This window comes from Vibrio sp. E150_011 (assembly GCF_053544015.1).
Window position 1 is genome coordinate 1 of the sequence record NZ_JBHFOL010000002.1, and the last position, 115,343, is coordinate 115,343.

101 protein-coding genes and 2 pseudogenes (1 of these 103 running past the window's edge) are annotated in these 115,343 nt (G+C 43.9%); 56 read left to right on the forward strand and 47 right to left on the reverse strand.

Annotated elements, in window-relative coordinates; translation table 11 throughout:
• Positions 1-1,633, forward strand: a 1,633-nt coding sequence (locus ACE1OE_RS03205) for a site-specific integrase (protein ID WP_449210110.1), incomplete at its 5' end; no start/stop codon positions are given.
• A gap of 201 nt (positions 1,634-1,834) precedes the next feature.
• On the opposite strand, the gene ACE1OE_RS03210 is transcribed toward ACE1OE_RS03205, so the two are convergent.
• Positions 1,835-3,052, reverse strand: coding sequence for an ROK family transcriptional regulator (locus ACE1OE_RS03210; RefSeq protein ID WP_449210111.1), 1,218 nt, complete (start codon positions 3,050-3,052; stop codon positions 1,835-1,837).
• 223 nt (positions 3,053-3,275) lie between these two features.
• On the opposite strand from ACE1OE_RS03210, the gene ACE1OE_RS03215 reads away from it, so the two are divergent.
• The 5 genes from ACE1OE_RS03215 to ACE1OE_RS03235 all read left to right on the forward strand — a co-directional run bounded on the left by ACE1OE_RS03215 (position 3,276) and on the right by ACE1OE_RS03235 (position 9,073).
• The gene (locus ACE1OE_RS03215) at positions 3,276-4,799 is read left to right on the forward strand and encodes a glycoside hydrolase family 32 protein (RefSeq protein WP_449210112.1); all 1,524 of its coding nucleotides are present in this window, start codon (positions 3,276-3,278) and stop codon (positions 4,797-4,799) included.
• 225 nt (positions 4,800-5,024) lie between these two features.
• Complete coding sequence (gene fba / locus ACE1OE_RS03220; RefSeq protein ID WP_108020125.1) at positions 5,025-6,077, forward strand: class II fructose-bisphosphate aldolase; 1,053 nt, start codon at positions 5,025-5,027, stop codon at positions 6,075-6,077.
• A gap of 18 nt (positions 6,078-6,095) precedes the next feature.
• Complete coding sequence (locus ACE1OE_RS03225; protein ID WP_449210113.1) at positions 6,096-6,950, forward strand: PfkB family carbohydrate kinase; 855 nt, start codon at positions 6,096-6,098, stop codon at positions 6,948-6,950.
• A complete protein-coding gene (locus tag ACE1OE_RS03230; RefSeq protein WP_449210114.1) occupies positions 6,929-7,585 on the forward strand; it encodes a hypothetical protein in 657 nt (218 codons plus the stop codon). Before ACE1OE_RS03225 ends, ACE1OE_RS03230 begins: the two co-directional genes overlap by 22 nt.
• Before the next feature lie 42 nt (positions 7,586-7,627).
• Positions 7,628-9,073 (forward strand): sugar porter family MFS transporter, encoded by a 1,446-nt coding sequence (locus ACE1OE_RS03235; RefSeq protein WP_372164245.1) that lies wholly within the window; start codon positions 7,628-7,630, stop codon positions 9,071-9,073.
• A gap of 585 nt (positions 9,074-9,658) precedes the next feature.
• On the opposite strand, the gene ACE1OE_RS03240 is transcribed toward ACE1OE_RS03235, so the two are convergent.
• The gene (locus ACE1OE_RS03240; RefSeq protein ID WP_449210115.1) at positions 9,659-10,519 is read right to left on the reverse strand and encodes a LysR family transcriptional regulator; all 861 of its coding nucleotides are present in this window, start codon (positions 10,517-10,519) and stop codon (positions 9,659-9,661) included.
• A gap of 111 nt (positions 10,520-10,630) precedes the next feature.
• Between ACE1OE_RS03240 and ACE1OE_RS03245 the strand changes: the two genes are divergently transcribed.
• Positions 10,631-11,059: a RidA family protein gene (locus ACE1OE_RS03245; protein ID WP_449210116.1), complete on the forward strand. Its 429-nt coding sequence runs from the start codon at positions 10,631-10,633 to the stop codon at positions 11,057-11,059.
• A gap of 4 nt (positions 11,060-11,063) precedes the next feature.
• Complete coding sequence (locus ACE1OE_RS03250) at positions 11,064-11,951, forward strand: PhzF family isomerase (protein WP_449210117.1); 888 nt, start codon at positions 11,064-11,066, stop codon at positions 11,949-11,951.
• 298 nt (positions 11,952-12,249) lie between these two features.
• On the opposite strand, the gene ACE1OE_RS03255 is transcribed toward ACE1OE_RS03250, so the two are convergent.
• Entirely contained in the window at positions 12,250-12,588 is a 339-nt protein-coding gene (locus tag ACE1OE_RS03255) for a cytosolic protein (RefSeq protein WP_449210118.1), read from the reverse strand.
• A gap of 389 nt (positions 12,589-12,977) precedes the next feature.
• On the opposite strand from ACE1OE_RS03255, the gene ACE1OE_RS03260 reads away from it, so the two are divergent.
• Positions 12,978-13,886 (forward strand): dienelactone hydrolase family protein, encoded by a 909-nt coding sequence (locus ACE1OE_RS03260; protein ID WP_449210119.1) that lies wholly within the window; start codon positions 12,978-12,980, stop codon positions 13,884-13,886.
• Positions 13,887-14,302: 416 nt separating this feature from the next.
• Here the strand turns inward: ACE1OE_RS03260 and ACE1OE_RS03265 are convergent.
• The 5 genes and pseudogenes from ACE1OE_RS03265 to ACE1OE_RS03285 form a co-directional block, all read right to left on the reverse strand.
• Positions 14,303-14,734, reverse strand: a pseudogene (locus ACE1OE_RS03265) (enoyl-CoA hydratase/isomerase family protein); the annotation flags it as partial.
• Positions 14,735-15,050 (reverse strand): annotated as a pseudogene (locus ACE1OE_RS03270) (IS3 family transposase); the annotation flags it as partial.
• Positions 15,051-15,308: 258 nt separating this feature from the next.
• Positions 15,309-16,586 (reverse strand): TRAP transporter large permease, encoded by a 1,278-nt coding sequence (locus tag ACE1OE_RS03275; RefSeq protein ID WP_449210120.1) that lies wholly within the window; start codon positions 16,584-16,586, stop codon positions 15,309-15,311.
• On the reverse strand, positions 16,583-17,074 hold the full coding sequence (locus tag ACE1OE_RS03280) for a TRAP transporter small permease (protein ID WP_449210121.1): 492 nt from the start codon (positions 17,072-17,074) through the stop codon (positions 16,583-16,585). The genes ACE1OE_RS03275 and ACE1OE_RS03280 overlap by 4 nt, the downstream gene beginning before the upstream one ends.
• 65 nt (positions 17,075-17,139) lie before the next feature.
• The gene (locus ACE1OE_RS03285; RefSeq protein WP_449210122.1) at positions 17,140-18,138 is read right to left on the reverse strand and encodes a TRAP transporter substrate-binding protein; all 999 of its coding nucleotides are present in this window, start codon (positions 18,136-18,138) and stop codon (positions 17,140-17,142) included.
• A 264-nt stretch (positions 18,139-18,402) separates the two neighbouring features.
• Here ACE1OE_RS03285 and ACE1OE_RS03290 point away from each other — a divergent pair, with 264 nt between their 5' ends.
• From ACE1OE_RS03290 to ACE1OE_RS03300, 3 genes are all read left to right on the forward strand, one after another.
• Positions 18,403-19,404 (forward strand): LacI family DNA-binding transcriptional regulator, encoded by a 1,002-nt coding sequence (locus ACE1OE_RS03290; RefSeq protein WP_449210123.1) that lies wholly within the window; start codon positions 18,403-18,405, stop codon positions 19,402-19,404.
• A 139-nt stretch (positions 19,405-19,543) separates the two neighbouring features.
• The gene (gene idnO, locus ACE1OE_RS03295; protein WP_449210124.1) at positions 19,544-20,308 is read left to right on the forward strand and encodes a gluconate 5-dehydrogenase; all 765 of its coding nucleotides are present in this window, start codon (positions 19,544-19,546) and stop codon (positions 20,306-20,308) included.
• 1,069 nt (positions 20,309-21,377) lie between these two features.
• Positions 21,378-22,154 (forward strand): hypothetical protein, encoded by a 777-nt coding sequence (locus ACE1OE_RS03300; RefSeq protein WP_449210125.1) that lies wholly within the window; start codon positions 21,378-21,380, stop codon positions 22,152-22,154.
• Positions 22,155-22,550: 396 nt separating this feature from the next.
• Here the strand turns inward: ACE1OE_RS03300 and eat are convergent, their stop codons facing one another.
• Genes eat through ACE1OE_RS03315 form a run of 3 tightly spaced genes read right to left on the reverse strand, consistent with a single transcriptional unit; the run spans position 22,551 to position 26,250 of the window.
• Positions 22,551-23,954 carry an ethanolamine permease gene (eat, locus tag ACE1OE_RS03305; RefSeq protein WP_449210126.1) on the reverse strand — a complete coding sequence of 468 codons (1,404 nt, stop codon included), beginning with the start codon at positions 23,952-23,954 and terminating at the stop codon, positions 22,551-22,553.
• 18 nt (positions 23,955-23,972) lie between these two features.
• On the reverse strand, positions 23,973-24,845 hold the full coding sequence (gene eutC, locus ACE1OE_RS03310) for an ethanolamine ammonia-lyase subunit EutC (protein WP_449210127.1): 873 nt from the start codon (positions 24,843-24,845) through the stop codon (positions 23,973-23,975).
• Positions 24,838-26,250 carry an ethanolamine ammonia-lyase subunit EutB gene (locus ACE1OE_RS03315; RefSeq protein ID WP_449210128.1) on the reverse strand — a complete coding sequence of 471 codons (1,413 nt, stop codon included), beginning with the start codon at positions 26,248-26,250 and terminating at the stop codon, positions 24,838-24,840. The genes eutC and ACE1OE_RS03315 overlap by 8 nt, the downstream gene beginning before the upstream one ends.
• A gap of 186 nt (positions 26,251-26,436) precedes the next feature.
• On the opposite strand from ACE1OE_RS03315, the gene ACE1OE_RS03320 reads away from it, so the two are divergent.
• A complete protein-coding gene (locus ACE1OE_RS03320) occupies positions 26,437-27,405 on the forward strand; it encodes a helix-turn-helix domain-containing protein (protein WP_449210129.1) in 969 nt (322 codons plus the stop codon).
• A 293-nt stretch (positions 27,406-27,698) separates the two neighbouring features.
• Here ACE1OE_RS03320 and ACE1OE_RS03325 read toward each other — a convergent pair whose 3' ends face one another.
• Together ACE1OE_RS03325 and ACE1OE_RS03330 are read right to left on the reverse strand one after the other, a co-directional pair.
• Positions 27,699-28,640 (reverse strand): aromatic alcohol reductase, encoded by a 942-nt coding sequence (locus ACE1OE_RS03325; protein WP_449210130.1) that lies wholly within the window; start codon positions 28,638-28,640, stop codon positions 27,699-27,701.
• A 120-nt stretch (positions 28,641-28,760) separates the two neighbouring features.
• Positions 28,761-30,122 carry a Na+/H+ antiporter NhaC family protein gene (locus ACE1OE_RS03330; RefSeq protein WP_449210131.1) on the reverse strand — a complete coding sequence of 454 codons (1,362 nt, stop codon included), beginning with the start codon at positions 30,120-30,122 and terminating at the stop codon, positions 28,761-28,763.
• Between the two features lie 156 nt (positions 30,123-30,278).
• Here ACE1OE_RS03330 and ACE1OE_RS03335 point away from each other — a divergent pair, with 156 nt between their 5' ends.
• The 8 genes from ACE1OE_RS03335 (at position 30,279) to ACE1OE_RS03370 (ending at position 39,683) form a co-directional block, all read left to right on the forward strand.
• On the forward strand, positions 30,279-31,163 hold the full coding sequence (locus ACE1OE_RS03335) for a helix-turn-helix domain-containing protein (RefSeq protein ID WP_449210476.1): 885 nt from the start codon (positions 30,279-30,281) through the stop codon (positions 31,161-31,163).
• A 500-nt stretch (positions 31,164-31,663) separates the two neighbouring features.
• Complete coding sequence (kduD, locus tag ACE1OE_RS03340) at positions 31,664-32,425, forward strand: 2-dehydro-3-deoxy-D-gluconate 5-dehydrogenase KduD (RefSeq protein WP_102471928.1); 762 nt, start codon at positions 31,664-31,666, stop codon at positions 32,423-32,425.
• 18 nt (positions 32,426-32,443) lie between these two features.
• The gene (locus ACE1OE_RS03345; RefSeq protein ID WP_372062180.1) at positions 32,444-32,956 is read left to right on the forward strand and encodes a YgjV family protein; all 513 of its coding nucleotides are present in this window, start codon (positions 32,444-32,446) and stop codon (positions 32,954-32,956) included.
• 19 nt (positions 32,957-32,975) lie between these two features.
• Positions 32,976-33,296: a cupin domain-containing protein gene (locus tag ACE1OE_RS03350; protein WP_449210132.1), complete on the forward strand. Its 321-nt coding sequence runs from the start codon at positions 32,976-32,978 to the stop codon at positions 33,294-33,296.
• 72 nt (positions 33,297-33,368) lie between these two features.
• Positions 33,369-34,007 (forward strand): RpiB/LacA/LacB family sugar-phosphate isomerase, encoded by a 639-nt coding sequence (locus ACE1OE_RS03355; RefSeq protein WP_102471859.1) that lies wholly within the window; start codon positions 33,369-33,371, stop codon positions 34,005-34,007.
• 328 nt (positions 34,008-34,335) lie between these two features.
• A complete protein-coding gene (locus tag ACE1OE_RS03360) occupies positions 34,336-36,102 on the forward strand; it encodes a sodium:solute symporter family protein (RefSeq protein ID WP_449210133.1) in 1,767 nt (588 codons plus the stop codon).
• A gap of 146 nt (positions 36,103-36,248) precedes the next feature.
• Positions 36,249-37,673, forward strand: coding sequence for a glucuronate isomerase (gene uxaC, locus ACE1OE_RS03365; RefSeq protein ID WP_449210134.1), 1,425 nt, complete (start codon positions 36,249-36,251; stop codon positions 37,671-37,673).
• Between the two features lie 9 nt (positions 37,674-37,682).
• Complete coding sequence (locus ACE1OE_RS03370) at positions 37,683-39,683, forward strand: heparinase II/III domain-containing protein (protein ID WP_449210135.1); 2,001 nt, start codon at positions 37,683-37,685, stop codon at positions 39,681-39,683.
• A 573-nt stretch (positions 39,684-40,256) separates the two neighbouring features.
• Here the strand turns inward: ACE1OE_RS03370 and ACE1OE_RS03375 are convergent.
• The gene (locus ACE1OE_RS03375) at positions 40,257-41,648 is read right to left on the reverse strand and encodes a histidine-type phosphatase (RefSeq protein ID WP_449210136.1); all 1,392 of its coding nucleotides are present in this window, start codon (positions 41,646-41,648) and stop codon (positions 40,257-40,259) included.
• A 232-nt stretch (positions 41,649-41,880) separates the two neighbouring features.
• On the opposite strand from ACE1OE_RS03375, the gene ACE1OE_RS03380 reads away from it, so the two are divergent.
• The gene (locus tag ACE1OE_RS03380; protein WP_449210137.1) at positions 41,881-42,321 is read left to right on the forward strand and encodes an acetamidase/formamidase family protein; all 441 of its coding nucleotides are present in this window, start codon (positions 41,881-41,883) and stop codon (positions 42,319-42,321) included.
• A 76-nt stretch (positions 42,322-42,397) separates the two neighbouring features.
• Here ACE1OE_RS03380 and ACE1OE_RS03385 read toward each other — a convergent pair whose 3' ends face one another.
• On the reverse strand, positions 42,398-43,273 hold the full coding sequence (locus ACE1OE_RS03385; protein WP_449210138.1) for a MurR/RpiR family transcriptional regulator: 876 nt from the start codon (positions 43,271-43,273) through the stop codon (positions 42,398-42,400).
• 231 nt (positions 43,274-43,504) lie between these two features.
• On the opposite strand from ACE1OE_RS03385, the gene ACE1OE_RS03390 reads away from it, so the two are divergent.
• The 12 genes from ACE1OE_RS03390 to ACE1OE_RS03445 all read left to right on the forward strand — a co-directional run bounded on the left by ACE1OE_RS03390 (position 43,505) and on the right by ACE1OE_RS03445 (position 57,086).
• Positions 43,505-44,737: an ABC transporter substrate-binding protein gene (locus ACE1OE_RS03390; protein ID WP_449210139.1), complete on the forward strand. Its 1,233-nt coding sequence runs from the start codon at positions 43,505-43,507 to the stop codon at positions 44,735-44,737.
• Between the two features lie 48 nt (positions 44,738-44,785).
• Complete coding sequence (locus ACE1OE_RS03395) at positions 44,786-45,655, forward strand: carbohydrate ABC transporter permease (protein ID WP_198593114.1); 870 nt, start codon at positions 44,786-44,788, stop codon at positions 45,653-45,655.
• Positions 45,642-46,484 (forward strand): carbohydrate ABC transporter permease, encoded by an 843-nt coding sequence (locus ACE1OE_RS03400; protein ID WP_102471851.1) that lies wholly within the window; start codon positions 45,642-45,644, stop codon positions 46,482-46,484. The genes ACE1OE_RS03395 and ACE1OE_RS03400 overlap by 14 nt, the downstream gene beginning before the upstream one ends.
• Before the next feature lie 10 nt (positions 46,485-46,494).
• Entirely contained in the window at positions 46,495-47,250 is a 756-nt protein-coding gene (locus ACE1OE_RS03405) for a glycerophosphodiester phosphodiesterase family protein (RefSeq protein WP_449210140.1), read from the forward strand.
• Entirely contained in the window at positions 47,250-48,353 is a 1,104-nt protein-coding gene (locus ACE1OE_RS03410) for an ABC transporter ATP-binding protein (protein WP_449210141.1), read from the forward strand. The genes ACE1OE_RS03405 and ACE1OE_RS03410 overlap by 1 nt, the downstream gene beginning before the upstream one ends.
• A 461-nt stretch (positions 48,354-48,814) precedes the next feature.
• Entirely contained in the window at positions 48,815-49,534 is a 720-nt protein-coding gene (locus ACE1OE_RS03415; protein ID WP_372062185.1) for a sulfite exporter TauE/SafE family protein, read from the forward strand.
• 21 nt (positions 49,535-49,555) lie between these two features.
• Positions 49,556-50,689: a hypothetical protein gene (locus ACE1OE_RS03420; RefSeq protein WP_449210142.1), complete on the forward strand. Its 1,134-nt coding sequence runs from the start codon at positions 49,556-49,558 to the stop codon at positions 50,687-50,689.
• 779 nt (positions 50,690-51,468) lie between these two features.
• Positions 51,469-53,301, forward strand: coding sequence for an ABC transporter permease (locus ACE1OE_RS03425; protein WP_449210143.1), 1,833 nt, complete (start codon positions 51,469-51,471; stop codon positions 53,299-53,301).
• The gene (locus ACE1OE_RS03430) at positions 53,301-54,431 is read left to right on the forward strand and encodes an ABC transporter ATP-binding protein (protein ID WP_449210144.1); all 1,131 of its coding nucleotides are present in this window, start codon (positions 53,301-53,303) and stop codon (positions 54,429-54,431) included. The genes ACE1OE_RS03425 and ACE1OE_RS03430 overlap by 1 nt, the downstream gene beginning before the upstream one ends.
• A 24-nt stretch (positions 54,432-54,455) precedes the next feature.
• A complete protein-coding gene (locus ACE1OE_RS03435; protein WP_449210145.1) occupies positions 54,456-55,574 on the forward strand; it encodes an ABC transporter substrate-binding protein in 1,119 nt (372 codons plus the stop codon).
• Positions 55,575-55,630: 56 nt separating this feature from the next.
• The gene (locus ACE1OE_RS03440) at positions 55,631-56,473 is read left to right on the forward strand and encodes an inositol monophosphatase family protein (protein ID WP_449210146.1); all 843 of its coding nucleotides are present in this window, start codon (positions 55,631-55,633) and stop codon (positions 56,471-56,473) included.
• Positions 56,474-56,477: 4 nt separating this feature from the next.
• On the forward strand, positions 56,478-57,086 hold the full coding sequence (locus ACE1OE_RS03445) for a dual specificity protein phosphatase family protein (RefSeq protein ID WP_449210147.1): 609 nt from the start codon (positions 56,478-56,480) through the stop codon (positions 57,084-57,086).
• A gap of 3 nt (positions 57,087-57,089) precedes the next feature.
• Here the strand turns inward: ACE1OE_RS03445 and ACE1OE_RS03450 are convergent, their stop codons facing one another.
• On the reverse strand, positions 57,090-58,079 hold the full coding sequence (locus ACE1OE_RS03450; protein ID WP_449210148.1) for a LacI family DNA-binding transcriptional regulator: 990 nt from the start codon (positions 58,077-58,079) through the stop codon (positions 57,090-57,092).
• A 789-nt stretch (positions 58,080-58,868) separates the two neighbouring features.
• On the opposite strand from ACE1OE_RS03450, the gene ACE1OE_RS03455 reads away from it, so the two are divergent.
• Entirely contained in the window at positions 58,869-60,437 is a 1,569-nt protein-coding gene (locus ACE1OE_RS03455; protein WP_449210149.1) for a polysaccharide lyase family 7 protein, read from the forward strand.
• Positions 60,438-60,745: 308 nt separating this feature from the next.
• On the opposite strand, the gene katG is transcribed toward ACE1OE_RS03455, so the two are convergent.
• Positions 60,746-62,920 (reverse strand): catalase/peroxidase HPI, encoded by a 2,175-nt coding sequence (gene katG / locus ACE1OE_RS03460; RefSeq protein ID WP_449210150.1) that lies wholly within the window; start codon positions 62,918-62,920, stop codon positions 60,746-60,748.
• 352 nt (positions 62,921-63,272) lie between these two features.
• On the reverse strand, positions 63,273-64,154 hold the full coding sequence (locus ACE1OE_RS03465; protein ID WP_102471844.1) for a LysR family transcriptional regulator: 882 nt from the start codon (positions 64,152-64,154) through the stop codon (positions 63,273-63,275).
• A gap of 188 nt (positions 64,155-64,342) precedes the next feature.
• Between ACE1OE_RS03465 and ACE1OE_RS03470 the strand changes: the two genes are divergently transcribed.
• Complete coding sequence (locus tag ACE1OE_RS03470) at positions 64,343-65,533, forward strand: MFS transporter (RefSeq protein WP_102471843.1); 1,191 nt, start codon at positions 64,343-64,345, stop codon at positions 65,531-65,533.
• A gap of 106 nt (positions 65,534-65,639) precedes the next feature.
• Here ACE1OE_RS03470 and ACE1OE_RS03475 read toward each other — a convergent pair whose 3' ends face one another.
• From ACE1OE_RS03475 to ACE1OE_RS03485, 3 genes are read right to left on the reverse strand one after another with little or no spacing between them, the layout of a single operon-like run.
• Positions 65,640-66,743, reverse strand: coding sequence for a lipocalin-like domain-containing protein (locus tag ACE1OE_RS03475; protein ID WP_449210151.1), 1,104 nt, complete (start codon positions 66,741-66,743; stop codon positions 65,640-65,642).
• Positions 66,743-69,238: an FtsX-like permease family protein gene (locus tag ACE1OE_RS03480; protein ID WP_449210152.1), complete on the reverse strand. Its 2,496-nt coding sequence runs from the start codon at positions 69,236-69,238 to the stop codon at positions 66,743-66,745. The genes ACE1OE_RS03475 and ACE1OE_RS03480 overlap by 1 nt, the downstream gene beginning before the upstream one ends.
• Positions 69,225-69,998, reverse strand: a complete 774-nt coding sequence (locus ACE1OE_RS03485) for an ABC transporter ATP-binding protein (protein WP_449210153.1) — start codon at positions 69,996-69,998, stop codon at positions 69,225-69,227. Before ACE1OE_RS03485 ends, ACE1OE_RS03480 begins: the two co-directional genes overlap by 14 nt.
• Positions 69,999-70,242: 244 nt before the next feature.
• Here ACE1OE_RS03485 and ACE1OE_RS03490 point away from each other — a divergent pair, with 244 nt between their 5' ends.
• Together ACE1OE_RS03490 and ACE1OE_RS03495 are read left to right on the forward strand one after the other, a co-directional pair.
• Positions 70,243-70,428, forward strand: a complete 186-nt coding sequence (locus ACE1OE_RS03490; RefSeq protein ID WP_449210154.1) for a hypothetical protein — start codon at positions 70,243-70,245, stop codon at positions 70,426-70,428.
• A 14-nt stretch (positions 70,429-70,442) separates the two neighbouring features.
• Entirely contained in the window at positions 70,443-70,781 is a 339-nt protein-coding gene (locus ACE1OE_RS03495) for a DUF1971 domain-containing protein (protein WP_102471840.1), read from the forward strand.
• 15 nt (positions 70,782-70,796) lie between these two features.
• Here ACE1OE_RS03495 and ACE1OE_RS03500 read toward each other — a convergent pair whose 3' ends face one another.
• The 13 genes from ACE1OE_RS03500 to ACE1OE_RS03560 all read right to left on the reverse strand — a co-directional run bounded on the left by ACE1OE_RS03500 (position 70,797) and on the right by ACE1OE_RS03560 (position 81,103).
• A complete protein-coding gene (locus tag ACE1OE_RS03500; protein WP_449210155.1) occupies positions 70,797-72,008 on the reverse strand; it encodes a B12-binding domain-containing radical SAM protein in 1,212 nt (403 codons plus the stop codon).
• Between the two features lie 293 nt (positions 72,009-72,301).
• Complete coding sequence (locus ACE1OE_RS03505; RefSeq protein ID WP_449210156.1) at positions 72,302-72,454, reverse strand: hypothetical protein; 153 nt, start codon at positions 72,452-72,454, stop codon at positions 72,302-72,304.
• Positions 72,455-72,534: 80 nt separating this feature from the next.
• Complete coding sequence (locus ACE1OE_RS03510; protein WP_449210157.1) at positions 72,535-73,842, reverse strand: sensor histidine kinase; 1,308 nt, start codon at positions 73,840-73,842, stop codon at positions 72,535-72,537.
• A complete protein-coding gene (locus ACE1OE_RS03515; RefSeq protein WP_449210158.1) occupies positions 73,842-74,516 on the reverse strand; it encodes a response regulator transcription factor in 675 nt (224 codons plus the stop codon). The genes ACE1OE_RS03510 and ACE1OE_RS03515 overlap by 1 nt, the downstream gene beginning before the upstream one ends.
• Entirely contained in the window at positions 74,513-75,409 is an 897-nt protein-coding gene (locus tag ACE1OE_RS03520; protein WP_449210159.1) for a sterol desaturase family protein, read from the reverse strand. Before ACE1OE_RS03520 ends, ACE1OE_RS03515 begins: the two co-directional genes overlap by 4 nt.
• Before the next feature lie 21 nt (positions 75,410-75,430).
• Positions 75,431-76,009 (reverse strand): hypothetical protein, encoded by a 579-nt coding sequence (locus tag ACE1OE_RS03525; RefSeq protein WP_449210160.1) that lies wholly within the window; start codon positions 76,007-76,009, stop codon positions 75,431-75,433.
• Positions 76,010-76,389: 380 nt separating this feature from the next.
• The gene (locus ACE1OE_RS03530; protein WP_449210161.1) at positions 76,390-76,875 is read right to left on the reverse strand and encodes a VOC family protein; all 486 of its coding nucleotides are present in this window, start codon (positions 76,873-76,875) and stop codon (positions 76,390-76,392) included.
• 367 nt (positions 76,876-77,242) lie between these two features.
• Complete coding sequence (locus ACE1OE_RS03535) at positions 77,243-77,815, reverse strand: SIS domain-containing protein (protein WP_102471837.1); 573 nt, start codon at positions 77,813-77,815, stop codon at positions 77,243-77,245.
• The gene (locus ACE1OE_RS03540) at positions 77,805-78,464 is read right to left on the reverse strand and encodes a ribulose-phosphate 3-epimerase (protein WP_449210162.1); all 660 of its coding nucleotides are present in this window, start codon (positions 78,462-78,464) and stop codon (positions 77,805-77,807) included. The genes ACE1OE_RS03535 and ACE1OE_RS03540 overlap by 11 nt, the downstream gene beginning before the upstream one ends.
• A complete protein-coding gene (locus ACE1OE_RS03545) occupies positions 78,461-78,979 on the reverse strand; it encodes a YjbQ family protein (RefSeq protein ID WP_449210163.1) in 519 nt (172 codons plus the stop codon). The genes ACE1OE_RS03540 and ACE1OE_RS03545 overlap by 4 nt, the downstream gene beginning before the upstream one ends.
• Positions 78,980-78,983: 4 nt before the next feature.
• Positions 78,984-79,268 carry a PTS sugar transporter subunit IIB gene (locus ACE1OE_RS03550; RefSeq protein WP_102471834.1) on the reverse strand — a complete coding sequence of 95 codons (285 nt, stop codon included), beginning with the start codon at positions 79,266-79,268 and terminating at the stop codon, positions 78,984-78,986.
• On the reverse strand, positions 79,265-80,614 hold the full coding sequence (locus tag ACE1OE_RS03555; RefSeq protein ID WP_102471833.1) for a PTS galactitol transporter subunit IIC: 1,350 nt from the start codon (positions 80,612-80,614) through the stop codon (positions 79,265-79,267). The genes ACE1OE_RS03550 and ACE1OE_RS03555 overlap by 4 nt, the downstream gene beginning before the upstream one ends.
• A 9-nt stretch (positions 80,615-80,623) precedes the next feature.
• On the reverse strand, positions 80,624-81,103 hold the full coding sequence (locus tag ACE1OE_RS03560) for a PTS sugar transporter subunit IIA (RefSeq protein ID WP_449210164.1): 480 nt from the start codon (positions 81,101-81,103) through the stop codon (positions 80,624-80,626).
• Between the two features lie 308 nt (positions 81,104-81,411).
• On the opposite strand from ACE1OE_RS03560, the gene ACE1OE_RS03565 reads away from it, so the two are divergent.
• Together ACE1OE_RS03565 and ACE1OE_RS03570 are read left to right on the forward strand one after the other, a co-directional pair.
• Positions 81,412-82,347 carry a sugar-binding transcriptional regulator gene (locus ACE1OE_RS03565; protein ID WP_102471831.1) on the forward strand — a complete coding sequence of 312 codons (936 nt, stop codon included), beginning with the start codon at positions 81,412-81,414 and terminating at the stop codon, positions 82,345-82,347.
• A 56-nt stretch (positions 82,348-82,403) separates the two neighbouring features.
• On the forward strand, positions 82,404-83,081 hold the full coding sequence (locus ACE1OE_RS03570) for an HAD-IA family hydrolase (protein ID WP_449210165.1): 678 nt from the start codon (positions 82,404-82,406) through the stop codon (positions 83,079-83,081).
• 120 nt (positions 83,082-83,201) lie between these two features.
• Here ACE1OE_RS03570 and ACE1OE_RS03575 read toward each other — a convergent pair whose 3' ends face one another.
• Both ACE1OE_RS03575 and ACE1OE_RS03580 read right to left on the reverse strand, forming a co-directional pair.
• On the reverse strand, positions 83,202-84,140 hold the full coding sequence (locus tag ACE1OE_RS03575; RefSeq protein ID WP_449210166.1) for a bile acid:sodium symporter family protein: 939 nt from the start codon (positions 84,138-84,140) through the stop codon (positions 83,202-83,204).
• Positions 84,141-84,356: 216 nt separating this feature from the next.
• Positions 84,357-85,157, reverse strand: a complete 801-nt coding sequence (locus ACE1OE_RS03580; protein WP_449210167.1) for a phytanoyl-CoA dioxygenase family protein — start codon at positions 85,155-85,157, stop codon at positions 84,357-84,359.
• A 369-nt stretch (positions 85,158-85,526) separates the two neighbouring features.
• On the opposite strand from ACE1OE_RS03580, the gene ACE1OE_RS03585 reads away from it, so the two are divergent.
• From ACE1OE_RS03585 to ACE1OE_RS03595, 3 genes are all read left to right on the forward strand, one after another.
• Positions 85,527-86,609 carry a phosphotransferase gene (locus tag ACE1OE_RS03585; protein WP_449210168.1) on the forward strand — a complete coding sequence of 361 codons (1,083 nt, stop codon included), beginning with the start codon at positions 85,527-85,529 and terminating at the stop codon, positions 86,607-86,609.
• A 213-nt stretch (positions 86,610-86,822) separates the two neighbouring features.
• Positions 86,823-87,824 (forward strand): metal-dependent hydrolase, encoded by a 1,002-nt coding sequence (locus tag ACE1OE_RS03590; RefSeq protein WP_449210169.1) that lies wholly within the window; start codon positions 86,823-86,825, stop codon positions 87,822-87,824.
• Positions 87,825-88,073: 249 nt separating this feature from the next.
• Complete coding sequence (locus ACE1OE_RS03595; RefSeq protein WP_449210170.1) at positions 88,074-88,343, forward strand: hypothetical protein; 270 nt, start codon at positions 88,074-88,076, stop codon at positions 88,341-88,343.
• A 206-nt stretch (positions 88,344-88,549) separates the two neighbouring features.
• Here the strand turns inward: ACE1OE_RS03595 and ACE1OE_RS03600 are convergent, their stop codons facing one another.
• From ACE1OE_RS03600 to ACE1OE_RS03630, 7 genes are all read right to left on the reverse strand, one after another.
• Positions 88,550-89,881: an MFS transporter gene (locus ACE1OE_RS03600; protein ID WP_449210171.1), complete on the reverse strand. Its 1,332-nt coding sequence runs from the start codon at positions 89,879-89,881 to the stop codon at positions 88,550-88,552.
• Between the two features lie 269 nt (positions 89,882-90,150).
• Entirely contained in the window at positions 90,151-90,927 is a 777-nt protein-coding gene (locus tag ACE1OE_RS03605; protein ID WP_449210172.1) for an AAC(3) family N-acetyltransferase, read from the reverse strand.
• 352 nt (positions 90,928-91,279) lie between these two features.
• The gene (locus ACE1OE_RS03610) at positions 91,280-91,807 is read right to left on the reverse strand and encodes an outer membrane beta-barrel protein (RefSeq protein WP_449210173.1); all 528 of its coding nucleotides are present in this window, start codon (positions 91,805-91,807) and stop codon (positions 91,280-91,282) included.
• Between the two features lie 702 nt (positions 91,808-92,509).
• Complete coding sequence (locus ACE1OE_RS03615; protein WP_449210174.1) at positions 92,510-93,016, reverse strand: DUF3299 domain-containing protein; 507 nt, start codon at positions 93,014-93,016, stop codon at positions 92,510-92,512.
• A 22-nt stretch (positions 93,017-93,038) separates the two neighbouring features.
• Positions 93,039-94,055 carry a HupE/UreJ family protein gene (locus ACE1OE_RS03620; protein WP_449210175.1) on the reverse strand — a complete coding sequence of 339 codons (1,017 nt, stop codon included), beginning with the start codon at positions 94,053-94,055 and terminating at the stop codon, positions 93,039-93,041.
• Complete coding sequence (locus tag ACE1OE_RS03625) at positions 94,048-94,914, reverse strand: peptidylprolyl isomerase (protein WP_449210176.1); 867 nt, start codon at positions 94,912-94,914, stop codon at positions 94,048-94,050. The genes ACE1OE_RS03620 and ACE1OE_RS03625 overlap by 8 nt, the downstream gene beginning before the upstream one ends.
• Before the next feature lie 83 nt (positions 94,915-94,997).
• Positions 94,998-96,290, reverse strand: a complete 1,293-nt coding sequence (locus ACE1OE_RS03630) for an arginase family protein (protein WP_449210177.1) — start codon at positions 96,288-96,290, stop codon at positions 94,998-95,000.
• Positions 96,291-96,439: 149 nt separating this feature from the next.
• On the opposite strand from ACE1OE_RS03630, the gene ACE1OE_RS03635 reads away from it, so the two are divergent.
• On the forward strand, positions 96,440-97,315 hold the full coding sequence (locus tag ACE1OE_RS03635; protein ID WP_372062228.1) for a LysR family transcriptional regulator: 876 nt from the start codon (positions 96,440-96,442) through the stop codon (positions 97,313-97,315).
• A gap of 43 nt (positions 97,316-97,358) precedes the next feature.
• Here ACE1OE_RS03635 and ACE1OE_RS03640 read toward each other — a convergent pair whose 3' ends face one another.
• Both ACE1OE_RS03640 and ACE1OE_RS03645 read right to left on the reverse strand, forming a co-directional pair.
• On the reverse strand, positions 97,359-97,958 hold the full coding sequence (locus ACE1OE_RS03640; protein ID WP_449210178.1) for a HupE/UreJ family protein: 600 nt from the start codon (positions 97,956-97,958) through the stop codon (positions 97,359-97,361).
• A gap of 11 nt (positions 97,959-97,969) precedes the next feature.
• Positions 97,970-98,548 carry a HupE/UreJ family protein gene (locus ACE1OE_RS03645; protein ID WP_449210179.1) on the reverse strand — a complete coding sequence of 193 codons (579 nt, stop codon included), beginning with the start codon at positions 98,546-98,548 and terminating at the stop codon, positions 97,970-97,972.
• Between the two features lie 537 nt (positions 98,549-99,085).
• On the opposite strand from ACE1OE_RS03645, the gene ACE1OE_RS03650 reads away from it, so the two are divergent.
• From ACE1OE_RS03650 to ACE1OE_RS03700, 11 genes are all read left to right on the forward strand, one after another.
• Positions 99,086-99,772 (forward strand): DeoR/GlpR family DNA-binding transcription regulator, encoded by a 687-nt coding sequence (locus tag ACE1OE_RS03650; protein ID WP_449210180.1) that lies wholly within the window; start codon positions 99,086-99,088, stop codon positions 99,770-99,772.
• 62 nt (positions 99,773-99,834) lie between these two features.
• On the forward strand, positions 99,835-101,136 hold the full coding sequence (gene fucP / locus ACE1OE_RS03655; RefSeq protein ID WP_449210181.1) for an L-fucose:H+ symporter permease: 1,302 nt from the start codon (positions 99,835-99,837) through the stop codon (positions 101,134-101,136).
• A gap of 75 nt (positions 101,137-101,211) precedes the next feature.
• Positions 101,212-102,960, forward strand: coding sequence for an L-fucose isomerase (locus ACE1OE_RS03660; protein WP_449210182.1), 1,749 nt, complete (start codon positions 101,212-101,214; stop codon positions 102,958-102,960).
• 67 nt (positions 102,961-103,027) lie between these two features.
• A complete protein-coding gene (fucK, locus tag ACE1OE_RS03665; RefSeq protein WP_449210183.1) occupies positions 103,028-104,476 on the forward strand; it encodes an L-fuculokinase in 1,449 nt (482 codons plus the stop codon).
• A complete protein-coding gene (gene fucU, locus ACE1OE_RS03670) occupies positions 104,469-104,903 on the forward strand; it encodes an L-fucose mutarotase (protein WP_449210184.1) in 435 nt (144 codons plus the stop codon). The genes fucK and fucU overlap by 8 nt, the downstream gene beginning before the upstream one ends.
• A gap of 12 nt (positions 104,904-104,915) precedes the next feature.
• Positions 104,916-105,569 (forward strand): L-fuculose-phosphate aldolase, encoded by a 654-nt coding sequence (locus tag ACE1OE_RS03675; RefSeq protein WP_449210185.1) that lies wholly within the window; start codon positions 104,916-104,918, stop codon positions 105,567-105,569.
• Between the two features lie 57 nt (positions 105,570-105,626).
• On the forward strand, positions 105,627-106,778 hold the full coding sequence (locus ACE1OE_RS03680) for an iron-containing alcohol dehydrogenase (RefSeq protein WP_449210186.1): 1,152 nt from the start codon (positions 105,627-105,629) through the stop codon (positions 106,776-106,778).
• 19 nt (positions 106,779-106,797) lie between these two features.
• Positions 106,798-108,072, forward strand: a complete 1,275-nt coding sequence (locus ACE1OE_RS03685) for a CoA transferase (protein WP_449210187.1) — start codon at positions 106,798-106,800, stop codon at positions 108,070-108,072.
• 307 nt (positions 108,073-108,379) lie between these two features.
• Positions 108,380-108,715: an HPF/RaiA family ribosome-associated protein gene (locus ACE1OE_RS03690; RefSeq protein WP_449210188.1), complete on the forward strand. Its 336-nt coding sequence runs from the start codon at positions 108,380-108,382 to the stop codon at positions 108,713-108,715.
• Positions 108,716-108,768: 53 nt separating this feature from the next.
• On the forward strand, positions 108,769-109,434 hold the full coding sequence (locus ACE1OE_RS03695) for a ferritin family protein (protein WP_449210189.1): 666 nt from the start codon (positions 108,769-108,771) through the stop codon (positions 109,432-109,434).
• Between the two features lie 188 nt (positions 109,435-109,622).
• On the forward strand, positions 109,623-109,847 hold the full coding sequence (locus ACE1OE_RS03700) for a hypothetical protein (protein ID WP_449210190.1): 225 nt from the start codon (positions 109,623-109,625) through the stop codon (positions 109,845-109,847).
• A 102-nt stretch (positions 109,848-109,949) separates the two neighbouring features.
• On the opposite strand, the gene ACE1OE_RS03705 is transcribed toward ACE1OE_RS03700, so the two are convergent.
• The gene (locus tag ACE1OE_RS03705) at positions 109,950-110,963 is read right to left on the reverse strand and encodes a substrate-binding domain-containing protein (protein ID WP_449210191.1); all 1,014 of its coding nucleotides are present in this window, start codon (positions 110,961-110,963) and stop codon (positions 109,950-109,952) included.
• 198 nt (positions 110,964-111,161) lie between these two features.
• The gene (locus ACE1OE_RS03710; RefSeq protein ID WP_449210192.1) at positions 111,162-114,251 is read right to left on the reverse strand and encodes a beta-galactosidase; all 3,090 of its coding nucleotides are present in this window, start codon (positions 114,249-114,251) and stop codon (positions 111,162-111,164) included.
• A 551-nt stretch (positions 114,252-114,802) separates the two neighbouring features.
• Between ACE1OE_RS03710 and ACE1OE_RS03715 the strand changes: the two genes are divergently transcribed.
• Positions 114,803-115,343 carry the 5' portion of an alpha-galactosidase gene (locus ACE1OE_RS03715; protein WP_449210193.1) on the forward strand. 1,577 nt of this gene lie beyond the right edge of the window, so 541 of the gene's 2,118 nt are visible here — the first part of the coding sequence; it begins with the start codon at positions 114,803-114,805; the stop codon falls past the right edge of the window.

Below are 115,343 nucleotides of genomic sequence, written 5' to 3' on the forward strand. Positions count from 1 at the left end.
ACTGGCTGCCAGAATGAAAGTGGATATGTTCCTAGCTGTAGACGCATACAAAAGGGTTTCAGCTTCACCAAAGCTTCAAGGCGCACTGCGAAGGTTGATGTCAGGTGAGAACAAGCAGACCTTTTCCTTATCCGCACCTAGAGACCTACAGTGCATTCATAAGCTGTATCCAAGCACCACATCACCGGATACAAGAGCCCAGCAAATGTGGGCACTGATTTACGACGAATGTTTGACCTGTCAGGAATCCTTTAAGAATAAAGTGAAAAAGACGCTTGTTCGTCACTATAAATTAATGCTGGAAGCTCGTAATAGTTTGGTATGTTTCGACTTTTCACGATTTTCGAGAGTACTGAAAGCACTAAGGAAAAACGCTGTCGAGAGTTCAACGGAAGTTGCTCCTGATGAATGTTTCGAGGAGTTTGAGCAACATCCCCCCTTAAAAAACATTGCAGTTGATACCTCTGCTGACATAGCTACTTCGAAAGCGCATCAAAGAGAAGGCAACACTGCTACGGTGAGCGCGAGTGAGGTGGATATCCGGTGGTATTGCGAACAATACCAGACACACAGAAACAACAAATTAGGGGTAAGAAAGAATAGTGAAGGTGTGGCGCTAGAAGCGCAGAAAACGATTGAGATGTGCCTTCTTGTTCATGAGCTTATTGGGGTTCACGATATTACTCAAATCAACGTCACCCATGCAGATCATGCGCTCTCACAACTACGACAGTTTCCTAAAGTTTCCAACTCTAAAATTAACAACAAACGCTTCCATGCTTTTCCAAAGCACCAATGGGTTAAAATCAATCAAGGTGCCGGACTTGAGGTGATTTCAGAATCGACAGTGGGCAGGTACATTGAGAAAACCTCAACGATCTACAGTTGGATACGAGACAATTTTCCTGTTCAATCTATCAACCCTTTCTGCGGTCTGGCATCTAAAAGCGGTGGACCGGTGCTAGATGAAGAGGACAATGTTGCATCGTTTAGCAAAAACGACCTTGTAAAAATATTCAGTCAACCCATTTTCACCGAACATAAAATCAAAAGACATTACACCAAGCGGATTCCCAAATATTCACAATACTGGATGCCTCTAATCGCGCTTCTCAGCGGAATGAGACCTAACGAGATTGCGCAGCTCAAACGCAAGGATTGTATTCTCAGAGACGACATACTGTTCTTCCAGCTATCAAATCAAGATGAAGACCAATCTCTAAAGAACAAACGCGCACGACGAGCAGTACCAGTGCACAGCAAGCTGATCGAGTTGGGCTTTGAGCGATTCATTGAACCACTTGCTTCTGATGAGCGGCTGTTCCCTGAACTGTCTTACAGCAAAAAGGAAGGTTATTACAAATCGTTTGGGGAGTGGTTCAAGAGATATTTTTCTAATTACATTGACTTAACTGGCGAAGGGAAGCGGTTTTACAGTTTCCGCCATACGTTTATCGATCAGTTCAAGCAGCGAGGTTCTATAGCAGCGGTCCCCGCTTCGATTGTTGGCCATAAGAATGGAAGCATCACTTACGATACCTATGGCAGTAAAGCGGATTTGGCTACTTTGAGGAACTACATTGAGACGGTGAAATTTGATGAAGTCCTTAAAAAGGTGAAGCCTTTGAAGTAGAGCGGCCAATGTACCTTTGTAGATAGAATTATAAGTGGAACACCCTGGTGCAAACGTAATGGTGTGGCCAGTCTTGTGGGCTCACACCGGTCTTGCGCACTCAACAACTCATTTTTGGACAAATGTGATTTAGCGCCACTGCTAATTTAGTAACTAATGAATTATGTAACGTATGGCAAAGTCTTAATATATAACTGTATATTAACAGCTCTTAGACGCCTTTATTCCTAAGTGTGCTAAAGGCAGAAGTAGCTCATTTGACATCACGTTGTGATAGTTACCTTTATGAACCAAATCTTCATCACTTTCATCAAGAACCAGTTCGATATTGCTTGCCAGATCCGGAAGTAATAAACGAAATGTGTATTCCTTTACACGATTTAAGAAATCAGCCCCTAATTGCGTCAGTTCATCACCAATTACCACTAAATCAGGGTTTAATTGGTTAATATTGTTTACTAATCCATGTGCTAAGCACTTAGCTAAGTAATCAACCGCGTTTATCGCAGCAGATTCTCTGTCATGAAATGCATTTACTACCATTTCAAAGTCCGCGGATGCTAACGAGGCCTCTTCCTTGTAACGTTCAACCAAGGCCGTTGTTGAGCTATACAGCTCAAGGCAACCTAGATTGCCACACTTACATTGCGGCCCTTGAAAATTGATCGATGTGTGACCAATTTCTCCAGCCGTCCCTAAACTACCGTGATAAACCTGCCCTTCAATCACTAAGCCTGAACCGACCCCCTGCCCAAGAGAGACATACAGTAAAACGCTTGCTTCATAAGTGCTTTGTAGCTGGCGCCAAACCGCGAGTGCAGCCAATTTTGCATCATGGCCTGCATAGATTGGATAGTCTGGAAATTGCTCTCGCATGTGGGAAATAAAATCAACATCTTGCCAATTTTTTGCGTCGGTCATCAGTATAATTTTATTATCTTGCTCTAAGAATGGGCCGGGCATCGCGACCGAGATCCCTATAATATCACCTTCCTGCTCATTCAGAACATCGCTCACTTGCTTGGTCAAATACTCGATCAGCTCTTCTGGGCTATTATCAGTATTAATTGGTTTGACTACGTTGGTTAGCGAAACACCATTGAGATCGTAGGTATCAATTGAGAAGTTAGTACGCTGTATTCGAACGGACACAATTCGTAGATGTTGGGTATTGAACCCCAGATAGATAGAGCTTCGACCACGTGCCGCTTTTCGCACACCCGTTTCAACAATAAGCCCTTGTTCTATTAAAGGTTTTATCGCTCTCGTCACCGTCGCTTGGTCAAGTCCAACCAATTGGCTGATCTCTTTTCTGGAGCAACTACCACTATTGTGAAGTGCATTAAGAATGACGCGCTTATTATGATTTTGTACATCATCTAACGAAACGCCCAGTCCGCTTCTCATAGGCTTATTCATAGTTCTCCCGACCAATTTGATCTGCAATAACGTTCCAATGGATCTACACAATATATAGAAAAAGTTAAGATTCAATAAAATCATATAGTTAGAAATTGAGCCTACTTTACTTATGTGAGCGCAATCTCAAGTTCATCATACTATATTTGTTAGCTGCAATTAAATGAAATATATTTGATTGCAGGTTGCAATTAAATATATTTCGATAACATTGGAGGTCCTTGTGGTATTCGATAAGAAGAAGCATCAGGCAATTATTGATCAAGTTGAAGAATACATCGCTGAGCATAAAGATACGGTTAAGCAGCACCATTGGCGTGAGCATTACCATTACCAAGCACCGGTAGGCTGGATTAATGACCCGCATGGATTGATTCAATATCAGGGTAAATATCACCTCTTCTATCAACACCATCCTTTCACTGGCAAGTGGGGAACCATGCACTGGGGACACGCAGTCAGCGAAGATCTCATTCACTGGGAAACACTGCCAGAAGCTTTAGCACCAAGTGAAGAATATGACGGTTGGGATGGCGGAGGTATTTTTACTGGTAGTGCTGTGAACAATGATGGTGTGATGACACTTTTCTATACGGGATGTGCACAAGCTCGCCAAGTTCAATGTATGGCAACGTCGACTGATGGCGTTAACTTTGACAAATATGACGGGAACCCAATCTTATCTGATCCACCAGAGGGAATTAACCTACATGACTTCCGCGATCCAAAGGTTTGGAAGCATGAAGGCTCATGGTACATGGTGACTGGTGTAACAGATGGCGTGAGCGATCTAATTAACCCATCAAACTACGAGACCAATGGATTCGGTAAAGTCTGCCTTCACAAATCAGACAATTTAACCGATTGGGAATTCGTAGGTTATTGTGTAGAGAGTATGGGCGAACTCGGGACAATGCTTGAGTGCCCAAATATCTTCAAATTGGGTGACAAACACGTCCTTATGTATTCACCTATGGGTATGCAACAGCGTCAAGTAGTTTACCTTGTTGGTGACCTTGATTACCGAACTGGTAAGTTCCATTGGTCTACGATGGGTTCTCTAGATTGGGGATTCGACTACTACGCACCACAAGTGTTCGATGATGAAAATGGGCGCACTCTCATTCAAGCTTGGATCGGTTCATGGCCATTCATGCCATGGTGTGATGGCACTTACGATACCAGTGAACTGGGTTGGTACGGTAGTATCACTTTGGCCCGAGAAGTCTCTTTATGTCACGATGGGAAACTGAAGTTCACGCCTGTGCAAGAAGTTGAAAAATTGCGCCATTCTCCCAAAAGACATACAGAGCTCCAGTTAAACGATGGTGAAAAATTCGCATTTGAAGCTGGTGATAATGTTCACTGTGAAATCATTGCGGACATTGACCTAGCTGCTAGCGATTGTGACAGCGTTGTATTTGAAATTCGCAGTAAAGGTGAGCAGAAAACACTGATTGAGTTGGATCTAAAGAAAGGCGAACTGGCTTTTGATCGAACTCAATCGGGCAGTCGTTCAGCCTTACGTAGAACATGTCCACTAGAGTGTGCGAGTAAAGATCGAGCAAACATCCGTATCTTTATGGACAGTATTTCTGTTGAAATCTTTACCGATGGCGGCCGTACTGTGATGACCAATAACATCTTCTCTGATGAAGACAGTACAGGTCTCTATGTATACGCTAAGAACGGTAATGCAAGAATTGATACACTAAAAACATTCGGTATGAAAAGTGTTGCTGAGTAACTGATTCAGCTTTCTCCTTCTTCTTTTTAGCCCAGCTTATTGCTGGGCTTTTTTGTCCCTCAAAAAATATTCCCTTAAAAAAAGTCCTTTTTATCCCACTCAAATAATGATCCTCAAAACAAAAACACGATCCTTTTCACATTCTAAATTCTATTTAATTGTTTCTTGCAATTAAATTGGTTAAGTTTAATTGCAAGAAACAATTAAATCACTTTGGAGAAGAAAATGGCTATCGTTACACTAAGACAATTACTGGATCACGCAGCAGAAAATGGTTACGCAGTTCCAGCATTCAACATCAGCAACATGGAGCAAGGACTTGCTATTGTTCGCGCTGCAGCAAAATGTAATTCAGGTGTCATTCTGCAGGCGAGCATCAATGCTCGTAAAAGCTACGCTGGTGACGTGATGCTTTATAAGATGGTTTGTGCTCTCGCTGAAATGTTCCCGAAAACACCAATCGTTCTTCACCAAGATCATGGCAACAGCGAAGAAACATGCTTGTCAGCAATTCGCCACGGTTTTACATCGGTAATGATGGATGGCTCATTGGAGCGTGATGCTTCAACACCAAGCAGCTACGATTACAATGTAGATATTACTTCTCGTATCGCTCAATCTGCGCACTGGGTAGGTGCTTCAGTTGAAGGTGAGTTGGGTTGTATTGGCTCTTTAGAAACTGGTGAAGCTGAAGCTGAAGATGGCGTTGGTGCTGCTGGTATCCTTGAAAAGAGCCAACTGCTAACAGACCCAGATCAAGCCGTTGATTTTGTTAAAAGAACAAAGGTTGACGCATTAGCGATCGCTTGTGGCACAAGCCATGGTGCTTACAAGTTCACTCGCAAACCGGATGGCGATATCTTAGCGATGAACGTTATCGAAGAAATTCACTCGAAGCTCCCAACGACTCACCTAGTTATGCATGGCGCCTCATCGGTTCCTCAATACCTTCAAGATATGATCAATGAGAATGGCGGTGAAATGCCTCAAACATATGGTGTGCCAATCGAAGAAATTGAGCGCGGTATCAAACATGGTGTTCGTAAGGTAAATATCGATACTGATTGTCGTATGGCGATGTCTGGCCGCTTCCGAGAACTAGCGATGAAAAACCCACAAGAGTTTGACCCTCGTAAGTTCCTATTAGCAGGAATGGATGAGCTAACGGCACTTTGTTTAAACCGATTTGAACGATTTGGTTGTGCTGGTCACGGTGACAAGATTACACCAATTTCTATGGATGATATGGCTGCACGCTACGCTAGCGGTGAGCTGTAATTCAAAGGAGTTCTACGTATGGGAAATTGTGTATTTATAGGCAGAAGCACGATTGATTTGATGAGCTTTGTTGAAGTGATGCCTGATCCTGATAAAAAGGTGAATGCAATTGCTGATTTTATTGGTGGTGGTGGGTCTGCACTCAATGCTGCCATTGCATGCAACGCATTAGGCTCTGATGTACACCTTTGGACATGTTTAGGTAAAGAGCACCTCTATAAATCGATAGTGACAGCAGAGCTTAATGAACACGAAGTTTCGGTTGTGGATTTAAGTTTAGACGATGAATACCAGCTACCACTATCGAACATTATCTCTGCAAAGCAAACTGCATCTAGGCTCATCGTCAACGCCAGTCAGCCCGATTGCGAAAAGGTGATGAGTTTAGACCCGAAGTGGCTAGATAATGCAAAGCTCGTATTACTTGATCAATATGAGCATCCGTTTGTTAGCGCAAACGTGCAAGCTTTGGCTGAGTTTACTGGTGATATTGTGTTAGACGCTGGTACTTGGAAATCGCACAGCGAACAGTTTTTATCTCTCTGTACTATTCCTATTGTTTCGGAGGAATTCACCAATGGTGACAAAGATAAAATGCAGGCACTTTGCGACCAATACGGGATCAAAAAGTGGGCAATGACGCTGGGCGACAAAGGTGTTTTTTATAGTGATGAGTCAAGTAGCGGGGTAATTCCTGCACCTAAAGTTGACGCTATCGATACGCTAGGTGCCGGGGATATTTTCCATGGAGCTTTTTGTCACTACTACTCGGAGAGTCAAGATTTCTGTGACTCTCTAAAGAAAGCCAGTCACATAGCGGCATTATCATGTACCGAATTAGGAACCAGATCATGGCTAAAACATATTCGCTAACGGGTGATGACATTGCAAGCGTTCCTCAACTGGTCGCCAACACCTACCAAGAGTCTGGGAAACAGGTTCTTGTCATCGGTATCTCTGGTGCACCAGCGACGGGTAAATCAACGTTGTCTGAATCCCTACTATCTGGACTGTCACAGTTAGGATTTAAAGCCCAACTGTGTCCAATGGACGGCTTTCACTACCCCAACTCGGTACTAAAAGAGAAAGGACTGACGTCAGTCAAAGGTAGCATCGAAACATTTGATGTAACCTCATTGGCACATTTGCTTTCCAAAGCGGTGACGCCAAACACTGACGCATTCTTTTGGCCGAAATACTGTCGTGAGTTACACGATCCAATTGCTGAAGGTTTTTTAATTGAGCCGGACACTCAAATTATTTTACTCGAAGGTAATTACATCTACTCAACCGACGAAGACTGGCGACCAGTCAGTGATTTGATTGACTTGAAGATCTTTCTCACAGCAAGTGAAGAAGTACTCAGAGAGCGATTAATATCAAGACATCTAGCTGGTGGAAAGTCGAAACAAGAAGCGCTCGATAAAACCGAGCGCGTGGATCTAGTCAATGCGTTAAAAATAAAACAATACGAATCAAACGCAGACTACGTAATCCAGACGCACTAGAACAGCGTCCCATGTACCCTACAATTCTCATGGAGAGATCAAATGATTCTTAGTGAAAGCAATAAGAAAATGTTCTTTTTGACATTCATTTGCGCCGCGGCAACGATTGGTGGATTCCTATTTGGAATGGACACTATAGTTATTGGCGGCACGATTACACAAATCACACAACAGTTTGAGTTATCGTCCTTACAACAGGGCTGGTATGTATCTTCAGCGCTCGTTGGCTGCCTATTTGGTAGTATAATTGCTGGCCCTATTGCGGACTATGCTGGGCGTAAAAAACCTCTGATGCTAGGTGCTATATTAGCTATCGTATCAGTGCTTGGTTGTATGTACGCAGACTCATTCAACTTACTGATTTGGGCTCGTATCATTGGTGGCTTTGGTATTGGTATCGCAACTGTAGTTTGCCCGATGTACATTGCAGAAGTTGCTCCAGCAAGACATAGAGGAAAACTCAGTAACTTATTTCAAGTTGCCATCGTTATCGGTTTAACGTGTTCGGTTGTTACCAACACACTTATTGTTGATTACAGCCAATCTGCCGTTGTCACTGGTCATTACCTGGATCACTTCTTTATTACTGAAAATTGGCGTGGCATGTTCTCTGTTGAGTTTTTGCCAGCAGTCATCTTCCTTGCTTTGGTCGTTTTTTTTCCAGAGTCCCCTCGTTGGTTGATATCTAAATCGAGAGAAAAAGAAGCAGCTAACATTCTCAAAAAGCTCCTAACTAAAGGCGAAGCGGAAGAAGCTATCATTGAATGTCGACAGGTAATTCGCTCTGAAAAAGCAGGATCGTACAAACAATTAGTCAAAAATCCTGTAATGCGCTTTGGCTTGATGACCGGTGTACTACTGGCCATCTGGTCTGAATGGTCTGGTGTGACTGTTGTTATGTACTACGGTCCAGTCATGCTAGAAGAAATTATGGGAAGTCAGGGGTCAGCACTTGGCGGATTTGGTTGGATTTGTCTAGTAAGTGTCATCTTCACCTCACTTTCAATGGTATTCATTGATAAAGTAGGCCGCAGAAAAATGCTGATAACTTCTGCGCTTGGTTGTTTCGTTTGTCTTATCGGCCTAGCGATATTCTTTGACAGACCGGATACTCCACCGATGTTGATTGTTGGATTAATGGCGTTCTTTGTTGCCTTCACAGCACTAGGTTTAGGTCCTCTGAAGTTCACTATTTCAGCTGAGATTTTACCAACCTCAGTCCGTGGCCGCGCGGTCTCAATAACAACGGCAGCAATCTGGATTCAAGGTGTTATCTTGAACTCATTTACACCAGCTTTTAGAGAATCATTTGGAACATCGGCATTGTTCATCATGTTCGCGATTATCCTTCTTGGTCAGATTTGGTTTGCGGTAAAAATTCTTCCTGAAACGGCAAATCGTAGTTTAGAAAGCATCGAGAAAGAGTTGAAGCAACGCTTCGACATAAAAGAAGTTGAAGAAAAAGATCTTCAGCCAAAGCGAGTATAACGAACAATATATTACTGATATGAAAAGAGGCTCTACATGTAGAGCCTCTTTTTAATTGTTCTTCCGTAAGCAAAGGATATAAAAGTAAATTGAGAAAGTTAGTAACTATAAATGTAATGAAGCACTCTAAGCAGCTTCTTATAGATAACTATAGGTAATGCAAATACACATCAACAGGATATGTATGAGTTTTTACACTAACTGACAATGGGGCAATTCTGAGTTATGAAGCGCCGACTACGAAGATTGCTCATCAGCGTTGTAAGGGGTATTGTCAACTGCTACCTTACTATGTGGTAATGATCTTGCTAACTGCAGCATCAATACGGCATCTGCTAATGAACTAGGTCGTGAAACAGCTTGCGGGGGATTAAAAGGACACACACCAAAAGTACTATAGGGTAAAAGTACCTCTTGAAATTTTCCGATAAGAGTTACCGCTTAGTAATCTAAAATGAGCCCTATCACAAATAGCTTGGGCTTAGCAGTGAGCGTAGTAACTTGTCTTTACCCCTTTCATTTATATACTGACCATTTAATTTTTTAGGGCTAAGTAATCTGGGTAAGTATGCCGTTGTAAAACTCTTACAACAGGTGCTCTCGAAGCTCCTTTTCAATCATTTCGCTGATCATTGTTGAGTAATTACAATTCTTGGTATCGAGATGGCGCATTAACCACACATCTTGTTGCAATGTTCGTTTAGGTAATATTGGCACCAACCCCGAATTCTCCGCAACAAAACAAGGAAGCGCGACAACCCCCAGTCCTTCCATGGCTGCCAATAGTTGTGAGTGCATGTTGTCAAAAGACAAGATAGGAGCGGCGCCTTGGGTAAGTTCTTGTATCCACTGCGCTAAAAAGGTGTACTGAAGGTTTCGGTCCCAACCGATTATACGAAGATTCTGTAAATCGATGACCTCAGTATGTTTTGTTAAATTGGCAAGGTAATCCTTGCTGCAATAAAGTCCATACTTCAGTTGGCCAAGACGTCGGACTATGTAGCGTCCACTTTCTGGCCGTACAAGTCGCAGAATAATATCGGCTTCACGGCGAGAGAATTCAACAGGAACGACGCTAGTTGATAGTTCTAGTTGTAAGTCTGAATATTCCAATTGTAAAGCAGCGAGTTTCGATTGGAGCAGTTGTTGTCCAATTAGCTCGGGTAATGCGACACGAAATAGTGATTGCTGCCCTTGGTCATTGTAACGCTCCATGGCGGTTAAATGTTCTTCCGCTTTTTCAGCTAAAGAAAAATAGCGCTCTCCAACTTGAGTAAGTGTATAGCCATCGCTATCTCGGGAAAAAAGAGTCGCATTGAGGCTTCTCTCCAGTTCCACGGCTCTACGGTGCACGGTCGATACGCTGATACCAAGCAGTTTTGCACTACGGCTTAACCCACCGGTTCGTCCAATGGCTAACAAAATCTTAGTATCTTCCCAGTTCATACCTTTCCATATTTAAAAAACGCGTTTGCAGTAAACACTATAGTAACCACGACGATTAAATTTATACAATCTAGACAACCTATTACATGAATGGGTATTGAAGTCCATTCAATGAAACAGCAGTTACTGGAGATTCAAGAAGTGAGACTTATTAATACCAACAGCTCGAAACGGCCGAATGGACATTACAGTCAAGCAACTTTAATTGGCAATACGTTGTATCTATCAGCCCAACTTCCGGATACAACGTACTCTGGTCAAAGTAAAGATATTGAACAACAAGTCGAAAGGCAAACACGGTCCATCTTAGACAACATTACTACAATAGCCCAATCAGCTGGCGCGACGAGAAATAGTATTGCTTTAGTACGTTTTTATTCTACTGATATAAAACTCTGGCCAATAATAGATCAAGCCTTTTCCGATTATATGGGCGACCATAAACCTGCCAGAGCCGTAATATGTGTTGCTGCAATTAAACACGGTTACCTAGTTATGGCGGAAGCTATCGCCGAGATCAAATCAATAGCTGAGGAATAGGGTCATGGTCACCATTTATATCGTTGATGCATTTACCACTAAACCAAACACAGGAAATCGAGCGGGGGTTGTTCTAGATGCCGATCGCCTAACAACTCAAGAGATGCAAGATATAGCCGCGTTTACAGGTTATTCCGAAACCGCCTTTGTTTTATCACCCTGCGACCAAACCCATGACATTCATATTCGATACTTTACGCCTAAAAAAGAAGTACCGATATGCGGGCACGCAACCATCGCCACTCATTTTTTACGAGCCACTTTAGGCCACGAATCTGACTACCCATTAATTGCGAAAACAAAAGCAGGCCACTTGCCCGTCTCGATCTCTGGAAATCCAAAAGGATTACTCATAAAAATGACTCAAGGACAGGTAAAGTTTCAGTCACCTTTTGATTCAACTCAACGGAGCGAAATCGCAACTGCACTGGGCATAAGTGAGAATGATTTTTGCGACTTACCTATCCAAGTTGTTACTACGGGTCATTCCAAAGTTATGGTGCCAATGCTGAGCAGAAAGAGACTTGATGGATTAGTTCCGAACAATGAAAAACTAAAAGCGCTCAGCGCTACAATTGATTGCAATGGGTTCTTCCCATTTGTCTTAGAAGGCAGTAGGAAAGCCCCTGTTACTTTTGGGCGAATGTTCGCACCTGCCATTGGCATAAATGAAGATCCTGTAACGGGCAATGCGAATGGCCCTGCGGGAGCGTATCTTGTTCACCATGACTTAATTGAATGCGAGTCAGAAGCTTGTTATTGGGGATATCAAGGTCTTGCGATGGATAGCCCAGGTCGAGTTCTAGTGACGGTTGAGAAAGCAGAATCAATGCTACACATCAGCATTGCAGGGCAGGCAGTTTTAGTTGGAAAAAGAGAGATGGTTCTTTAGTAGACAGCAGACCATTTCCTACTGATCTTACAAATATTGAGAGAAGAGCATCCTATTGAAAAACTATTTTTCAATGTGTTGGAACATCATCAACGTTGCTGCTTGGAGTCAGAGAAAATAGGAACTAAATCGTTTTGTCCCATTCCTGCAGAGATACCGCTCGCCAGTGAACCGCAGCATTGCTTTTCTTATTGAAGCTAGGATCTGGCTCTATTCAATTCGCCCCCTGTTAATAAACGAAACGCTTGTGGATGACTGACTGGGGGCAAGTCGCCGATTTCAACTGACTGAATGAGTTTCAGCCCAGTCGGGTAATAAAGGTTTGCTCATCATCCACAAAAGCCACAAAGCCGCCGTGATAGATAAACACCCGACCCCGCCCCTCAACTAGGCAGGCAAGCTGTGGGTTCAAATCTTCTTCGTTGTCCTGACTTTGAAAGGTGCCAGTATCGGTGATTACGCCGCGGAGTGTAGGCAAATATCCATAAGTGCGCTTGGCTTGATCAATTAGGTTCAATTCGCTGGTGGTAGAGAAGCAAGAGGGGATCGCACCGGCTTCTTCTATAAACATAGTTTTCAGTTCTTCAAAAGCGGTAATCACCAGCCAGTCGATGCCGTTAACATGATGGATAAACATAGAGGTTCTCGATAATTCTGATGCGGAGATTTTATCATTATTCAGAGGAGAAGGTAGTAGAGATTGAGTGACTAAAGGCGGTAATTCTGTGCTATTTCCGAGCATTCACTAGGCCAACTTGAAACACGTTCATGCCTCATTGTCATCAAGCGAGTTTTGGTAACACTGCATTCGCGACATATTTTTCAATATATCGCCAAATGTGGACCATTTAACAGTCAGTGCAAGGTTAAGGGACATCAATCGTAAGTGATGGTTTTATCTTATTGTTATCTAGGCACTTTATTTTGTTACAGAAAATAATCTAACATTATATTGAGCGATCGTTCAAATTCTCTCTTGTTTCCACTATAGTTGATGGGGTCAACAGCTCACAACAAGGAAAAGTTATGAATCAAAAGAACGAATCTCAATCAACACCAACTAGATCTATCCCTCAAGAAGCATTTGATTGGTATGACGAATATGCGCACGGTCTAATTGATCGAAGAGAATTTATGGCTCGTCTATCAGGCTTAGCTGTGCTTGGCTTGACCATGACAACACTAACTTCTGCACTGATCCCTAACTATGCGAAAGCAGAACAGGTCTCTTTTAATGATCCTTCCATCAAAGCCACCTACGAGACGTTTCCTTCACCTAAAGGGTACGGAGAAGGTCGTGGTTACTTAGTTGTACCCAATGAGCTGGTGGGTAATGCACCTGTTGTATTAGTTGTTCATGAAAATAGGGGGCTAAATCCATATATTAAGGATGTAGCAAGACGGTTGGCGGCTGCGGGATTTATCGCTTTTGCACCTGACGCACTTTATTCACTTGGAGGCTACCCAGGCAATGATGATGAAGGTCGAGCGATGCAAAAATCGCTATCAAGGGAGCGAATTGAAGAGGACTTTATAGCCGCAGCGAACTTTTTGAAATCTCATGAAAAAAGTAATGGAAAACTAGGCGCTGTCGGATTTTGCTTTGGTGGTTATATCGTCAATATGTTGGCTGCAGTAATGCCAGAGCAGTTAGATGCGGGGGTTCCATTTTATGGTACTCCTGCAGCACCTGATTTAAGAAAAAATGTTAAAGGGCCATTGCTCATCCAATTTGCTGGGATCGATAAACGCGTGAATGCCACTTGGCCCGACTATGAGGCAGAGCTCAAAGAGATTGGTGCTGAATATACAGCTTATACATATGACGGAGTGAATCATGGCTTCCACAACGATTCAACGGGCCGTTACGCTGAAGAAGAAGCGGAGTTGGCATGGGAACGTACTCTTGAGTTCTTTACCAAGCAACTTTCTTAATAGGTAACGCTACCGAACTTTTTTCTGCTCAGAACCAATGCAGGGGCACTTCGTAACTCAGAAGTGCCCTATTTTCTTTTGGTGTGATTTATTAAAAGCCAGGAGCTTTTGGTTCGATAGCAAACTTTCGATGTGGCATTTTTTGCATGTGATGTCTTTACATCCAGTCGAGGCTAACACGTAACCGGAAAAAGGCTTCTAAAACTATCAAAAAACCTATTGTGGCATACTTGAACTCAATTAGTTCTGTATGTTTTAGAGCAGTGCTAAATCGCTTTTCATGCAGGTTTTGAGCGGTCATCTTTTTTATATAGGCTAATCAATATGGAGAATACAGAGAGCTCGGATATTTCTGACAAACTCTGCATAGGGGTCAGAGCTAAACGACATTGACTCCCGATACACAGCAGCATGGACTAGTTGATGTCTTGAATCCTCATGACCAGGTCTTCCCAGTTACGCTGATTGTCCATATCGTGCTCTAAACCTTGATCGTCTGCGATCTGGGAGCGCTTAACCGCTGCGGTTTTACTCGTCGCTTGGAATAACCAGTAGGCCTCTGCTTTCAATGCCTCATCGATTGGCTTGTCAATGGATTCGTAAACCATTTGCTTACAAGCATTGATAGATTCAGCTGGGAATTTAGAAATGCGCTGGGTAAGTGCATCAACGTAAGGCCCAATTTTATCGGGCTCTAATGCCTTGTTGATTGTGCCGTAAGCTTCTGCTTCATCGGCATCGAAATCACGAGCGCTGAGGATTATTTCTGGGGCGCGACTAAGGCCTATCTGAGGAGCCATTCGTAATGCTCTTCCGCCACATGGAAGGATACCCATACCCACTTCCATAAACTTGCGTGCTGCTTTCGATACTAAATCCTGGCGTTTCATACTGGCAGCAATGCTCTTAACATTATGGTTATCACCGCTCTCAGCCAGTTCTTTCTGAATACGTCTTGAGCCATCTCGTTCTTTACTAAGGTCAAAGGCTTCTTTGGCCTTAGTATCAGCTTTTGGCGCTCTGTCTCGTGTTGAATCGCCTTGTGGCGACTCGCAATCCAATAATAAAACCCACTTCGAGAAACTCTGAGCACCTTAACCATATGGGTAAGGTACTCAGCAGTGGTTCAAACATAAATACATAGCAATTTACTTTAGATTTTTCGCCAACTGTAGATTTGAGATTTATGCAACGAGAGCGGCTGCAACAACTCTCACTTATTTGCTAGCTTCAGGGGCTCTGCTCAAATTCAGGAGAGTGGATTGATATGTTTCTTCTTGCTTGTCATAGTTCACTTCATTTGTGATTTTGCTCGCTTAACTCAGTGTCCAAAACTGCTGGTGCGGATCAATGCGGGCTGGTTTAGGGGTTACTACTGCAGTAGTAACCCCCTTGTGAATTTTGGCAATACGGAGTGACAATTTAACTGACCAAGAACGTGCTGAGTTCGGGTACGAATACCACTAAGAAGAAAACCATTACAAAAGCGACGAAGAAAGGGAGTTGGCCTTTGGCAATGTCGCCCATAGGTAACTTAGTCACTGATGAGCAGGCAAAAATATTGACGGCAACAGGTGGGGTCATAGTGCCAATAACGTTTGAAATCACCACTACCATTCCGAAATGTACGGGATCAATTCCTAATGCATTTGCAATCGGCCAGAGTACAGGGACGAGCAATACCACTGTGGCAATCCCTTCGAGGAAAATCCCAAAGACAAGTAAGACAATTGCAATAATGAAAATAAATAATTCAGGCCCTAACTCCATGGAAACAATGGCACTAACCAGGCTTCCACTGATTCCGCTGTATGAAAAAATCCAAGCAAATGAACTGGATGTTGCAATGATGAACAGCAACATTGCTGAGCTTTTTGCTGAATCTATGATTATTGCTATGAGGTTAGTTAGAGTTATCTCTTTGTAAATACATGTGCCAACAAAGAGAGCCCAAACGACAGCAATGGCGGCAGACTCTGTTGGGGTAAGTAGGCCTGAATAGATACCGCCAAGGATGATAATTGGTAGTAATAGTGCAGGGATAGCGCTCAGAAAACTGGTTAAAATCTCGCGCCCTGACATCTTCTTATCAGATTTTGGCCAGCCTTCTTTGTGAGCAAGAATAACCACTGAGACCATTAATACAGTCATTAATAATCCACCCACCACCATACCTGCGGTAAACAGGTTTCCGATGCTGGTGGATGTCAAGGTTCCATAAACCACCATTACGATTGAAGGGGGGATGATTGGCCCCAAACCACCAGAAGTGACAAGTAAACCAGCTGTTCGATCTTTTGGATAACCCAGTTTCACCATGTCAGGGTAAAGCATGGCGCCTATTGCGATGACGGTGGCGGGTGCTGAACCTGATAGCGCGGAGAAGAACGCACAGGCTAAAACTAGAGCCAATGCCATTCCACCTCTAAATCCGCCGACAACAGAGTTTGCTAGATGTACAAGGCGTTCGGATATGCCGCCTTTTGTCATTAAATTTCCTGCGAGAATGAAAAATGGTATCGCGAGGATGGATGTACTGTCTAAGCCGCCGAAAATTCTTTGAGGTATTACGTTAAGCCCCACGTTTACGGCATCTGAGAAAAGGATAGTAACCGAGCTGGCAATGCCTAATGACATTGCGATTGGTGTGCTAATGAGCAATAGAAGCAGGAAAGAACCAAATAGCAATAAACCTGTCATACGGTCTCCTTGACTGTTTTGAATTTTTTAAAGTCATTGAACAATGCTACAGACTGAGTTGCCGTGATGGAGGTAAAGCCAATCAAGAGAGCGAAATAAGGGATATACATGGGGATCTTAAGCCCACTAGATAATTGCCCTGATGATATTTGAAGTTGAAATAAGGTCACTGACTCTTTGGACATAAGTGCGGCAAAAATGATGAGTATAATTTTTGAAATCGACACAATGACAAATTTTAAGGTGTGAGGTAATTTGTCAACGAAAGCGGTGACTCGGATTTGAGTCCCGTCACGCAAGCCAAGCTCGGTACCAAGCATAACAAGATACACCATCGAGTATTTTGCTATTTCTTCAATGCCAACCAAGGGGATACCAAAAAAATTGCGATTAATGACTTGGATAAATGTAGCGATAACCATCGCAACAAAAGCGATAACCAGAACTGTTTTTTCGGCACGATCAAGTAAGGTGAGTATTGTCTGCATAAGGCATAACCTTGTGGTCATTAGGAATAGGTGGCATAGCCACCTATGTATATAGAGATAAGCAGTTATGATCCTTTAACGCTGTTGATGGCGTCTACCCATTCAGGGTCGAACTGATAGTTTTCGTTTGCAACAGATTTTCGATAACTATCGCGTAGCGCATCGATGTCAACATCGTAGAATTGAACCCCTTTTTTCTCGAGTTCGAGGCGTGCATCTTCGTTAGCTTGTAGAAGATATTGACGTTGCGCTTCAACCCCTTTGCGAACACCAAGAAGGAAAGGTTCTCTAAGCTCTTCTGGGATCCTGTCCATTGCAGATTCGCTCATGACAAGCGCAATGTACACATAAGCATGCTTTGTGTAGGAAATGTTCTTGGTCACTTCGTAGAAGCCAGAAGCTAGACAGTCAGCAACGGCGTTTTCCGCGCCATCAATAGTGCCTTGCTGTAGTGCGGTAAATACTTCGTTGCTTGGCATTGCGATCGGCATGGCGCCGAAGCTTGCGAAAGCATTTTGGTGGTATTTGTTTTCCATGGTTCGTAATGTGAACCCTTTAAAGTCATCCATAGTTTTGATTGGTTTGTTTGAAAAAGTGTCACGGAATCCACTTTCCATCCACCCGATGATATGTAAACCTTTTTTACGTGCTTCACGCTCGGCAAGTTGACCGACTGGACCATCGATAGCAGCATGGGCTTCTTCTACTGAGTCGAATAAGTAGGCTTGGTCAAGGATTTCCATCTCAGGAATGAATGATGACAGGACGGCGTTAGCTGCTGTCGCGATATCTAAGTTATTTGACATTGCCAGTTCAACGGTGTCGCGTTCTCCCCCTAACTGACCGCCTGCGAAGATCTCAACGTTGATTTTATCATTGGTCGCTGCTGAAACTTCTTGTGCTAGTGTCCGCGCACCATCGGCATAATTTGAATTATCTGGAACAACAAGGCTCATTTTGAGTGTGATGGGTCCATCTTCACTCTTGTTTTCTGTATCGCCACAGCCCGAAATAATGATACCTAGTGCTGAAGCAAGGGTCACTTTTAGAATGTTATTTTTCATGCTACCGCCTTAATGATAGTGATGTTGATGATTCTTAATTTGAACTCATTTCACTGCCTGTCGACTGTACTTTAAGCAGCGAACTAAGAGATTCACAATAACGATTTAATAAAATTGTGATTAGCAACAAACAAATGCAAGCGGTTGTATTTTTTTGTGTGATCTGCCCATTGCGAGTAGAATGTTATAAGACATAGTTATAGCGCTCTATGTTTTATTTGTTAGCGGTTTGCTATTGTTGGTGCGGCTGGAAGTGGAGATGATATGAATAAAAAAAGGGTAACAATTGGTGATATTGCCAAATATATTGGTGTTGACAAGTCAACGGTGTCGCGTGCTCTATCCGGCTCCAGTAAAGTTAAAAAAGAAACTGTATTAAAAGTTCAACGAGCTTGTAAAGATTTAAAGTATGTACCTAACGACGCTGCAAGGGCGCTGGCTTCGAGTGAGTCGAAGTCATTGGTCTTACTTGTGCCAAGTCTATCAAATGAAATATTCTCAGACATTGTCACTGGCGCTAAAAAAGTATGTACGGAAAAAGGGTATACACTCCTTATCGGCGATACAGGCTATTCGCCTATGGAAGAGGAAAGTCTCATAAAACATTACCTCCAACAGAATGTGGCAGGTTTCGTTTTGACAGAAAATACGCATACCGATGAGTCTGTTTCGTTGCTAGACCAGTTTGCAAAGCCTGTCATTGAGATCATGGATTGTACTAAGCCTCCTAATTTTAATCAGGTTATTGGGATTAATAATGATACTGCAACAAGGGATGTTATTCGGTATCTTGTAGGTAAGGGTAGGAAAAATATAGCTTTTTGTTCATGTTTTCTTGATGATCGGGCTTCAATTCGTAAGACTGCAATGCAATCCGAACTTAAATTAGCCGGATTACCTTTCGATAAGGTGTTGACGATGACAGGGGCGACATCCTTGAAGGTAGGTCAAAGAAGTATTATAGAAATAGTACGTAAATGGCCAGATGTTGATGCGATTATGTATATCAATGATGACTTGGCGTCAGGAGCTTCAATGGAGGCAACACGTCGTGGTCTAGAGGTCGGTGAACAAATAGACATTTTTGGTTTTAATGACTTGGAATATGCTTCGCATTTTATTCCTTCTTTGAGTAGTGTCAGAACCCCACGTATGGAGATGGGAGAATTGGCTTTTTGTAATCTCATTGAGATATTAAATGGGCAGGGTGAGATGTCCCCCTTAATTGAATTGAAGCATGAACTCATACTGAGAGATTCTGCTTAATATTTATTCGATGCGTGTCACAAATGGGTTGAGCCATAATAGAAAATATAGCGATTTCATTTAATAATGCAACCGGTTGTAATTCATTGCCTGTCAACAATGAATGGACGTTTAACGTAGATTACAACAGGTGCATATAATGAATTTATTTGATCTAACAGGTAAGACAATTTTAATCACGGGTTCTAGCCGTGGAATTGGTTATGTTTTAGCCAAGGGTTTGGCTTCACATGGTGCTCATATCATTATCAATGACCGTTCATTAGAGGCTGCGGCTGCAGCCTCTAATAACTTAAGAGAGATGGGGTACAGCGCGGATCCTGTCGTATTTGATGTGACAAAATCATCGCAGTTACAGGCAGGTATTAATTCAATTGTTGAACAGTTCGGTAAGATTGATGTTCTAATTAATAATGCGGGAATTCAGTGTCGACACCCACTTCTTGATTTTCCGGAGTCAGACTGGGATAGAGTGATAGATGTAAACCAAAAAGGTGTTTTCTTAGTTACTCAAGCTGTAGCTCGTCACATGGTCGACCTCGGTGAGGGCGGTAAAATTATCAATATCGCTTCAATGCAGTCGGAGTTAGGTCGAGATACAATAACCCCATACGCTGCTTCCAAAGGAGCTGTTAAAATGTTGACTAGAGGGTCTTGTGTGGAGCTTGCTCGGCACAATATTCAAGTAAACGCTATTGCTCCTGGTTATTTTAAATCAGAAATGACGAAGGCCCTCGTGGATGATGAAGTCTTCACCGCGTGGCTCAGAGATAGAACCCCCGCGGACCGTTGGGGCGAGCTGGAAGAACTAATAGGTACTGCTGTGTATTTATCATCAAATGCGTCTAATTTCGTCAATGGTCAGTTGATATTTGTCGATGGTGGTATGCTCGCAGCAGTTTGATCTCAAAGTACTTGTTCATCCTCTAAGGGTAGGTACATAAACTCTCGATTGTGTGAAGACTATCGACAAGTGCGCTTTACTGAATTTAGTTTGAGAACAAAACTGGGTAAAGCGCCCGCACTTTAAATGATAAGTTACATTTTAGCATACTTAGCCTCTTGATTATGACGTAGTGGCATAAGGCTTGTCCTTTGGGATCACGAAGGGTATACGAGGCTTAAGGTACCTGCTTTATACGATACATACTCAAGTTCAAGCTAGTGAAACTGTGTTTACCAGCACTTTAAGCAATCCATTGATGAACTATCTACACTGAATAGTTCAAGTGATAACGAAACTCTTCAAAGAATGATCTTTGCCAGTGTCATGACTACGATGGAAGCGTACTTGTCTGACACGATGAAAAAGCAAGTGGTAAACCGCCATAGTAACAAATGTTGATTCGTTGAGAGTCATAATTATTTCGTGGCCAAAATAAAGTGGAATGAGGTTTTTGTACTGTTATTACGCTAGATCAAAAGCTAAATGAAGAGATTGATAAAATGTCATTTCACAATGTAGATACGGTTACAGGGCTATACAACAACGTTCTTCTTTGTGAATTTCCCAAGTAGAAAATGTTGGAGTTACGTAAAGCGGTTAATATACGACACGACACGAAATCGTGCATCGTAACGGTAGAATACTGATGGCAGATGAATTTCAATACTTAATTAAGGCTATCGATTCACAGATTATTGATGGGCTTCTTGATGAGCCTGAGGGGTAGACTCAACTTACTTTTCTCAATATCAAAGAACCGAATTAGCATTTTTACTTAAGCTTACTTCTGTCCAGATACGTGTTATGCCGTGATGCTTAGGGCTGTTACGTTACCTGGAATCATGACTCTCTCGGGGACAAGAGTGACTTAGGTTGATTGCCCTAAAACGTTCATACCCCAAACTTTGTTACGGCAGACCTAACGCTTAATTCAAGGCGTTACCGTTTGACCTAGTTTTGGTTATGATCGTATTTTACATGGATGGCGGTAGCGATGATTGACTCAATGAAAGGATGCATAAGAGTAATGAAGCAATGCAGTGCCGTTATGTTATCTATGGCTATACTCAGTGGCTGTACGCCAGATTATCCAGGCTGGAAGCAGAAACAAAGCCACGGATTGACAATCAGTGGTATTGAGGATGAAGTCTCATTTAAAGGCGCGGCAACGGTCTCTTTTCATGGAACTAAACCGGCTGATCTTACGCTGCGTGCGAGGGTACTTTTTGTCACCGATGAGAAAGAGTGCCAATCAAAAATCTATGGCTCTTACCCAAGGATGACGCAACAACGGTCAATCATAGTCAGCGCAGAGCCCACCGTGAGTGGGGATGGTACTCGATATGAATTCTCTTCAGCGCTACCAGTGACGTTTTCTGAAACAGACGCCACAAAATGTCAGTATGAATTTTCTCAGGTGTATATAACGTACAGTAATCAGTACAGCCCTAAGCCTAAGACACTCTTGAGATTGAAGTTTATGCCAGATGAACAAAGAGAAGAGAAATCACTTTCCGTCTCAGACGCCATAAGTGCTGTTTGTAGCCGCTCCATTGGAAAACAGAATGTGACGGATAAAGATATATTGTTCGGTGGCCTGATTTGTTCTGATAGTCAACTTACTTCGCGCGATCAGTGGCTAAACCGCCAAAACCATACCGCGTATGAAATTAACTTTATTGAAGGTGATTACTATCAACATGAAAAATGTGAATATAATGAACCTATTCAAGCGTTAATTAAACAAGGTTGGGTAGTTGACCACCATAATAACCAATTTGGTTTGAATCGTTGTGAGGGTTAAACCCTAATCGTTGATCTGAGTATAAACCTATTAGCGTCGATTGAGGCTATTTGTAATACATTCACAATCTTTCTTTAGTAACAGCGATAGGATTCAAGTAAATGAATCCCTAAGTTCTCTAGTGTCATAGTCGTTTATCTAGCGCTATTCTTTTGATTCGACAGAGCCCTAAATATGTTCAATCTACCTTCTCCATAACGAGCGTCCCAGTCGGGCTTATAAACGACAGTCGTTCTAAGTAGGTACGCCTTTCATTAGAGTTCGGCATAAAGTCCCCCCTAAACCTAACGAACGCTCAAAGTCATTAGACTTAGAGCGTTGATAATGCAAAGAAACTGATTGAGTTGCGTTAGGTAAAATGACGCTTTGTATATGATTGCCGTTTATTCAAATTAATTAACGTGCTACTTCTGTTGTCAACTCTTGCTCAGCAACGGACAACATTGCAAACTCTTCTTCGGCTGATGTTGCCACTAAATTTTTACGACTATAGAGTCCATAATATGCACCGCCGATAACAAATAATCCCATAGTCATAAAGAAGGCTGATGGATCAAATGCATAGACGCCAGTCATCGCAACGAGAGATAAAACGAGTGATATCCCTGACGTGAACATTCCTCCTGGTGTTTTATACGGGCGTTCCAGTTCAGGTTGTTTAATGCGCAGTAAAATATGACTCAGTGACATTAATGCATACGATACGGTTGCACCAACAACCGCCATTGCCAGGATGAGGTCGCCTTCACCAGTTAATGACACTAAAAACCCAAAAATACCTGGAACTAACAATGCACGAGAAGGGACTTTTTTCTTACTCGTGAGAGATAAACTCTGTGGTAAATAACCAGCACGAGAAAGCGCAAACACCAAGCGACTGTAGCCATAAATAATGGAGAAGAATGACGCTACCAAGCCAGCTAAACCTAGTATGTTGACGGCTGTTGCCAGTGTTGAATTGCCTGTTATTTTTAGGGCATCCACTAGAGGGACAGCGCTATCACCGATAACTTGAGACCCGACGGCCCCGGCAAGAAGTACCACGACTAACGTTGCTGTTACTAATAAAAATAGCATCGCACCAATGATACCCTTTGGTACATCTTTCGCTGGGTTCTTCGCTTCTTCTGCTGCCAATGGAACGCCTTCAACCGCTAGGAACAACCACATTGCAAATGGCAACGCAGCCCATACTCCATACCAACCGAAAGGCAATATTTCTGTTGCTTGAGCTGTCGTTGGCGCGATATCAAACAAATTATCAATGTTAAACTCACCAATTAGTGCGCCAGCCGTCATTAAAATTGCCAGCACAGCTAATCCACTAATCACCATCATAACCTTTAGCGCTTCACCAACACCTGCCATGTGAATAGCGATAAAAAGTGCATAGAAAAGTGCGTACACCATAGGGCCATCCAGCCCAATGAGTTCATTGACAGCTGAGCCAATAAAAATAACGATAGCGGCGGGTGCGAGCGCGTATTCTATAAGAACCGATAAACCCGTAAAGAAACCACCGGTTGGACCCATTGCTTGACGAGCAAAACTATAACCGCCTCCAGCGGCAGGAATTGCAGCCGACATTTCTGCTAGCGATAGCACTAAGGTTAAGTACATTACCGCCATCGCTATCGCCGCGATTAGGAAACCGCCCCAGCCCGCTTGAGCGATACCGAAGTTCCACCCTGCAAAGTCGCCTGATATAACATAAGACACCCCAAGGCCTGCAAGCAGAATCCAACCTGCGGTGCCTCTTTTTAACTGCCTTTTGGCCAGATATTCCTGATGATTAGACATAGTAAATCCTTCTACATATTAAGAAACTAATAAATTGTTGCTGTGCTTGTCGTCGAGATGCTTATGACATTGCTCATCCACCAATGATCGGTCTTTCAAGTTCACGCCAGAAAGCTGTAATTTTCGCGCCTCGGTGAGCAAATAGAACGCACGCTGGCAAGCATCGTCGTAATTAAGACCTTGTGGCCGTACGTTAGAAATACAATTTCTTTGTGAGTCCTTCGAACCTCGCTTTGCCCCCCATGTCAGATAGAGCCCCATACTGTCCGGTGATGTTAGGCCTGGTCTTTCTCCGACTAAAACGAGTACGGCTTTCGCTTTAAGGCATTGGGCAACATCATCACCGACCGCAACTCGCCCCTGCTTGACCACGGTTATTGGCGCGATTGTCCATTGGTTGACGTCATCTTTTATTAATAAGGACATCAAGCGTTCGATTACCGGTACGGCGTGATTCTGAATAGAAACCGATGACAAGCCATCAGCAATGACGATCGCTAGATCGGGCTGAGCATTCTGTGCTTTGGTGATGCCTGCGAGCTTATTCCATGATGCGTCATCAAGTTGACGTCCTAAATCGGGACGTTGTAAATACATTAGGCGATCGGTCACCTTGCTGGTCATTGTCATTGGTGGCTCGTGGGTGTGTTTAAAAATTAGGTCTGAACCCGTTAACCCTTCGATTAAGGTATCGACATCTAAAGCGCAATGAACGGCGTCCATTGCTTTTGCATGATCTAGCTGAAAACTAAGTAATTCGTTGGTCGGTACACTGTTACCGGTTCGCCCTAATGCGATGCGTGCAGAAGTGAACTCTCGAAGCTCAACCCAAGGGTTTCGAATTACTACGTTTATTGATTTCTGGCCTTTACGTTCGATGAGTTTATCCATGAGAGACCCTCGCGTTTAATTGTTCGATGGTTGCGGCGAACGAACTCGCGGTGCCATTATTGAGACGCACGTCATTGATGTCTTCAAAGATCCCCATTTTCATCAACCACTGCTCGAACTCTGGTGCCGGTTTTAAGCCCAATACCTTTCTAGCGTACAAGGCATCATGGAATGAGGTCGTTTGATAATTGAGCATAATGTCGTCGGAACCTGGAATACCCATGATGAAAGAACACTCTGCAACGCCTAGCAACGTAAGCAGGTTATCCATATCGTTTTGATCGGCATAAGCATGATTGGTGTAGCAAATATCGCATCCCATAGGCAATCCAAGTAGCTTTCCACAGAAGTGATCTTCTAATCCAGCCCGTATGATTTGCTTCCCATCAAACAGATATTCAGGTCCAATAAAGCCTACAACCGTATTGACGAGCAAAGGATCAAACTGTCTCGCCACGGCGTAAGCACGCGCTTCACAGGTTTGTTGGTCTACACCATGAAAAGCATTCGCAGACAATGCCGTTCCTTGACCCGTTTCAAAATACATCACGTTATTGCCAACGGTGCCTCTGTTGAGAGAAAGCGCGGCTTCTTGGGCTTCTTGCAACACGTTTAAATTAATACCGAACGTGTCATTTGTACCCTGTGTGCCGCCTATCGACTGGAAAACAAGGTCAACGGGCGCACCAAGCTCAATGGCTTCAATGGTGTTTGTTACGTGAGTTAAAACACAGGACTGAGTTGGTATTTGATAATGCTGAATGACTTCATCCATCAAGTTCATTAACTTGATGGCTTGAGGCACATTATCAGTCGCAGGGTTGATACCTATTACTGCATCACCACTGCCGTACATAAGACCATCGAAAATAGTGGCAGCAATACCATTGAGAGAGTCTGTCGGATGGTTTGGTTGCAGGCGCGTTGATAAACGGCTCGGCATGCCAATGGTATTGCGAAAGGCGGTGATGACTTGACATTTTTTAGCGACCTGGATGAGGTCTTGATTGCGCATTATCTTACTCACCGCGGCCACCATTTCGGGGGTCACCCCCTGGCGAATTTGTGCAATTGCAACGCTATCTGCAAGATCACTTAGAAGCCAATTACGAAAGTCCCCAACAGTTAGATGCTCTATCGGTTTAAAGGCTTCATTATCATGGCTATCAATGATTAGGCGTGTGATTTCGTCACTCTCGTACGGGATAACAACCTGGTTCAAAAAGGTCTTCAGTGGTAAGTCGGCCAGTGTCATTTGTGCAACGACTCGTTCAGCAGCCGATTCTGCGCATACGCCAGCTAACGCATCTCCAGAGCGCTCAGGCGTCGCCTTCGCCATTAAATCGGCGAGCGAGTCAAAGACATATATTCTATTTCCCTGTTGCCGACGATAACTTGCCGTCATTACGCTTCCTTTTCACAACATGGTTCATTTTTTGCTAAACCATCAATACAGATAAGTAAAATAAAAGCGAATTACGTTCCAACCCATTATCAAAAATCGGCAATGTTATAATGTGCATATAAAACAGTTTGTTACGATATTTTTGCCCCAAATTGATTCACAGAATACACATCGGAAAGAGTTATCATGGATGTAGACGTCGTCCCACTAGCACCAGAACTGTGCATAAGGCATATAAAAGATGCAAACCAACAAGCCGCAAGCTTAGTCAATTGGCAGCAAGAGTATGACCAGTTGAGTAATGGTGGGTTTGTCGGGCAAATAAACGAGCGTAAATTACCCACCATTCATATTTTCCGAGAGGATAGTAATCGAGCTTTACGACAGCAGTGCCGTGTTGAAGGTGGCGGGTTATGGCTTGGGTTAAGTACTGGCGACAAATCCTTGCATATTAACCATTCACGTCAAGATGCAGACAAAATTTTGCTTCGTAAAGGAGGCTTGGATTTTGAGTTAATGACACCAGAATCATTTTCAATCTATGGCATTGTGCTTAAACAAGAATTTGTCCAGACTCTCCTAGAGCAACTGAATCTTGACGGTATTACTGAAGATGAACTTTATTTACCGAAGTTAACAAGGCAACAAACTCAACAACTCAAGTACTACTTGGCTATCCTACTTGATCCTCAGCAATTACGTTGGTCAAGCAAAACTCATGACACCATTATTAAGGACGTGTTGCTGGAATTGCTTTCATCAAGCTTTGAAAACGAAATCCGTTCGAATTCGATACCACATCGACAAATCGTGATGAATCGCATCATTTGCTATCTGGAAAGTCGAAGTTACCATACCCCTGTCACTATCAGTGAATTGTGTAATGCTGTGCATGTCAGTCGACGAACGTTACAATACACATTTCAAGCCTGCTGCAATAGTTCACCCAAACAGTTTGTTCATCGAACACGGCTCAATCAAATACGCAGAATGTTGCAAGAACCATTAGAAACCCGCACGATTACCGAGTTAGCTTATGATTTTGGTTTTTTCCACTTAGGCCAATTTAGCCACAGCTATAAGTTATTATTTGGTGAGTCACCATCAAAGACAAGGTTTGCAAATATAAGTGGCTCTTTTGCTGAATTCGAATGAAAGGCGTACCTGCCCAGAGCGGATGTACGTTCTAAAATACACTGAGTTGCAGGCATACCTTATGCGAGTCAGGAGAAAATCTAACAAAAACGCGTCATAAACCCCACATCGAATCACCCTGCACGAATAACAAGGTCAATGTTTCAACCAATAGGAAATTTGAAATACCGGGTTTGGACTTATCAGCTTTGTTAGGACTCTCATATCTACGATATTGAGTTGAGTATTTTTATTTTGATAGGGCCTAATTGTTATTGAGCCCTATCAAAAATAGACAGGGCTAAGTGAGTTGCTTATTCGTTATCATAGATAAAAGTAGGATCAGCGAGTGCATCTTCAGGGGTTTTGCTCACTTTGAAATCGGGGTAAAGCTCAGAGGAGCGTAACGTCTCATCTGTAAAGCAAGCCAGTTTGCCAATCACATAGATCACATAGTTAATGCCCCAACGCTCACGGTCGGTTTCTGCCCCTTTTTTGGCCGTAACTTCATTGCTTGCGGTTAATCGTTGCTCGGTAATAAACTCAGATGAGAAGTGTTCGTACTCAAACTCATGATTAGGATGGTACTTTTTCACCAAGCCCAGCATTTCGTTCTGGCTCAGCACATTGAAGTCCATCTGCACACAGCGATTCATCGTACGTTCATCGGTAATAGCTAGTGCGGCAAGGTGGCCGATATCGGTGATCTCATGAGTATAAATAGGCAGTGCCATATCGCCAAATGTTGTGATAGTGCGAAAGTAACGGAGGTTTGGAAGGAAGTAATCAAAGATCCCGCCGGTGTAGATAAAGGTCCAGCCGATACCAGATTGAAATAGCTTCTCATGAAAGTCTTTCTTGCAATCGAAAAGCACCCCATCGCCATACTCAACGCCACGGGTGTGGACCCCAAACTCGGTAGGAACGAAGCGCTTTACATTGGCTTCCAATGCTGCTTCGAGCCAGATGGGCTCAAGTTCGTTGATAATAGTTTGGTCGCCAGGTACTGCGCACACCAAGCTATCTGCGCCTTTAATAGCTTTGGCCATTTGAGCCTTGTCTTTCATGTCAGCAACCTCGACAATGCGCGCTCCCTTGTCTGTGAATTCTTGCAGTTTGTCAGATAGCCCCGATTGTAGGCTGCGGGTAATGGCAATGACATCATGGCCTAATTCAAGCAGGGTACGTGTTAATGGGGTACCAATCTGGCCTGTTGCTCCAATAATCGCGATGGTTTGTTTTTTGAATGCTGACATAGTTTTATCTCACGTTGTTGTAATTTGATAACTGAATTGTAGAGTTCATCATGCGTCGTTGCATGGTGAAGATGGTCGTGAAAATGGTGAATATTGAACCTGTTCCGGAACATTAATGCCTTAGGAGCAAGGCGAATGAAGAAGCCCTAACACCAAATATCCCCCAAGCGACATCAAGGCAACCTTAGATACGATAGGAAATTGCGTTCTGAAGTGGCTGTCAGGGCTACACTCGGCAGCAGATGCCGCAACAATCACGGAATCTGAAATAGGGGAGCTTTGATCACCAAATACGGCACCAGAGATCACGGCACCTATCAGTAATGGAATAGATAACCCCATTTGTACTGCCATTGGGAGCGCTATTGGGATCAGGATACTGACCGTCGCACCAGAGCTTCCCGTTGCAAAACTGATTGTTATTCCGGTAAGGAAGATAATCGCGGGCAGTAGTTGTGTTGCGACATTGCCATTTAATAGCTGTGCTAGGTAATCTCCGGTGCCTAGCGAGCCGATTACATGACTGAAAGTAAAGGCTAAGGTCAGGAGCATTACCGCTGGAAAAATACGTGTTGCCCCTTCGAATATCCATAAAACCGTATCTCTAAGTGTGATGCCTTTAGTTCGAAAGATAAGGGCGCTGCCCATTAACGCGACATAACCACTTAGGTAGATTGCTTGGCTAATATCCCCCGTCAATGTGGTCACAACGATAATAGTCAGTATCAATAAATAAAGCGGTGCCATTGATATCCATAATGAATATTGAAGCTTATTTTGTTTAACATTACTTTTAGTATGAATAACATGGGGTTTATCCTCTTGCTTTTTAAAGTCATGGGGCAAGATTGAAAGAACGGGGACACTGAATAGAATCAATAAGGTATAGAGCTGATAAGGCATAGCATCCATGACATAATCAACAGCTGTACCATTGATAACACCTTGGTCAATTTGCGCTTGAACTAGGCTTGCCAAGAATAATCCTGCACTGCTGATTGGCAGTAACCACGCTAAAGGGGCACCCGTACCATTGGCAATAAACGCGAGCTTTTGTGATGAGATATCGTGCTGTTTAAAGAGCGAGCGACCAACCACCCCCACCATCATCATTGAACCAATACCCTCAAGGCACATTAGAAACCCAGCAAAGAAGGTCACCAACTGAGCGTGAGCCCGGTTCTGGATCAGTTGTTTCTTCGTTGAGATGACATGCAGCGCCTGACTGATCGCCCCGGCGCGTTGCAAAAGATTGATCACCGCACCAATCATTAAGATGAACACTAAGCTTTGTATCGCACTGGGTGATTGTAGCGTTAGGGTTAATGATCGCAGCGATCCAACGAGGCCTGAGATGAGCGTTGGAGCGAGAATTATGGAACCAACGACAATGCCTGAGAAAATGGAGATATAAGCTTTTCGGGTCGAAATGGCGAGCGAGAGAGCTAGTAGCGGGGGTAAGAGAGAGATCCAGGTATTCATAACAGCCTCCGGTAAATGGAAGCCCAGTTTATCTATATGATGTTCAATAGCATGGTGAAGGTCGGTAGAAAGATGGTAGATATCGAACCTTTACCAGCCGAGCTGAACGGAGATAACTGATATACTAAACTTTAATCTTTAACCCAAACGGTTGTACTGCACGTGTTGATCCCAAGTATTGGTTTTAATCATCAAAAAGCAAACCAGAAAGATATTGAGCTACTTGAGCTGTCTTCATTTTATGGCATGCACAACCTTAAGCATGATCCACAGCAACCCCACCGTGTAAGCTTCTTTATCTTCATCTATATAGAGGAGGGAGAGGGTATCCACATGGTCGATTTTGCAGAGTACCCATATAAGCCGGGATCGATGTTGTTCATCCAGCGTGAGCAGGTTCATAGCTTTGACTTACAACCGGACACTAAAGGCAAGGTGCTTCTATTTACCCAAACATTTTTAGATACCTTACATGCCAACATGCGCTTGCCGAATTACACGCCGACCCACCTGAATCAATTGCACTCCGCTTTGGTGCAATTGGATGAACAAAGCAATCAACGTATTAACAGATTGATAAGTGAGATGGTTATTGAGCAGCAACATAAGGATAGCGACCCATTAATTGTCATGTATCTATTCTCGGCGCTTGCGCAGACCTTGCATCGTTTGAGGCCAGAACTTATCCACGACAAGCTTTCAAAAGAGCAGAGTATTCGCCTCGCCCGGTTCTTTGAGTTGATTCAAGGTAACTTCCATCGGGTGCGTGATGCTAACTGGTATGCCAATCAGCTAAATACCACTTATAAAACTCTAAACCAAGTCTGTAAGCTAGCAACTGGGTTGACGGTGAAACAGATGCTTGATTCATACACCACCATCGAGATGAAAAGACGGCTGGTGATCAGTAATACTACCACCCAGCAGATGGCGTATGATTTTGGTTTCGAGGACGCGAGTAATTTCGTTAAATACTTTAAAAATCTGACGGGTTCGACACCAACACAATTTCAGAAGCGATTTAATAAGTCTAGGCTTTAGCTATCGTGCAACAATTAGTCGGTTTCTAGACTCATGGATAGGTTTAGCTACGGGTAACTTTTACTTTAATTTGTAAAGTTGTTTCGGTAATCACTCCATGCTTAGTGCTATTGGTATCTTCACTGACTCCCCACCACATCACTAGATGCTGCGAAAGATCAAACACGACAATCTCTTTCTGTTCCCTCTCTAAAAAAATTCAAGAATATCTATAACCATCAATGCCGACGACACCACATTTGGCCGGAGGTCTCCATTTCTCTTTCGAACTATCTCGTATCAAGACAAGACGCCATTTTTCGTAATTTATAAAAAGCCTTTTCAAAAAACCAAGAAGGGATAACGATCAACTTCAAACTTTCGAAACAGGTAATAATTATTTTTGAAATGTTGTTTTAAAAATAATTGTAAGAAGGAGGTATTTGCTTTATTGTATGACTAAGTCAAGTGGCCAGCACAACAGAAACGCCACACCACCAAACATAATTGAGGAAGCAAACATGATGTTAGAGTCATTCAATCTGGAAGGAAAAGTAGCGATAGTGACTGGCTGTGATACGGGTCTTGGCCAAGGTATGGCAATTGGTCTGGCGGAAGCTGGGTGCAAAGTAGTTGGCGTTAATTATGTTGAGCCAACAGAGACGGTTGAAAAAATGAAAGCGGCAGGTCATACGTTTTTGGACGTGCGTGCCAATCTTCTAAAGCAAGAAGATATCCCAGGAATTATAGATAAAGTACTGACTGAGTTTGGTCGCGTAGATATCCTTGTGAACAATGCAGGCATTATACGCCGAGAAGATGCGATTGAGTTTTCTGAGCAAAACTGGGATGACGTGATGAACATCAATTCGAAGACCGTTTTCTTTATGTCTCAGTCTGTAGCGAAGCAGTTTAAAGCACAAGGTACGGGCGGTAAGATCATCAATATTGCATCGATGCTCTCTTTCCAAGGTGGTATCCGTGTCCCTTCATATACGGCGTCTAAGAGTGCGGTAATGGGTATTACTCGTGCGATGGCGAACGAATGGGCAAGTGACAACATCAATGTAAATGCGATTGCACCTGGTTATATGGCAACCAACAATACTCAAGCGCTACGTGATGATGCTGACCGTAGTCAGGCTATCCTTGAGCGTATTCCTGCTGAACGTTGGGGTACCCCTAGAGATGTTGCTGGCCCATGTGTGTTCCTTGCTTCATCAGCATCAGATTATATTAATGGTTATACCATTGCTGTCGATGGTGGGTGGTTGGCTCGCTAACGAATTTAGTATTTTAAGATGGTGAACGATACTGTGGCACAAGCTGTAGGGCTATTTAGTTTTCTTCTGGGTATTTCGACCTTTTACCAGAAAGAGGACAAAAAGCTCAAAGTGGTGATGCTGTTGTTGAATGTAAATCATCTTATTCATTTTTTACTATTAGGTTCCATTACATCGGCAATCGGTGCGTTGATTTCAGCGCTCAGAACTTGCACGGCAATGTATACCAAATCGTGGTGGGCGGCAGGATTGTTTGTTGCTCTCGCGGTTGGTAGCGGAGTAGGTTTAGCACAGCATTGGCATCAACTCTTGCCTCTGGTTGGCTCGATTATTGGAACGTACTCAATATTCAAATTGAATGGTATTGCACTTAGAGTCGGCTTTTTATTGGGAGCCGCATGTTGGTTAACCAACAACCTGATTATTGGTTCAATTGGTGGCTCATTGATGGAAATATCAGTGATAGGGATGAATTTATTTACTATTTTTCGTCTGTACCAAGGTAAAGCTAAATGCAAAATTACGACGTAAAAATGGGATTAACAACGATATGTTCGTATATAACGATGACGTAAAAATGGAAGATCTTGGTGCTGGCGTTTCTCGCAAGGTGCTTGCTCATAGCGAAAATATGATGACGGTAGAAGTTCATTTTGAAAGCGGCGCTGTTGGTGCGCTGCATACCCATCCTCATGAGCAGATTACCTATGTTTTGTCGGGAACCTTTGAATTTACTATTGGCGACGTGACCAAAGTGGTGTGCGCTGGCGATACGATGTACAAAAAGCCGGGTATCGAACATGGCTGTGTTTGCCTAGAACCTGGCGTATTACTTGATAACTTTACGCCAATGCGTAAAGACTTTGTTTAAGCTTTGAATCTTGAGATCGAACGTTTAAGCACTAAATTTTAAAATTTGCAGTAATGCTGCGGGAGAAAGTAAATGAAAATCGCGTTAATGATGGAAAACAGTCAAGCCGGCAAAAATGCAATGGTATCCGCTGAACTAGAGTCAGTTGCTGGTGGTTTTGGTCATGATGTTTTCAACCTAGGGATGACAGACGAGAATGATCATCACTTAACTTATATTCACCTAGGTATTATGGCGAGTATTTTGATTAACTCGAAAGCCGTTGACTTCGTTGTGACAGGATGTGGAACAGGCCAAGGCGCTATGATGTCACTGAATTTGCACCCAGGTGTGGCGTGTGGTTACTGTTTAGAGCCGTCGGATGCGTTCTTGTTCAACCAAATCAACAACGGCAATGCTATCTCGCTCGCTTTTGCGAAAGGTTTTGGCTGGGCTGGTGAGCTAAACGTGCGTTACATTTTTGAAAAAGCGTTCTCAGGAGAGCGTGGTCAAGGTTATCCACTGGAGCGAGCAGAGCCACAACAACGTAACGCCGTGCTTCTCAATGAAGTGAAAGCTGCAGTTGTGAAGGATAATTTTATTGATTCACTAAGTGCGATCGATCAAGAGTTAGTGAAGACTGCTGTTGGTAGCCCTCGTTTCCAGCAGTGTTTCTTTGATAATTGCCAGAATCAAGAAATTGCTGATTACGTTCGTTCACTTCTGGACTAATTCTCGCGTTTGATGTGATAGAGCCAGCCTAATGAGGTTGGCTTTTTTATGCTTGGTACTTGGGGGGCTTTCTTTGATAAGCAGAAAAGTTCGCAGTATCACCGTTTAGAACCATGCCTTTTGAAAGCCAACTCTATGCCGCTTGATCTCTTCACCCAAAAGCTTATTCCTCAATAATTTATATACGTTCTTATTTGTATGACTTTTGTATCGCCTGGATCACAAAACTTACAGTGATCTCTTTTATAAAACGTCGTTAATGCAATAATGAAATGGCATTTTAAAAATAAATAAATTTAAACGAAGCAATAATGAAAAGGGGTTCGTAATGAATATCGACATGCTCGTTGTTGGTGTCTACTTTATCTTTATGATAGCGATTGGCGTTATCTTTAAACGTTTTGCAGGCAACTCTACCAGTGACTACTTTCGTGGTGGAGGCAAGATGCTATGGTGGATGGTTGGCTCTACCGCGTTCATGACTCAGTTTAGTGCTTGGACATTTACTGGCGCTGCGGGTAAAGCTTTTACCGATGGGTTCCCAATCATGGTTATTTTCATGGCGAACGCATTTGGCTTTTTACTTTCTTGGTTGTTTTTTTCGTACCGCTTTCGACAAATGCGTGTAGTCACACCTATTGAAGGTGTTCGTCGTCGATTCGGTGCAACTAATGAGCAAGTGTTTACATGGGCAACCATGCCGACAAGCGTGGTTTATACCGGTATATGGCTAAATGGTCTCGCACTATTCGTCAGCGCCGTGTTTAAAGTTGATATAGAAACAACAATTATTGTCACTGGTTTGATTGTTCTCTTTATTTCGGTTCTAGGCGGTGCATGGGGGGTGGTTGCCTCAGACTTTGTACAAATGGTGGTAATAATGGCTGTGACGGTGGTTTGTGCTGTCGCTGCATTGGCCAAAATTGGTGGGCCATCGAATCTTATCGAACAATTCCCAACCGACAGTATTATGGGTTCTGATATGAATTACCCATTGCTGTTCGTATCTTGGTTTATCTTCATGTTCGTGAAGCAACTGCAAAACATCAACAACATGCAAGACTCTTATCGATTCTTAACGGCAAAAGATTCTGTTAACGCACGTAAAGCCGCACTGCTGGCGTTCGTATTGATGCTGATTGGACCGGCGATTTGGTTCTTACCACCTTGGGTAACAGCCATTATCTATCCTGAAGCTGCAACCGTACACGCAGCAGAACTTGGTAGTAAAGCCGCTGATGCGGTCTACCTTGTGTTTGTCGAAAACGTAATGCCTGTTGGTATGGTGGGGCTGCTTATGTCAGCGGTATTTGCGGCAACAATGTCTTCAATGGATTCAGGCTTAAACCGAAACTCTGGTGTGTTTGTGCGTAACTTCTACGCACCGATCATTGACAAAAATGCGGATGACAGAAAGCTGATGCGCGTGAGTCAATTTATGACCATGGTTTTCGGAATATTGGTCATCATGGTGGCGCTATTTATTAATTCTCTACGAGGTTTGAGCCTTTTCGACGCGATGATGTACGTAAGTACACTGCTGCAAATGCCAATTCTAGTGCCGTTGTTCTTTGGCATGTTTATTAAGAAAACACCAGACTGGGCGGCTTGGGCGACATTAGCTGTCGGTATGATGGTGTCTTATATTGTGAGCTTTGTGCTCACAGCAGACGTAGTCGCTAATTTATTAAACCTTGAAGTTCCGTTCACTGGGCGTGAAGCCAGTGACTTAAAAGTTCTTCTTGGGGTGATGGGGCACTTAGTGATAACTGGCGGCTTCTTCTGCCTAACAACAAAGTTCTACAAAGAGCCTGTTGGCAAAAGAAACACAGAGCTTCAAGAGTTCTGGAGTGATGTCGCTACTCCTGTTATCGAAGAAGAAGGCCAAGACGAAATGGATCGCCAACAGCGTGACATGTTGGGCAAGTTAATTCTGGTTTTTGGTGCACTGGTCACCGCTATGATACTTATCCCGAACCCATTTTGGGGGCGTATGGCCTTTGTCTTCTGTGGCGCGGTGATTGTTACTGTTGGCTCACTGTTATTGATGAGTGCTCGGAAAACGCCTCAATTAGAAGTGTCTATTTCTAAGTAACCCGGCAACAAGTAGTCAGTGTATAGCCAGAGAGCACGGTCTCTCTGGCTTAGATTGGTTTACCTCGATGAGGGGGGTAGAAAACCAGTTTATTACTAAGTTTTCCCAAAAGGTTATCAACGCCGTTTTATACAAGAGTTTGAATTATGTCTGCATATATACATCAAGATTTTCTATTGCAGGGAGACACTGCCAAGCGTTTATATCACGACTATGCGGCTGGACTTCCCATTATTGACTATCACAATCACCTTGATGCCAAAGCGATCTACGACAACCATCAATATGACAATATCGCTCAAGCTTGGTTGAGTTGCGATCACTACTTGTGGCGCGCATTACGCAGTAACGGGGTTGATGAGCATTACATTACGGGTGATGCGAGTGATTACGACAAGTTCCAAAAGTGGTGTGACACCATGCCTTATCTGATCGGTAATCCGCTGTATCATTGGTGTCACTTGGAACTCAAAAAATACTTTGCTCTCGATTTACTACTCAACCCAGAGAATTGTGAGGTGATCTGGCAGCATTGTAATCAAAAGCTTAAGCAAGAGTCTCATCGATTCCAAGCGCTTATCAAAAAGAGTCGAGTAGACACCTTGTGCACCACTGATGACCCACTTAGTGATTTGGTCTATCACGATAAACTCAGCCGCTCGGAGTTTACGGTACAGGTTTTGCCTACATTCCGCGCCGACGGCCTCATTGAAATCGAGAATCAAACTCGCTTTCAAAAGACGCTAAGTTCACTGAATGCCCTCACGGATGTCAATGTGGTCGATTTTGCTAGCTATGCTAAAGCCATTACTTCTCGAGTGGATTATTTTGCACAGCGCAACTGTCGATTATCTGATTTGGGGTTAAAAGTTGTGGAGTTTTCGCATTATCAGCCTGACGTGCTTGACCAAGTGATAGCAAAGGTAAAAGACGGCGAAGCGCTTAGCCGTGAGGAAATTTCGCAGTTCAAAACAGCCGTATTTGAGGTGCTTGGTAAGGCTTATCACAAGCATGGTTGGTCGATGCAAATTCATATTGGTGTTTTAACTAATGTGAACAAGCGCCGCTTTGATGAGCTCGGTGGTGGTATGGGTTTTAGTGTTATCAGTGACAACCCAATTGCAGAAAACCTTGGTCATTTGTTGAGTATGTTGGATCAAGACTGCCAACTACCGCAAACCATCATCTATAGCCTTAACCCTAAAGATAGTCCTGTGCTAGGTTCCATTATAGGGGCTTTCCAAGACAGTGATGCGAATCCAGGTAAAGTACAGCTTGGTTCAGCATGGTGGTTTAACGACCACAAGGCTGGCATGGAAAAACAGCTTCAAGACTTGGCTAATTTAGGTGCTTTAGGGCGCTTTGTCGGAATGCTCACCGATTCTCGCAGTGTTTTGTCGCTCTCTCGTCATGACTATTTTCGTCGCATTCTATGTAATTTACTGGGTCGGTGGGTCGATGAGGGAGAGTTACCTAATGATGAGTCTTTGCTTAAGCAAAGCGTCGAGAACATCTGTTACCAAAATGCCAAACAATACTTCAATTTTCATTCATCTCAAGATTTAGCGTAGGTATCCATTATGTTGCAGTTTACCTCTCAAGAAATGTCGATAATTCGTCAAAATGCCAATCAAGACATCATCGAACAGATTATTCAAGATAATCAAATCGTGCTTACTTCAGATACGTTAGTTCCACCGGATGCCCGCGCGACATGGAATCTATATTACTTTTGCCCTTCGCACGGGGTTCGCTTAAGTTGGGACAGAAACCGGCCCACCGAACATATATGTCCTGTCGATGGCGAGGTGCTTACCGGCGAACCTTATGATGGTGCGTGGTGGCGTTGGCTTAACGGACTTAATTCAAAAGCGTGCAATGACCTAGGGTTACTTTGGCAGATTACTCAAGAGCATAAATATGTCGAGAAAGTTCGAGAGATCTTATTAGGTTATGCAGAATACTATCCCAACTACGAAGAACACGGTGGTATTCCATACAACGGTCCGGGCAAAGCAAACGCTCAAACTCTCTGTGAAGCGAACTGTAATATCGACTTTGCTCGAGGCTATGATTTTATTAAAGATCAGTTGAGTGCGGAAGAGCAGCTATTTATTGAACAGCGTTTGTTGCGCGAAGGTGCGGAGTTCCTGATGCAACATCGAGCGGATCAATTGCATAACCATGAAATGAAAATATCTGCGACAATTGGTGTGATAGGTTTGATACTTGATGACCGAAAGCTCATCGACTTTGCGGTGAACACGCCTTATGGCTTGAGGTATCAGCTAGAGAACGGTGTGAGGGGGGAGGGTTTATGGTTTGAAGGTTCAATCCATTACCATTATTACGCTTTGCAAGCCCTTCTTAACTTTGAAAAAATGGCATGTAAGTCTGAACATTCACTGCAATCGGTACCAAATTTCCATACCATGTTGGCGTTCCCGCTCAAGCTGCTCATTAATACGGGAGACTTCCCCCGTCTGAACGATTGTATTGCTGGTCAAGAGAAGTTGACTCATAGCCATTTGTTCGAGTTCGGTTATCGCGAGTTCCGAGACCCTTTATTTGCATCGGCGTTGCAAAACATATATCAAGATAAGCCTCGGAATAATATCGATGCGTTGCTGTACGGTGTCGATGAATTACCGGTGGCTGAGCCGCTGACGTGTCAGTCTATTCATGCCGAACAATCCGGTATCACTATTATGCATACTCGTGAGCACGACAATATGCTTTTGGTGAAGCATGCTCCTTATGGTGGTGAACACGATCATTATGATCGATTGGGGATTCTTATTACTCGCAATGGTAAAGAAATTTTGCCTGATTTGGGAACCACTGGTTATGGAGCCGAACTGCATTATGGTTACTATAAAAATACAGTGACACATAATACCTTGGCAGTGAATCAGAAGAACCAGCCGCCATCAAACCCTCAAGTTAATAAGTTTGTAAAAGATCAGGCTTACACATGGTTAGACACACAAACAGATTGGTGCGGCGAGTTACCGAAAGTTGACAGCCATACCATTGTTCAGTGGGATGAAGCGGCATATAAAGACGTGGTGTTTCGCCGTCAAATTCTATGGCTAGGGGATGTGGCGATTGAATTTAATACCGCCCAAAATCCACATCAACAACAACTGGACTTAGTTTGGCATATCAGAGGTCAACATAGCACTTTGGCACAAGCACAAGGCTGCGAGAACCCATTAGATGGACCTTTAGCAAGAATGACAAATTGCCATGAGATGCCGCTTCAGGAGTCCATGGTTCTACGTTATTCAATTGAGGGCCAGGCAGAGTTTCACCAACAAGTGATTACGGATTGTTCGGCAACTCTGTTACTGGGGTATGCGCCAGATAATCCGGCAACCAGTGACTTAGCCTATACGATTTTGCGCAGCCAAGAAGCAGTTTTGAACGTTGCCACGGTACATAACTTGACGCAAAACGATGAGATTCGAATTGCTGATATCGAGTGGCAACCGGATGTTATCAACTTAAAACTGGTAAGAAATGGAGTGAAGCAACGTGTTTCAATCAATCAAGAGAAAGGCTCGGTTTTCATTGACTAGTCGGTAACATTGCATGGTTCAAGGACGAGCCAGTGTTGCTGACTGGTTCGTCTGTATCAACGCAGAGAACGAACCGCACACGGCCCACAACCCGTTCTTTTTCCGAGCTAGGCGCGCTTATGTGGTTTGCCTGTTAGAGTTAAGGTTTACCCTATTTCCTTGGTTAAGAACCTGTTCGATATGCATCCATTCAAACTGATGGTACCTTGCGTAATTTAGTTCAGCTTGGTAGTACGTCTGATTACTTTCAAGGTATTTAAAGATGCCCCCGTCGTTACCAAACTAATGGAGTTTATGAAAAAGGTGACTTTGTCACGTTTAGCAATGGCAGAGTAGCGGTAGCTAGCCAAAAATAGAGATGTTCAGAACGCTATTATTAAGCAAGTGACAGATTAGTATCCATCAGCTTACATAACGAATGGGTATTGTTTTACTTGTTCATTTTTGATTAAGGGCACTTTCTAACTCGAAAGTGCCCAGACTTAAACTGGTGAGTTCATCGCTGACTCAATATCTCTCCATTATTTAATCACTATGCGTTTTCATACGCAGGGTTAATTTGGAGGAAAACCGCTATCTATCGAAACAACGTTTCAGCTCATTAATTTCATAGTAGTAATTGCTATCGGCATAGCTCACACAATCTGACTTGAAGTTAATTTGTTTTTCATTGTAAAACATCGTCACTAAGACTGTATTTGCAGTATCGCTATATACATCCCATTGGATATTGGCTGTCAAAGGAGATACCCAAGCACCACGCCAATCATTGTCACTGCGGCTATAAAGAGAATCACTTGATACCGCGTGCTCACTACCCTCTAATTGAAGTGCAGCCGCAAAAGGCATAACAGCTTCTGCGTGAGCAAAGCGAAGTTTAGCGATATTGGTGTTTGTGTTGTTACCTACATTTTCAACCTCATCGAAAAAGTCATCAACAAGAATATTTGCCATACGGTAAGTGATGTCAGTATCGTCAAAGCTTGGTCCTTTTTCGTAGAAGGTGTTGCCGTCATCTACATAAGCTAACCAAGATGATTCTGCTTGAGTGATGAAGTCTTTAAACTTCCAAGGAGTATCACCAGCCTCATGCTTCATACCAGAAGTAATAATAAAAAGATTGTATAGCATTAAAGCGGCATCGACGTCATTGCGGACGAATGTGCCACCAGGTTCGCCATCTTCATTGATGTTTTCTAATTCAAATTCACCAGCGGCTAGACGATCGATAAATTCAGGGGTGTAGATACGCGATAGAACAGAGGTAACGACTTCTTTAGTGCGGGGTAACTCCATCAATTCATTGATTTTGCCTAACAGCTCAGGGTCGTTATTGATGTAGTCTTGGTAGTAGTCATTTGCGTCTTCTTTATGGAAATAAAGATGCGGTTTATTGGTTACAGACTCGTTCACCAGCGGGGCGACTTCAGGTAATGCGGATTTGAAGCTATCAGAAAAAGTGGTACCGCTGTCAATAGCGCGATCTTTTCCTGAATCCTCAAATACGACCTTCAAATCATTTAATACAGCGGTGTCCCAAAGATCCGAATGGCGGGCAGCGAGTCTTTGCGCTAAATCGTCATGCTCTTGTATGCCGAGACTGGACAGATTACCGTATCCCAGCTTTTCATTTGCGGCCATCATACGTTGAATTTCAGGGCCTAGCGTTTTTCCTAACTCAGTAAGCGCTCCATCAGCTTCAGCTAATTCCCAAACCTGCATACTCAAGTCATCATATTTGCGACTAGATAATACACGAGAGCCGTGACGAGCAAGCATCTGTGTGTAAACCGCTCGATAGCCATCAGGTGCTATCTCGTAAGTTTGTAAATCTTGCTGCACAGAGTAAGCCGTCTTCGTTCCGTATTCATAATCGACTTCAGATTCAGTTTGATCAGTAGTACTGCTATTACACCCTGCTAAGGCAATACAGATAAGAGTCAGAGGAAATTTATAATGGCACATGTTTAACCTTGGTGAATAAAAAAAATGGACTTTATCAGGGGGTAATTACATTTATGTGACTAATATTCTTGATTTTTTGTTAATTTATGTGTGCGAACCCATCCTTCTTAGTGTTGATTTCAGCCTTTTGTATCGATGCATATAGTGGCTCTCAAACTCATGTAGTACTTGACGTTAGTTATAGTTTTTCGTCGACGCAATCATTGTTAAGCTTTAGCGATTAGGTCTTGCTATGGCTCACAACGGTCCAGAGGTGTGCCAGCAAGATCTCAGTTTCTGCATTCCTATCTATTCATTTGCTCCGCAGTATTTTGGTGGCAATCTGGACGTTAAAGACCTAGTGGAAAGAGCGGTGGTCTATTACCGAGTAAATGTCGATGGCGTTACGTTCTATACGGGTGATAGTCACTTTACGCAAGATAGTGGTGAGGTAACACTCACCGCATTAGAAACCTCTGTTCGAGCAACATTTACGCTGACAATTCTTAGAGAAGGCTCTGATGCAATACCAGGTGCATTTATTGATACTCCAGTAGGTGAAATGGCAGAGTTCTGGGTTTCGGTAGGGCTTGAAGGAGGCTTAAACATCGCGATGCAAAACGCAACTCGTGAATCACTACGATTCTTGCTTAACCATTGCGGAATTAGTGAAGAGATTGATTTTTGCTTGTAAAGCATTGTCACTTGTTGTGTATGAACAGTAAGCGACGTTCTCTTCTCAGACATGTGATACTTCTATGACAGGGGAGTTATCGACAAAGCGAATCAACACTGGCTCGGATTGCTTCAAATTTCTGCAACCCTTGCATAGTTTGCTCTTTGGCCAAAGCCGTTAGGTTTCTTATTAGCGCATTGGTAACCACCAGAGAAGGGCTCACTGACTTCGTTCCTTTGTGTTCTCCTCGATAGATTCTCAATAGGTGTATGTTTTCCGGTAACTTTGTTGAACTTAGATCACTGATAGCAATGATCTTAAGTTTTAAATGCCGCGCAATAGTGATAAGACATTGGGTTTGGTTACTCAAAGTATTATTGAATAGTAAAATAAGCACGTCGCCTTCAGATGACTGCGCAAGGCGTTCTGCGAATTTGGAATGATCTAGAGAAACTGTATTGGCATCAAAACCTGAACGCATCAGTCGCCTTGAGAAGTGTTCAGAAAACCCTTCGACATTGTCTTGTCCGTTAATAAATACCTTCGTTGCATTTAATATCAGCTGGCAAGCTTCATCGAGTTGAGCTTGCGTTAATGTACTCGTCATCAACTTCAGATGTTCAATTTCTTGCGAGATGGTTGCTTGCAATACATCACCTTCAATTTGACTCTGAGTATGCTGATGACGCTCGCTGGCATCTTCAAGGTTCTGGTTTTTCTTCTGCAGGTAACGTTTGAGCTCAGGATGCCCCTTAAACCCAAGTTTTTGAGCGAAACGTACAAGAGTTGATGGGTGAGCCTCTATCGCTTCTGCAACGGCATTAGCTGATAAGTCGATATGTTCTGGGTCATTCAGATAAAAATCGACAACCCGTTGCTCTTTTTTAGTGTAGCACTTGGCTTCGTTACTCAACAGTTGCTCAAAAATGGCGGCTGATTTGGATTGGTAGGTGAGTTTGGTGCTATTCATGTTCTGCTCTTGGTCATTGGTTTATTGCAGGGTAGTTGCAGAATATGACCGTTTGATTTCCAAATGGCATGTCATGCAACATGGGTTTGGTTTATTTTTCATTAAAAACAAATGCTTATACATTTTGCAATTATTGCACAGTGATCTTCAATTAATGCAATTAAAACTGTAACCCAAGTGTCATCATGTCTGCTTAGCATGCTCTCAGTTTTTCAATAAATGGAATGAAACATGAAACTGCGTCTTTCTACTGTGGCACTTTCTCTAGTCGCTGCCAGTGCAATAGCAAAACCTGTTCAAGTTGAGTTATGGCATAACCAAACCGGAGATGATGAAGCTGTCCTTCAAGGCATCATCAACGATTTCAATGCTTCTCATGAAGGCGTAGCAGTCAGTGCGACTTACAACGGCAAATATGCGGATATTATAACCAAGCTGCAAGCTTCAATTCCGGCACGTCGTAATCCTGATATGGCGATATTAGAGGTAACCCAATATGGTGTATTCGCGGAAGCCAATGTACTGACCAATCTTAATCATTACTATGAAGAAAATGCTGAATTCACAGAACAGCTTCAACCATTTGCGAAAGAAATTGGTAGTTACAAAGAAGGCAATTACGTCATGCCGTTTAACTCCTCTACGCCGCTAATGTATGTGAATAAAGCATTACTTGAAAAAGCGGGTATTGAAGAGGTACCGGCTATGGCAAATTTAGATCAGATTCTTGATGTTGCTAAGCAAGTTCAAGCAGAGTTGGGCGATAAAAATATCTATGGAATAAACGCGCCAGGACAGTTCAGTCGCTTTGCACTTGTCATGCAAAATGGTGGTGATTGGGTTGATCCAGTGACTAATGAATCAGGACTTCACAGCCAAAATACCATCGATGCTTTCCAATGGATGGGAGATCTTTACCACAAGCATCATGTTGCCTCTGCGGAGAGCGTGACTGATGAAAAAATGGTGAAGCAGCACTTTAGTTCTGGCCGAGTTGCGATACATTTCGACAGTACGGGTAACCTTGGTGACTATAAGCGAGCGTTGGGGGATGACTTAGTCGTTCTTCCTATGCCTTGTACGGTTGAGTGCCGTGTACCTATTGGTGGTGCGGGTGTTGGTATGTTGGCCAATATTGGAGAGGACAAACAAAAAGCTTCTTGGCAGTTCATGCAGTACCTAGCATCGGCAAATCAAAGTGCAGAATGGTTTCAGCATACTGGGTATATGCCAGTGAATAAAAAAGCGCTTGATCTGGATTCTTCAATTGCTTTGCTTGAGGAACAAAAAGAATTTGCAACGGCAATGGACCAACTTCCTGTTGCCCAAGGACGTGCTCGTCCACCTGCAATGGCTTGGATTCGCTCACAAGAAAATGGGGTATGGGAATCCATCGCTTTGGGTATGCGAAGTGCAGATGAAGCGCTGAAAGCTTTCCACTCTCGCGTAGAGTCACGTCTATAGCATCTATAAGGCAGGGTAACCTGCCTTCCATTAACTCAAAATAGATTGATGAAAAAACTAGCCCCCTATTTTTTTGTATTGCCGTGTATTCTTCTAATAGGCATTTTTACCTATTGGCCGATTATCTCGTCATTCTTTTACAGCTTCCATACGTGGAACTTCTTGAGTAGCGATATGCCTTTTGTAGGCTTAGATAACTATCGTTACCTTTTACAAGGTGAAGAGTTTAGAAACTCACTGATAATCACATTGATTTTTGTCGTGGTATCAGTACCTATACGACTTGCGTTAGCTCTGCTCTTAGCTAACTTTTTAGTCAATGAAACCAAATTGGTACGATTCCTTCGAGGAGCTTATTTTTTACCCTCAGTGACCTCTACAGTTGCCATCTCGGTAATATGGAGTTGGATATTCGCGACAGACTTTGGTCTTATTAACTCCATTTTGGCGACATTCGGCGTAGATAAAGTTACTTGGCTCCAATCACCAATGTTAGCGTTATGGGTGATCATCATTGTAAATACTTGGAAGCAATTGGGCTATGACATGGTGATTTACGTTGCCGGATTGCAGGCTATTCCAAAAGAGTTATATGAAGCCTCACAAGTGGACGGTGGCAAGAAATTACATGTATTCCGCAGGGTGACCTTTCCTTTGGTAATGCCAACGACCTATTTCTTGCTGATCATCTCAGTAGTAGAGTCGTTCCAAATATTTACCATTGTTAATGTGATGACTAACGGTGGCCCAGCATTTGCGACCGATATGCTCGTAAATCTGCTTTATCGCACAGGCTTCGAACTGTTTGATATTGGGCAGGGGTCAGCACTCGCTGTCATCTTGTTTGTTCTTCTATTGGCTTTAGCAGTGGTTAAATCCAAGCTCATTGGTAAAAAGGTTCATTATGAAGGCCGTTAGTACTATTAGTGTTGAACCAAAGAAAATACGTTGGTCGTTGTCGTCTGTTGTTCTCACAGCATTTGCGTTGTTATTTTTGTTCCCTATAGGGTATGGGATTTTCTTATCACTAATCCCATTTGATGCTTATACAACGGGTGATATTCGCTTCTCGTTAGAGAACTATGCTTATGCCTTTACTGAGATGAATTTCCCTCTGTATCTTTTTAATACTGCGGTGGTTTCAATCGCTGTTACGGTATTAAGTCTAACGGTTTCAGTGTGTGCGGCTTATGCGTTTAGCCGGATAGAGTTCAAAGGACGTGAATTTCTGTTTTGGCTGGTGGTTGCAACATTAATGGTTCCGGGTCACATCAGTCTCATTCCAAACTATCTCAATATGGCAAAAGTGGGATTACTTGATAGCTATTGGACGTTAATTCTACCGTCTATCGCGAGTGGCTTTGTGACCTTCTTTCTACGCCAATATTTCAAAAACATCCCAAAAGCGATGGATGAGGCAGCATGGATTGATGGAGCAACGCATCTTCAGGTTCTTTGGAAAGTGATCGTGCCAATGGCGCGTCCAGCGATTGCCGCGATGGCTCTGTTTACTTTCCTTGGAGAGTGGAATTCCTATATCTGGCCGTTGATTTCAACAGACAGTGAAGAAGTACGTACCTTGCAAATTGCGCTATCACGTCTTTATGCAGGCGCAGCTGATGATGGCATCGTTAACTGGCCACTTGTCATGGCAGGCGCAACGCTCACTATGTTGCCAACGTTACTCTGCTTTAAGCTTGTCGAAAAACATTTGGTTCGTGGCATCGCCATGGGCGCACTGAAATAAGAAGTATCCAATGACTAAATCACTAATAGCATCACACCGCGGTGGTACTCTCCTTTGGGGCGAAAATAGCCGTAGAGCATTTGAAAACACCTTAAATTTGCCTGTTGAGCTTGTAGAGTTCGATGTACATCCAACCAAAGATGGCATCTTAGTCGTTCATCACGATGCCACCTTAGACCGTACTACCGATATGACAGGCCCAGTGAATGCTAAAACCTGGCAAGAGCTTTCACAGGGTAGTGTTAACTATTCTGGTGGTGAACGAATTATGACTCTCAAAGAGCTGTGCGAACTCTATAGCAATAGCGATATAGTCTTACGACTTGAAATCAAAGGGGATGAAGACAAACTTCCTTATCCAAATATCGTTGAGCAAGTATTAAGTGTTCTTGAAGAGACAGGGATGAATGAACAGTGCATCATTTCTTCATTCAATTGCGAAGTATTGTCTGACGTTGCGCTAAAAGCCCCTGAGATATTTACGATCTGGCTAGTTGCTCGCAATATGCCAAGCCTTTTGGGGGCAGAACAAGTAGCGAAGATAGCGAAAGAAATAAAGGCGAACGAAATATCGGTTCACGTTAGTCAGCTGATGCATCGAACTCAAAAGGCAGTTAAAGCGAAGAATCTAGAATATGGTTGCTATGGAGCTCATAAAAAGGCTGATATTAATAAAGCACTTGAATTCGGCGTGTATGCCTTCACGACCGATAGACCAGATCTAGCATTAACTCTGCGCGACGAATTTATGTTGAGGACTCAATAATGACGGCTATCACGCTAAATAATATAGATAAGACTTATTCTGAAGATAACCAAGTAATACATGATGTGAGCTTGGAGATCCAAAGCGGTGAGTTCATCGTTATCGTTGGTCCCTCAGGCTGTGGGAAATCTACCTTATTACGAATGATTGCAGGTTTAGAGCACATCACTCGTGGTGACCTTCTGATCAACCACAATCGAGTGAATCACGTATCCCCGCAAGATCGCGATCTAGCATTTGTCTTCCAAAATTATGCGTTGTATCCGCATCTAACGGTACGGGACAATATAGCTTTTAGCCTCGAATTGAGAGGTGTTGATAAGCCCACTCGTTATCGCCGTGCTGAAGAGGTCGCCAAATCATTACGCCTATCTGAACATTTAGATAAGAAGCCAGGACTCTTGTCTGGCGGTCAACGTCAACGGGTTGCAATGGGACGCGCCATTGCACGTGACGCAGGTATCTACTTAATGGATGAGCCGTTATCGAACCTTGATGCTGAATTGCGAAACTCAATGCGTGCCCAAATTAAGCAGCTGCACCGTAAGCTTGGCAACACTACGGTTTATGTCACGCATGATCAGATAGAAGCATTAACACTAGCTGATAAAATTGCTGTGATGAAAGACGGTGTGCTTCAGCAGTTTGCTAGCCCTGAAGAGATCTACGACAATCCAGCGAATGTATTTGTTGCTTCATTTATCGGTAACCCTCCGACCAATATATTGCCATTAACGATATCACACAAAACCGCCACCATAATTGGGCCAGATATCTCATGGGAAGTATCAGCGAGTGCAGAGGAGCGAGGCGACTACTTGCTAGGTATTAGGCCCGATAAGATGAGTATATTGGAAGAGAGCACTCACAAAGAGATCCAATGGAAGGCCAACGTAGATCTGGTCGAAACGACAGGCAGTAATAGAATTGTTCACTGTCTTTCTGGAGGACAGAAATTCTTATTGAGCATTGACCGAAAATATCAACTCAAGGAAGGGCAAACGATTGATGTCGGTTTTAACCTGAACGATGCTTTTCTTTTTGATTCGCAGACCAAGCTTCGTGTTGAACTGCCGTTGGTGCCTTTGTCAAATATTGCTTAAATCACTGCTTTGGATTTAGTGATTAGAGTTCCGAAAAAGATAGGGACGGTGATGCTATTCGTTCCCTATCTGATTTCGTTATTTCAGATTGAACAGACCACCTCAATAAAGTTTTATCCTTTCACCCAAATTAAGAGCGATCTCGAACTGCACGAACATAGTTCTCAATGCGAATTACATCACCTTGGGGGCGTGCCCATTGGGGTAATCTTTCGCATTACCTTCTTTGAGTTCACCACGTTGAAACCCAGCGCCGTGCGCGTCATGTTATGTAAGTTATCGTATTGATCCCATTAAACTTTGATTATTCAACGCCTTAATGTCTTAAGGTATGTTGTTTTTTTTGTAGTTAATTTCGATTGTAAAACGATGTTTCGTTTTATTTGACTGCATCTTTCAATAAAAGGATAATTATTGGCGATTTGAGATATGCTATTCGGAATACGGGGTTATAAAGTTTGATGGATATTACAGTACTACTCGCTATGTCCCTGATATTTATCGGTGCATTTATCCAAACTGCCACCGGGTTTGGCATGGCCATTGTGGCATCACCTCTGTTGTTGTATTTGTCACCAGAATACATCCCAGGCCCTATCATTATCGTTGGCTTTTTTATAGCGCTTCTTAATACGTATAAATATCGGACACAAATATCTTTACATGGCCTCATGAAAGGCATTTTAGGTCTAATTCCTGGTACTTGCGTGGGTGCGGCGATTCTTTACTTCATCGATGTTGGTCAGCTATCGGTGTTGCTTGGGACTACTGTCCTTATTGCTGTCGGTACAAGCTTACTTCCGATAAAAATGGAGGTGACTCCTAGGCGTTTGATGCTTGCTGGCTTCTTTTCTGGTTTTTTAGGTACGAGTTCAGGCATTGGAGGTCCACCAATGGCTTTGTTGTTGCAACATCAAAAAGTAGAGCAAATCCGTGCCAATCTAGCGGCATTCTTTTTAATGAGCTCTACCTTATCTCTGCTCATTCAGATCCCAATTGGCTATATGAGTATCAAACATCTATTGTTAGCACTTCCTTTGGTACCTGCTGGTTATGCGGGTCATAAATTAGCAATAAGTGTCTTACATCGACTTTCTAAAAAACTCGTGCGTAACCTCTCTCTAAGCTTGTGCCTTGTCGCGGGGATAGGGGCGGTTTACTCGGGTTTAAAGGTCATATAATTTTTATATTAAAGGTATCAAATGAAAAAGAATATTTTGTGGGTTGAGCAAGCTTGGACTGATACGTTTGAGAAAGTGAAGTCAACGAGCGAAGAGATGTCAGCTTGTTTTCCATCCATGACATCTAATGGTATTTACAGTGATACGGACAGACCGTGGGCCTGGGTCGTTGGATTTTGGCCTGGGTTGTTGTGGCTATTATATGAAAAAGAAAACTACTCTCCATTTAAGGACATCGCAATAGAACGTGAATTGACCATGGATGGCCCATTAGATGAGTTCGTTGATATTCATCATGATGTCGGGTTTATGTGGCAATTAACCTCAATCAAGCACTACGAACTGCTTGGAAATGAAAAATCCAAAACACGTGCGTTAAGAGCGGCGAGTCACCTAGCGAGTCGTTTTAATATCAATGGTCGATTTCTAACAGCATGGAATAAAAACGATGTGAATGATGCTGACCCCAAAGGATTAAGTATCATCGATAGCATGATGAACTTACCCATTTTATATTGGGCCGCTGAACAGTTGGATGCACCCAGATTCAAGCTCATTGCTATGGCACATGCCGACACGGTATTGAAAGAATTTATTCGTGAAGATGGCTCGGTCAGACATATGGTCGAGTTCGATTGCTTTTCGGGCGAGGTCAAACAGTATCATGGCGGGCAAGGCTACAATCAGGATTCCGCATGGAGTCGCGGAGCTTCTTGGGCAGTGCACGGTTTTGCATTGAGTTATCAATACACAAAGGAAGAACGCTATTTGGAAGCCGCAATGAAAACCGCGGACTTCTTTATCGAAAATTTGGCCGAAGATTCAGTGCCATATTGGGATTTCAGAGCTCCTATTAAGACTGACACCCCCCGAGATACTTCAGCTGGGGCTTGTGCCGCTAGTGGGCTTTTACTACTTTCAGATTTAGCACCAACAGCAGATCTGCGTGAGCGTTATCTTGTCGCAGCAAATGATATGCTAAATAGTCTTTATCAAAACTATGGAACCTATAACGATGATAGCAAGCAAGGTGTTTTGGTCGGAGGTACCTTTAACTATCCTAAAGGGCTCGGTATCGATTGTTCACTGATCTACGGAGATTACTACTTTGTGGAAGGGTTATACAGACTCAAAAACAAGTTAGCGTCACTATAACGCAGATCTTTCGCGGAACAAAATACACATAAGCGTGTATTTTGTTCTCTCAATTCAGTTAAATACAAATACACGACTTCTTCAGGAAGTTGTTTGGAATGTGGTAATTTGATTACGCTGGTTTCGTTTAGTGGTCAAAATTTGCAGGCTTTCGATGTCATCTTATGCGAACTCATACTGAAATAGCTGAGTAGCTGTTTAAATACTAGTTCGCCAGTTTCTAACTCCCCCAAATTAAGTCGTCATTCTCGTTAAAGCAAGGATCTCCCAAAGCGTGTGGCTCACTTAAAACAGTGACGAACTCCAGAAAATAGGCTCACAACACGCGGATGAAGATCCCCTTTTTCAAGGGGATGACGGTTAGTTTTATTTGTGGGAGGAGTCACATGTCAGGGTCAATTCTGCGCTGACGAAGACTGAGCAGACTCGTTTGTCGACAAAAAACATCCTAAATCAGCAACCAAAACATCCAATAATTCGTCATCGCTTTGAAGAACGAAATCCACCGACAGCGTCACTGAACCACAACAGTATCATATGGTGGCTAGCTGAGTTTTGCCCCGTTGTAAGCCACGACCGACTGAGTTTCAATTTAATCAAAAAAGCATTCCTATAAAACCAATTCTCAGATTGAACGGTTATCTGCTTTCTATGATTAACGTAGTTGTCTTATTATGACTTGTCACTCTCGCGTCATTGATTGTCAATAAAACTGAAATACTGTAACGATAGAATTCCCACCGATTGCACAGCTGTGCAAAAAGCGTAAAGGGGTTATTTTGAGTTCTCTATCTTCCAGTATTGTCAGGTCAACACCATTATCAAAATGGTTGACGTTAAAGTACAAAATACAGCTAATGATACAGACACCAACAACGATGATTGGTGTGCTTCTTGTGTGCATATTTACCTATTTTATCGCCGTACCCGTTCTATCACTTCTGCTTGATGCCATTCAGGTGCAATTTGGTGATGAACGCCGCATTGGAGAAGTGACGGGAGAATGGACAGATTACTACGTTAATCGCACGATCTTCTCTCAGGTTTCCCAATCCCTGTTTTGGGCGCCTTTAAAGCATACATTAACCGTGTCGTCGGCTGTGATTGTTATCTCACTAGTGCTAGGGAGCATTCTGGCTTGGTTGGTCAGTCGAACGAACATGCTCGGTAAAAAGTGGTTTGCTACGGCGTTGATCGTTCCTTATATGTTACCAGCATGGACTTTTGCGATGGCGTGGACGACCACCTTTAAAAATCGCTCAGTCGGTGGTCAGCAGGGATGGATGGAAAACCTCGGTTTTCAGACGCCTGATTGGCTCGCTTATGGTGAGGTGCCGATCACCGTAATTCTCTCACTTAACTATATTCCATTTGTCATTTTATTGCTGGGTAATGCATTACGTTCATTTGATACTCAACTTGAAGATTCAGCACGAATTTTAGGTGCAAGCAACAAAATCATCGCGTTAAAAATTATTATTCCATTAATGTTACCTGCACTGATGTCAGCATCAATTTTGATTTTCGCTAAGGTATTAGGGGAGTTCGGTGTCTCTTATATATTGGGATTGCCGGTCAATTATGAGGTGTTATCTACGTCTTTATATCGCAGCATCGAGTCGCGTCAGACAGGCGTTGCAGCGGTGCTCGCAGGTACCATTATGTTTTTTGGTATTGTGTCTTTGATGATTGATACGTTGTTGCTCAAAGAAGCGCGTAAGTTTGTCATCGTTGGCAGTAAAGGCGTGATGCATCGTAAAACGCACCTCGGTATTTGGCGTTTACCTGCTTTCGGCCTCGCAAGTATGGTGTTCTTTTTCTCTGTCGTAATGCCAATGTCTGTGCTTGCACTGTCAACCTTTATGCATATCCCTGGTAATTTCTCCTGGTCTAACTTTACCCTCGATTATTGGATTGGCACTGACCTTAAAACCATCGCGGAAACTAAAGGTGTGTTACTGAGTTCAAACTTGTGGTCTGCCGTTTGGAACACGCTGTGGATTGTGGGCATTGCCTCTGTGTGTTCTGGTGTGCTGGGTTTATTGGTTGGTTATGTGGTTGTTCGCAGTCCTTATAGCTCAATGAGTACATTACTGAGGCAGATTACGTTTTTCCCTTATCTTGTTCCAGGCATCGCATTTGCTGCTGCGTATATGTCTTTATTTGCTGTCGAGCGTGGGCCAATGCCGGCACTCTACGGGACGATAACACTCCTTATCTTGGCCTTAATTGCTGACGAAATGCCATACGCTTCACGAGCGGGTATCTCGGCGATGATGCAACTAGGAAAAGATCCCGAAGAAGCGGCTCAAATGGCGGGTGCAGGGTGGTTTACACGAATCACAAAAATCGTCATCCCTATTCAAAAAGGCTCATTGGTAACCGGTATCTTGTTGCCATTTATTTCGGGAATCAATGGATTAAGCCTGTTCGTAATACTTGCAGTGCCATCAACGGATGTGTTGACGACCTACGCACTTAGACTGATTGACTACAACTATATTCAAGCATCAAACGCCGTTGTGCTGATCATCTGTGCGATTGCTTTCCTTGGCACATATTTTACTCAAAAAATGACAAAAACTAACTTAGCAGAAGGACTGGGAAGCTAATGCCTAATATTCAACTAAACAATGTGTATAAGGAGTATGACTCCAGTCAGTCTCCTGCGGTTAAGGCACTAAACCTTGATATTCAAGACGGCGAATTCATGTGCTTATTAGGTCCGTCTGGATGCGGTAAAACCACCACCCTTCGCATGATTGCGGGACTAGAAAATGTGTCGAGTGGGGCTATCTCACTCGGAGAAAACGTGGTGGATAGTCTTGAACAAGGGCTATTTGTTCCTCCTGAGAAAAGGGAACTTGGCTTGGTATTTCAAAGCTATGCATTATGGCCACATCTCACCGTATTTAAGAACATTGAGTTTGGCTTAAAACTGCGCAAAGTTGCCAAAGCCGAGCGCAATGAAATTATTCAAACGCTTGCGAAGAAGCTGAGTATTGCACCGTACTTAGAGCGACTGCCTTCTCAGCTTTCTGGTGGTCAGCAGCAACGAGTCGCACTGGCAAGAATGCTAGCCGTGCGACCCAATATTCTATTAATGGACGAGCCTCTTTCAAATCTTGATGCCCGTCTGAGATTAGATATGCGTAACGAACTGAAGCGCATCCATGAGGAGTTTAAAACCACAATTGTTTTTGTTACCCATGACCAATGGGAAGCCATGGCATTAGCGACGAAAATTGCGGTGATGAACAACGGTGAATTGCAACAGTTTGGTTCACCAGAAGACATTTACGAACGCCCTGCTAATCGTTTTGTCGCGGAGTTTGTTGGAACGCCACCAATAAACATGCTGGATATTGAATCAGACAATCCATTAACCACCAAACTTCGCACCTATTTAACTCACGCTGCCATAGCCAAACTGAGTAACGGTACGATAGGTATTCGGCCAGAAAGAATCCAAATTTCGGCTCAATCTGCGGCGAATAACCAACCAAATCAGGTAAGCGTGGATGCGCAGCTTGTTAGTATTTTGCCGACGGGTGGCTCGTGGATTTTAGAAGTCGACATTGGAGGGCTTCAGCTATTAATCACCACCCAAACCCCACCGATTTGGCAACTAGGTGAAACCATTCATCTGGTTGCTTATCTTCACGATCTACATTTTTTCAATGAATTAGGTACTCGCGTCGAGAGCGAGATTCAACAAATATCATCCAGTTGTGTTGCGTAACACTCAACGTTTATGGAGAACGAAGTGAACAATTCTACATCTAAGTTAGCGCTAATTGCGTCGACAATATCTATGGTTCTATCACATAGCGCTATCTCTCAAGACCGCTTTGATTTAGACCAACTTATCGAAGCAGCAAAGCAGGAAGCGCCAATTACTGTTTATGCTCCATCAGGGAAAATAGTGGCGACAGCAGATAATTTCACAGAGAAATATGGAGTTAAAGCAACCGGTAGCAAAGTAAGCAGTTCTGCCCAAGTAGAGATGATGATTCGTGAATTCCGAGCGAATAACATCCGAGGAGATGTTGTTATTGCGGGTGATGCATCGGCGGCAATGGCACAACTCATTCCAATGAATATTGTTGAGTCATGGGTGTCTCCAGGCCTAGTGAATGATATCCCTAAGGCTGCCCAGAATCCGTTGTTGGTTTATGGTGATCCAGCCGTTTGGTCATACAACAATGAGGTTTATGAAAGCTGCCCAATCTCCAATGTTTGGGAGCTAACCGAGCCTACTTGGAATCGCAAAGTGGCCATTCAAGACCCACTGAATAAGGTTGCTTATCTCGATCTTTTCAATCAACTCGAGTCACATCATGATGAAGCAATGGCGCAAGCTTATGAAGCTCATTTTGGGGAAAAATTAGATACCTCAAAATATTCAGCGACGTCTATTTGGGTTCAGTCACTTGCAAAAAATGCCCCTCTTACTACTGATTCAGATTCGGCAACCGGTGATGTGATTGGTGCTCCAGGCCAAGGAGATGCTTTTATGGGTCTGGTTTCAACTGCGAAATACCGTGATGTGGCTAAGGGTTCCGTCCACTTGTCGATCTGTGACAATGTAGCGCCATTCACGGGTTGGTCAACACCGGCTTATGGGGTGATGTCGACCAAGACGAAAAGCCCAAATGCGGCGAAATTGTTTCTTCATTTTTTGATGACCGAAGAGGGCATCGAAAACCAGACGATAGATGGAAAAGTATCGGGTAACCCAATGATTTCAGCGAACCTCAAAGAAGCTTCAGGCGTGCAAGGTGTTTATGATCAGGTTCTGCAGTACTCAGCAAGCACTGGGTTGGAAGATTTCGACAATCGTCAAGACTGGATCGACTTGTGGCGTATGAACTACACGCGCTAATTACATTCTTAGCGAGGAGACCTCTTCTCGCGAACTACCTTTAAGTTCTTATTTAAATGCAGACTATTTCAGAAAAACCAACATCGACAAATATCACGCTAGACCCACCCCCCCAAAAGAAAGTACTCGATAGACGAGTAGAGATTGGCATCTCGATGATCAAAGAAGCGGGGGTGTTAGCTCTGAGTGTTTTCAATGATATTGCGTCGACCGATGTGATGCTAAAAGGCCCACAAGACTTTTTAACTGAAGCCGATATTGCAGTGGAAACCTTACTTCGCAAACAGATTAGAGATCACTTCCCGATGGACGCTATTTTTGGTGAAGAGCAAGGAGGAGAAATTGAAGGGGACACATGGGTACTTGATCCTATTGATGGGACCGCAAATTTTGCGCGTGGTATTCCTCACTTTTGCATCGTAATTGCGTTCGTCAGTGGCGACAAAACACAGTTTGGACTGATCTATGATCCTGTTCATGACGAACTCTATCAAGTGATTGCGGGTCAGGGTGCGTTACTTAATCAGGTTCCAATTGAAGTTGCTTCTACAGATCATTTCTCGGCAGCTAATTTGGAGCTGGGTTGGAGCACGCGCGTTCCCCACGAAACTTACATGTGCGTGTACGAAAAGATGATGTCGCTAGGCGGCAATATCAGACGTAGTGCCTGTGGTGCGCTTGCTTTAGCGTATGTCGCATGTGGTCGCACCGATGGTTATGTCGAATTACATATGAACCCTTGGGACTGTTTGGCTGGTTTGTTGTTGGTCAAAGAGGCGGGAGGAGTAGTAAACCAATACGCAGAACAAGAAGGGTGGAAAAACGGTGGGGCAGTGTTGGCTGCGGTGCCGAGTTTTGCCACAGCACTATCAAGCAGTACTCAAATTAGGATCTCATAACATTATGTTAATTTCACGAATATACGACAGAGCCCCAACTCATTGCGTCGCTGAAGGTATTGGGCCCGAAGGGCAGGATTTGTATCTAGGTGGCTACGATGCCGCTCGCGACCTTGAGTTACTCGAGAGCTTAGGGATTACGACCGCGGTAAACTGCTCAGTCAACCTGGATATAAATTATGTCATCGATCCTTACTTACCTGCAGAAGGTGACTTACTCGAAGGTGGGTGCGGCCCAATTCGTACCTATAAAGTCGGGCTCATTGATGGTCCTGGTAATCCTCACCATATGATATTGGCCGGCTATTACTTACTTGATGGTGCATTCAATCAAGTTGTTCCAGAAAAAGCATCTTATCCTAACCGAGCTCGTGGCAATGTATTGGTTCATTGCCGTGCGGGACGCAGTCGTTCTGTGGCTATCGCTGCTCTCTATATGCATAGAAAACAGAAACACTTGTACCCAACACTGCAGTCCGCTATTGACGTGGTGAGAGAAAAGAGAGAGTTGAGACCGGATGAATGGTTTGAAACACCAAAGCCAAGCTTATTAGAGGCGATCGAAAAGGCCAATGCTATGCTCGATATTTTGGAAGCAAATGGTTTTGATTAGAAATTAGTGCTTGGTCGTGTTACGTAAAATGGGTTGAACTGAGTAGACCCATTCGTTTTCTAAGGCGGCAGGTTCGGCCTGAAGACGTTCAATAATATGTTCACAAATGGCTTCAACAGGTTGAGAGAAAGTCGTCAATTGGTAGCTGTCCCAGCTTGCTTGTTCAATATTGTCAAAGCCTACGACAATCGTGTCTTTTGGTACACAAACTGATTGCTTGCGAAGTCCATCTAAAAATCCACACGCCAATAGGTCAGTGACACAGAAAACACCATCTATGTCCTTAGTGTATTCTAAAGACATTTGGTCTCCAGAATTGTAAGAGGTATCGCCAAAGCGCACGACCTTTGTGCTGAGCCCTTTTTCTTTCGCTACTTTCAAGACCGCTTCTTGACGCACCCTTAAGCTTGAAGAAGACACATCAGAATTAATAATAAGTAGGCGCTTACAATTTTGAGAGGTAAACAACTCAACGACTTGTTGCGCAGCTTGTATCGCATCGTATCGAATCAATTCTGCGGATGGGTTTTGGTAATCTCGGTTCACCATTAAGACTCTTTGACCATTGGCGATACACTGTTCAATCAACCCATTATCCGGTTGTCCAGACAAAATAATCGACGCTTCAGCGCGAAAGTTTAGAGTTTGTGTCAATGCATGCGACACAAGCTCTTTGTCACCTTTGGTGTTGATGACCATTGCCACCTTATTGATTTGTTGCAATTGACGCGTCAGGTTTTCGATAAAGCGAGATTGAAAAGGCGTGCTGATATCGGTAGTGATTAAGCAAATGATGTTGCTTGAGTTGTGCAGCCCGCGAGCGAGATGGTTGACATGATAACCAAGCTGCTCAGCTGCAATAAGGACTTTATTTCTCGTTTTGGGAGAGACACTTGCGCCGTCTGTAAATGTTCGTGATACAGCGGAGCGAGAAACACCCGCGAGATCGGCGACTTGCTGGGCACTGACAAAGCGATTCTTGGGGGTAGGCATGATGATAGAATATACCGACGTTGTGCTCTATTTGAAGGTGGCCATTTTACTCTAATAGCTGCGTTTTTTATACCTATCACTAGGCTTAATTATTGTTGAATATTAATGTATTTAGTCTATATGCCCTCGGTATCGCTTTGGCGAAAAACTTGAAGCCAGTCCCTCAGAGCTTCTAGATACGAATGTCGAGCCTGTATCTGAATCAGTTTCGAATAGGCCGAGATGAAATGGCATAAAGAATGCGAAGGATGAATCTACCGCAAACCTCAATGAGAGGTGAATTCTACGAACAAAAACTCAAGCACTGAGTTAGGAGGTATATTGAACTGGAAAATATCTTAGTCAGCGATATAAAGGAAAAGTGCGCTAAAAATGTTAGCGAGAGAGCATTAGCGGTGTGGCTATTCACCTCCTAAGAACTCGACTAACACGACTTTTTCAATAAACGATTGGCTTCTTTGGGGCAGAAGAAACGCACAATTTATTGATTAGCATTTTGGTTGAATGATATTTCGTTTTTTATCAACTGGTTAGGGTTTTCCTTGTCTTGATTTTTAATTTAACTATTTTTTGTTTTATCAATAAAAAATGTGATCGAGTTAAAGTATGGGCAAAGCAGAAAGTGTCGCCAGTCTCATTTATTCAATTAAATGTTTTATTTGTATTATTACATTATGTAATATTTTGCATTATCGCAGACACTCGAAGATGAAGTACCAAACAACGCCTGTTTGCGGACTTTGCTTTCACTTACAAACGCTGTCTTTGTAATATAATAATGGATTTAATATGAAACGAACTATTGTAAAAACCTTGATTGCCTCTTCTGTATTACTTGCCGTTGGTTGTGCGAGTACCAGCACACCTACCTCTGAATTTCCGAATAACAAAGAAACGGGTGTAGCCCTTCTGACGCCTGTTGCTCTAACAGCAAGCAGCCATGACGGCAACGGTCCAGATCGTCTGTTTGACCAAGATCTAACAACACGTTGGTCATCAGCGGGTGACGGCGAGTGGGCAATGTTGGACTATGGTTCAGTGCAAGAGTTTGACGCGGTTCAGGCAGCATTCAGTAAAGGTAATGAGCGTCAGTCTATATTCGATATTCAAGTCAGTGTTGATGGCGAAAACTGGACAACAGTACTTGAGAATCAAATGAGCTCAGGTAAAGCGATCGGTCTAGAGCGTTTCCAGTTTGAGCCTGCGGTTAAAGCACGTTACGTGCGATACGTTGGTCACGGCAATACCAAAAGTGGTTGGAATAGTTTGACTGAATTAGCGGCGGTTAACTGTAACGTTAACGCTTGTCCTGCTAGCCATATCATTACTCCGGCAGTCGTCGCGGCTGAAGCAGTAATGATCGCAGATATGAAAGCGGCAGAAAAAGCACACAAGGCTGCACGTAAAGATCTTCGTACTGGTAACTTCGGCGTAGCCGCCGTTTACCCTTGTGATACGACAGTTAAATGTGACACACGCAGTGCGCTACCAGTACCAACAGGTTTACCAGCAACACCGGTAGCAGGTAATGCACCTAGCGAAAACTTTGATATGACTCACTGGTACCTATCTCAACCATTTGACCATGACAAAAATGGCAAGCCTGATGATGTGTCTGAGTGGAACCTTGCAAACGGTTACCAACATCCAGAAATCTTCTACACTGCTGACGATGGTGGTTTAGTCTTCAAGGCTTATGTGAAAGGTGTGCGTACATCTAAAAACACTAAGTACGCGCGTACCGAGCTTCGTGAAATGATGCGTCGTGGCGACCAGTCTATTAGCACTAAAGGTGTAAACAAGAACAACTGGGTATTCTCAAGCGCACCTAAAGCTGATTTAGAAGCGGCGGCTGGCATTGATGGCGTTTTAGAAGCAACATTGAAAATCGACCACGCAACAACAACAGGTAACGCGAATGAAGTAGGTCGCTTTATCATCGGTCAGATTCACGACCAAAACGATGAGCCAATTCGTTTGTACTACCGTAAGCTGCCAAACCAAGCAACAGGTGCGGTTTACTTTGCACACGAAAGCCAAGACGCAACAAAAGAGGATTTCTATCCTCTAGTGGGCGACATGACTGCTGAAGTGGGTGACGATGGTATCGCGCTTGGTGAAGTGTTCAGCTACCGCATTGCCGTTAAAGGCAACACGATGACGGTTACTCTAATGCGTGAAGGCAAAGACGACATTGTACAAGTCGTTGATATGAGCGAAAGCGGCTACGATGCAGGCGGCAAGTACATGTACTTCAAAGCCGGTGTTTATAACCAAAACATCAGCGGTGATCTAGACGACTACTCACAAGCGACGTTCTACCAGCTAGACGTGTCTCACGATCAATACAAAGATTAATCTTATCTTGTAAAAACACAGCCTCCCGCTCATTGAGCAGGAGGCTTTTTTTTTGCTTGTTGCTGATTGCTTGGTTGATGGCTTACGCACCGATAACGAGTCTGAGCTGTCAGAAGCCATCCGTTTAGACGTGTGACATGGATGCTTCGCAATGGGTACGCCATTGTTAACGTTAGTACACAAATAAAAATCCCCATCAACGTTGTTGACGGGGATTATTTGCTAACGACTAGATCGTGCAAGCGGTCTTAAATTATCGGAACTACCGTCCTAATAATGACTTTTTGATTATCTTTAGCGCTTCGCTTTTAAACTAAATCAAACCTGTCAGCGTTCATGACTTTCACCCATGCTGCAACAAAGTCTTTGATGAACTTTTCTTGGTTATCATCTTGAGCGTACACCTCTGCGTAAGAACGTAAAATGGAGTTCGAACCAAACACGAGGTCAACGCGAGTAGCCGTCCATTTTGTTTCTCCACTAGCACGGTCATCAATGTGATACAGATTGCGGCCTTTCGGCACCCAGGTGTATCTCATATCTGTCAGATTAACGAAGAAATCATTCGTCAATGCACCCACTCTGTCAGTGAACACACCGTGACCTGTACTAGCGTGGTTTGTGCCTATCATGCGCATACCCCCAACAAGTACCGTCATCTCAGCGGCGGTGAGCCCCATCAATTGTGCTCTATCTAAGAGCAGTTCTTCAGGACTTACCACATAGTTTTTCTTCTGCCAGTTACGGAAGCCATCCGCCAACGGTTCTAGCACATCAAATGATGCCGCATCTGTGGCATCGGCTGTGGCATCACCGCGTCCTGACGCGAATGGAACGGCCACGTCAAAGCCAGCGGTTTTGATTGCCTTTTCAACCCCAACATTGCCCGCTAAAACGATGACATCAGCGATACTGATATCGAACTGCTGACTAATGGTTTCTAAAACAGATAACACTTTCGCTAGACGCTCAGGCTCGTTACCTTCCCATTGATTTTGAGGGGCAAGTCGAATGCGAGCGCCGTTTGCACCGCCGCGATTGTCGGAGCCACGAAACGTACGTGCGCTGTCCCAAGCGGTATTGACTAGTTCACTTACTGTTAGATCCGTCGCTTCGATAGCCGCTTTAGCCGCGCTTACGTCCTGGTTTAACTTCCCAGCTGGGACTGGGTCTTGCCAAATTAACGCTTCAGTCGGTGCATCTGGGCCAACATAGCGAGATTTTGGTCCGAGATCTCTGTGGGTCAATTTAAACCAAGCACGAGCAAATACATCCGAGAAATAGGCAGGATCGTTATGGAATTTCTCTGAGATTTTGCGATAGGTAGGGTCGATTTTCAGAGCCATATCGGCATCTGTCATCATTGGGTTATAGCGAATCGATGGGTCTTCTACATCGACAGGTTTATCTTCTTCAGCAATGTCGACAGGTTCCCATTGCCAAGCACCCGCAGGGCTTTTCGTTAATACCCAATCGTATTTAAATAGTAATTTAAAGAATCCGTTATCCCATTGCGTTGGATTGGTCGTCCAAGCACCCTCAATACCACTCGATACGGTATCGCGGCCAATGCCTCTCGAGTTGTTGTTCATCCAACCCATGCCTTGCTCTTCAAGGTTGGCACCTTCTGGATCGGCACCTAATTGGCTTGCGTCACCATTACCGTGTGCTTTACCAACCGTATGCCCACCTGCGGTTAAGGCAACCGTTTCTTCGTCATCCATTGCCATACGAGCAAATGTCACGCGCATATCTTGGGCTGTTTTCAACGGATCAGGATGACCATCGACACCTTCAGGGTTAACATAGATTAGCCCCATCATGACCGCTGCCAGTGGGTTTTCTAGGTCTCGTTCACCAGAATAACGGCTATTTTCTCCACCGCTTGGTGCTAACCATTCTGTTTCTGAACCCCAGTAAATATCTTTTTCTGGGTGCCAAATATCTTCTCGACCAAATGCAAAGCCGAACGTTTTCAGCCCCATCGATTCATAAGCCATGTTGCCAGCCAATATCATGAGATCAGCCCAGCTAATTTTGTTGCCATATTTACGCTTTACTGGCCAAAGGATACGACGCGCTTTGTCTAAGTTGACATTGTCAGGCCAGGAGTTAAGAGGAGCAAAGCGTTGACTACCCGTCGAAGCCCCACCGCGACCATCGGCGATACGATAAGTCCCCGCCGAATGCCATGCCATTCGAATCATTAATCCGCCATAGTGACCCCAGTCAGCCGGCCACCATTCTTGGCTGTCGGTCATTAACGCTTTGAGGTCTTGTTTTAAAGCGTCGACATCGAGGGTTTTCAGTTCATCGCGATAATTGAAGTCAGGCCCCATTGGATTTGTCTTACTATCGTGTTGATGCAAAATATCGAGATTTAACGCTTTAGGCCACCAAGCGACATTAGAGTTGGAAGAGTCGGTCACTCCGCCATGCATAATAGGGCACTTTCCAGCACCATGAGTAGATTGGTCTTTCATGACTTGCTCCATTCCGTGTCAGCAATGTGTTTCACAATTGAAACCACATTACGATGAATAATTAACCAACTTCGATCTGCTCCAATTCTGCTTACTTGAGACAACACGAGCAAATTCATAAGTGATGAAATGAAACAATAGGTGATATTAAGCGAGATTACTCGACGATATGGTCTATTAATAAAATAGAGAAAAGCCATTGATTTAACTATCTGAAATTAAGGGGTTTAAAATTAGTAGAAAGTAGAAAGTAGAAAGTAGAAAGTAGAAAGTAGAAAGTAGAAAGTAGAAAGTAGAAGTAGAAAAAGGCTCAGCGCGGATGAGCAGGGTCTAAATACCCTATGCCGCTCATCTAAAGATCTAATTTTGGTTGGATAAAGTCGATAAACGCTGAAATACGTTTGGCAACAGACGATGATTTGTAGAACACGGCATTGATCTGCTCTCTGCCAGTGCTTGGCAATTTATCACTCTCTAACAGCGGAACTAAACGGCCTTCGTCAATATCTTTTTTGACCATAAAACCAGATAAACAAGCGATACCATTTCCGGTCAACGCGAGCTGTCTAACCGTTTCACCATTACTCGATGTGAGAGTCGGGCTTAAAGACTCAAAACCTTTCAAGGGCCAGTGATTGAGGATCTTAGGGCCTGTAAATCCTATCGTATCATGTGAAACAAGATCACGTGGCCTTTGCGGAAATCCACGTTTTGATAAATATTCTGGAGCGGCCACGATGTACAACAAGCTTCGACCTAACGGCCTTGCGTGAAGTGTTGAATCCGTTAACTGGCCAATTCGAATGGCCAAATCCGTTTTCTTTTCCAGTAAATCAACAAAGCCTTCGTTTGAAGTCAGTTCTAATTCGATATTTGGGTATTCTTGACTAAATGCTTGAACAAGAGGGATAAGTTGATGGAACACAAATGGGCTCGCCGCATCCACACGTAAACGTCCTGAGGGTAACTCGCCTCTCGTGATGATGTCTTCTTCTGCGAGTTGGATCTGGGCTAACCCAACACGAACCGACTCGATAAATTGACGCCCTTCATCCGTCAACTCAACTCGTCGCGTAGTGCGGTTAAGTATCGATACACCCAGTTGTTTTTCTACCTTGCTCACCGCTCTTGATACACGAGCGACTTGAATATCTAGTGCCTCTGCTGCTGCTGTAAAACCGCCGCTATCGACTACCGTCAATAATATCTCCAGATCGTCAGAACGCGTCCGCATGTCACTTCCTCATATTTCAATAGAGTCATTTATTGCATTTATAACAAATATTATTTGCTAAAACCTCTATTTTTCTCAATTAACCATCCAAGCATAATGCTGCCATCGAAGCAGAGCGGGGCATTAAGGCGCTGTCATCACACCTTATGCCCGCCATCTATCACGAAACAAACATAAGCGAGTACATTATGCCCTTAGCACTTCTTGCACTGACGCTCAGCGCCTTTGCGATCGGAACCACAGAGTTTGTTATTGTTGGGTTACTGCCAACAATGGCAAATGATTTAAGTGTCTCTTTACCATCAGCCGGACTTTTAGTTAGCCTTTACGCCCTTGGTGTTGCTATTGGCGCTCCTGTTTTAACGGCGCTGACCGGTAATTGGAATCGCAAACACGTACTACTCACCGTTATGACTCTCTTTGTTGCCGGTAACGTACTGGCTTGGCAAGCCCCAGGGTACAACACATTGGTGCTTGCCCGTATATTGACCGGTCTCGCGCATGGCGTGTTCTTCTCCATTGGTTCGACCATTGCCACAGGGTTAGTTTCTAAAGAAAAGGCAGCCAGTGCCATTGCCATTATGTTTACGGGTTTAACGGTAGCACTCGTTACTGGTGTTCCACTGGGTACTTATATCGGCCAAGCTTTTGGTTGGCAGTCCACGTTTCTTATCGTTGCCGTTTTGGGGTTAATCGCATTAATTGGTAGTGCTTTCTTAGTGCCAAGCAACCTTAAGCAACCACCTGCGGCAAAGCTATCTTCACAACTGAAAGTACTCACTCAGCCACGATTACTTTTAGTCTATGCCATCACAGCGTTAGGTTACGGCGGTACGTTTACCGCATTTACCTTCCTTGCTCCGATTTTAGAACAGGTGTCAGGATTCAACTCGAGTGCTATCAGTTTAATCATGTTGGTGTACGGTGTTTCTGTCGCGGTTGGTAACATCTGGGGCGGAAAAATGGCCGATAAGATGGGGCCCATCAAAGCGCTGACCGTTATATTTTCAGGTTTAGCGGCTATCTTAGTCTTGTTTAATTTTACGGCCGTGCACCCTATAGCGGCAGTGGCAACCATCTTGGTTTGGGGGGCCTTTGCCTTTGGTAATGTCCCTGGGTTGCAAGTTTATGTTGTTAATTTGGCAGAGAAATACACGCCAGATGCGGTCGATGTAGCGTCTGGACTTAACATCGCCGCTTTTAATGTAGGCATAGCGCTAGGCTCTTGGGGCGGTGGCTTGATCGTGACGAAAGCGGGATTGATGCACACCCCATGGGTAGGGGCCGTCATTGTTCTCATTGCGTTGGCACTAACCCGTTATAGTGGCAAATTGGATACTCGTAATGAAACCAAAAATGAAGTGCTTGAGGCTGCGTAAATAACCCCCCGCAATGTTGGCCAATGTTGTTTCAGTGGCCAACATAATCGCGTTCATTATATCAATCTATATCGGTATGTTTTCGTTACCATAGACCACCATCTGATTAGTAACCCGTCAGCTCCATATAGCCAGAGCCGGAATGGGATCCTTCAATTGTGATAGGGCCTTCCCAATACGGCACAGACAGTGGCATTTTGGCGTTTGGATTAAGCGCTGAAACGGTCAGCTCGATCTGTTGCGATGGAATAGAAACTTGCCACTTGGTTGGATAATCACGCCCGTCGATTTCTGTTTGCTTGAGGGCGATTAAACGGATGTCTTGTTGGTCGATAGTGATACCAGAGCCATCTTGCTGCATTAACTTCGCGTGGGAATAACTTGTTTCCCCAGTGGTTGAATGTCGAAGCTGAAACACGACTAAGCTGGTGGTATCACTCAACCTTAGCGCAAACCAATCCCAGCCTTGTTGTGAGTCGAGCAAGAACTGCGAACTCCACTCTCTGTCTATCCAACCTTTGCCTGATACATGATGGGTTTTTCCATCAATCGTGACCTCGCCTGAGACATTAATGAACGGCTGACTGTAGTAATACGAGGCAACCCGACCATCGAGACTCTTGGTGCTGTAGCCTTGATCGCCTTGTTGTTGGTAGGGTGCAGCAGAGGTTAGCTTGAGTGAGTAACCAAATTGATCTGATTTTGCATTCAATGTGGCTGGGAAGAGGTCATCGGTAGAAGATGCCCAGTGCCAATCATCGAGATAAACACGAAATGGTGACGCGTCCACACCAGCAAACTCAGCTTGCCCACGAGACCACTTTTCATCGGCATAGTGTGTGTCCTTCGTTGTGACGGCGCTATGTGCCATGTAGATTTGTTGGCTGTACCAGGCGGTTTTATTGGTGTCACTATTATGTGGTGCCGCCGCGAAACGAAATTGTGTCCATTGCACTCCTAAAGCGCGGCCGTTTTCGTCGGTTAAGTTTGCGGTTAAGTACCACCACTCGTGCCGAAAATTAGGGTGCGCTTGATGGTCGGAAGGGAAGGTGATATCGATGCCTTTTACCACTTCAGTAAATGGCGAGTTGTCGGCTTGTGTTGCATTTTCGCCGAGAATAGCACCCATATTTTGTGGTTGCGACTCTTCACAGCCTATGAGGGATAAGGTGCTAAGAGTAAATGCGAAAATTCTAGTGAGTCGATTCATCACAACACCTCACTTTGCAAACTGGAGACCACGGGCTTGTTCACCAAGCGCCATAGTGGAATTAAGGTTGCTATCACTGCGACTAGAATGGTGATGGCTGCGATAACCAATGCATCCCCCCAGTTCCATACGTAATTTAAGCTCCAACCAAAGGCGCGCAGGGTAACCATGTCTGTCAGGACATAGCCGACGATGGCGCCGAGCGGCAAGGCGATAACCAATGTGAAACAAACGAGTGCAACGATTTGCCCCACGACCATAGCCATCAATCTTTGACGACTGACACCAAGCGCGTAAAGCCTTGCTATGGCAGCTTTGCGTGCTTCGAGCAACATAAAACAAGCACAAAACAACCCCACAACGGCCACCATTAAGGTGACGCCATTGAGTGCCCGCGTAATGGCAAAAGTTTGCGAGAAAATATCTAACGCAATGGACTTGATTTGTGTTTGATCGTAAAGCTGGCTGGGGTGCAAATTCAGTTGCTGGCGCAGTTGCCCGTATACCACTTGTGGGTCGCCAGCGACTTTAATACCAAGGCTTGTCGGTAAGTCAGTAAAACCGCTCTCAAGCCATAGGTTAGGCGCAAGTAAGACTTCACCATTTGGGGAGCCGTAATCATGAAAAATAGCACCAACCTTTAGTGTTTTGTCTTGGATCGCGTCTAGTGTGAGTGTGCTATCGAGTAATAAGCCGAGCTTCACCGCTGTGGGTTCGCTGATCGCGACCAGCTCACCTTGGTAAAAGCGCGGCCAAAAGTTATCCAGCTGCGACTTGAACACCATGGTTTGCTCTAGCGTGTCTTGGTCTTTCGTACTGAGTAAAATAGGCAAACCTTGCAGGTTGTCGTCGACGTAATATTGCTTGTAGATGGTTTCAACGTTATCGAACTGTTCTAGCGCATGTTCCACGTTCGCGATTTCGCCTTGGGCGGGGCTGACGTAAATGTCAGCATGTAAGCGCTGTTCAAGCCACTGCTTTAGAGTGAATTCAAAGCTGCCAACCAAGGTATTCATCCCTATGTTGGCCGTCACGGCAAGAAGCAATGCCATCATGGCAAGAGAGAGAGGAGCAATGAGCTCCCGCAGCTCGGCAAACAGATATTGCATCAAACCCGACTTGGTGCGCTTCTCGCTCCAATGGGCTAATACACTGAGTGTTTTGGGCAGATACAAAGGAATCGATATGACTAGCACACCGAGCCATGCCATGGTGAAGCGATGATGTTCGCTCAACCATAACCCTGCTAACGCAAGCGAGGTTAGGACGATACCGATAACGAATAACTGGTTTTCGTTTGATGTGTCTGGTGCTTGGTAAAAACCACCATGAGACGCGAGTGGTTGGCGTACCCGCTGCTTAAAGTGCTGCCAGCAAGCGACAAGCGTTGCAGCCAGCGTGAGTAATAAGGCTTGTATCAACCATGACCATTGCCAAGTGCCGGGAAGCAGCGTGGCACCGTAAAGCTGTTCAAGGGTTATCGCCACGGTGGGGTGCAGCCAATGGCTTAACTGAATGCCCATAATGAAACCAAGCGAAGCGCCAAATATGACCAGAATAGTAAGCTCGATCAACAGGGCTGAAAAAACGATCCTCGGCGCAATACCGGCTTGCTGAATTTGCACTAACAGCCGGTTGCGTTTGAGCAAACTGTATTTCACCCCGTTGTAAGCGATGAACAAGCCCACTAAAAAAGCCAATAAACTCATCGCGGTTAAGTTAAGGTGAAAACTATCGGTAATAGAGCCGAGATCGGTGCTTTGGTTATTGGTTATCCATTGTCCTTGTTTGCCTACTAGGTTTTGCCATTGTTGTTGTGGGTCGTTGTTTGTATCAAAAACCGCGATATAACTAAGCTGCCCTTGCTTGCCCAGAAGCTGCTGGGCAAAACCAATGTCCATTAACATTCGACTCCCCAATTGCCACTCATCGGGCAATACCACGACCTTGGTGCTGATGTCATCCAGAGTTAGCGTGCCGACTTCATTCAAGCTTTGGTGTTGTGATTGGCTCATCATAACAATAGGCTCGCCGGCTAAAAGTTGGGGCAGAGGTAAGGCGTTATTGAACAAGGATATACTTTGTTCGCTGTGTTTCTTGTCGGTCGCCGAGTCGCGAGGTCGTGAAGAGATCGCGGCGATCAGATCACTGCCTTGCACGGACCAGCGGCGACCTTGCTCATCTCTTACTCGCCCTTCAATCACCGGAAGCGCTGCGCTCAGTCCATTTTGTCTTAGGCTGAAATAGAGTGACTCTGGTAAGTGGTTCTGTCCGGCTGGTGGGATGATCATGTACTGTGCTTGTGCGCTGAGTTGCTCGGTGGATTCGGCATAGCTGCGCTTGGCATTGAGATTGATGGCTTGTACGGCGACAAATAAGGTCACGGCAAGCACGATCCCAACCAGAATCGCGGCGGCTTGCAATGGTGATTGACGGTAGTGCGCAGCAAATAAATTTAGCGCGATTTTGGTGTGGGAGCGTTTATTTGGCTTCATGGCGTTGCTCGAGGTTTTGCTGCTTGGTGTCATGATTTTGTTGTTGAGCGGCGTTCGAGCGAGCGTTATCTAAGTAAGCGTTATTTAAGCACGCGTTAGTCAAGCGGCCATTATCTAATACGAGTTGTGTCTGCATAAATTTGGCGCACTCGGCACTGTGCGTGACCAAAAGTACGGCCGTATTACCTTGCGTTGTGATTTCGCTCAGTAGTTTCATCACCTCTAATCCTGCTTTTTGGTCTAGGTTTCCTGTTGGCTCATCGGCAAGCAGTAGTTTCGGCCTGTGGGCTAATGCACGAGCGATCGCAACCCGTTGCTGCTGACCACCAGAAAGGGCAGATACATGTCGATTAAGCAATTGACTGATGCCTAACGCTTCCACCAAGTAATCACACCAATCGCTCCATTCCTGTTGGTTTAAGTGCAAGGGGAAGGCGATATTTTGCTTAACGTTGAGTGGCGTCAATAAATTGAATTGTTGGAAGATAACGCCCAGCTTTTGATAACGGAAGCGGCTCCATTGAGGATCTTTCCAGCCTGCAGAGTGATCGCCATCTAACCACAACTCACCATCTGAAAGTGGTTCAAACCCCGCGATGATATTGAGTAGCGTGCTTTTACCGCTGCCACTGGCGCCGGTCAAAGCGACACTAGCGCCTGTGGTAAGAGTGAAGTCGACACCTTCCAATACCCGATGGGTTTCCTTGCCATCAACAAAGCTTTTGCTGGCATGCTCGAGTGTGACAATTGGACTTTTCATTTCTTTTCCCTGCAATTAAAAACTGTCTTTTATTCGTCACTACCGCAATAGTAAGCCCCATAAAACTGTAGACAACAATCCGACAAAGAGAGCGATTTACATCGAATTATTAATAACTTGTACTTAGAAAGCGAAGAAATAGATTAATGGAAAGGGATAAATGGTCGGAAAACAATAAAGTGACATCGAGGTCATAACGATTATGCGGTATACAGCCAACGTCTAGCAGAATCAAAAGAGCAAAGTGAGTGTGTGTAATAACAGCAGCATGCGCTTTGTCTTCATGGTTCGCGGTTTGGTACAGACAACGAATGTACCCGTTGAGCGTAATTGTAATACCACGCTAGCGGCGGCAGCCGAAGACCTCGCTTGTGCTTACTTATTACAGGTCTATATTAATAGTAATCAATGGTCAGTTACGTATATTTAAGAAGTGAGCTATTTATGCCCGTCATCCCAACAGACTTTGTGAACTATAAATCAACGCCAGTGTTTACGCCTGATAACATCCCTAAAATGTTCCTGCATTTGCATAATACTCGTGCGGGCGTTTATGGAAAAATTAACGTGATTAGCGGTTCCTTAAAGTTTTACGGCTTTACTGAAAGGCGTGGTGAAGTGGAACAAGAAATAATCATTGAGCAAGCTGGATTCGCTATCTCGCCACCTGAGTATTGGCATAAAGTGGAATTTATGTCTGATGACACGAGTTTTAGAGTCGATTTTTACGCTCAGAAAGATTCAGACATCGTGGCTGAAAATCGATCTGAACGTAACGATTAAAACTTGTTGGTATGTTTACCCAAACCATGCTGCCATCTTTTCTTTCAAGCTGGCATTTTTACTCCAAATCCAAGCGATGCCGTCTTCAAGCTCATTCACCGTCATATGTTTAGGTTGATACACAGGATGGCTGCCATCGTATTTTGACCAGTCTGTGGTCAAAATACGCCCTTCTTGCTCAAGTTGATTAAACGTCTCTGAACCCGGGAACGGGATCATATAGTGCGGGATCACCTTATCAACCTTAATCTCTTTAACAAACGATTGGGTTTGCTCAAATATTGACGCGTCGTGTTCATCAAAACCGAACAAAAAATCTCCCCACACTTCGATGCCATGACGCTTTATTTCAGCAATGTGCTCTTTCATTTTTGATGGCTTCACAAACCCTTTTTTCTGCGCTTTCAGAGCTTCTTCTGATGGGGTTTCTATCCCTAACAGCACCGCTTTAAATCCTGCTTTCGCTGCTGCATTCAGCAACGCTTTGTCACGCGCGATTAACACGGTCGTTTCGCCATAGAAGCTCATCTTAAGTGGTTCAATCGCTTTAAACAGTGCTATCGCATAATCTCGATCGTGAGTGAGATTGTCAGAATGCAGTTCCACCCACTCCACGCCCAACGATTTTAAATGTTCTAACTCACGGACAATATTAGCAATCGGTCGTTGCTGAAATTTATCAAAGAACCTTGGTACCAAACAAAAGTTACATTTAAATGGGCAGCCTCTTGTTACCACTACCGACCAGACATAATCGTAGCGTGAAGGTTTAATGATGTCCGTTGGGTATGGATTAAGTACGCTTAGATCCACCGGCTCTGAACTTTCGTATCGTGGTTTTAATGAGCCGAGCTCTGCGTCCCCAAGCAGCTGAACCCAATAGTTTTCAACTTCACCCATGATAATACTATCAGCGTGCAACGCCGCTTCTTGTGGATTGAAATGAGTATGCAAGCCTCCTAATATCACGGTTTTACCCTTTTGCTTATACACCGAAGCCAGCTCATAAGCTCGGTAAGCATCGGGGGTCGACATAAAAATCACGACGACGTCAGCATTGATATTAACATCGGCTTGATTGCCTATGGTTTCATCCACCATATCAACGGTGTACCATTTCGGGGTTGCCGCAGCGGCAGCAAATATATTTTGTGGCGGTCCACCGGTAGAAGCTTTGTATTTAGAGTAATCGCTACCTGCGGATGCCTTAATTAAATAGATCTTCATTGCTTTCACCTGCTTATAAAGAATAGAAAAAATGGTAGATTCTGTGGTCCATGTAGAAATACAGAGCCCCCATCAAAAACCAGCTAATAATAATGGCCGTGAACAACATGGGATTTTTGCTTCGCTCTACTCGCTCCACAAAGAAGGCTTCTTTGCTTCTTAGATTCTCCCAGCCCCAGAACCAGCAAAAGACACCCCAAATAAAAAAACAATTGAATTTAAGGGCCACAAAGGCCAAAAACAGAGCAAGCAGTGTTTTCCACTTGGGAGGGTTGCAGCGCTTTTCCATCGCTCTAGCTTCTCCAACTGTTGCCAAGTAGCAGGGAAATAGCGACGGACGCGCCTAATGCGATCAGAATATTGGCAAGCGAAAAGCCCCAGATTGCAATGCATACTGCAACGGTGACAACACCCCAAAGTAAGGTTTCTAGAATCCAAGTACCCATGTAATGACTCCTCTTTATTAGCTTGGAGTCATTGTAAATTGGTCGTGGTTAACTTTTGGTTACCCTTGTTTACAAGAGAGTTAAATGGAAGGATTAGCGAGAAAATCTACCTTGGTAAGATACCGGTCTTGCTCAGATAGATGTGTGAATTGCCAGTTCTGGTGTTGGCACAATCGTTCAATAAGAATGACCCCAATACCAAATGAAACCTCTGATTCCCCTTGACCTAGACCATCTTGGGCAGATTCATCTAACGCATTGGAGATACTTATGCTACTCGGCGACACATGTATTTCAATCTCGCCTTTAGAGGCGTGTTGAAGCGCATTTCGAACTAAGTTGGAAACAATAATGTCGACTAATACGGCAGGCATTGGGTGGGAAAAAGAGGCATCATCGGCTATCAGGTTTACCTTGAGATCTTTCTCATCAGATAGGTAACGATGTTGATCTAACGCGTCTGCCGTCACCGCCTTAATATCGACTTGACTCATCTCTACATTAAGCTGCTGATTTCTGCTCATCCAAAGTAAGGATGTCACTAAGTTTTGCATGGTTACAACAGACCGTTCAATCCTTTTCACGGCGCGTTGCCCGCTATTAGGAATAGAGCTTGCGAGTCTAGTTAGCATCTCACTACTTGCAGAAATGATTGAAATCGGAGTCCTTAATTCATGGCTTGCGGCTCGCAAGAAAAACTCTTCTCGCTCTATGGCTTGTTGCTGAGACTGAACGCTTTTCACTAATTGATTCGCAAGTTGTTGCACTTCGATATAGCGAAAGTTTTGCAACGTGTCAGCCTTATTGAGCTCCAGAGTTTGCGACCACTTTGAAAGGTGCAGAATTGGCGTCGTTAATCGGTAGATTAGCAAACGAATAAGAGCAAAGATCAGTAGAAGTAGGAGACCGACCATCAAAAATGCTGAGTTTGCTTGGCTGATAGACTCTGGTGGGCTTTGTTCAAAGAGCTCGTAATACACAGCTTCATCGTATTGAGATACAACATACAAGTAGATTTGCTTGCTCGCTACGTAGTGATAGGCAGCGTAATAATATTGTCCAAACGCGCCGTCTTTGCCAGCAACATATTGCTCGTAGATCACCCCTTGTTCAAAGTTATCCCAATTAAATTGTGTAAGATAAACGGCTGGGATGTCATTGAAATCATCAAATACTTGGAATGACTGACTATGCGAGGGCTTCAATTCCCCATCGGCAAGGTAATGCTTCTCTGCCAACTTTATCTCATACAAAAAGCTGTATTTTGCCGATTCATTAAGCCCTATTTCATAACTTTGATTTATCATTAAGGCATAAACCGCCGTCAGGCTAAGCAATAAGCCAAATAGGTAAATATAAATATCTCGCTTAATGCTTACTTGCTTCATTATTGCTCTTCCCTGATCACAATACCGACTCCGTGCACCGTGTGAATAAGCTTATTGTCAAAAGAAGCATCGACAGCTTGCCTTAGTTTGAATAAGTGAACCTTTAAGCTGTCGGCACTAGGAAGCGTATCTCCCCACACTTCATCTTCTAACTTTGTTTTACTCACAACATTGGGGCTGTTTTGCATTAGGCATACCAGCATCTTCCAACATACAGGCGGCATTTTGAGTGGCTGCCCAGATCGAATGGCTTGATGCTTATCCAAATCGACCGTTAGGTCGCCAATGCTCAAACGCGTGACGACGCCTTTTGAACGTCGTGCTAGCGCTAATAAGCGAACTTTGAGCTCATCCATCGCAAACGGTTTAACCAAGTAATCATCCGAACCTGCGGCAAAGCCGGTGAGCTTGTCATCTAATGTATCCCTCGCGGTGAGCATTAAGATAGGGGTTGTTATCCCTTTGTCTCGTAGCGACTGGCAAACATCGATGCCGTCCATCTTCGGCATATTAAGATCCGTTAAAATGATGTCATAGTGATTGGTCAGCGCCAGATCACGACCCGCAAGCCCATTGTAAGCGAAGTCAAATTCAAAACCATCCAACTCCATATAATCGCTGATGGCCTCAGCGAGATCTTTATCGTCTTCGATAAGTAGGACACTAATGGTCATTCGTTGCTGTTTCCTTTTTGTTTTTGTTGCCATGCCCAAATAGGTGGCTTAACGAGCAATTGCAGTCGATAAGCCCAGTTTGGCGCGTGCCAAATTTGTTGCCCTAATTTTACGTAGCCATCGAAGTACACTTTAAATGGGTTAACCGAATTAATCCGTGGGTAAACACCATATTTTACCTTTTCATCTTCACATACAAAGGTGCCAAACATCCGATCCCAAATAATCAGTATGCCAGCGTAGTTTTTATCTAAGTATCGCTTATTGGTGGCATGATGTACTCTGTGGTGTGATGGCGTATTAAATATCGCCTCGATTGGCCGCGGAAGCTTTTTTACCATCTCGGTATGCAACAAGGTTTGGTATAGCTGAACCAGCGTCTCGCACATCAACACAACAAATGGATTAAAACCCATTAAGATCAAAGGTAAGTGGAAAAAGAACGGGAAAAACCAATCTAGCGGACCAAACCGATAGGCCACTGAGATATTAAAGTAAGGCGAACTGTGATGAACGGAGTGGGTTCCCCAAGCCAAACCATTGCTATGAAGGAACCTGTGCTCCCAATAGTAAGCAAGATCAGCCAAGATCAAACAACCGAGCACCGTCCAGCCCGTTATTGGCAGCTGGGTCAGGCTAAAGTGTTCATAGGAGTACGTAAATACGCCCACATACATCAGGCCGACTAAAAAAAGCGTAACCAGTAAAAAGCCTAGCGTGACCAAATTGGTTGCACTGTCGCCAATAAGGTTCCAATTCAGCTGTTTCTTAAACCCATAGCGTATTAGCTCGATAAGAAATATCACTGCGGCAATCAACATAAAATGATCATCTACCCACGTTTCGGTAAGGATGATGGACACTTCAGATAGCGTTTGAGACATGAAATCCATAATTTAACTCCTATACAATCGTTAGTTGTAGTGAACAACAAGTTGGCTGGATTCTTCTTGCCCTAGTGCGTTTAGATAATGCGTTTCTATTACCGCTTTCACTGGCTTGCGAAAATTAATGGCTTCCCAGGCATTGGCTATTTCTGTCTTACTATGCTCGCCGCGATTCAATAACTGCTGCCCTTGTGCGCTGGAGATAAGTTCAATATAGCCGTCTTTCTGAGTGCTCGCCTCGACGGGAAAACCAATGCTGACGGTGGCATGGCTAAAATTGTCACTCATGTTCTGATAGATCACCACAAGGCGATCAAGTGTTTCAGGTAGGTTCTCTTGCTTCGTGATCTTATCTTCAAACTCAACCCAAAGTGCAGCGACGGTATTGGCATCTAATGAGATATTCTTGGTGACGACACTATGGATATAAGTGTTGTTGTTAGTCGATGACTTCTGCTTAACCTGTTGGTTAATGGTTGTTTTATCTGTTGTTTTTGACGTTTGTGTCTTTGATGAGCTTTCGGCCATTACGGGTTGCATAAGTACCGCCCCCCAAATAGTGCCTGCGATGAGCATGGTGGTTAGTAGCGATGCGAATAGTTTCATCTCTTCTCCTGATTGAGCTTAGTGATTGTCATTATCGAAGAAGTGTAAGGGTGGAAGGGTAACCAAAAGGTTATCAATCTTCGTGTTTAGCATGTGGCCGCCCCTACCAACAAAAATAACCGTCATCCCCTTGAAAAAGGGGATCTTCATCAGCGCGTTGTGAGTCGATGACTGGCATTTAGTTTTTTCTTTTAAGTGATTCAGAGGCGCCGGAATATCCTCGCTTTCCAAGGGTGACGACCTAATTGGGATGGGTTAAGGCAGGACATGCTTAGAGGTTTCTGTCCTTTTAAGCGCTATCTCTGCACTTCTCCAAAAATACTAAAAAGGATTGGTATTTCTACCAATCCTTTTTAATGGGGTTGCGCGATTACGTGTTGTTACTCGTAATCAGTCGCGTATGTTTCTTCGTATGTGTGTGAGTATAGTTCGAACAAGTTGCCAAACGGGTCTTCTAGGTAAACCATTTTCGCTGGTTTGCTGTCGTCTTCTGGGTGGTAACGCATAACGTCCATGCGTACTTTGCCACCGAACTTCTCTACTTTCGCCATCACGCCTTCAAAGTCGTCGGTTTGTAGACAGAAGTGGAAGATACCTAAGCGAGAGAAATCAACCTCGTGACGTTCTTGGCGCTCTTTCATTTCGAACATTTCAACGCCGATGCCGTCAGATGTGACAAGGTGTGCAATGTTAAAACCTTTAAAGCCTTCACCAAATACGGCAATACACATACGGCCAATTGCCGATTCGCGCTCTTCAATAACTTTAGTGTTATTCATTACGATTTTAAGACCTAGAGCCTGAGTGTAGAACTCGACAGCTTTGTCCATATCGCCAACCATGATACCTACGTGATTCATTTTCATAACTTGCTCCAAATTCAATGTTTGTTTCGATGTTTTGTTTCGATGGAGAGAGTATATGGGTATGCGTTAATTAATAGAAATTATCATAAATTATATTAATGATAATTTTTTGTTATCTTTGGGGTGTGGATGAGGACGACAAGGTACTGGCCAGTAGAGGGTTGGATGAAGTAGGTGAATCTACATTGTGCGTTAATGGTATTTATGAGGGGTAGGAGCACTCAAGCGAACCATTTTTATCAATTGGAACACTTTAGGTTAGTGAGAAAAGCCCTCATTTTTAATGATAAGGGCAATATGACTTATATGGATACGCAAAATAATAGCGGGAGAGTATCGAATAAGAATATAAGAACAGGGCTTATGATTACTCTAAATTTGTATGTCTGCATGACAGTGCATACGCAGACTCACCTAAGTGATACATTAATGAATTAGTGACAGTTTCGTAAGCCATTAAACACGATAACTCGAACAATGTCCCTAAAGGCATCTTAAGGTCACGGATATCGGGGATCGCATCATCGATGTATGAGTCACAAGGGATAACAACCAGAGCGTCATCTGCAGTCAATAAAGATGCCATTGATGACTGTTGTTGAGCACTGAACGCTATTATTTTCATCCCTATATTTTTGGACTTAGAGACAAAACTCACGACACTCGACGTTTCTCCTGAGCCACTGGTGACAAGGAAAATATCGCCAGCTTCTGCTTTTGGTTTCGTGATATCGTTAAGTGAGTAAATCTCAAAACCTAAATGTAGAAGTCTATTAGCAAATGACGATAAGAAAATACCAGACCGACCGCAGCCATAATAAAAGACTCTCTTCTTAGGCTCGAGGCTTTCGATGAGTAAATCTAATGTCTTGTCTTCAATCTCATTAACCGCATTATGGACCTGTTCAAATATCTGATTATTTATAACCTTATATTCCATGCGCTAGGCCTTCTAATCTATACGCGTTTTCTTCAATGTGACCATTTGAGAACAACGACCCTCCGCACACTACGATATCTGCGCCAGAGGCTTGCACTGATGAAATATTATCGATGTTAATACCACCGTCTATTTGAATTTTAAATGTGAGACCTTTTTGTTCTCTCAATTCAAAAAGTCGTCGTATTTTATTGTTTATGCTAGGTAAAAAACGTTGATTAGGTTGCCCTGGGTTAACGCTCATCACCAATACGACATCTACGATATCAAGTAAATCAACGAGAGATTCAATCGTGGTTCCGGGGTTCACTGCCACACCACAGCGCAAACCAGATTGGACGATTTTCTCTAGATAATAAAAATCATTGTTGGTGGTACCGTAAGTTAAGCAAATAGTATCAACATTCAATGCAATCAGCTTATCAATATGCCACTCAGGATTATCTACCATTAAATGGCAATCTAATCGGAGATGATATTTTTCCTGGATAGCCTTGATTGCGTCATACGTAATGCCAAATGAAGGCACGTAATTGCAATCCATAATATCAATGTGAATGTCTTTCATATTGATATTCGAAAGTCGCTCTAAAGTTTCACCGAAACTAAGGTGATTACTGCTGTATAAGGATGGGTATATTTTCATCATACCACCCCCATAACGACCACGTTTACATCACGCTGTCGTTCCCTCAATGTATCCCAGTCAGCGAAATAGACACGCCCTAATGCCCCCATCAACGCTTTGCCCTCTTTTACAATAACTTGCAATGAGTGCTGCCCAAACATGGATGCTCTAATGTGAGCATCTGTGTTGTACATGACCCATTTTTCTGCAGGGTAGTTAGGAGCTGCAAGAGACAAACCAAACTTTATATGTTCCGGCCCCGGACTTTTAAACTGGTTATGGGTTGCCTGTATAGGTGCTATACGATCTAGCGTGGCATTAAAGTCCAGTTGAAGAAAATCATCACCATTACTATCCAAATCATGCATTTCTTCTTCAAAGAAAAAAGAGCATGTTGTATGAGGAGTCGTTGCAGTTAAGACACCATTCACCACACCAGACTTTCGGATTAACTCCGAAAGATCTGATGTGAGGTCGTGGTAAGACGGGCGTCCTTTTGCTGTGGTGATATTTAATGAATTAAATATCAGTTCCAAGTGACTACCCCTTTAAACGTTCAGCAATTTGATCAAATACAGAATTGATACCAATTCCCGTCAATAGTGGCAAGCCCACAATAACCTTAGACTTGATAGAATCTGGAACGATGGTTGTACTTACTACTGCATCGTAATCATCAATTCGGTTTAGTTCATCAGCGATTTTGCTTTGAATGATTTTGATGGTTCCTGTCTGCTTTGTTTCTTCAATCCATTTATTGATTTTGCTGACGGCTAATGTTGATGTTGCGTGGCCTGCACCACACACGACTAATAAAGTTTTCATATTGTTGCCTCAATTGGGGTAGTTTTTCTAAATTTGTTCACGTAAAGCAATCCACAGAAGATCATGGTAATTAGTGCCAAGATACCGATAACGCCAAACTTCACTGCGAATAGAACGAACAAGCCGACGGGCCACAAGCCTAGTAGTACTGCACTAATCACTCCTGTGGTGCCAACATCGTAATTAGCAATTGCAAATACATTGGTAATTTCTGGAGCAAGCCATGTTGATAGGTATAAACACATCGCTAAGTAAATAGTTCCGCCAATGACACTTCTTACGAGATTTCCTTTAAAAACAGGAACCATTAAGCAAATGCCAAAAACATAAAACGCGAGGTCGCCAAACGGTAAAACTTTATTACCTGGAAGGGTTACGGCTAATAACAGTGAAATAGGAACCATTAATAATGCCGTTGCCATTACTGCAGGGTGGCCCACTGTTAAAGCCGCATCCATACCGATGTTGACTTCTTTGCCACCTAACTTTTTGTTTGTATATTCTTTCGCGGCTTCCGCTACTGGAAGTAATCCTTCCATAAACATCGCCACCATTTTTGGCATTATTTTCATTACTGCTGCGGTAGAAATTGCAAGGTTACCTACCTGAGATGCGTCGTATCCTGCAAGTAGACCAACGGCCAGACCTACGAGTAGACCCATAAAAATAGAATCACCGAAAATACCAAACTTCTTAGTGAGTGATTCAGGATCTGCATCCATTTTGTTGATGACTGGAGTTCTATCTAAAATCCAATTGAGAGGAACGGCGACGACCATGCCAGCTAACGCCATCAAATGAGAAATTGCGATGCCCGGATAACCATAAAAGTCACTAATTTGTTTTTGGAAAATGTCTGACAGAAGCCACTGGAGCATAATGCCGGCAATACAACCCAATACACCGATATAGTATTGTCCAGTCACTGCGTAAGTCATTAGTCCTAAAAATATTGGGAACCAAAAATTCCAGATATCAACATTCAGTGTCTTTGTCCAACCAAAAGAGACAAACATGGTGTTAAGCAGTAAAGAGACTGGAATAAGCAATAGACCTAACGATGTTGAGAAAGCGAGAGGGCCTCCTACGCCAACACCGATGTCTAATATGGTGAGATCGGTACCATATTTTGCACCCATGACCTTAATCGCCTCACCGAGTGTACTTGCAAGTAAGGTAATCACTAAACCTAGGCCAACACTACCTATACCAACCGTTATTCCCGACATGACTGCTTTTTGTAGTGGAACTCGGAAAAAGAGTGCAATTAGCACAATAATGACAGGTAGGAAAACGACGCCACCTAAACCGATAACCCATTCAAAAAAAGAACTCAAAAATTCCATGATTTCATCCTATTTTAAGTTAGAAACTCTTAATATCTCTTCAAACTCAGCTCTGTTTTGAAGTGTGCGTAATTTCTCAACCGTACTAGCGCTTTCCAGCATTAGAGTAAGGTTTTGAAGGTTTTCAATTTGCTCATGGGCTTCTTTCATCGCAAGCATGAACACAAATTGCACTTCGACCTCTTCACTGGCGTCAACCATATCTCTGAATTTGATCGGAGTTTTAAGTTTTACAAAACAAACCTGTGAGTTATTGACGTGTATTGAGTCCGTATGCGGTAACGCCACGCCACAGTGTGCTGCTTCTAATCCCGTTGGATATTCAACCTCACGCTGGAGCAGCGCTTCTTGAAATGAATCCTTAACGAACCCAGCTTCTAGTAGTTTGTCGGACATGAACTTAAGCAGTTCTGTTCGATCCGTAATTTCCACATTGAAAAACGATAGCTTTTTATCAAAATACATAGTTACCTCAGTTTTTTTGCTCATAAGAGCGGATTCATTTAACTTATGAGCACTATTAATCAAATGAGCGGTGTTTTCAATGCGGATTATGAGTTTTTGTATTGGTCATCACATTTTAATTGTGCGATTACTCAATTGACTCTATGTTGTTATTGGATTTTTAAAATTCAAATTATTTGTAATTTGTCATTTAATACAAATACTTATACTTGGTTCTTTCGGTGTTAGTTGAATTTACTTAATTGAAAAGTTTGAAAGTACTAGGAGATATTGATTATTATGTTAACTTGCTCATATGAGCGGACTTTCTGTGGTGTTTGGAGAAGTACTGAATGGATCTACTAAAAAAAATACAACTTATCAAACTCGCGAAGGCTCACTACCTAGAGGGTAAGCCCAAAAACCAGATTGCGGATGAATTTGGTCTTTCTCGTTTCAAGGTTGCCAGGTTATTAGATGAAGCAACGGACAACGGTATTGTGAAGTTTGTCATACCAGACTTAGAAGGGTATCGAACTGACCTTTCGGATGAGCTAGAAAAAAAATATAGATTGAAGCACTGTACTGTTATCGCAAGCCCTAGCTTAGCCTCAGATAGTCTTATTGATTCGTTATCGAGTACTGGTGCTGAGTTACTTCAAGAATTGGGGCCTAATGTGGCCAATATAGGTGTTGCTTCTGGACGAGTACTTTCTGCGATTGCAGACAAGCTCACTGTCTTTCCCAAGTGCAATGTTGTGCAAGCTGCAGGCGTACAAGAAGGGATGAATTTTCGACATAGTTCTTTAGAAATAGTACATCGACTCGCAGGACTAGGGGATGGACGCCCTTTCCCTTTGCTCGCACCAATGTGGCTTGAGAAAGTCGAAACGGCTGAAAGCATGAAGTTAGAAGCATCGATACAAGAATTGCACATGCTTTATAGTAAGTTAGATATTTTGATCACCGGCATTGGTTCATGGTGCGGAGAAGGAAGTTCGGGGATGTATGGAACAATCTCTACACACTATCGAGAAGACTTGATCTCGAAAGGTGCAACGGCTGATCTGTGCTCTGTGATCCTTGATATTAATGGTAATGAGTTAGTCACCGGTGCTGATTCATTGAGCTTGGCGCTAAAACCTCAAGACATCCGCAATATACCTGAAGTCATCGCTATTGCTGGAGGCAATGATAAACATAAAGCAATTCGAGCGTGTTTGCTAGGAGAGTGGGTTTCAACTCTCATTACCGATGAGGGTACGGCTAAGTATCTATTAGATAATTAGATCCGGAAATAATCATTGTCAACATACGTACCGACGTTGGCTTAGAGGAGCCTTTTATGACAGAACTAAATTTTGCGGGTTGTTTATTCGATCTTGATGGAACATTGGTAAGCTCGATAGAGTCCGTTAATCGAGCGTGGGGCCAAGTGGCATCGAAATATCAATTGGACGTAGAGTATGTGTTGAGTGTTATTCACGGAAGGACCGCTGACGGATGTGTAAGAGATCTGCTTCGCAATCAGTCATTATCCACGATTGAAAAAGAGATTGAATGGTTAAAAGAGCAAGAAGCTAATGATACCAACGGGGTAGTAGCCATTGAGGGGGCTCTCGAGTTCTTGGCGACCCTAGACCAAAATCAAATCCCGTGGGGTATAGTGACATCATGCAATATCGATGTTGCTCAAGCGAGAATGAAGGCTGGTGGTATTCCGATTCCTAACGTTTTCGTCACATTTGAAGACGTCACGTGCGGCAAGCCTGCTCCAGAGCCTTACTTGTTAGGTGCAAAAAAATTGGGTGTTAAGCCTGATAAGTGCATTGTATTTGAAGATGCTATCGCTGGTGTGACATCGGCAAAGAGTGCAGGTGCGAGCGTTTTTGGTATCTTAAGCCATGCTACTTTATCTGCACTGAGTGTAGACTTTGGAGCTGACAATTACCGCCACCTCTCAGTGGATAGAGTGAGTAAACAAAGCTGGAAACTTACTTATGATTCTAATGCCAATGACTGATTATGTTCGACTTCTAGTCACGAATAACCAGTTTTGGCATATTTCACATTACTACAAGGCGCTATCAGCCCCTTGAAAAAGGAGCTTGATAATGCGCGCTGATAACTAAATTAACGTGATTTAATCACTGACTTTCAATGGATTAGCCTCTTGAGGCGCTCTCTTTGAAAAGTATCCCGCGACGATAGAACCCGATATATTGTGCCAAACCGAAAACAATGAACCCGCCACCGCCGATGCCGGAGTAAAGAACTTTAACGCTAACGCGGTTGCTAAGCCTGAATTCTGCAAACCCACTTCAAATGCGATGGTGCGACACACCTTCTCTTCAAACCCCATAGCCTTAGAGATAAAGTAACCGGCCGTCAGACCAAAGCCATTATGTAGAATGACTGCGAGCATGACGATAGGTCCTACCGCCGCCAACTTACTTCCCGTTAGGGCAACCACAATGGCAACAATTAGAACAATCGCAATCATAGAAATCAGCGGTAGCAACGGCTCAACCTTACTGACTACTTTATGGAAAAAGACATTACACAAAACACCAATCGACACAGGTAAGAACACAATCTTAAAGAGGCTTTGAATCATTCCGAGGACAGGAATATCCACACTCTGACCCATAATCAATTCAATAATGAACGGCGTTAAGATTACCCCTAAGAATGTGGACAGTGCCGTCATGGTAATAGAAAGAGCGACGTCGCCTTTTGCTAAATAGCACATCACATTTGAAGAGGTGCCACCTGCAACCGTACCCACCAAGACCATGCCGAGTGTTAATTCCGGAGAGAAGTTTAGCATCATGCTAATCAGTAATGCTGCTGTCGGCATGACAGTAAATTGCAACACTAGACCCAAGCCGACCGCTTTTTTATTTTTAATCGCCTTTAAGAAGTCGGCTGGCTGTAAGGTTAGCCCCATAGCCAACATAATGACGGTCAACAAAGGCACGATTAACGAACTCTGAGACGCAAAAGGTGCAGGGATAAAGAAGGCAATGATTGAGCAAAGGATTGCCCAAAGTGGGAATAGGGTAATAATTTTTGCGAGCATGGGTAGAACATCCGTGTGATAACAATTTAAAAACAATTACAACCGATACGCCGCTGTAATGTTAGTGGTCTATTAAATTAGCAGGATTTATCGATAATCATCAATACATATTTCAATTTAGCTGTGAATGGCCACCCTACATAGAAATATAATACGGCCAATTTTATGATTGTGTTTGAATTGATTTATGTCGTCACACGTGTCGTTTAATACTGTCTAACGTTGTTCATGTTCATGACACATCGACTTGAGATGCAGTGTATTAATAAATAGCCTTGGATTGGCGATATTGCTGAGTATTGACGAAGTAGGTAAGCAATCGTCATCGACGTAGTCGACATAGTCAGACGCAGAATCAAAAATCAAAATATCCAAAGCCAAACGATCTAATCCGTACCGTCCTCGGTGAATCATATCCGCTGAAAACACTAACAAGTCGCCCGCTGCTAATGCAATCTGCTTGCCACCAGAGAGGCTATCACTGCTCACTTTGCCATTCACTTCTTGGCGAACGTTGTACTCTTCTTCGTTGTCCCATCGCTTATGCGTCCCGGGTATGATTTCCATGCCGGGTTCATCAAACAAGGGGACGCGGAGGTGTAATACTTGCGTCTCTAGTATGACTCTCATTTGGTCTTCAACGTCATAGTCATATTGACAGTCACGATGCCAGAAGTCTTTTTGTTGCGGATTGACAGGGTTGAAGAACAGTTGTGTGTTCATGAACGCTGGGTTTTCCGGGATCACCGCATCGACGACGTCCATCATTTTTTTTGAACTGATGAAGTCAAAAAGTATCGTTCTATCGTTGGTGGGTAAGTATTCGCTTCCCGTAATTAAAGACGAGTTAAATGCTTCTTCTTGATAGAATTCTTCATTGTCTGCTTTCCACCGGTCATGAAATTTCAGTACCACTTTTCTAAGCGATGAAAGCTGAGCGTCATCAAAATAATTTCTGAGAACAAAGTAGCCCTGTTCGTCGTAACGGTTCTTTAATTGTTGGCTGTTTTCTACCACTGGCTACCTTCGCATTCTCTGTACCGTTCATTGACCACGGCGCTTGTTGGCGCATGATGCCAGATAGACGCCATTCAACCAAGTCACTAATGACGGAGCAGATAATATATTAGGACAGTTAAAGGCAGAAGCTTTAGGGGTGGCATCGTTATTATGGTCATGGGCTTACGCTTTTAACGTTAAGAGTAAAGATTCAACTATTTCGCTTTAATCAATGTCGATGTCACGCATTAACTTGTTAATGCCCCAAACCGTCTTACCTGCATATGCCTAAACGCTAAGCCTTAAATTATGTCAGTAAGGGGGATATGCAATGCATGAATTTTTTGTACAGTCCTTGTAACGGAACGGTAATCAGGGATTGAAGGTATGAATAAGCGTCATAAAACACAGTGGCAGTTTGAAAAAAGCGGTGACAATCTGGTTGTTGGCCACCTCAAGCATTGCCCGATATCGCCCGAGGAACTGGCTTTAACCACCAGTCAGTCTCCTTATGTCATTCAAACATTCGATAGTGGGCTGACGGCCGAGGTTTATCGGATCCGTCTTGATGGCAAAGACTTCACATTAAAGAAAAAACGCCCAGTCGCCCGTGTAAAAAATTTAGATGGTCAGTTCTCGTTCCTTAATGAGGTGCAACGTCGTTCTGATTTTCAAAAGGTTAAGGATGATCCCGAGACTTCAGAGTCGTTCAAGTGCATTGTTGAAACGGTATATGCAGACTATCGCCTTGGTATTATTTTATCTGATTGGATTGAGGGTGAACCAATAAAACAGCTTACGCCTTCACTTCTGTCGCAGCTATTTTCTACACTAAGCGCGTGTGAAAGGGTTGGACTGTTCGAGTGGGATTTGTGCTCAGGGAATTTATTGAGTGATGATAACCAGCAGCTGTGGTTGTTTGATTTTGGCTATATGTATCCCTTTGATCCACTGACTGAGCTGAACAGTAATGGGGTGGATGATCCTCGTTTCCAATTCTGTGAGCGCTTTGAAACCCGATTTTTCTCAGGATGGATACTAGAGCAGGGCCATTCACATCGACAATCGTTAGAGGCATTTTGCCTTGTCAAACAAGCTGCAATGAATGCGTTAGAGGAAAAGCAGGCGTGGCTACAAGGTAACCATGCCAGTCTTGAAGTCATCGGTTTTACAGAGCGACTAAGAGACCAATACCGAACAGCGCTTGAGAGCGATGAGGCGCTAGAAAAACTATTTACATTAGAGATGTTTCGCTCACATGTCTTAGATATTGAAGACGACCTTGATGGTAAGAGCTGCACGCCGATTACAATCCAACGTGTTAATGTCGTCCTCGATATGATCGATGAATTTTACTCGGTCCTGAACGATCAGGGGGCGCTGTTTTACCACAATGAAGGGAAAACCAAGCTAGAGCTTATCGAGTCTTATCAGGAAAAGTTAAGCTTGGTGATGTTATATCAGTTGTAGCGGCGCTCTAGGGTTACGCATTGATGCGTTTGTTTCTTTATATATTTCTTTCTTTATATATTTGTCCCTTTACACATAAGATGAGGGCACTAAACGCATAAGCACTTTGCTCAACGTATCCAATGTCTATGCCATCAATCTATTCCAATTCACTGAAATGGGTCTACTCTAAGATGATGAGCGACTTAATCGAAAACTATCAATGAGTTAATTATGGACCCATTAACGCAGGGAGTGCTGGGCGCATCGTTGTCCCAATCGGTGAGTAAAAAGCAACACATGGCAGTGGCTGGACTGCTGGGGCTGCTTGCTGGAATGGCGCCAGACTTGGATGTTCTCATTCAATCATCAAGTGACCCGCTGTTGTTTTTGGAGTTCCATCGACAGTTCACGCACTCTTTGTTTTTTATCCCCATTGGCAGTTTAATTTGCGCGTTAGTTTTACATTTACTGTTCGCAAAAAAACGCGGACTCTCGTTCAAACAAAGCTGGCTCTATTGCGCGTTAGGCTACAGCACTCATGCGCTGCTTGATGCCTGCACATCTTATGGTACCCAGTTGTTTTGGCCGTTCACTAATGAGCGTTATGCCTGGAACAATATATCTATTATCGATCCTATATACACACTTCCAATACTCATATTGCTCGTATTGGCAACGTGGAAGCGAACCCCTTGGTTTGCTCGTATTGCGTTTCTTTGGGCGTTGACTTATCCAACGCTGGGGCTAATACAAAAAGACAGGGCTGAAGCTGCTGGTTGGCAATTAGCAAAAGAACGGCAGCACGAGCCTATCTTGCTGGAAGCCAAACCAAGCTTCGCTAATATTTTGGTATGGAAAGTGATTTATGAAACAGACCAGCAGTACTATGTTGACGCGGTGAGGGTGGGTACCTCGGTGAAAACATACCCTGGTGAATCTATCGCAAAGTTGGACGTGAATCGAGACTTCCCATGGCTTGACCCGAATTCGCAACAAGCCCAAGATATTGAGCGCTTCCGATGGTTCTCAAACGGATTTTTAGCGCAAGACCCCACCGATGAACTGAGTATTATGGATGTGCGATATTCAATGGTTCCTAACCAGCTTAAAGCGCTGTGGAGCATTAAGTTATCGCCTTCCGCGACGGTGGACTCACACGTGGAGTACACGACTCATCGAGACGTTTCCCCAGCGGACAGAGATGTTTTTCTTAGTATGCTTTTCGATTTCTAGCCCATTCATTGCTGACCGTACTTGATATCGACTTTGTTGAGTTATTAGATTGAACTAGAGTAGCGCACTCAAAGTGGCTAGCGTGATAAAAACTAGGCATTGCTAAAGGTGGTTGCTGGTATGGTTGACCTCTAGTTTGGAATAATAAATATATCCGTCAGTTATGTTTTTTTCGTAAGAAAGATCCCATTTTTCTGAACGAAATTACAGCATCTTATCATTACGGAAAATGATAAAGGATACCTACAAATGCAATCAAATCGATGTCAACATGCCGATTCACACCTTCACATGGATAGCCTTACCTTGCTTAGATATCTGACCTTACAGCCTATGGGAGCCTGTTATGTTGACGAAGCACAGTCATCAATTGAGTATTATTTAGAAGAGCCGTTAGATAAAGTATTGAATTGCCTAGAAAGTAATGAGTTTATTAGTCTTAGCTCTGAAGGTTGTTATATCACGCTAACCGACTACGGATTGGATTGCGTTGAACTCAATACGGATATTGTGGCTTAGTCTGATGAAAGCAATTTAAGAGCCTAAGATCTGAACAGTGACATTCACCAACCATCACAGCAGAGTGAGCTTGTCGAGCGTTACGGATAGCGAAGTGCTCTCTGGTGATGGTACTTATGATACGAAAGCTGATGCCTGACTTAAAAAAGGCAGAACGGAACGACTCGGTATCTAAACAGAATTACGTAACAAAGCCTTTAATATGTCTAAAAAATCGCCTTCTTTTTGTCTTTAAAATAGAATACCGCCGTGATTGAGAGGAACAAAAATGTAAAGTAGTAGAAAAATGAAGAAAGGGAGGCTAAGAAATCGATATTTTGTTCTATTTCTTGCGCGGTGTAACCCTGAGACACCAATTTATAATAGTAGGCATATAAAATACCAATCAAGCCGTATCCTAGGTTAAATATTAGACCTTTAAAGCTTAAGACAGTGGCTCTGTTATGCGACTCGGTTTTTTTATTTAGATGATAACTAACAAAAATATTCATTGTCATAATGATAAATATTAATACCAGCGCGGGTATCACCCCATAGACTGACCAGCCTAAACTGATCCAATAATAGGTTGCCATGGTTGCAAAACCCATCACCGCAATGAACGTTCTAGGCGCCATACTTTCCGCAAGCCGACGGCTTTGTCCGGCCAGTACTATTTTAAGTAAACTGATGCCCGCCCCAATAAAACCGAAATAAAGAATAGGGATATCAATAGCGAGATAGTATTGGCTGTTCATGGTTAAAAACATTCGCGAGGTATGTTCAAATAGGCTGTAGTAGAGCAATATGAATAGCACATAAGGTGTCGCAAATACCCATTTAGCCGTATTTGCCGTTAGCTTGAGGCTTGCCATGGTCGTGGCCAGTTTGTTGCTGCCGCTTGGTAGTGTTTTTTTCTCCTCTTGCATGCTTATCGCGGAATAAATGGCAACGATCGCGACAAGGAGGGTGGCATAAACGGGTATGCGCATTAGGTCTTGCGTGCTGTCTGGCTTGGCTAACCCGAGAAAATGATAAATGTTAGCCATAAAGTCAACATCGTACATCGCAGCGCCGACCAGCGTGACAAAGATACCGAGGCTTGAGGCGATGCGAAGCTGGATTTGTAGGACTCGCGGCCACAGATCTTCTTTGCCTTGTTCTTTTAACGTGTCGTAAGCCAGCGCTTCATCGGCACCGCTCGCTAACGCCATCGCAAGGCCGCTTAATATTCGATTGATCAAAAATACGATAAACACCAAATTGGGGTTCCCTGTTGGTACCACCGCGATCATGGCGATTTCAACAAACATGACAATCGAAGATAATACGACGAGCTTTTTTCGACCTAAGGTATCGGCAAATGCCCCGGACGGAACCTCAGCCAGCACAATGGTGGCTGCCCAAACCACGTTAAGCATGGCGAATTGAGAAAGGGTTAGGCCATAATCTAAATAGAGTAGGGTGAAAATAGGGTAATAAAAACGCGCAAAGTAACTGCTTCGAAACATGATGAAGTAGCGAACATTACGAATTTGAAGGATTTCTTTGAGCGTCATGAATTTATCTGCACTTTGAGTAATACCTCATTATGTATATACCGTTTGGCTCATTAAATCATGGCTTTATCGAGAAAAAAGATGAACTTCTTATTTAATGGTCATGTTAACGGGGTGACATTTCAACCTTACTTCGAGTGGTTCACTGCATCTAAGAGTGTGGTATCTCCTTCCATGAGCGGAGATTGAGTTGAATGAAGTCAACTCACTGAAGAGGACAGATTCTTATATACAGCGTGTATGAGAGCATCATCTTATACCTGAAGTACTTAATACCACGATTCAGGGACTGGCGTATCATCAATAAATAGGTCTTGGTTTTTCTTGAGAAACGCAGTGGTGATATCAGCCATTGCTTTTGCTTGGGCGAGAAAGACTTTCGCTTCTCCTACTTGTCCCCAATGACCGATTCCAAGATCGATAAACGGCTTTTCTAGCTTGCCATAATTTTCATGGATACTCTTCACGGGGCTTTTGTGGCGATGCAGGACGGTATTGATGATGTGCTCACCTTTTCTGATTTTGATGGCCTCTGGGTTAGCATCGATTCTATGTGGGATACCACACCACTCTTCAACACCATGGATATAGGTATTACGTGTTAGCGGGCAGCCAAGAAATAGAATTTGAGCGTCAGTATCATACAGCTTTCCCCATGCCCCATTTCTTGGACAGGGTGACGTGGCGTTTTCTTCTCCTGAAATAAATTGCGCGGCGCCATTACCTAATGCGGCAACCGAGTGAGTGGGATGAAGCGAACGAACGACCCCAGCTCGATGTCGGAACACTTCACTCAATATGCCCACGCAAGACGGTTCTTTGTCTGGGTCAAAAATGCCACTTGCGAGATTGTGTTTATCCCAACTGTGCGTCGGTAACACCAGTAAACCACCTGCCATTATCTCTGACAAGGCGTCTAATACGGTGTCTGCGCCACCTTCAACAGGCCCAATGGCTTTCATTGATGAGTGGACAAGTAGGACACCATTGCTATCAATGCCAAGGGTATTGAGATCATTAATAAGGTCTTGTTTCGTGAACATCATGACAATTACTTCTGTGTGGATAGGCCATCATTGTGACAAAACGAGCAATGAAAAACTACGATCTACATTGAGCTTTGCTGCGAATGACCTTAACGAAACAATGTGATGTGCTTTGACCACTTCGATGTTGATAACAGAGCCATCGATGTTAAGGCATAAAGTATATTCTATTGTGTACTTTATGTTGTGGAGGGATGAATCACGATAAACACGAGCGGTTAATTATATTTTAATCATGATAATAATTAATTTTTATGATTGATTGACTATGAATTTATATAACGCCACTAGCTACCGGTGTAGTGGTTTTATATAAATGGGCTCATCCGTGAACCTGAATTTTCTATACTAATTAAAATTTCCAGCCAACCGTGAGGCCAGCAACGGCGTTAGATTTTACGTAGTCAGTCGCTTTGTGGTAACTGACTTTTGCATCCGTATAAAAGCCGACAGGAGCTGTCCAACGTACACCTAGTGAAGGCACCGCCGAGTGAGTACGTTCTTTATCATTTAAGTCTGCGACTTTGTTTTCAACCGATTGAAACTTATAGTCAAGACCAACATACGGCTTAAGTTTATGGTTCGATAAATCAAACGTATGGCCAACTTCAACGCCTAAGTTTAATGCGCCACCCGACAGCTCACTTTTTTCACCAGCAACACTTGAATCGCCACTTAGGTGTGTATAGCCAGCGTTAAATGACAGCATTGAGTTCATGTCATAACCTAATTCAATTTTAGGTGCGGCAATGGCTTTATTACTATCATGCTGCTCAAAGCCGCCAGCAACACCAGCGCCAATTCTGAATCCAGAATTATCGTCGGCAAAACTAAATGAAGAAGCGGAAAGAAGTGCGATGGTTAATAGTGTCTTTTTCATATTATTTACTCTTGTTTATTTCGATGTAATTACATTGAATGAAAATAGTATGCTCAGTGCGTATAAGCGACGGCAGCATAAAATCGTCATACCTTGTTTGGGTGTGAGAAATATAACAGTAGAATTTTAAATAGTAGAAAACAGTAGGAATTTGACTTCGGTTTTAAAGTGTGGCTACAGGTATATACGTTGCGTAAAGAGCTATAATAGCCATTTAATGTCCGAGGTGAATAGCGGGGATTGAAAGCGAACGATGTGAGAAGGTACTTATAGCGTATTTAAATCATACTTATAGCGACGAATCGGGATGGGCTTATTGTTGCCACGGATATGAACATTTTGTGGTGCGACTTATTGAGTCGTTGCGTAAGAAGATGGCTTAAAGGGAGGGCGTGTTGGTTTAGGATAGTTAATAGTTAATAGTTAATAGTTACTAGCCGGATACTGAATGTGAGAGACGTCAAACGAGCAGCCATGTACCTATCGACATTGACCGAGGATCACGTCGATAGGCATTTGCCTATTGAAAGCTATTAGGGGGAGGTGTGTTGGACGTTTATTGATATTCACAATGCCGTTGGGATTATCGGCATGTTTGTTTTGGATGCGACAAGCGCTAGGTCGAATATAGCCGTTACGAGTGTTTTCTTATTTGACTGACGTAGCTCACATTTAAACGATTCAAGCGACTATATTCGAACATCATTTTAGGCGTTGACCGTTGTCAAACGACAAAATCTTAGCGTTATTCATTTTGTATCCCGTTTGTGCCATTTCAGATTCTACGACATGTGTTTCCATTGTGCCGACAATCCAAATCGGGTCATTATACCACTGCATCGGTAGTGGCTTATCTGGCTCAACGTACACGATTTGATTTGGCGGCGGTGGGGGTACATGCACACACGCACCGGAATATGGGACTAACAAAAATGCTGTGATGCTTTCATCACCTCCTTCAATAGGGACGAGATAGCCTGGTAATTTAACTTGTTTCCCGTCTAATTCACCAACCGTACGAAGTAAAGCCTCATCAAGCATTTGAGGGGCTAGCTCCTGTCCGTCGTGTTGCACTCGTTTGTTCATGACAGAACGAGTAAAGGATAAATCCGCTTGTGGAATGAGTTGATCCCAGCTGAGTGTTTCATTAGCATTTGCAGTCAATGGCATCAATGTAATAGCGACCAAGAGCTTAAGTAGAATCTTCATAGTAATGTTCCTAAATTGATGATTAAACGAAGACCAAGAGCGTTCGTTCAATAAGCCAGTAACTGGACAAAATTCCCATCGTATAAATAACGCAGGTTGTGATATTGCGACTTATTCGTGCGGTTAGGAGCGTGTCAAAAAGCTGTTGTACAGAGCGAACGGTAACCAATATCACCATGACAAACAGGAGCTGTCCTATCTCAACACCGACGTTGAAGAAGAGCAGTGCAAGTGGAATTTCTGAATGTGGGAGACCAATATCGAGCAGGGCACCAGCAAAACCAAGGCCGTGCAATAACCCAAAGGAAAATGCAACAACCCATGGCATACGGAAGGTTAATCCCTTGTTGCCACGGCGAGCGTAAATGACCTCGCAGCACAAAAACACAATGGATAGGGCGATAGTCGCTTCGACTGGCTCAGTGGGTAACGATAAATAACCAAAGGTGGCCAACCCGAGTGTCATACTGTGGGCAACCGTGAATGCAGTAATGGTTTTTATTAAGTCGCGGCCTTTACTGACCACAAACAATAAAGCCAAAACAAATAAGAGATGATCGAAGCCCAACATAATGTGCTCAACGCCAATGCTGGTGTATCTTTTTGCGCCTTCAATCCAAGATCCTGAGCTTGCGGAATAATCAATTAAATCTACCGTTATCACGCCATTTTCTCGCTTACTCAAAACGGTCACTGGCTCACTATCTTTCCAGTCAACCGTTAACATTGCGCCTTCTCGTTCCCAAGGTAGCTGCAATTGGTCATTGATAGTGAGTCGGCTGTCGCAGTTAAAGTGGTAGCGGATCTCGCTAGCACCGTACTCACCAGCAGCATCACCGATGTACTGACAATGTTTAGGTAAGACCGGCGTATGGATATAAGGCTGATACTCCCCAGGAACCTTAACAACGAATTGATATTCTCCTGAGGTTGATAGTTCAATAAGATCTGAATTGTCGATGCCTAATGTGTGGGCGGCCACACTGCTGTTTAGGAGCACCAATATTAAAAAAGCAAGATAGCGAACAAGACTAGTCATTAGTTTCACCTTTTTTCTTAATTGGTTGAAGCTCAACACGGTAATCTGGTTTTATTTCATCAAGCTCTTGTTGCACTAACTGTTGGTTTTGAGCGTTGACCCAAAAGGTTTCAACCCATTGTTTTGATTGTTCATAAGTTGGCATTGAAGTAGGGCGTTTTTGTGTGACGCGGAAAAAATGGGTCGTTCCATAGCTCGATAATATTGGGCCATGCCAAGCCGTACCGTCAGCCTCTAGAATGGCCTTGGTCATTTCAGCATCGAAGTGGTTAAGCAGATTTGATTTATCGAGATATCTCATGACTGGAGCATTATGGCTGTCAAAATCACCAATATTACGGTGCTCTAGCCCTGCATCTAGCTGTGTTTTGAGATCTGTAGGGACGTCATCAGGCTCTTTAAATTGAATATGGTCGATGTCAACGGTGGCTTGATTGGCAAATAGGTCAGGGTTTCGTTTGAAAAACTGTTTAAGTTCTTCTTCCGTCGGCGTTTCTACGCCGCCTGAAATGAAGTAGCGCATATTTTGTAGCAAGAGATCGCGCACTTTACTGTTGGTCACATAACCACGTTTAATCGCCTCTTGAAATAGGATCTCTTCATCAATATAGGAAGCCAATGCCGCGTCGCGTTGCAATATGGTTAATGGCTCTAACTGTCGGCTTTGAGCGGCTTCTATAATTTGAGTTTGACGAGATGCATCAATGAAGACGACTTGTCTATCATCACTATCAACACAACGATGAGCGGCAAAAAGACCAGCGGCGACCAATAGGAAATGAGCTAAAGGTTCGCGGTACAACTGACTTAAGAAGGTGACGGTGTTTTTGTCAGGTTGTTGGCGGTTTTTGTCAGTCATATCGTTATTCCTAATTAAGTGACTTGCGTTTGATTGCTGGGTCGAGAAAGTGCGCCACGTTTGCTTTGTGGCGCGGCCATCTATTACTTTTCTGGGTTATAAGCGTGGTCTTGTCGTTGAGGATCCAAGTACATAGGGTCTTCGATACCGTCTTTCTTCGCCGCCATACCAGCAAACATGCTGCGGATAATACGGTCCATCAAGATGCCCGTGGTGTCATGAGCATCATCAAGAAGCGGGTTGTATTCATTAAACTCTGCTGCAACCAAGTCAGTCCCAGCACCTATTACGCGAATCATGTGCATGGCTTCTTGGGCAGTCAGACCTCCTGGTTCTTGAGTACCGACGGCAGGGGCTGCCGAGGCATCAACCACATCGAGGTCGAATGAGAGGAAGACTTTTTTGCCTTTGGTTTCTTCAAGCACACGTTTGATTACGTGTTCCCACCCTTTTTTGTCGACTTCAGCTTGGAAGTGGAACTTAAAGTTGTTGTCCTTCATGTACTGAAGATCACCCTGGCTAGGACCAAAGCTGCGTAGCCCAACTTGAATGATGTCTTCACCGTTCAACAACCCGTAATCAACGGCGCGAGCGATCATCGATCCATTGTGAACATAGCGTCCCATGCCAGCGGTTAGTGCGTCATAGTGAGAGTCAAAATGTATGAGGGCGACATTGCCTTTGCCGTATTTTTTGGCTAATGCAGTTAACATTCCATACATCTGTATATGAGTGCCGCCGATCGCAACCGGCATGACATCGGCATCGAGCACTTCAGTCGCGACGACGTGGATCTCTTCCAAGCTTTTTTCACTGTGGCCATAATGTGCGTTGACGTTGCCGTAATCGGCGACGCTAATCATTGGAAAATAGGCCATACCATTCATCTGGTCAGTCGCAGACCCGACCGTTGTATAATCAAGAAGCGTCCGCATTTTATTCGCTGCGTAAGAGCCTCCACCGATAAAGTTATCGTCGATCGTCAAACCAAAGACAGCAACATCTGGTTTGCCCGCCTTCAAGTCTTCCGTGTTAAATGCCATCGGGGATCCAAAAAATGTTGGAAAAGCATTTTTGCCGTTCATGGCGGCCACGTAACGCTGTGGGTTGATTAACCCCGGCTCACGCTTTGGATCTTCAGAAGTGTCACGACGAAGTACAAACACATCTTCTGTGCCATCCATGTTCACATTGAGCACACTGTTATTGTCTGGGTCTTTCCATGGCATCCATTCTGCTGGGACCCCTTCAGGATAGGTTGATGGCCCTTTGGGTGTAGGTTCAACATCGCCAGCCTCAAAGCCAGCAGCAAATAGGTTCATGCTGATACTGACCGCCAATGTACTGAGCAAAACCTTTTTCGTACAAAATTTCATAGGAGAACTCCGGTTTATCTATTGTGTAGAAATCGCAAAAACCGATGTGGATTGCTGATTTGGTGTTGATTTTAGTTAATCAATGACCAACAATAAAAAACGATAGGTTCGGTTTATACGAACACTTAGCATCAAGAATAAGAGGGATTATGTTTAATTTGGATCAGATGGAAGCATTGGTTGCCACTTACGATGCTGGCACTATGGTTGAAGCCGCGCGCCGATTAAAAAAGAGCAAAAGCAGCCTCAGTGTTATGTTGAGCAACCTGGAGATTGATCTAGGGGTAGAAGTGTTTGACCGTAGTCGTCGTAATCTGCAACTCACCGATGCGGGTAAACAATTGTATGAGAAAGCCAAAGTATTATTACGTCAGGCAGAGCAGATAAATCAGTTTGCTCAAGCGGTGGCTGGTGGTTCAGAGCAAGAGCTTCGCATCGGGGTACAAAGCGAGATCACCTTGCAGGATTTAGCAAAAGAAACTCAAGCGCTTAAAGCCGAATTTCCTCATATACGCCTACTCTTTATTCGTGACACCGACCAGCGACTTGAGTCTCGATTGACGGACCGAGAGCTAGATATGCTAATCAGAAAAACCGTGGAAGGCGTGCCGCAGCACTTTAATTTTTATAATATTGGCACATGTGAGTCATTGCTGGTGTGCGCACCGGACCATGAACTGAACTCAGGCAACAATATCGTTTTTGAAGATTTACTTCTTTTTCCCCAGATTTACTTGTGCTCGGATAACGACGCTGCGGTTGATATCTTAAAGGGAGCAGGTGAACGTATCGACGTACAACGTCTACTGGATCAAGTACAACTGATTGAGCAAGGGTTTGGTTGGGGGTTTGTTACACGAAGTCTGGCGGAAGACCAAATCAATCAAGGAACATTGGTTCAATTCTTCCCTGAATTTTCGAACAGTGGGAAAGGCATTTTTATGCTCGAAGCACTCAATAATAGTGGCGATCAAATAGGACCAGCCCAAATGTTTTTACTCAACGAGTTGAAAAAGCGTCCATAACAAATAGAGTGTGGCTGGCCGGTTATATCTGTCTAAAACATGGTTAGCCAACCACTTTTTCGGTCAATAGAACCAATGTTGCCAATGCGCTGCAGGTAAATACCCATGAGCCTAGTATTCGTATAGCCGTGTACTGCCACGCACAGTTGAGTTTACTACTGAACAACACAGTATTAAGCACAACAGTAAATACGCTGATAGTGGTTCCCAAATGGCTCACTAACTTTTCGGAGCCAACAAGCAGACTCTGTTCTGAATCCATTCCCACGACTAGCCCGACTAATGCGGCCGTTGAGCACACTACCCACTTATTCAGCGTTGTCCTTAACAGCAATAGCGCACCAAAACCAACAGAAATTAACATTGTGGGAACCGCCATTATCTGTTGATTCACTAACTCGGAACAAGCAAGACCAAGGATCAAACCCAAGAGTAAGGCCAAGATGCCCAAAGCAAGGTCATCCTTAGGTTGCCTGCCGAACCACACACCGAACGCTAACAATCCAACAATATGAGCAGGAATGAACAGTGGATGGAGCAATCCATTGTAAAACTCACCAAATCCTTCTATTGGGCTGTGCGCCATTGCCACTGAAGGCGATAAAAGTAACGTCACCAATAACGACTTCATTGAACGGTTCATATCATACTCCGCTAGACTAGGTTGATGACGAAGCCAACACCAGCAAGGGAAATAGCCGCACCAAGTGCTTGGATTGCAATCAACTTAGAATACTTCTGTGCGACGAGTGCGACGCCGACACCAAGAAGGTGAAGCAAACCGGTTGATGTGACAAAGCCCAGGCTAAAGTTGAGTGGCACCATTGTGCTAGGTAAATGTGTTCCGTGCGCATTGCCATGACAAAGTGCAAAGAACCCTACAACTAAGTAAGCAATAGGCAGTGGGGGACGTTGCTTGAAAGCAATCATTAATCCCAGTATGACTGAAGATAATGCAATGCCAGTTTCAACCTGTGGTAGCGCAATGCCCATGATTCCAATGGTGGCACCAACAGCCATCATGAGTGGAAAGAGTACGGGTAGCATCCATGTCGCAGGCTTGCTAAGGAAGACACCCCACAACCCCACTGCAACCATCGCAAGTACGTGGTCCAGTCCAAATATAGGATGCATAAACCCAGTACCAAAAGCACTGTGGGTGTGAACCACTTCATGAGCGCTAACTGCGCCACTTAAGGGCAATAACATCAATGGAATGATGAACTTATACATTGTTATATTCTCGTGCAATGAATGGAGTCTTCAATATAAGAGCATTGCAAGAATATTCATAAAACCTATTGTTCGGATCTATAGAACCATCTGCGTAGACAGTTATCTTTACCAATTTGGAGAATAGTGCCATAGGTGTTTATCGTTTAGTGGAGGCATCTATGAATAAAGTAAAGCGCTATTCGTTTAACATTGAACCTAAAATGATGTGTTAACAAACATTATCAGGGTTTTAGTTATACCTATGTAATTATAATGTCCACTACATTTTAAATGTATACTTATCAAGACGATATCCTACTATTCAATCACTGACTTAACGTTATCAATTAAATAATGCCTTTCTCATTAAATAAGAATTACTTAATATATTTCTTATTGTTGTTAATGACTGTTTATAGAAAAATCGGGCATTTGTGTTCAATACTCCACAATACTAGTCATAAAGTGGTCAATAGCGGGCGTGATGACGATTTGGTCACAGTTTTGCACCTTTTTCGTTGGTAAATTAATAATCAAGCCAGAAAGGGAGCAATTATGAGAAGCCTGCAGATTGTTGAACTCGTTAATGACCAAAGAAGTGCTACGGTTGAGGAAATAGCCGAAGCATTTAATGTTTCCGTAGAAACCATTCGTCGAGACTTAAAAAAACTTGATGAGTCCGGTGCACTTAAAAGAGTTCACGGTGGGGCAGTGAGTGTTCAAGAAATTGATGAGGGTCGTTCTTTTCATGCTCGAGCTAAAGACTATTTAGAAGAAAAAGAATTACTGGTGAGTAAAGCGCTGGATTATATTCAAGAAGGCATGGTAATTGGATTGGATGCGAGTTCATCAAGCTGGTGCTTAGCACGAGAAATCCCCAACATAAGTTGTACAATTATTACCAACTCTCTTCAGAATGTTATTGCTTTAGAAGGGAAAAATAACATTAGTGTCATTTGTACTGGCGGAAGCTATTCCGAGAAGTACAGCAGTTTTTATGGTCCGCTCGCCGTAGACACACTGGCGAATATGTCGGTAGATGTTTGCTTCTTTTCCTGCGTAGGGTTTGATTATGACTCGGGGGTTTGGGACTCAAATGAATATAACTATCAAATAAAAAGAAGTTTTATTGAGATCTCTCAGCAAGTTGTTCTTATTGCTGATAAATCAAAATATAAAAAAAGAAGTCTTCTTAAAATATGTGATAGTGAGTTGGTAGATGTGGTAATTACCGACTTGTAATAACGTGAAATACAATAATATATAAATTAAATCAATAATGTGATTATTAATAAGGATATCTTATGACTGATACTCTCAATATAAGTTCGTCTGAATCTCAGAGGAACAATAAAATAGAGGTAATACCAAAGGAAATAAAATTTGCGTTCTGGTTGCTATGTTGTTGTTTTGCAATGTGGGGATTAGCAAATAATATGACGGATGTGCTTATCGCACAATTTCGGAAAGTATTTACTTTGACTGATATGCAATCTGGTTTGGTTCAAACGGCTTTTTATGGTGCTTATTTTTGTTTGGCCTTACCCGCTGCGCTTTTTATACAGCGATATAGCTACAAGGCAGGGGTGCTTTTAGGCTTAGGGTTATTTGCAACTGGTGCGCTGCTATTTTATCCCGCTGCGCAAGCAATGGAGTACTTGCCGTTCTTGTTAGCATTATTTGTACTAGCAGGTGGTCTCTCTATTCTAGAAACCAGCGCCAACCCTTATATTTTAGCGATGGGTCCGGAAGAAACCGCAACGCGACGTCTTAATATTGCTCAAGCTTGTAACCCCATTGGCTCGATTACAGGGGTATTAATTGGCAAATTTTATATCTTATCGCAACTCAACCCTGCGACGGATAGTGACCGTGCGGTGATGGCAGCGGATGAACTAGCCCAAATTCAGTCCGATGAATTATACGCGGTCATGATGCCTTATATCGGCGTAGCCGTTGTTATTGCTCTGATTTGGTTATTGATTCTTAAAACAAAAATGCCGACGGCAAAGGACACAAGCTCGACGGGTGAGTCAACATTTGGTCAAGCGTACCGCCGTATTGTTAAGCGCGGTCACTTTACAAAAGGGGTAATAGCCCAATTTTTCTATGTCGGTGCACAAATTGGCTGTTGGTCATGGACGATTCGTTACGTGATGCAAGAAGTTGGCGGTACGGAAGCAGAAGCATCAACGTACCTTCTGACATCTATCGTAATTTTCTCTGTTATGCGCTGGGTGTGTGTTGCATTAATGAAACACATTGAGCCACAAAAACTTCTAGCTGCATTGGCTGCGATCGCCGCGATGTTAGTGGCTGTCATCATGTTTGTTGGTGGGCTAGCTGGCGTGTATGCATTAGTAGGGGTATCGGCATGTATGTCATTGATGTTCCCAACCATTTTTGGACTATCCCTACGAGATTTAGGGTCGGACTCTAAGTTTGGCGGAAGTTTCCTCATCATGGCAATCCTAGGTGGCGCAATACTGACAGCCATCATGGGACAAATCTCAGACGCCGCCGGTATTGGCGCCGCATTTGTTATTCCATTCATTGGCTTTGTTTACCTCGTCTACTACGGCGTCAAGGGTTATCAGGTTAAGTAACGCACGATGAACAGTATGCACAGGGGCAGCCTTCAATTTGCCCCTGAGTTAAAGAAATAATAAGGAACATCAATTATGTCACAGTTAGTTAAAATCGGTATTCGTCCTACTATCGACGGTCGTCAAATGGGGGTTCGGGAATCTTTAGAAGAACAAACCATGGGGATGGCACAACGGGCGGCGCATTTTATTCAAGAGAATATCCGTCATGCGAGCGGTGAAAAAGTGGAGTGCGTGTTAGCGGATTCTTGTATTGGTGGTGTGGCTGAATCCGCTGCGACGGCTGACAAGTTTAAACGTGAAAATGTGGGCCTTGTGCTCACGGTGACACCTTGCTGGTGTTATGGCACGGAAACCATTGATATGGACCCGCATACACCAAAAGCGATTTGGGGATTCAATGGTACAGAACGTCCAGGTGCGGTTTATCTTGCGGCTGCGATGGCCGGTCACTCCCAAGTTGGCTTACCTGCCTTCTCAATATATGGCAAAGAAGTTCAAGATGCAGGTGATGAATCTATTCCAAATGACGTGCAAGACAAAATCCTCCGTTTCTGCCGAGCAGGGTTAGCGGTTGCGTCAATGCGAGGCAAATCTTACCTCTCTATGGGGTCGGTCTCGATGGGGATCGCTGGGTCTGTGGTTAACCCAGAGTTCTTCCAAAAATATCTGGGCATGCGTAATGAATATGTCGATATGACGGAAATCAAACGCCGTTTGGATCGCGAAGTGTTCGACAAGAAAGAGTTTGAATTGGCGCGCGCTTGGGTGAGAGATTGGTGTAAAGAAGGCAAAGATTACAACGGTACCCCGTTCACCGAAGAACGTAAGGCTGAAGATTGGGATACGGTCATTAAGATGACCATGATCATGCGTGATTTGATGCAAGGTAACCCAAAACTCAAAGAACAAGGTTTTGGTGAAGAGTCGCTAGGGCATAACGCCATATTGGCTGGCTTCCAAGGTCAACGTCATTGGACCGATCATCTACCCAATGGTGACTTTTCTGAGGCCATTTTAAACTCTTCATTCGATTGGAACGGCATTCGTGAGCCCATTTGTGTGGCAACAGAAAATGATGCATTGAATGGCGTCAACATGATGTTTGGTAAATTACTGACGGGTGAAGCACAGGTCTTCCACGATGTTCGTACTTACTGGTCTGAAGATGCGGTTGAGCGTGTGACTGGCACTCGCCCTGAATCAGGCTTCTTGCATCTTGTTAACTCAGGTTCTGCTGCCTTAGACGGTGCAGGCAAAGCCAAGACAGCAGATGGTAAGCCAGCAATGAAACCGCATTGGGAGTTAACGCAAGCGGATGTGGAAGCGTCTCTCAATGCGACGAAATGGTGTCCTGCCATTGAAGAATATTTCCGCGGGGGCGGTTTCTCATCTCAGTTCCTCACAGAAGGTGGTATGCCGTTTACCATGCACCGAGTCAACATTATTGCTGGTATTGGTCCTGTGCTGCAAATTGCGGAAGGGCACTCTATTGAACTGCCGGAAGACGTGCATAACATTCTAAATGAACGCACTAACGCCACCTGGCCGACGACCTGGTTCGTGCCACGTTTGACCGGAGAAGGCACATTTAAGTCCGTCTATGACGTCATGGCGAACTGGGGTGCTAACCACTGTGTGATCACCTCGGGGCACGTGGGTGCTGATTTGATTTCGCTTGCCGCTATGCTGCGCATTCCGGTTTCTATGCATAACGTTGATAGCCAAGATATTTTCCGCCCACATACTTGGTCTGCATTTGGTCAGGACGTAGAGGGACAAGATTACCGTGCGTGTCAAAACTTCGGCCCTATCTATAAGTAATGAATTGGTCATTAAGTAGGTAACTAATTTGCCTGTCCCTTTCTGGGGCAGGCCTTAAGGGGGAGTTATGTCGATTACTATTATTCTTGATTGCGGTGCCACCAACGTTCGCTCAATTGCAATCAATCAAAAAGGTGACATCGTTGCGTCACATTATATCGCTAACGAGACGCTGCAAAATGGCACAAAGCATGTTTGGGATTTCCAACAAATATGGAAAAAATTGGTTGAATGTTCAAAGCAAGTGACGGCTCAAATCAATTCAACGGATATTGTCGCCGTTTCTGTCACTACATTTGGGGTGGATGGTGCGCCCTTCGATAAAAATGGAAAGCAGATCTATCCCATTATTTCATGGAAATGCGCTCGCACCGCGCCAGTGATGAGCCAGATCGCGCAAGATATTGACCGCGATGAATTGTATTTGGCTAATGGTATTGGGGACTACTCATTTAATACTTTATTCAAACTTAAGTGGTTGAAAGATAATGAGCCAAGCGTCTATCGCAATATGGACAAATGGGTGTTTATTTCCTCAATGTTGACTCAAAAGCTAACGGGTGAGTTCACTACTGACCGCACGATGGCTGGGACGTCGATGATGACCGATCTCGATAGCGGTGACTGGAATGAAGGAGTATTACAGTATTTAGAACTGACGAAATCGCACTTTCCACCAATGGTTGAAGCGGGCGAAATCGTAGGTCGCTTACAAGACGACGTTGCCTTTTTGTTAGGCATTCCGAATAGAGTACCGGTGATTTCGGCAGGTCATGACACTCAGTTTGCATTATTTGGCTCAGGTGCCAAAGAGAATCAGTCTTTCTTAAGCTCTGGTACGTGGGAGATTTTGATGGCCCGGTCGCCACGCCCTCAGTTAAACCCAGACTACCTCAAAGACGGCATGACAACTGAACTGGACGCGAAAAACGGCTTGTTTAACCCCGCTATCCAATGGCTCTCTAGTGCAGTAATGGAGTGGGTTGCCGACACCTACTTTGCTGATATTGCCGAGAGTGCAAACAAATACGCCGTGATGGTCGCAGAAGGCGAAACTGCGCCTATTGGTGCGAATGGCGTGAGATTTGACCCCTCTTTTTTACTGGATGAAAAAGGTCAAGGCAGTGGCGCGATTACCGGTTTATCCATTAATACCACGAGAGGTGAAATATATCGCGCGGCACTGGAAGGGCTCGCCGTCAAACTCTCTCGCAGTTTAGATGTGCTTTCCTCGACTTGCGGCTTAAACACCGAGTGTTTAATGGTGGTGGGTGGTGGGTCTAAGAATACGCTGTGGAACCAAATAAGAGCGGATATTGTTGGGATCCCTATTCATGTCGTTGAACAACCAGAAGCAACGGTAACAGGGGCGGCGATGTACGCCTTTGCTGGAGCAGAGGTCTTCATTGATGCCAATCACGCTCAAGACAATATGAAGCCATCTTATCAAGTGATCGCCCCATCAAAGAACCGTGAGCAATACGCGCAGTTATTGGAGGAAATGCACCATGCTTAAAGGAATACATCCGGCAATAAGCCCCGACCTGCTTGCCGTATTAAGTCGAATGGGGCATGGCGATGAAATCTTATTCGCTGATGCTCATTTTCCTGCAGAGACGTTTGGATCACATGTTGTCTTAAGAGCGGATGGGGTGAATATCGATACGCTCTTAGCAGGCACTTTGCCGCTGTTTGAACTCGACGCTTATTGCGAATCCCCCCTCGTTATGATGCAGGCGGTAGAAGGGGATCAGCTTGATCCAACCGTCGAATCTAAATATATGGCAGCCATTACCAAGACCACGGTAAATAAGCCCGCTTTAGAGCAAATGGATCGTTTTGATTTTTACGACCGTGCCGAAAAGTGCTTTGCAATTGTACTCACGGGCGAAACCGCCAAATACGGAAACATCATTTTAAAGAAAGGCGTCACGCCAGTTTAAGGAAGTAATACGATGACAATAACAAGAAATGAAATAGCACAAGATATTATCGATACCTGTTTAGAAATGACGAAATTGGGGCTGAACCAAGGTACAGCGGGTAATGTTTCGGCTCGTTTTGAAGGTGGCTTGTTGATTACGCCAACAGGGATCGAATATGAAAAGCTGACTCCGGATCATATTGTTTTTGTGAGTAATCAAGGTGAATTTGAGGAAGGCAAAATTCCGTCTAGCGAATGGGCATTCCATCTAACATGTTATAACGCGAGAGAGGATTGCCATGCCGTTGTTCACAACCACGCCGTTAACGCGACAGCCGTTTCTATACTCAATCGTCCAATCCAAGCGATCCACTATATGGTTGCAGCATCGGGCACGACGGAAATACCTTGTGTACCTTATGCTACCTTTGGCTCTCCTGAGCTGGCTGACTATGTAGATGGAGGTATTCGACAAAGTAAATCGATTCTTCTTCAGCATCACGGCATGATCACGGTCGGCGAAAACCTGAAAAAAGCATTGTGGTTGGCCCATGAAACGGAAGTCTTAGCGGAGCTTTATCTAAAGTGCGCGGCGATTCAACCAAACGTACCGGTTCTTCCAGACCAAGAAATGAACCATGTGTTAGATAAATTCAAAACGTATGGTTTACGAGTTGAGAAGTAATTGATAAGTCATTGAGAATAGCTCGATACGTCGGGCTCTTACCGTAAAGGAATGAATATGGTGTTTGCATTAAATTTACCCAAATTATCATTATGTGGTGTCGGTGCAGTGGAAGAGTCTGTGACGGTGTTAGATGCCCAACCCGTGAAAAAAGCCATGATAGTGACCGATAAAAACCTGATTGAGTTAGGTCTATTAGGTTCGCTTTATCGGGCGCTGGATGATAAAGGCTTCGACTATGTCACGTTTGATCATGTCACTCCCAATCCAACCGTTAGCCTAGTCAATGAGGGGGCTGAGTTTTACAAAGAAAATGCCTGTGATTGCTTGATTGCCGTGGGTGGTGGTAGCCCGATTGACTGCGCAAAAGCGATTCGCATTGTCACATCAAATGACAAGGACATTACCGCTTATAATGGTGTGGGCTTGGTTGAGAATAAAGGCGCGTTCTTTATTGCTATCAATACTACTGCGGGGACCGCGGCTGAAATGACGTCTAACTCGGTGATCACCGATGAAGTGAACCAAGTGAAAATGGTCTTAGTGGATACGAAACAAATTCCAGACGTTGCGGTCAATGATCCCTCGTTAATGGTGGGCCTGCCACCATCGGTCACTGCCGCGACGGGGATGGATGCGCTTACGCATGCCATTGAATCCATTGTAACGCCAGGCGCACATCGCCTTACTCTCCCGACAGCGCTTGAAGCGGTTAAATTGATTACCAAATGGTTGCCTGTTGCGGTCAAAGAAGGATCGAACATAGAAGCACGTTCTGCCCTTGCAGATGCGCAGTTTTTAGCGGGGATGTCATTTAACTCAGCGGGACTAGGCGCCGTTCACGCCTTGTCTCATCAACCGTCGGCGACGCATAATTTGGCGCATGGCGTTTGTAATGCAATTTTACTACCGGTGGTGAGTGCATTTAATGCTCAAACCGCACCAAGTGCATATAGGGCGGTAGCAGAAGCTATGGGGGGAGACACCTCACGGCTTAATGATAATGATGCCGCGTCACTCGCCGTGGATTGCATTCGTAAACTGTCAGCCGAGGTTGGTATCCCATCAGGGCTAGCTTGTCTTGGAATAGAGGACGCTGATATTGATGGTTGGGTACAAAAGGCGATGGATGATGTTTGTATGGGTGGCAATCCGCGCACCTTAACCGCGGAAGAGGTATTTAGTCTCTATCAGTCGGCCATGCAGTAACGCTTATTCCTCACTAATTATGATGCAAGGCTTATTGGTCGCGAATATTTGGGAAAAGAAAACAGGACAAGGCCAACACATTGAAATTGACCATGAGCGAGCAATGGAACAAATGTATCGTCCATTCTTCATTCACATTAATGGTAAACCTCAAAATATTGAAGGCCTAAGTCGCAATACTTCGTTGACTCATAAAACGAAGGATGGTCGTTTTATTGAAACGATGAACACGTTTAACCGCTTACATGAAAAAACACTAGAAGTACTAGATTGTTCACCGACTAAAGACAGAGTGGATGCGGCGTACGCGAGTAAAACGGCACAAGAATGGGAAGAGCAGTTAAACGCTGAAGGGCTGAGCTGCGCCATTCATCGTACGAGAGAAGAATTTAGAGCGACGGAACAAGGGCAGTACTTAGAATCTATCACACCTTTCGAAGTGACACCTTTAGGGACAGGGGTTGTGGTTCCTTTCCAAAAGAGTGAGCGACCATTGAGCGACATCAAAATTGTCGATTTAAGTCATGTTCTGGCGGGGCCGTCTATGTCGAATTTATTGGCCGAGCAAGGAGCAAACGTAATTCATGTCTCTAATCCTGGTGCAGAGCGAGTGCCGCTTAATGTCTTAGATACTGGTCATGGTAAGAAGAATGTAGAATTAAACCTCAATACGCCAGAAGATTTAGATGCGCTTAAAACACTCATCAAAGACGCCGACGTATTTGTTAATGGTTACTCACCAAGTCGTTTACAAGAAAAGTTTGGCTTGAGCTTTGATGCGTTGACGGAGCTTAACCCGAACTTAATTATTGTTACGGAAAGCATGTATGGTGGCGGTCCGTGGGCGAATCGACCAGGCTGGGAAAACCTAGGTCAAGCGGTAACAGGCATGATGATGGAGATTGGTTCAGATGAGCAACCGCTTCCTTTCCCATATGGTGCATTAAATGATTATAGTACGGGTATTATGGGGGCGATAGGTGTGCTCAAGGCACTGCATATTCGTGCAACGAAAGGGGGAAGCCAACATGTGAGCGCTGCGCTAACGAGAACAGCGATGTGGTATCAAGACCGACCAAAAACTCAACAAGTTAAAAGCCTACCTGCATTCAAAGCGTTTCTAGGTGGCATACTAAAAGGTGGGCATGAAAGTGATCATGCCATTGACACTCCGTCTCCATTTGGTGTCATTACTCACCTTAAACCTGTACTTGAGTACTCAGTCACCCCCGCATACTGGAATAAACCGGCATCGCCATTAGGAAGCTCACTGCCGTCTTGGGATGAGGAATAACATTGGAACAAAGGGATTTGCTTCGTCAATAAATTGAAATGTAGAGAGTGTCACCATCTATCAGTATTCACTGAACGTGCGTATTCAGTAAACATGTGTATTGCACGTTGATGGTGACCCATATTTCACATCGGTTGCGACAAGTTTAGTTAAAATATTTTCGTCATACCGTATCTATTAAACACCGCTAAATTCATCTTGTAGTTCTATTCAATAGTGCTCATTAGTACGAAAAACTATTATGTCAGTAAGAAATGAGAACGGAGGTGAAACCTAATTCACCTGGCCATTATTAAAGAGACATATTATGAATATTACATCGAAAGGCATTACCCTGATTGAATCTATGACAACATTAATTAACGATCGCTTTGAGCATCTAAAGGGGCACTCTCCTGATGTAGAGAATGCGAGCTGTCATATTATTTATCATGAAAGCTATCAAGAGTTTGAGTGTGAATTGTCCATTCATCACGATAAGAAAAACTTGTTTGCTAAAGAACGTGGCTCGGAGTTTCGACACGCCATGCTACGAGCTTTTTCCGCGATGGAGCACCAACTTGATAAACAAAAAACGCAGCATTCAATAAAGCATGAAAACCACGACAAAAATTTACGAAATATGATTGAAGAACAAGAATAGCGGGTCGTATAGCGCTGAAGCCATTGAGTATTGAATGATTGCGGGAAAGTGAAATGAATAAAAATGAAGTATACCGTTGTGATAGTTGTGGCAACCAGGTGGAAGTCCAAAAAGTTGGTGGCGGGGCGCTAATGTGTTGTGGTCATTCGATGACATGTACGACGTCTAGCCTTACGGAAGCTAACCTTGCTAAAGCGTTTGTTGGTGAGTGCGTCGCGCACACTAAGTATGAGCTCTTTGGGAAACTGGCAGAAAAAGAGGGGTATCGCGACATTGCTCGTCACTTTAGAACCGCGTCGGGCAATGAAAAGGTACACGCCAAGTTATTTTTTAGAGCACTAATGGCGGCAAAAGGAGAGGAGGCCATTAACACTGAATTCGCACTCAAGTCAGCTATTGACGGAGAGAGTTATGAAGATGTTGTCATGTATCCTGATTTTGCCGAAGCTGCTCGTCATGACAACTTGCCAGAGATAGAGGCATTGTTTATGGGAATTGGTACGATTGAACATCGTCATGCCGATATGTTTAGAGATTTATTATATCGAGTTGAGTCGAATCTTGAGTATCACAGCAAGCATGCGGTTGAGTGGATCTGCGAAGAATGTGGGCATGTCCATTATGGTCATAATGCGCTAGACAGTTGTCCGGTTTGTAAGCACCCTGCAGCCTTTCAAGCTCGATATTTGGCGACCAGCCACAACGTTGTGGTGCTATAGCGCTGGATAAAAGTGTTGATATTCCAATGGCTTTGTCTGCTTGAAGATGAGGCCGTTTACCAAAGGTGGTCAACACAATTGAATATTTATTACTAAGCCATTGGCTTTGGAAAAAGACGAGCCATATGATCACGGCAATGCCTTAAAGCACGAAGAGACTTGCCCATCATGTATTACGGAGTAAACCGATGAAAATTAAGTTTGTACTACTAACGCTCTTGTCCGCGCTTACATTAATGGGCTGCGCGACACAAGGTGAGAACGATATACCGATTAATACAACAAATGAAGCTGGACGCTTTTGTATTGCTAACGGCGGTACGTTCCAAGAATCGTCTAATCAATGCACACTCGCGGGTGGTGAAAAAATGGACGCAGACGTTTATTTCCAAGACCATCAGGCTGAGTATTAATAAGGCTTAGCGTCGCAGTCTAGCGCTGACATCAGCCTTGGTGGCGGAATGCACTTCTAAAGATATAAATAAAAAAACAGCACCCATAGCCGGTGCTGTTTTTTATTTCGTAATGTTGGCTCGGCCTACAGAAGAGCGTTTAACCAAAATTGGCATAAATAACTTGAGGGCTTTCTGATCGGTCTCTTCGTTATTAGCCAGTTGCAATGATAGTTTCACGGCTTCGTTAGCCATGACTTGAATCGGATAGCGGATGGTCGTGAGGCGAGGGTATATGTAGCGGGCAATATGACCATCATCAAAACCAATGACTGAAATGTCGTCTGGGATGCGGATTGAGTTTTCTTGCAGAAGTGTCATGCACCCTGCTGCCATGTAATCGTTGTAGGTAGCAATGGCTGTGATGGGCGTGTTTTTTGCCATCAAATTAACCATAGCGTGCTCACCACCAGTTTCATCTGGCTCACCGTACTCTATATACTCCTCACGAATCTCAATACCGTTGGCGCGCAGCGCATCAAAGTAACCCTCACGGCGATCGTGTGCATCCTCTATGTCATGATTAGAGCAGAGGTAGCCGATATCTTTGTGGCCATTACGAATTAAATGTTCCGTTGCGATATAAGAGCCTTGGCGGTTGTCGAGCGCAATACAACGAGAGGCGATATCTGCAACCACTCGGTTAATAAGCACCATGCCGGGTATTTCCGTCGCCAGCTTTGTCAGCTCGTCATCCGACATGCCTTTGCTATGCACCACCAATGATTCGCAACGGCTGTTGATCAATAAGTTGATGGCGTTACGTTCTTTGATGGCGTCGTGATACCCACTGCCGATTAATAACTGTTTTTCCTGCTCGCTCGCAATGGTGTCGATGGCTTTGACCATGGTTCCGAAGAACGGGGCTGACATATCATTGACCAATACCCCCATCGCGTTGGATGATTTACTGACAAGTGCACGCGCATTGGCGTTAGGTCTATAGCCTAGCTTTTCCATTGCTTGTTTTACCGCAACAATGGCAGATTGACTGGTGTGAGGGGCATTGTTGATAACGCGTGATGTAGTTGCGATCGATACGCCGGCTTCTCTTGCGACATCTTTGATGGTAGCCATTGGGAGCTCAGAATCTAGAATTTAGGCTATTTAACAATGTAATGTGGATGAACTCAATCAGTTAAAGGGCAATAGCAATCATACATCAAGCTTTTAGCGTGTTTGGGAGAGGATTCAATGAAAAATCCCCAAGCCAAAGCTTGGGGATAAGGTGACACCAGAATGCCGAGCATAATCAGTCAAGGGATAAATGAGTAACTAAGCGGGTTTAAATGCCACTCGGTAAGCATAATGATTGTCCGTTAGCTGGAACGCTTTATGCACACTTGGGCTCCAAGAATCATCACCGCCCACGCCCATGTGTTGATGGTCTAAGCGAACGTAAATCTTCTCTTCTTTTATTAACTCGTTAGTGTGTTTGGCTTCTGCTACCTGTTGCTGCCCAAACTGACTTACGCTGAATTGAAAGTCCCCCGTGATTGTCAGCTCATTGACGGTTAGCCATTGAGTACCACAACGTAACCCACTGTCGGTAGGGAAAATATACGAGGTATGCATCGCTTCTAGTGGTTGAGTGTATAAGCCAAAACGTGCCGCATCCAAACGGTCTGGGTAGTTTTCGAAAGGCCCTAAACCTTGCCATGTGATGAGTGCATTTTCCTCGTTCAGAGGCATTTGCAGCTCCAAGCCGATACGCGGCATTGGTGGCAGGTTCTCTGTGAGCTTAACGTCTATGGCCAATTGCATTTCACCGCTGTTGCGTAGTGAGTGTGTCCAAGTCGTGACGGCTTGAATCTCGCCGTTGAAGTGATAGGCAAATATGGACGTCACTTCTACGGTGTGTGCCAGCGTTTCACTATGGCAGCTCACGCAGGCACGTTCCCACTGACCAATACCAGCCACATCCCAGCGACACGTCCAAGCGTTTGGATCGACATTGTCAATCTCACTCACTCCAATGTCGTTATCGAGCGGAGCACGGAAGAAGTTATCTTGCGGAGCCGCAAGGAGTTGCGTCTTGCCATCGACCATCCAATCGATCATCAAGCCAGTTTGAGTATCCCATCGCCATTGATGCTGCTCATCGTCGCTAGCGACGGTAATCGAACTGCCTTGTTGGCTTAGCATCGGTGCGGGTTGCACGCTTGGCGTCGGTATTACGAGGCCTGCCGTGTTGACCAAGCTAAATTGCTCACTTGCGCCGATATGCCCCGCTGGCGCCCAAGCAACGGCTTCGATAAAGGTGATATCAGTATTTAAGTGATACTGCGCTTCTGCTTTTGGTTTCCAATCGACAATGACTTCCAGGGTTACTTGGCTATCAGCATCCATGTGTAGCGGTAAGGTACCTACTTGAATCACTTCGCCATTCTCTAATAGTGACCAGTTTAACTGCTCATTATCGGTGGCTCGGAATAGGTGTTCGTTGGTGACGAGAAGTTTGTAATGACCCTTTGCTTGATCTTGAAGTGATACGGTTATCATGCGTTGGCAGAATTTGGCTTCTTCTAACGTTGGATGCACTGTTCTGTCTGGAAAGATTAACCCATTGATACAGAATTGTCGGTCATTGATTTTGTCGCCAAAGTCGCCGCCATAGGCCCAAAAATGTTGGCCACTCTCATCCCATTGGCTCAGACCTTGGTCAACCCAATCCCAAATAAAACCACCCTGCAGGCGAGGGAACTCGCGAAACGCATTCCAATACTCGTTAAAGCTGCCCAGACTATTGCCCATGGCATGAGCGTATTCACATAAGATTAATGGACGGGTCTCATTTGGCAACGAAATCCATTTTTTGATTGGCCATTTCGGTACGGCATCGTCTTCGATAACCGTATCCACGCGAGCATACATAGGGGCAATGATGTCAGTAGCGGTGGTGTTTGAACCGCCACCTTCATATTGGACTGGGCGCGAAGGATCGTAGTCTTTTGACCACGCATACATGGCATTGTGATTGCTGCCATGCCCAGATTCATTACCTAACGACCAGATGATGATCGAAGGGTGATTCTTATCGCGCATGACCATTTGGGTATAGCGACTCATGTACGCGTGGGCCCATTGTGGGTCGCTTGAAAGACGACTCATTGGCTGCATGCCATGCGTTTCAATGTTGGCTTCGTCACAGACGTAAAGCCCATATTGGTCACACAATTCATACCAACGAGGGTGATTAGGGTAATGCGCTGTACGAACGGCATTGAAGTTGTATTGCTTCATCAAACAGATATCACGGATCATATCTTCTTCAGTCATCACATGACCAAGCTCTGGATGATGTTCGTGGCGGTTGACACCCCGGATCAAAAGCGGTTTACCGTTCAGTTTTAACTGGCCGTCGGTGATCTCCACTTTACGAAAACCCACGGGATAGGCTTCGCTTTCAACGTGTGCACCGTTTTCATCTAATAAAGAAACCACCAAGCGGTAAAGGTTAGGGGTCTCTGCTGTCCATTTTTTTGGCTCACGGACGTGCAGGGTTTGATATATCACGTCATCCCAGGTACCACGTTCGTCAATACGACGGTTATGTGGACGCTCAATACTAGGGTCAGTAACGGCCTCTTCACCATCAAACAGTTGGACTTGTATTTGGAAGGTGTCTGGCGCAGAAATATGCGTCACGATAGACAGCGAACCGTCACGGAAATACGCATCTAAGTCTGGTGTGATGAAGACATCATCAATGCAATGTTGTGGTTTGGAAAGCAGGGTCACATCGCGGAAAATACCACTTAGCCACCACATATCTTGGTCTTCCAAATAGCTGCCGTCACACCAACGCATCACCATTACGGCCAGCGTGTTCTCACCTGCAATTAGGTAGGGTGAAAGGTCGAACTCAGAAGGTAATCGGCTGTCTTGGCTATATCCCACCCACGTTCCGTTGCACCACAAGTGAAAGGCAGAGTTGACACCGTCAAAGATGAGGCGTTGCGTATTGGTCAGATCGGTTTCTGATAAGGAGAGTGTGGTGCGATAACAGCCGGTTGGATTGTCTGCTGGTACCAATGGAGGATTGACGTCAAATGGGTATTTTACGTTGGTGTAAATAGGCTTGTCGTAGCCTTGAAGCTGCCAGTTTGATGGGACGGTAATCTTATCCCAGTGACCGTCATTGAAGTCGGTCTGAATAAATTCACCGTCGACTTGTTCTGGCGCATCAAATAGTTTGAATGACCACTGGCCATTTAATGATTGGCGTTGAGCATGAATCCCTTCGCGGGCATGGTCAATATCGCGGAAGCTGGAAAGTGGACTATGTGCTTTCAAACAGTGAACATTCACCGATTGTGGGTTTTCCCAGTCGCGTCTTTGGAGAATATCTGAAAATGCCTTCATGGTTTTCCTACTCATGTGCTAGTGGATTCATCGTTGGGTTTGAGTCATCACTCGCGAGCAGTGTAAATAAAATCTGGAAACGTTTCCATGACGAGGTTGGCATTTTTACGTCAACGAGGTCGTTACGATTTCAGTGGATGGATATTACGCTGGTATCGCTCGTTTATGGTGTTTTATTCATCAATATAAACAAGGCTTCTCTGGAAACGCTTACTTAAATGAGTGGAAATGGGAGGGTCAATAAAGCCACTGTATAGGCGATATAGTATCCGTGGAGATTGGATTGTGCGCTGTAGAGACCTGTCATACTTGGTTACACTACCGTGCTGCGAATGGGCTACCGAAGGTTGGGTTTGACGTAATGTCTAAAGAAGAGCTGTGATCAAGCCTTCTTTAGACCTCACTTATGCGTAGGCCGACTATCATATCGTGATCCATCCGATAGAATAAATTGAAAGCTGGAAACGTTCTCACGATTATGGAGCCGATCACAGATTATTTTATCCTTTTCATTATGATGCAACGTAATTTCCTTTTTTTGGTAAGACAAGATGATTGATAAAACCGTGATTGAGCTGGCAGGTGCACAGACTCAACTGATCGTAGAGCTGGGTGACTATGCGGAGATCCTACATTGGGGTAAAAAGGTCACGGGCGATCTCGAAAGCTGTCGTGTCGCCTTACATCGCCCTGTGCCTTATGGCCGTTTAGATAACGATGTTTCTATGACGTTAAGCCCTGAGCTTGGGCGTGGTGTGTTCAGTAGCCCAGGAGTGGAAGGTCACCGCAATGGGCAAGATTGGTCACCAGTATTTATTATCACTCGTATTGAACAAGGTAAGGATGGGTTAGTCGTCGAAAGTGAAGATACGATAGCCGGTCTAGCGCTCAAGACAGAGCTTCAGTTGGATGTCCATGATGTGGTGAAAACACGTCATACACTGACCAACACTAAAGCCGGTACTTATCAAGTCAATCGTCTTGCCAATACGCTACCTCTACCTGAGCGAGCTAACGAGTTAATGACGTACTACGGGCGTTGGGTGAATGAATTCCAAACGGTTCGTCAGCCTTTACAACAAGGCGGTTACC

What these genes read in the sequence shown, in the direction of transcription:
- katG (WP_449210150.1), bottom strand. Translation starts at nt 62,920, where the DNA reads ATGAAAGACCAATCTACTCATGGTGCTGGAAAGTGCCCTATTATGCAT.
- ACE1OE_RS03350 (WP_449210132.1), top strand. Translation starts at nt 32,976, where the DNA reads ATGTTCGTATATAACGATGACGTAAAAATGGAAGATCTTGGTGCTGGC.
- ACE1OE_RS03575 (WP_449210166.1), bottom strand. Translation starts at nt 84,140, where the DNA reads ATGCTCGCAAAAATTATTACCCTATTCCCACTTTGGGCAATCCTTTGC.
- ACE1OE_RS03285 (WP_449210122.1), bottom strand. Translation starts at nt 18,138, where the DNA reads ATGAAAAATAACATTCTAAAAGTGACCCTTGCTTCAGCACTAGGTATC.
- ACE1OE_RS03375 (WP_449210136.1), bottom strand. Translation starts at nt 41,648, where the DNA reads ATGTGCCATTATAAATTTCCTCTGACTCTTATCTGTATTGCCTTAGCA.
- ACE1OE_RS03325 (WP_449210130.1), bottom strand. Translation starts at nt 28,640, where the DNA reads ATGTCAGCATTCAAAAAACAAACCATCGCGATTATTGGAGCAACAGGC.
- eat (WP_449210126.1), bottom strand. Translation starts at nt 23,954, where the DNA reads ATGTCTAATCATCAGGAATATCTGGCCAAAAGGCAGTTAAAAAGAGGC.
- ACE1OE_RS03705 (WP_449210191.1), bottom strand. Translation starts at nt 110,963, where the DNA reads ATGGCTACCATCAAAGATGTCGCAAGAGAAGCCGGCGTATCGATCGCA.
- ACE1OE_RS03605 (WP_449210172.1), bottom strand. Translation starts at nt 90,927, where the DNA reads ATGATGTTCACGAAACAAGACCTTATTAATGATCTCAATACCCTTGGC.
- ACE1OE_RS03230 (WP_449210114.1), top strand. Translation starts at nt 6,929, where the DNA reads ATGGCTAAAACATATTCGCTAACGGGTGATGACATTGCAAGCGTTCCT.
- fucK (WP_449210183.1), top strand. Translation starts at nt 103,028, where the DNA reads ATGTCGATTACTATTATTCTTGATTGCGGTGCCACCAACGTTCGCTCA.
- ACE1OE_RS03345 (WP_372062180.1), top strand. Translation starts at nt 32,444, where the DNA reads ATGGTGAACGATACTGTGGCACAAGCTGTAGGGCTATTTAGTTTTCTT.
- uxaC (WP_449210134.1), top strand. Translation starts at nt 36,249, where the DNA reads ATGTCTGCATATATACATCAAGATTTTCTATTGCAGGGAGACACTGCC.
- ACE1OE_RS03380 (WP_449210137.1), top strand. Translation starts at nt 41,881, where the DNA reads ATGGCTCACAACGGTCCAGAGGTGTGCCAGCAAGATCTCAGTTTCTGC.
- ACE1OE_RS03560 (WP_449210164.1), bottom strand. Translation starts at nt 81,103, where the DNA reads ATGAGCAAAAAAACTGAGGTAACTATGTATTTTGATAAAAAGCTATCG.
- ACE1OE_RS03445 (WP_449210147.1), top strand. Translation starts at nt 56,478, where the DNA reads ATGTTAATTTCACGAATATACGACAGAGCCCCAACTCATTGCGTCGCT.
- ACE1OE_RS03370 (WP_449210135.1), top strand. Translation starts at nt 37,683, where the DNA reads ATGTTGCAGTTTACCTCTCAAGAAATGTCGATAATTCGTCAAAATGCC.
- ACE1OE_RS03550 (WP_102471834.1), bottom strand. Translation starts at nt 79,268, where the DNA reads ATGAAAACTTTATTAGTCGTGTGTGGTGCAGGCCACGCAACATCAACA.
- ACE1OE_RS03260 (WP_449210119.1), top strand. Translation starts at nt 12,978, where the DNA reads ATGAATCAAAAGAACGAATCTCAATCAACACCAACTAGATCTATCCCT.
- ACE1OE_RS03620 (WP_449210175.1), bottom strand. Translation starts at nt 94,055, where the DNA reads ATGACTAGTCTTGTTCGCTATCTTGCTTTTTTAATATTGGTGCTCCTA.
- ACE1OE_RS03355 (WP_102471859.1), top strand. Translation starts at nt 33,369, where the DNA reads ATGAAAATCGCGTTAATGATGGAAAACAGTCAAGCCGGCAAAAATGCA.
- ACE1OE_RS03475 (WP_449210151.1), bottom strand. Translation starts at nt 66,743, where the DNA reads ATGAATCGACTCACTAGAATTTTCGCATTTACTCTTAGCACCTTATCC.
- ACE1OE_RS03470 (WP_102471843.1), top strand. Translation starts at nt 64,343, where the DNA reads ATGCCCTTAGCACTTCTTGCACTGACGCTCAGCGCCTTTGCGATCGGA.
- ACE1OE_RS03680 (WP_449210186.1), top strand. Translation starts at nt 105,627, where the DNA reads ATGGTGTTTGCATTAAATTTACCCAAATTATCATTATGTGGTGTCGGT.
- ACE1OE_RS03360 (WP_449210133.1), top strand. Translation starts at nt 34,336, where the DNA reads ATGAATATCGACATGCTCGTTGTTGGTGTCTACTTTATCTTTATGATA.
- ACE1OE_RS03395 (WP_198593114.1), top strand. Translation starts at nt 44,786, where the DNA reads ATGAAAAAACTAGCCCCCTATTTTTTTGTATTGCCGTGTATTCTTCTA.
- ACE1OE_RS03320 (WP_449210129.1), top strand. Translation starts at nt 26,437, where the DNA reads ATGGATGTAGACGTCGTCCCACTAGCACCAGAACTGTGCATAAGGCAT.
- ACE1OE_RS03465 (WP_102471844.1), bottom strand. Translation starts at nt 64,154, where the DNA reads ATGCGGACGCGTTCTGACGATCTGGAGATATTATTGACGGTAGTCGAT.
- fba (WP_108020125.1), top strand. Translation starts at nt 5,025, where the DNA reads ATGGCTATCGTTACACTAAGACAATTACTGGATCACGCAGCAGAAAAT.
- ACE1OE_RS03315 (WP_449210128.1), bottom strand. Translation starts at nt 26,250, where the DNA reads ATGACGGCAAGTTATCGTCGGCAACAGGGAAATAGAATATATGTCTTT.
- ACE1OE_RS03505 (WP_449210156.1), bottom strand. Translation starts at nt 72,454, where the DNA reads ATGGGTACTTGGATTCTAGAAACCTTACTTTGGGGTGTTGTCACCGTT.
- ACE1OE_RS03625 (WP_449210176.1), bottom strand. Translation starts at nt 94,914, where the DNA reads ATGACTGACAAAAACCGCCAACAACCTGACAAAAACACCGTCACCTTC.
- ACE1OE_RS03510 (WP_449210157.1), bottom strand. Translation starts at nt 73,842, where the DNA reads ATGAAGCAAGTAAGCATTAAGCGAGATATTTATATTTACCTATTTGGC.
- ACE1OE_RS03330 (WP_449210131.1), bottom strand. Translation starts at nt 30,122, where the DNA reads ATGAATACCTGGATCTCTCTCTTACCCCCGCTACTAGCTCTCTCGCTC.
- ACE1OE_RS03650 (WP_449210180.1), top strand. Translation starts at nt 99,086, where the DNA reads ATGAGAAGCCTGCAGATTGTTGAACTCGTTAATGACCAAAGAAGTGCT.
- idnO (WP_449210124.1), top strand. Translation starts at nt 19,544, where the DNA reads ATGAATTTATTTGATCTAACAGGTAAGACAATTTTAATCACGGGTTCT.
- ACE1OE_RS03210 (WP_449210111.1), bottom strand. Translation starts at nt 3,052, where the DNA reads ATGAATAAGCCTATGAGAAGCGGACTGGGCGTTTCGTTAGATGATGTA.
- ACE1OE_RS03300 (WP_449210125.1), top strand. Translation starts at nt 21,378, where the DNA reads ATGAAGCAATGCAGTGCCGTTATGTTATCTATGGCTATACTCAGTGGC.
- ACE1OE_RS03540 (WP_449210162.1), bottom strand. Translation starts at nt 78,464, where the DNA reads ATGATGAAAATATACCCATCCTTATACAGCAGTAATCACCTTAGTTTC.
- ACE1OE_RS03410 (WP_449210141.1), top strand. Translation starts at nt 47,250, where the DNA reads ATGACGGCTATCACGCTAAATAATATAGATAAGACTTATTCTGAAGAT.
- ACE1OE_RS03500 (WP_449210155.1), bottom strand. Translation starts at nt 72,008, where the DNA reads ATGAAGATCTATTTAATTAAGGCATCCGCAGGTAGCGATTACTCTAAA.
- ACE1OE_RS03225 (WP_449210113.1), top strand. Translation starts at nt 6,096, where the DNA reads ATGGGAAATTGTGTATTTATAGGCAGAAGCACGATTGATTTGATGAGC.
- ACE1OE_RS03430 (WP_449210144.1), top strand. Translation starts at nt 53,301, where the DNA reads ATGCCTAATATTCAACTAAACAATGTGTATAAGGAGTATGACTCCAGT.
- ACE1OE_RS03385 (WP_449210138.1), bottom strand. Translation starts at nt 43,273, where the DNA reads ATGAATAGCACCAAACTCACCTACCAATCCAAATCAGCCGCCATTTTT.
- ACE1OE_RS03525 (WP_449210160.1), bottom strand. Translation starts at nt 76,009, where the DNA reads ATGAAACTATTCGCATCGCTACTAACCACCATGCTCATCGCAGGCACT.
- ACE1OE_RS03630 (WP_449210177.1), bottom strand. Translation starts at nt 96,290, where the DNA reads ATGAAATTTTGTACGAAAAAGGTTTTGCTCAGTACATTGGCGGTCAGT.
- ACE1OE_RS03675 (WP_449210185.1), top strand. Translation starts at nt 104,916, where the DNA reads ATGACAATAACAAGAAATGAAATAGCACAAGATATTATCGATACCTGT.
- eutC (WP_449210127.1), bottom strand. Translation starts at nt 24,845, where the DNA reads ATGGATAAACTCATCGAACGTAAAGGCCAGAAATCAATAAACGTAGTA.
- ACE1OE_RS03235 (WP_372164245.1), top strand. Translation starts at nt 7,628, where the DNA reads ATGATTCTTAGTGAAAGCAATAAGAAAATGTTCTTTTTGACATTCATT.
- ACE1OE_RS03280 (WP_449210121.1), bottom strand. Translation starts at nt 17,074, where the DNA reads ATGCAGACAATACTCACCTTACTTGATCGTGCCGAAAAAACAGTTCTG.
- ACE1OE_RS03245 (WP_449210116.1), top strand. Translation starts at nt 10,631, where the DNA reads ATGAAACAGCAGTTACTGGAGATTCAAGAAGTGAGACTTATTAATACC.
- ACE1OE_RS03390 (WP_449210139.1), top strand. Translation starts at nt 43,505, where the DNA reads ATGAAACTGCGTCTTTCTACTGTGGCACTTTCTCTAGTCGCTGCCAGT.
- ACE1OE_RS03595 (WP_449210170.1), top strand. Translation starts at nt 88,074, where the DNA reads ATGCAATCAAATCGATGTCAACATGCCGATTCACACCTTCACATGGAT.
- ACE1OE_RS03515 (WP_449210158.1), bottom strand. Translation starts at nt 74,516, where the DNA reads ATGACCATTAGTGTCCTACTTATCGAAGACGATAAAGATCTCGCTGAG.
- ACE1OE_RS03635 (WP_372062228.1), top strand. Translation starts at nt 96,440, where the DNA reads ATGTTTAATTTGGATCAGATGGAAGCATTGGTTGCCACTTACGATGCT.
- ACE1OE_RS03610 (WP_449210173.1), bottom strand. Translation starts at nt 91,807, where the DNA reads ATGAAAAAGACACTATTAACCATCGCACTTCTTTCCGCTTCTTCATTT.
- ACE1OE_RS03695 (WP_449210189.1), top strand. Translation starts at nt 108,769, where the DNA reads ATGAATAAAAATGAAGTATACCGTTGTGATAGTTGTGGCAACCAGGTG.
- ACE1OE_RS03255 (WP_449210118.1), bottom strand. Translation starts at nt 12,588, where the DNA reads ATGTTTATCCATCATGTTAACGGCATCGACTGGCTGGTGATTACCGCT.
- ACE1OE_RS03640 (WP_449210178.1), bottom strand. Translation starts at nt 97,958, where the DNA reads ATGAACCGTTCAATGAAGTCGTTATTGGTGACGTTACTTTTATCGCCT.
- ACE1OE_RS03275 (WP_449210120.1), bottom strand. Translation starts at nt 16,586, where the DNA reads ATGACAGGTTTATTGCTATTTGGTTCTTTCCTGCTTCTATTGCTCATT.
- ACE1OE_RS03420 (WP_449210142.1), top strand. Translation starts at nt 49,556, where the DNA reads ATGAAAAAGAATATTTTGTGGGTTGAGCAAGCTTGGACTGATACGTTT.
- ACE1OE_RS03710 (WP_449210192.1), bottom strand. Translation starts at nt 114,251, where the DNA reads ATGAAGGCATTTTCAGATATTCTCCAAAGACGCGACTGGGAAAACCCA.
- fucP (WP_449210181.1), top strand. Translation starts at nt 99,835, where the DNA reads ATGACTGATACTCTCAATATAAGTTCGTCTGAATCTCAGAGGAACAAT.
- ACE1OE_RS03615 (WP_449210174.1), bottom strand. Translation starts at nt 93,016, where the DNA reads ATGAAGATTCTACTTAAGCTCTTGGTCGCTATTACATTGATGCCATTG.
- ACE1OE_RS03240 (WP_449210115.1), bottom strand. Translation starts at nt 10,519, where the DNA reads ATGAACTGGGAAGATACTAAGATTTTGTTAGCCATTGGACGAACCGGT.
- ACE1OE_RS03480 (WP_449210152.1), bottom strand. Translation starts at nt 69,238, where the DNA reads ATGAAGCCAAATAAACGCTCCCACACCAAAATCGCGCTAAATTTATTT.
- ACE1OE_RS03455 (WP_449210149.1), top strand. Translation starts at nt 58,869, where the DNA reads ATGAAACGAACTATTGTAAAAACCTTGATTGCCTCTTCTGTATTACTT.
- ACE1OE_RS03520 (WP_449210159.1), bottom strand. Translation starts at nt 75,409, where the DNA reads ATGGATTTCATGTCTCAAACGCTATCTGAAGTGTCCATCATCCTTACC.
- ACE1OE_RS03290 (WP_449210123.1), top strand. Translation starts at nt 18,403, where the DNA reads ATGAATAAAAAAAGGGTAACAATTGGTGATATTGCCAAATATATTGGT.
- fucU (WP_449210184.1), top strand. Translation starts at nt 104,469, where the DNA reads ATGCTTAAAGGAATACATCCGGCAATAAGCCCCGACCTGCTTGCCGTA.
- ACE1OE_RS03530 (WP_449210161.1), bottom strand. Translation starts at nt 76,875, where the DNA reads ATGAAAATGAATCACGTAGGTATCATGGTTGGCGATATGGACAAAGCT.
- ACE1OE_RS03415 (WP_372062185.1), top strand. Translation starts at nt 48,815, where the DNA reads ATGGATATTACAGTACTACTCGCTATGTCCCTGATATTTATCGGTGCA.
- ACE1OE_RS03565 (WP_102471831.1), top strand. Translation starts at nt 81,412, where the DNA reads ATGGATCTACTAAAAAAAATACAACTTATCAAACTCGCGAAGGCTCAC.
- ACE1OE_RS03685 (WP_449210187.1), top strand. Translation starts at nt 106,798, where the DNA reads ATGATGCAAGGCTTATTGGTCGCGAATATTTGGGAAAAGAAAACAGGA.
- kduD (WP_102471928.1), top strand. Translation starts at nt 31,664, where the DNA reads ATGATGTTAGAGTCATTCAATCTGGAAGGAAAAGTAGCGATAGTGACT.
- ACE1OE_RS03250 (WP_449210117.1), top strand. Translation starts at nt 11,064, where the DNA reads ATGGTCACCATTTATATCGTTGATGCATTTACCACTAAACCAAACACA.
- ACE1OE_RS03700 (WP_449210190.1), top strand. Translation starts at nt 109,623, where the DNA reads ATGAAAATTAAGTTTGTACTACTAACGCTCTTGTCCGCGCTTACATTA.
- ACE1OE_RS03600 (WP_449210171.1), bottom strand. Translation starts at nt 89,881, where the DNA reads ATGACGCTCAAAGAAATCCTTCAAATTCGTAATGTTCGCTACTTCATC.
- ACE1OE_RS03450 (WP_449210148.1), bottom strand. Translation starts at nt 58,079, where the DNA reads ATGCCTACCCCCAAGAATCGCTTTGTCAGTGCCCAGCAAGTCGCCGAT.
- ACE1OE_RS03495 (WP_102471840.1), top strand. Translation starts at nt 70,443, where the DNA reads ATGCCCGTCATCCCAACAGACTTTGTGAACTATAAATCAACGCCAGTG.
- ACE1OE_RS03485 (WP_449210153.1), bottom strand. Translation starts at nt 69,998, where the DNA reads ATGAAAAGTCCAATTGTCACACTCGAGCATGCCAGCAAAAGCTTTGTT.
- ACE1OE_RS03400 (WP_102471851.1), top strand. Translation starts at nt 45,642, where the DNA reads ATGAAGGCCGTTAGTACTATTAGTGTTGAACCAAAGAAAATACGTTGG.
- ACE1OE_RS03585 (WP_449210168.1), top strand. Translation starts at nt 85,527, where the DNA reads ATGAATAAGCGTCATAAAACACAGTGGCAGTTTGAAAAAAGCGGTGAC.
- ACE1OE_RS03440 (WP_449210146.1), top strand. Translation starts at nt 55,631, where the DNA reads ATGCAGACTATTTCAGAAAAACCAACATCGACAAATATCACGCTAGAC.
- ACE1OE_RS03660 (WP_449210182.1), top strand. Translation starts at nt 101,212, where the DNA reads ATGTCACAGTTAGTTAAAATCGGTATTCGTCCTACTATCGACGGTCGT.
- ACE1OE_RS03555 (WP_102471833.1), bottom strand. Translation starts at nt 80,614, where the DNA reads ATGGAATTTTTGAGTTCTTTTTTTGAATGGGTTATCGGTTTAGGTGGC.
- ACE1OE_RS03535 (WP_102471837.1), bottom strand. Translation starts at nt 77,815, where the DNA reads ATGGAATATAAGGTTATAAATAATCAGATATTTGAACAGGTCCATAAT.
- ACE1OE_RS03570 (WP_449210165.1), top strand. Translation starts at nt 82,404, where the DNA reads ATGACAGAACTAAATTTTGCGGGTTGTTTATTCGATCTTGATGGAACA.
- ACE1OE_RS03690 (WP_449210188.1), top strand. Translation starts at nt 108,380, where the DNA reads ATGAATATTACATCGAAAGGCATTACCCTGATTGAATCTATGACAACA.
- ACE1OE_RS03645 (WP_449210179.1), bottom strand. Translation starts at nt 98,548, where the DNA reads ATGTATAAGTTCATCATTCCATTGATGTTATTGCCCTTAAGTGGCGCA.
- ACE1OE_RS03405 (WP_449210140.1), top strand. Translation starts at nt 46,495, where the DNA reads ATGACTAAATCACTAATAGCATCACACCGCGGTGGTACTCTCCTTTGG.
- ACE1OE_RS03590 (WP_449210169.1), top strand. Translation starts at nt 86,823, where the DNA reads ATGGACCCATTAACGCAGGGAGTGCTGGGCGCATCGTTGTCCCAATCG.